Below are 112,332 nucleotides of genomic sequence, written 5' to 3'. Positions count from 1 at the left end.
GACGCGGCGCCGGTTGGCCCGGCGGAAGCGGCGGGCGACCAGCCGGGCGAGGTCGGCGGCGCCGACCATGCCGGCCTCGGGGCCGAGCTGGGCGCGGGCGATGCGGGCCTCGGGGCGGTAGCCGCGGCCGGTGAGGTGGCGGCGGAAGGCGTCCCGGGCGGGGCCGATGAGCAGGTCGTCGGCGGCGGAGACGCCGCCGCCGACGACGAAGCAGGAGGGGTCGAGGGCGGCGGCGAGGTTGGCGAGGCCGACGCCGAGCCACTGGCCGATGTCCTGGAGCAGCTCGACGCACATGGCGTCGCCCTCGCGGGCGAGCTCGGTGATGAGCGGGCCGGTGATCTCGGGGACGTTCCCCTTGACCCGTTCGATGAGCGCGTGGGCCACCGGGGAGTCGGCGGCGGCGAGCTCGCGGGCCTCGCGGACCAGGGCGTTGCCGGAGCTGTACTGCTCCCAGCAGCCGCGGTTGCCGCAGGGGCAGCGGTGCCCGCCGGGGACGACCTGCATGTGGCCGAACTCGCCGGCGACCCCGTACTTGCCGCGCTTGACCTGGCCGTCCTCCAGGATGGCGCCGCCGATGCCGGTACCGAGGGTGATCATGACGAGGTGGTCCTCGCCGCGTCCGGCGCCGAAGCGCCACTCGGCCCAGGCGGCGGTGTTGGCGTCGTTGTCCACCATGACGGGGACGGCGAGCCGGTCCTGCAGGGCGTCGCGCAGCGGCTCGTTGCGCCAGGCGAGGTGAGGGGCGAAGAGCACCCGGGCCCGGTCGGCGTCCACCCAGCCGGCCGCGCCGATGCCGACGGCGTGCACGTCGTGCCGGTCGGAGAGGTCCAGGACGAGCTCGACGATGGTGTCCTCGACGACCTTGGGGCTCTTGGACTTGTCGGGGGTCTCGGTGCGGACCTTCTCCAGGATGTTGCCGTCCGCGTCGACCACGCCGGCCATCACCTTCGTACCGCCGATGTCGATGCCGACGGTCGGCACGCGGGGCGCCGTCAGGTGCGAGCGCCGCTCGCGGGTGCCGACGGTCCGCAGCACGGTGGCCCGAGCGGAGCCCCGGTGCGTCAGGTCACGGTAGGTACTCATCGGCTCGATTCTGCCAGGTGGGGTGTGAGGGACGCGTTACGAACCGGACGGACGTTCCAGTTCGTGGCGCAGGTCCTCCAGCTCGCTGCCGCCCGCCATCTGGCGGGTCAACTCGTCGAGGGTGATGGAGCCCTTGGGGTGGCTGCCCGCCATGACGCCGCGCTTCAGGAGCACGAAACGGTCGCCGACGAGGTAGGCGTGGTGCGGGTTGTGGGTGATGAGGACCACGCCGAGGCCCTGGTCACGTGCGGCGGCCACATACTTCAGGACCACCCCGGACTGCTTCACGCCGAGCGCGGCGGTCGGCTCGTCGAGGACGAGGACCTTGGCGCCGAAGTGCACGGCGCGGGCGATGGCCACACACTGGCGCTCGCCGCCGGAGAGGGTGCCGATGGGCTGGTCGACGTCGCGCAGGTCGATGCCCATGCGCAGCAGCGCGGTCCGGGTGGTCTCGCGCATCAGGTCGACGTCGAGGCGCTTGAAGGGGCCCCGGCCGCGGGTGGGCTCGGAGCCGAGGAAGAAGTTCCGCCACACCGGCATGAGGGGGACCACGGCGAGGTCCTGGTAGACCGTGGCGATGCCGCGGTCGAGGGCGTCGCGGGGATTGGCGAGGGTGATCTCCTCGCCCTCGACGCGGAAGGTGCCGGCGTCGTGCCGGTGCAGACCGGCGACGATCTTGATGAGGGTCGACTTGCCGGCGCCGTTGTCGCCGAGGACGCAGGAGATCTCCCCCGCGTTCACCTCCAGGGAGACCCCTTCGAGGGCGCGGATGTTGCCGTAGTACTTGCTGACGTCGTCGAGCTCGACGAGCGGGCTCGCGGTCTTCGTGGCCGTGGTCACTTGGTGGCCTCCACGCGCTTGCGGATCCAGGCGTTCAGGAGCGTGGCGAGCAGCAGCATGGCGCCGAGGAAGAACTTGAACCAGTCCGGGTTCCACTCCGCGTACACGATGCCCTTGCCGGTCATGCCGAAGATGAAGGCGCCGACCGCGGAGCCGATGGCGGAGCCGTAGCCGCCGGTGATCAGACAGCCGCCGATGACGGCCGCGATGATGTAGATCAGCTCGTTGCCGACGCCCTCTCCGGACTGCACGACGTCGAACGAGAAGAGCAGGTGCTGGCCGGAGATCCAGGCGCAGAAGGCCACGCCCATGTAGAGGCCGATCTTGGTCCGGTGGACCGGGACGCCGACCGCGCGGGCGGCGTCGGCGCCGCCGCCGACCGCGAAGATCCAGTTGCCGAAGCGGGTGCGCAGCAGGATCCAGGTGGCGAGGGCGACCAGGACGATCCACCACAGGATGGTGACCTTGAGCTCGACGCCGCCGACGGTCCAGGTGGAGGCGAAGAGCTTGCGGGCCGAGGGGAAGCCCTCCATGTCGGCGATCGACTTGGTGGAGACGGTGCCGCTGATCAGTTTGGTGAAGCCGAGGTTCAGGCCGGTCAGCATCAGGAAGGTACCGAGCGTGATGATGAAGCTCGGCAGCCGGGTGCGGGTCAGCATGAAGCCGTTGAACGCGCCGATGGCGAGGGTGACGAGCAGCGAGACGCCGACGCCCACCCACACGTTCGCGGTCATCTGGTAGCTGAACATCGAGGAGACCAGCGCGGAGCTGGTGACCAGGACACCGGCCGACAGGTCGAACTCGCCGCCGATCATGAGGAGCGCGACCGGCACCGCCATGATGCCGATGGTGGAGGCCGCGTAGAGGACGGTGCCGAGGCTGGACGCGCGCAGGAAGCTGTCGGCGACCACCGAGAAGAAGAGGAAGACGGCGACCGCGCCGACGATCGAGCCGAGCTCGGGGCGGGCGAGCAGCTTCTTCAGCGGGGAGGTGCGCAGCAGGCGTTCGTCGACGTGGTCGAGGCCGTCCGAGGGCGGGGAGGCGGCACTCATCGGGTACCCCGCTCCGTGTAGTCCTTCAGCGCCGCGGCCTGCTCCTTGGTGATGATCTGCGGCCCGGTGAGGACCGGCCTGCCGCCGCCGAGGACGTCGGCGTTGTACTTGTACAGCCAGAGCAGGTCGACGGCCTCGTAGCCCTGGAGATAGGGCTGCTGGTCGACGGCGAAGCCCAGGGTGCCGGCCTCCAGGGCGCCGGCGACCTTGGCGTTGAGGTCGAAGGTGTCGACCTCGGCCTTGCTGCCGGCGCTCTTCTTCGCCTGGACGGCGGCGTCGGCGAAGGGCGCGCCGAGGGTCACGACGGCGTCGACGGACGGGTCGGACTGGAGCTTGGCGAGGATGGAGGCCTGCACGTCGGGCATGTTGGTGCCGTCGACGTACAGGTTCTGCAGCTCGCCGCCGAAGGTCTTCCTCGCGCCGGCGCAGCGCTGCTCGTGGCCGACGTTGCCCTGCTCGTGCAGGACGCAGACGGCCTTCTTCCGGCCCCGCCGGTCGAGCTCCTCGCCGACGGCCTCGCCGGCGACGGTCTCGTCCTGGCCGATGTGGGTGAGGGCGCCGAAGGCCTTGGACCGGTCGGCGCCGGAGTTCACCGTGATCACCGGGATGCCGGCCTTCACGGCCTTGTCGACGGCCGTCTTCATCGCGTCGGGCTTGGCGAGGGTGACGATGATGCCGTCGACCTTCTTGGCCACGTAGGAGTCGATGAGCTGGGCCTGCTGCTGCGCCTCGTCGCTGTGGGCGTAGAGGAAGTTGATGTTGTCCTTGACGGCGGCCTGCTTGGCGCCGTTCTGGACGATGTCCCAGAAGGTGTCGCCGTCGCCCGAGTGGGTGACCATCGCGAAGGTCCAGCGGGGGGTGTTCACGGCCGCCCTCCCCTGGGCCGCGGCCGCCTTGCGGGCGTCCTCCGCGCGCTTGCCGCCGGTGCTGCTGCATCCCGCGAGCGCGGCGGTCAGCGCCACCGCGAGCACGGCGCCGACCACCGCGCGTACCCCTCCTGTAGGAACCCTGGTCACGAGGCCGTGCCCTCCTTTGTGTCCTTCTGCGTGCATTGCAGTATCGGTCATGGGGGTGGCGCCGATCTTCGGCGGGGGCCCGTAGGGGCTTACCCGCGGACGAGCAACTGGAACTCGAAGGAGTACCGGGAGGCCCGGTACAGGTGGGAGGCGAACTCCACCGCCCGGCCCGCGGCGTCGAAGGTGGTGCGTTCCATCGTGAGCAGCGGGGCACCGGCCGGCTCGCCGAGGGCGGCCGCCTCGCCGGGGGCGGCGGCGCGGGCGCCGACGGTCTGGCGGGCACTGTGCAGGGTGGTCCCGGCGGCCCGCAGCAGCCGGTAGAGGCCGGTGGCCTCCAGGCGGGCGGTGTCCGCGTCGAGCAGTCCGGCGGGCAGGTGGTTGCGCAGGTACGCGAGGGGCTCGCCGCGCGCGGAGCGCAGCCGCTCCAGGTAGCGCACCTCGGCGCCCTCGGGCAGTCCGAGCGCGGCGGCCGCCTCGGGGCCGGCCGGTTCGATCCGGTCGACGAGGACCCTGGTCTCCGGCCGCTGTCCGGAGGCCGCCAGGTCGTCGTGGAGGCTGCTGAGCTCCAGCGGCCGCCGGACCCTGCTGTGCACGACCTGCGTGCCCACGCCCCGGCGCCGGACGAGCAGGCCCTTGTCGACGAGGGACCGGATGGCCTGCCGGACCGTGGGCCGGGAGAGTCCGAGCCGGGTCGCGAGCTCGATCTCGTTTCCGAGCAGGCTGCCGGGAGGCAGCGCGCCGCCCTCGATGGCCGCCTCCAGCTGCCGGGCCAGCTGGAAGTAGAGCGGCACGGGGCTGCCGCGGTCCACGGACAGCTCGGGGACCGGCGGGTGCGGGGGCGGGGCCTGCGCGGACACGGTGGGGAGGGTAGCCCTGGGGGCGGGGGACGGGAAGCGGGGCGGGATGCGGAAGACGGGAAGCCGCGGCGGAAGCGGGGGCAAGCCGGGGGCGGCAAACCGGGGACGGGAAGCGGGGTGTCGGGGGCGGGAGGCGGGGACGTGCGGTCGGACGTGCTGTTGTCCTGACATTTCCTTGACACCCGACCCGTTCCGCACCACCTTGGGGCCATGCGGATCGGACTGGTCGGGACGGGACGGATCGGCGCCTTCCATGCGGGGGTGCTCGCGCGGCACCCGGAGATCGAGGCACTGGTCCTCGCGGACGCCGACGGGCCGCGGGCCGCGCGGGTGGCGGGCGCGCTGGGCGCGGAGGCGGCGCCGACGGTCGACGCGCTGTTCGGACACGCCCTGGACGCGGTGGTGATCGCCTCGGCGACGGCCGCCCACGCGGAACTCATCGGACGGGCCGCGGCGGCCGGGCTTCCGGCGTTCTGCGAGAAGCCGATCGCGCTGGACGTGCCGGGGACGCTCGGTGCCCTCCGCGCGGTGACGGAGGCCGGGACCGAGCTGCAGTTGGGGTTCATGCGCCGGTTCGACGCCGGGTACCGGGCCGCGCGGGAGGCCGTCGCGGAGGGCCGGCTCGGGCGGCTGCACACCGTACGGGCGGCGAGCTCGGATCCGGCGCCGCCGCCCGCGGGGTATCTGCCGCTGTCGGGCGGCCTGTTCCGGGACTGCATGGTGCACGACTTCGACATGGTGCGCTGGGTGACGGGCCGGGAGGTCGTCGAGGTGTACGCGACCGGGTCGGACGCGGGTCCCGCGATGTTCCGGGAGGCGGACGACGTGGACACGGCCGCCGCGCTGCTGACGCTGGACGACGGCACGCTGGTCACCGCGACCGCGACCCGCTGCAACGGCGCCGGGTACGACGTACGGATGGAGCTGGCCGGGGAGCTCGCGCAGCTGGCCGTCGGCCTGGACGAGCGCACCCCGCTGGAGTCGGTCGAGCCCCTGGGGCCGCCGTCGCCCGGGAAGCCGTGGCCCGGTTTCCTGGAGCGCTTCGCACCGGCGTACGAGGCGGAGCTGGACGCCTTCGTCGGTCTGGTGCGCGGCGAGCGGGAGAACGCCTGCGACGGCCGTGAGGCGCTGGAGGCGCTGCGGATCGCGGAGGCCTGCGAGCGGTCGCACCGCGAGCGGCGGCCGGTGCGGCTCGCGGAGATACCCGCGGTCTGAGACCGGCCGGCCCTGCCGCCCCCGGCCGCGGGGAGCGGGGTCACCAGACGACGGGGAGGCGCCTCGTGCCGCGGATCAACATGCCCGGGAGCCAGTCCAAGGGGGCGCCGTCGGGGTCGAGTTCCAGCCGCGGGAAACGCCGGAGAAGCGACTCGACGGCCGTCTTGCCCTCCAGGCGGGCCAGCGGGGCGCCCAGGCAGTAGTGGATGCCGTGGCCGAAGGCGAGGTGGCCGCGCGGGTCGCGCCGGACGTCGAAGCGGTCGGGCTCGGGGAAGCGGCCCGGGTCGCGGGCCGCGGAGGCCAGCGCGACGAGGACGACCCCGCCGACGGGGATCCGCGCTCCGCCCAGGGTGATCGGCTCCTTGGCGAAGCGGAGGGTGGCGTTCTCGACCGGACCGTCGTAGCGCAGACTTTCCTCGATCGTGGCGTCGAGAAGCCCGAAGTCGGCACGGAGCGCGTCCAGTTGCTCGGGGTGGGTGAGCAGGGCGCGGACCGTGTTGGCGATCAGGTTCACGGTCGTCTCGTGGCCGGCGATGAGCAGCAGGTAGGCGAGCGCGCGCAGTTCGGGCAGCGAGAGCCGGTCGCCGTCCTCGGCGCGGGTGGCGATGAGGGCGGACAGCAGGTCGTCGGCGGGGCCGTACGCCCGCTTGTCCTCGATGAGTTCGTCGAGGTAGGCGCCGAAGCCCACGACGGCCGCCTCCTGTTCGGCCGCGGTCCCGGTCGGTGCGACGAGCTCGTCGGACCAGGCCCGGAAGCTGTCGCGGTCGGCGGCCGGGACGCCGAGCAGCTCGCAGATGACGGTGATGGGCAGCGGGAAGGCGAAGGAGTCGACGAGATCGGCGCGACCGGCCGGCGCCATGGCGTCGAGGAGTTCGTCGGTCAGCCGCTGGACGCGCGGGCGCAGCGCCTCGACCCGGCGGCCGGTGAACTCGCCCGCGACGAGCTTGCGCAGCCGGGTGTGGTCGGGCGGGTCGACGATGAGCAGGTGGCGCCCGATGACCTCCTCCTCCGGCAGCGGGATGCCGAAGGCGGAGAAGGACTTGGAGAGCCGCTGGTCGGCGAGGGCAGCGCGGGCCTCCGCGTGGCCGACGACGAGCCAGGCCGGCATGCCGTCGGGCGTGACGACCTCGTGCACCGGACCGGCCTCACGGAGCTTCGCGTAGTACGGGTACGGGTCGGCGGTGAAGTCCGCGCCGTACTCCCCCAGATCGATGACGGACATCGGCCCAGGCTACGCGCCGGTCTCCGCGTCGGGGAGGTCGAGCAGGCCGGCGTCGTGGACGAGGAGTGCGATCTGGACACGGTTGTTGAGGTCGAGTTTGGCCAGAATCCGCGAGACGTGGGTCTTGACGGTCGGAACGCTCATGTAGAGGGCGGCGGCGATCTCGGCGTTGGTCCGGCCCTGGCCGACGGCGACGGCGACCTCTCGCTCGCGCTCGGCGAGTTGGGCGAGCCGCGCACCGGCCGCGGCGCGTCTCGACGGCTGCCGCGGGGCGGTGGATCCGGCCGGGCCGGCCTGTTCGGCGACGTGGGTCATCAGCTGACGCGTGACGGCCGGGGAGAGCACGGGGTCGCCGGCGGCGACCCGGCGCACGGCGGCGACGATCTCGGCGGGCGGGGTGTCCTTGAGGACGAAGCCGGCGGCCCCGGCCCGCAGGGCGCGCAGGACCTGTTCGTCGGCGTGGAAGGTGGTGAGGACGACGACCTCGGGGGCGCCGGGGCGGGCGCGCAGCCGCTCGGTGGCGGTGAGGCCGTCGACCTTCGGCATGCGGATGTCCATGAGGACCACGTCGGGGGCGTGCCGGTCGACGAGCCCGGGGACCTCGGCCCCGTCGGCGCCCTCGCCGACGATCTCGAGGTCCTCGGCGCCGCCGAGCATCAGGGAGAGGCCCGCGCGGACCAGGGGGTCGTCGTCGACGACGATCAGCCGGATGGTCATGCGGGCCACGGTAGCCAGGCGTGGAGGGCGAAGCCGCCGTCGGGGGCGGGACCGTGCTCCATCCGGCCACCGGCGAGGGTGGCGCGCTCGGTGAGCCCGATGAGGCCCTGGCCGGATCCGGGCACGGGCGGGACGGGTCCGGCGGGGGCGGGGTTGCGGACGTCAACGGTCAGCCCGTCGCCCGGGCGGCCGCGCAGGGTGACGGTGACCTCGGCGCCGGGGGCGTGCTTGCGGGCGTTGGTGAGGGCCTCCTGGGCGATCCGGTAGACCGTGCGGCCGGTCGAGGCGGGCACGGAGTCCGGGTCGGTGACGGTGGAGTCGAGGACGACCTTCATCCCGGCCTCGCGGACCTCGGCGACCAGGCTGTCGAGGGTCGCGAGGGTGGGCTGGGGGCGGTCCTCGGCGCCCTCGCCCGGGGAGCGCAGCACGCCGATGATCTCCCGCAGGTCCTGGAGGGCCTCGTGGGCGCTGTCGCGGATGACGCCGGCGGCACGGGCGATCTGCTCGGGCGGGGCGTCCGGGCGGAACTCGAGGGCGCCGGCGTGCACGCTGAGCAGGGTGAGCCGGTGGGCCAGGACGTCGTGCATCTCGCGGGCGATGGCCTCGCGGGCGAGCCGCTGGGCCTGCTGGGCCCGCAGCTCGGCCTCGGCCTCGGCGCGCAGGGCGCGGTCGCGCAGCGCCTCGACGAGCTGGCGGCGGGAGCGGACGAGCATGCCCCAGGCGGTGACGAGGAGGATCAGGACGGCGCCGAGGGAGATGCCGAGGGGCACGCCCGTGTCGGGGTCGGGGCGGACGAAGACCTGGACGGTGGAGGCGGCGATGGCGAGCAGGCCGATCCAGGCGACCTCGCGGAAGGGGCGGCGGACGGCGACGCTGAACAGTGCGGCGAGAAGCGCGCCGCCCGCCGTGGGAGCGACGACGCTGACCACGGACAGGACGACGGCGAGCCCCGTGGGCCAGCGGCGGCGCAGCCAGAGCGCGCAGACGGCGAGGCCGCCGAGGATCTGGTCGACGAGGGCGACGGCCTCGCCGTTGTACTTGGCGCTGGTCTCCGCGGCGACCAGACCGACGAACGCGGCGAGCAGGAACAGGACGGTGTCGACCACCCAGTCCCTGACGGTGCGCCGCGGCCGCCCCTCCGGCCGGTCTGGGCCGGTCCGGGCGGCCTCGACCAGATGGGAGGGGAGCAGCCAGGTGTGCCGCTCCGGGCGGGCCGTGCGTGTCATACCGGAAATGTACGCAGGTGAGGGCGGTGACGCCGGGCCGCAGCGGCCGCCCTATACCAAAGTCGCGAGGGACGGGACTTCGGTCGTACAGGGCGGCGCGGGGCCGATACCGGTGGCCGACGCGGCCCGGACGCTCGGTGGATCACGCTCGGGACATGAAGAGATTCCTTGAGGTCACGGGCTTTCTGCTGATGGTCGTCGGCGTCTGCGGGGTGATCCGCGAACTGACCGACGGCTGGTTCAAACTGATGGGGGTGACCCGCTTCCTGACGGAGAGCGTCTGGTTCCTCCAGGGCCACGAACTGTTCGCGAACATCGTGCTCGCGGCGCTCGGGCTGGTGATCATGGTGGCGTCGGACCGGGTACGGACCTGACCGGCCGTACGGCGCCGGGCCGGCGCCGCTTCGGCCGGACGGCGCCGCCACGGTCGGACGGCACCGGGGGTCGTCATTCCTCCGTGGCCTCCGTGAGGGCGCGGGTGGCTTCGCGCTGGATCCCCGCCGAGCGGTGGAGGAAGTCGAGGATGACGGCGAGGTCCGCGTCCGAGTAGTCGGCGTAGAGGTCGGCCAGCTTGGCCGCGAAGGGGGCGAAGAGCGGCGCGAGGCGGCCCTCGATGGACGGGTCGATCTCCACGTTGGTCCGCCGGCGGTCCTGCGGGTCCTTCACCCTGCGGGCGAAGCCCTTGCGCTCCAGCCGGTCGACCAGGCCGGAGACCGAGGCGGGGGCGAGCCCGGTCCGCTCCCCCAGCTCGCCCGCGCTGAGCGCGCCCGAGCGCTGCAGCAGGTCGAGCGTCTTCTCCTCGACCGGGCTCAGACCCATCCGGGCGCTGATCGCCGCGTGGTACATGACGGCCGCGTTGCTGTGGTCGCGGCCCGCCTCCCCCAGCTCGACGAGCAGTTCGCCCCTTGACCTCTCCATGACCCGCCTCCTAATATTTCGTTCGGCCGAACGAAATATATCACGACAGGGAGCGAGAGCGAGGTACACCATGCACACCCAGGACACCGGGGGAACCGGGGAGCCCCGGACGGCGCGCGATGCGCGGGGGCCGGAGGAGGCCCGGGTCCGCGAGCTGTTCGCGGAGTACTGCAGGACCTGGACGGAGGCCGACGCCGCCGGGTTCGCGAGGCTGTTCACCGAGGACGCCGACTACGTGTCCTACGACGGCAGCTGGGCGGCGGGCGTGGCGCGGCTGCGGGACAACCACGACAAACTGTTCCGCGGCGTGATCGCCGGATCGGCCATGGTCGGGGAGATCGAGTCGCTGCGCTTCGTCACCGACTCCGTGGCCGTAATCGTGGGCAACGGCTCGGTCCTCATGCCCTGGCGCAGCAGGCTTCCGAAGCGCCGGCTGTCGCGCCAGGTCATCGTCTGCGTCCGTACGCCGGAGGGCTGGCGGATCGCTGCGATCCAGAACGGGCGCCAGCGCCCGGTGACCGTCCCGGAGCCGGACGCGTTCCCGTCCCGGATGTCACGGCTCATGACCCGGCTGGCCCGCCGGCTCGGCATAGGCCGCGCCCGGCAGGTGTCCCTGCCTTGAGGGCCCGCTCTGGGAGCGGGCCCGGCGTACCGTCTGGGCCCTCGCCCGCCGGACCGGGGCCTCGGGCCTCGGGCCTCGCGGTCAGGGCCTCAGCCACGCGGTCAGGGTCAGGCCTCGCGGTCCGCGGCCGTGCGGCCCCAGCTGGTGCCCGCCAGGACGAGGACCGCGCCCGCCAGGCCCAGCACGCCGGGGCGGTCGCCGGCCAGGGCGATGCCCGCGGCGGCGGCCCACAGGGGTTCGGTGCCCAGCAGGAGGCTGACCCGGGACGCGGAGGTGCGGCGCACCGCCCACATCTGCACGAAGAAGGCGAAGAGCGTGCAGAAGACCGAGAGGAAGAGGAGTCCCGCCCACTCACGCGGCCCGAAGGCGAGGGCCACGGCCCAGGGCGACGCCCCGGCGCCGGGGGCGGCGGCCAGCACGGCGAAGACGGCCACGGCGGAGCCGAGCTGAACGGTGGTCAAGGACAGGGCGTCGGCGCTCCGGACGGCCTTGATCCGGGACATCGCGAGGACGTGCACGGTCCGCGCGAGCGCCGCCAGCAGCATGAGCAGATCACCGAGGGAGGGCGCGGTGAAGCCGCCGCTCTGGGTCAGCAGGACCACGCCCGCCACGGAGAGCGCGGCGGCCGCCAGGAAGGCGCGGGACGGGGTGACGCCCGTGACGGCGGCCTCGGCGAGCGGGGTGAGGATCATGGTGAGGCTGATGATCAGGCCCGCGTTGGTCGCGGACGTGTGGACGACCCCGTACGTCTCCAGGAGGAAGATCCCGGCGAGGATCAGCCCGAGCAGCGCGGCCCCGCGCCACTGGGCGGCGTTCAGCTCGCGCAGCCGGCGCCGTCCGGCGGCGACGAGCACGGGCAGCACCACCGCGAAGCGCAGCACCAGGACGGCGAGCACGGTGTGGGCGGTGGTGATGCCCTTGGCGGCGAGGTAGCTGGCGCCCCAGACCACCGCGACGAGCAGGACGGGCAGATCGGTGAGCCAGGCGCGGCGGGGGGCTCCGAGCGGAACGGGAACGACGGCGGACGTCATCGGCGAGCGGTCTCCGACTCATCGGGCGGGGTGGAGACTTCGGCGGCTCTCACACGGGGGTGATCACCGTACCGGCAGCGGCCCGTGGCGGCTACACCTTTCTTCCGCGGATCAGCCGATGGTGCCGAACGTGGGGCGCCCCGCCCGCTCGTACGTCTGGATGGCGACGCCGGCGCCCGTGGTCCGCGAGTCGGCGAGCCGGAAGGCGCTCGGGGTCGCGCCCTCGGCGAAGAAGCGACGGCCCTTGCCCAGGACGACCGGGAAGACGGCGAGGTGGAGCGTGTCGATCAGGTCGTGGTCGAGGAGCGTGCGGGCCAGGCCGCCGCTGCCGTGCATCTGGATCTCGCCGTCGAGCCGCTGCTTGAGCGCCGTGACCTCCTGGACGGCGTCGCCGCTCAGGACCGTGCTGGTGGGCCAGTCGGCGCTGGTGAGGGTGGTGGAGACGACGTACTTGGGCAGGGCGTTGAGCTTGCCCGCGATCGGGTCGGCCGGGTCGGTCTGCCGGGGCCAGTAGCTCGCGAAGATCTCGTACGTGCGCCGGCCGAGGAGGAAGGCGGTGGGCCGTTCGAAGACCTCGGTGACGAAGCGGCCGAAGTCCTCGTCGCCGTACGGGAAGACCCAGCCGCCGAGGTCGAAGCCGCCGCTGGTGTCCTCGTCGGGACCGCCGGGGGCCTGGTAGACGCCGTCGAGGGTGACGAACTGGGTGAGGCTGAGCGTGGCCATGAGGGGTGCCCTTTCTCTTCTCGGAACATCGTGTCCCACCGGTGAGGACCGTGCCGCCCGGCGGAACTCATCGGTGGTCGCGGCGGTGATCGACTCGGCGTCCGATTCCCGCCAGCGCGAGGACCGCCCTCCGCGTTTGATTGAACTCGCAACGACAAACGACGCACGAGGAGTTCAGAGATGTCCAGCATGAGCGGCAAGGCGGTTCTGGTCACCGGCGGCAGCCGGGGCATGGGCGCGGCGACGGCCGTCCGCCTCGCCCAGGAGGGCGCGGACGTGGCCTTCACCTACGTCCAGGGGGAGGAACGGGCGCGCGAGGTCGCCGCGCGGATCGAGGCGGCCGGCGGCAAGGCGCTCGCGCTGCGGGCGGACGCCGGGGACGCGGGCGACGCGGCCGGAGCCGTGGACTGGGCGGCCGACGCCCTCGGCCGGCTCGACGTGCTGGTCAACAACGTCGGCGTCGGGGTCCTCGGCCCGCTGGAGTCCCTCGCCCTCGCCGACGTGGACCGGGTGCTCGCGGTGAACGTGCGCTCGGCCTTCCTGGCCTCGCAGGCGGCTGCCGCGCGCATGGAGGCGGGCGGCCGGATCATCACCATCGGCACCTGCATGACCCAGCGGGTGCCGGGTCCGGGCGGCACGCTGTACGCGACGAGCAAGGCCGCGCTGATCGGCCTGACCAAGGCCCTCGCCCGGGAGCTCGGCGGCCGCGGCATCACCGCGAACATCGTCCACCCCGGCCCGACGGACACCGACATGAACCCGGCCGACGGCCCGTACGCGGACGGCCAGGCCGGGATGACCGCCCTCGGCCGCTTCGGCACCGCCGACGAGGTCGCCGCGATGGTCGCCTTCCTTGCGGGCCCCGGCGCGGCCTACGTCACGGGCGCCGAGTTCGCGGTGGACGGCGGCCACGCCGCGTGACGTCCCGCGCAGGGCGGGACGCCGCGTAACGCCCCGCGCGGGGAGGGCGCGATCCGCGGATCCGGGAGAAGAGGAACGAGGGCGCACCGGTGCTGTCGGGTCGGTGCGCCCTCGTGGGCCGGGCGGGGTGTCGCGCCCGCCCGGTCGATGGTGGGTGGCGTCAGCCGCCCAGCTCCTGGTGGCGGGCGGTCAGCCGCGCCGTGCCCGCCTCGGTGAGCGAGCCGAAGAGACGGAGGCGGGAGATGCCGCCGTCGGGGAAGATGTCGATCCGGACCCGGGAGCCGACCGCCGGCGTGTCGAGCACGAAGCGGTGGTTGGTGTCGGGCTGGAGGCGGGTCCGCGGCAGGATCTCGGTCCAGTCGTCGGAACCCTCGGCGGCCACGGAGAGGGCGGCCCAGCCGGCGCTGTTGCCCTTGAGGTACGCGGTGTCGATCTCGACGGCGCGGATCTCGGACTCGGCGGCGAGGCTGTAGCGGATCCAGTCGTTGCCCTTGTCGCGGCGGCGGCGGGTCTCCCAGCCGTCGTCCATCTTGCGCGAGCGGCCGGGCTGGATGGTGTTGGTGGCCGGGGAGTAGAAGCGGTCGGAGGCGTCCTCGACCTGGCCGCCGTTCTCCAGCGCCGCGAGGTCGAAGGTGCCGAGCACGCCGAGCCACTTCGGGTCGGGGGCGACCTCGCCGTGGACGCGGAGGCGGGCGATGCCGCCGTCCGGGTGCTGGTTGACCCGGAGGTGGGTGAAGCGCTGCTCGACGTCCACGGCGAAGCCGTTGGCGGCGTGGCCGCCGATGGCGGTGCGCGGGACGAGCGTCGTCCACTTCACGTCGTCCGCGAGCAGCTCCTCGGGCGAGGGCGAGCCGGCGACGGAGGTTCCCTCGACGGAGACGGCCTGCGGGTAGTTGCCGCGGAAGTGGGCGGTGTCGACGACGATGCCGCGGATCACGCCGGGGGCGCCGAGGCGTACCAGCGCCCAGTCGTGGTCGTCCTCGGTCGGGTGCGGCACCTCGGCGGAGACACCGCGCCGGCGGCGGGTCTCCCAGCCGTCCATGATCTTGCCCTTGTGTCCGAAGTGCTCGGGGTCGAACTCGGCGGCCTCGGGCTTCAGCAGGTTCTCGCGCTCGGCGAAGAACTCGTCGTTGGCGGCGATCACGCCCGCGCCCAGGCGGCGGTCGGCGAGGTCCGCGTACTGGGTGAAGGGGAAGTCCGCGGTGCGGTAGTCGGCGTACGGGTCACCGCCGCCGTAGGGGCTGGCGTCGCCGGTGAAGGAGGGTATGCCGGTCACGGTTCAGTTGTTCCTTTCGAGGAGACGGCCGGAGGGCTCGCCGAGGGTGCCGCGGTCGGCGATGCGCTCTCCGCGCAGCCAGGTGGAGGTGACGACGCCGTACAGGGTCCTGCCCGCGTAGGCGGTGACCCGGTTGCGGTGCTGCAGCTCGGCCGGGTCGACGGTGAAGGTGGCGTCGGGGTCGACGACGGCGAAGTCGGCGTCGCGGCCGGCCTCGATGGCGCCCTTCTGGGTGAGGCCCGCGAGGCGGGCGGGGCCCTCGGACATCCAGCGGGCGACGTCCGTGAGGTCGTGGCCGCGGCGGCGCGCCTCGGTCCAGATGGCGGGCAGGCCGAGCTGGAGCGAGGAGATGCCGCCCCAGGCGGAGGCGAAGTCCGGCGTCTTGAGGTCGGCGGTGGACGGCGAGTGGTCCGAGACGATGCAGTCGATGGTGCCGTCGGCGAGGCCCTGCCAGAGCAGGTCCTGGTTGGCGGCCTCGCGGATCGGCGGACAGCACTTGAACTCGGTGGCGCCGTCCGGGACCTCCTCGGCGGTGAGGGTGAGGAAGTGCGGGCAGGACTCGACGGTGATCCGTACGCCCTCAGCCTTGGCGGCGGCGATCAGCGGCAGTGCGTCGGAGGACGACAGGTGCAGCACGTGGACGCGGGCGCGCAGCCGGCGGGCCTGGTCGATCAGGTTCTGGATGGCGGTGTTCTCGGCGACGCGCGGTCGGGAGGCCAGGAAGTCGGCGTACTTGCCGCCCGGCTTCTGCGGCGCCGCGGCGAGCTCGTGCGGGTCCTCCGCGTGGACGATCATCAGTCCGTCGAAGCCGGCGATCTCGGCGAGCGAGGCGGCCAGCTGGTCCTGGTCGAGCTGCGGGAACTCGTCGACGCCGGAGGGCGACAGGAAGCACTTGAAGCCGAAGACGCCGGCGTCGTGCAGCGGACGCAGGTCCTTGACGTTGTCGGGGAGCGCGCCGCCCCAGAAGCCGGTGTCGATGTGCGCCTTGGTGCGGGCCACGTCCTGCTTGATCCGCAGGTTCTCGACCGTCGTGGTGGGCGGCAGCGAGTTGAGCGGCATGTCGAGCAGGGTGGTGATGCCACCGGCGGCCGCGGCGCGGGTGGCGGTCCAGAAGCCCTCCCACTCGGTGCGGCCGGGGTCGTTCACATGGACGTGGGTGTCGACGAGTCCGGGCAGGACGACGTCGTCGCCGACGTCCTCCAGCCGGGCACCGGCCGGTACCTCGGCGTCGTACGGCAGCACGGCCGCGATCGTCCCGCCGGAGACGGCGATCGACGCCGCGCGGGTTCCCTCGGGGGTGATGACGCGCGTCGAGCGCAGGACCAGGTTGACGTCCACCCGTACCCCTTCTTCTTCTGCGAACCGAAAATTCAACGAACTGTTGAAGGAGTTTGCGGCCGGGATCGACATGTCGTCAAGGGCATGCTTCCAGGATCGCCCGGGTCGGCCGGCGTCCGCGAGGGCCAGTTGGACGTTTCCATGAAGTGGAATGAGAATTTCGTACAGTAGAACGTAGCTCCGCACATGCGGGGCCGACCAGGACCCCTCCGGGTAGCCGCCGACATCGGACAAACACCCCCTGACCGGCGCGGACGCCGGGGCCTGGGCCGTGTGCCCGGCCCCACCGCCCGGTAGGCTGCAGCATTGCCCGCCTGCCCCGAAAGGACCGTTGCCGTGCCGACGTCCAGCGCCAGCACCACCGACGCCGCCAAGCCCGCCGCCGCGAGCGGTGGCGTCCAGTCCCTCGAGCGTGCCTTCGACCTCCTGGAGCGGATGGCCGACGCGGGCGGCGAGGTCGGGCTGAGCGAGCTCTCCGCCAGCAGCGGGCTGCCGCTGCCCACCATCCACCGCCTCATGCGCACCCTCGTGGCGTGCGGCTACGTCCGCCAGCAGCCGAACCGCCGGTACGCGCTCGGCCCGCGGCTGATCCGCCTCGGCGAGTCCGCCTCCCGCCTGCTCGGCACGTGGGCCCGGCCGTACCTGGCCCGGCTCGTCGAGGAGACCGGCGAGACGGCGAACATGGCGCTGCTCGACGGCGACGAGATCGTGTACGTGGCGCAGGTGCCGTCCAAGCACTCGATGCGCATGTTCACGGAGGTCGGCCGCCGGGTGCTGCCGCACTCCACCGGCGTCGGCAAGGCGCTGCTCGCGCACACGCCGGCCGAGGAGGTGCGCGCCCTGCTGTCCCGTACCGGGATGCCCGCCGCCACCGAGAAGACCATCACCACGCCCGAGGGCTTCCTCGACGCGCTCGAGATGGTGCGTGAGACCGGTTACGCGGTCGACGACAACGAGCAGGAGATAGGGGTCCGCTGCCTCGCGGTGCCGGTTCCGAACTCGCCCACCGCGGCGGCGATCTCGATCTCCGGGCCGGCGGGCCGGGTGACGGAGGCGGCGACCGAGCGGATCGTCCCGATCCTGCACCAGGTCGCGGAGGAACTCTCGACCGCCCTCGCGAACACGGCGGGCAACGGCGGGGCGTGACCCCGCCGCCCCGGGGGCGCGCCGGCCCCTGCGGGGCCGACCTGCGTAGCGGGGCATGGCCCGGCGTGCGGGGCATGGCCCGGCGTGCGGGGCCCGGCCCATCGTGCGGGGCCCGGCCCATCGTGCGGGGCCTACCGCCCCCTCGCCTGGCCCGCCACTGCGGGCCCTACCCGTCCCTGGGTCGCCCGGCCCGTTGTGCGGGGCCTGGCCCGTCGTGCGCGGGCCCCACCGCCCCTGCCCGGCCCGCCGCAGCGGGCCCTACCCGTCCCTGGGTCGCCCGGGCCGTGGCTGCGGGCCCTACCCGTCCCTGAGTTGCCCGGCCCGTGGCTGCGGGCCCTACCGGTCACTGGGTCGCCCGGCCCGTCACTGCGCGGCCTTGCGCGCCCGGCCCGTCGCCCGTCCGCCCGGCCCGTCGCCCGTCCGCCCGGCCCGCCGATGCGAGGGCGGGCGTACATCGTGGCCGGGGACGCCCTCTTCACATGCCTTTGCCCGCCTCGCTGGAGGGCGCTCCGCCCCGCCCGTTGTGGGCAGTCGTCCCGCTGGGGCGGGACGGGTGGGCACAACGGGACACCCCCCCTTGCCGGGCCCAGGCCTTCGGGCCGTGACGGTGCGCAGATACGTGCGGCGCCGTCGTGGCGTTGTGCCCACCCGTTCCGCCCTGCGGAACGACTGCCCACAACGGGGCCGCGAACGCCTGGCCGCAACCGGCGCGGCGACCACAGGCACGATGCCCCACGTGCAGAGCGGCCCCGGGCGGCGGGCCCACCCGGGGCGCGGAACAACTGCCCACAACGGGGCCGGGAACGCCTGGCCGCGACCGGCGCGGCGACCACAGCCACGATGCCCCACGTGCGGTGGGGCCCCGGGCGGCGGGCCCACCCGGGGCGCGGAACGACTGCCCACAATCGGCGACCTGCCCGCCGCGGGCACCCGCGGCGCGGAACGGCTGCCCACAATCGGCGACCTCTCCGCTGCCGGACACCCGCGGCGCGGAGCGGCTGCCCACAACGGCCACCCTGCCCGCTGCGGGCAGGGTGGCCGCGACGTGGGGCTCACACGTGGGCGTCCTGGGACAGGCGGCCGTCTCGGACCGTCACCACCGTGTCCGCGCGTCCCAGGTGGGTGCGGTCGTGGGTGACCAGGACCGTTGCCGTGCCGCGTTCCGTCGTCAGGCCGGCCAGGAGTTCCATGACCGCCGCGCCGCGCTCGTGGTCGAGGGCGCTGGTCGGCTCGTCGACCAGGAGGACGGACGGGTCGTTCATCAGGGCCCGCGCGATGTTGATCCGCTGGCGCTGGCCGCCGGACAGCTGGTGCGGGCGCCGGTGCGCCTGGTCGGCGAGCCCGACCGCGTCGAGCAGTTCCAGGGCCCGCTCCCGTACCGCCCGGCTCTTCCGGCCGGACAGGTGGGACATCACCTGGAGCTGTTCGAGGGCGATGAGCGAGGGCAGCAGGTTGGGCTGCTGGAAGACGATGCCGATCCGCTCGCGCCGCAGCCGCGCCTTGTCGGCCGGGGCGAGCGGCGCCGTGTCGGTGCCCGCCACCACGACCCGGCCGCTGTCCGGGGTCACCAGGGTCGCGGCCACCGCGAGAAGGCTGGACTTGCCGGAGCCGGACGGACCGACGACGGCGGTGAGGCCGCCGGCGGGGACGGTGAGGGAGACCGCGTCGAGGGCGGTGAGCCGGCCGTCGCCGTCCGGGTAGGTGAGGGTCACGGCGTCGAGGACGAGATCGGTCGCGGCCGGCGCGGGCTGCGTGATCGGCGGGGTCGCCGCAGTCGGCGCGGTCGGCGAAGTACGCGAGGTCGGCGAGGTCATCGGGCGCTCCCCAGGGCGGTCAGCGGGTCGACGGCGGTGATCCGCCGGATGGACAGGGCCGCGCCGAGCACGCCCAGCACGATCATCACGGCGGCCGGGCCGAGCACGGTCAGCGGCTGGAGCACGAAGGGCACGTCGCCGCCGCTGATCAGCGCGCCGATGCCGGAGGCGAGCCCGGTGCCGAGCAGGGTGCCCGCGCCGAGCATGACGACCGCCTGCCCGAGGGCGTCCTTCAGGAGGTACGGGGTGGAGGCGCCGAGGGCCTTCAGGACGGCGACGTCGGCGCTGCGCTGGATGGTCCAGACGGTGAAGAAGGCTCCTATGACGAGCGCGGAGATCACGAAGAGGAAGCCGCGCATCAGCTGGAGCGAGCCGTTCTCGGCCTGGTAGGACCCTATGGCGCCGAGCGCCTCGTCGATCGTCCTCGACGCGGTGCCGATCCCCTGGTCACCGGCCGCCCAGTCCGCGCCGGAGCCGCTGAGGGCGACGACCGTGGCCTGCTCCTCGGGCGTGGTGCCGCTGTGGCCGAACCTCTGCCAGTCGCCGAGGGAGGTCCAGACGACGGGCGTGTGGCTGTACGAGGCGTCCCCGGCGACCGCCACGACGGTGGCCTCCAGGGTGCCGAGGCGTACGGCGTCCCCGGCGGCGACGCCCAGCTCCCGCGCCGCCGACGCCGACAGGACCGCCTTGCCCGGCCCGAGCCTGCCGCTCTCCGGCGCGAGGCCCGCGCCCGGTTCCGTGCCGAACGCGGAGAGTGCGGCGGTGCGGTCGCCCGCGGTGGCATTGAGGGTGCGGATGCCCAGCGGCTCGGCCCGCGTCACCCCGGGGCGGCCGGCCCAGGCGCGCCACTGGGACTCGGTGACGGTCGAGTTGGTGAAGGAGACCGACCCGCCGTCGGGCGGGGCGGCGAACGCCAGCCGGTCCGCCGGAAGGCCGGTGATCGCGGAGATGTTCTCCCGCGCGAGCCCGGCGGTCAGCCCCGACAGCAGTCCGACGAGCAGGGTGATCAGCACGATCACCGTACCCATCAAGGTGAATCGCCCCTTGGCGAATCTCAGGTCTCTCCATGCCACGAACATGGGCCCAAGACTGCGCGGCCGGGCCGGCCGCGGGCATCGCGCCACGGATGGCTCCGCAATCAAACTTTCGGTTGAGTCCGGATTGTCCGGACCGGCCCCGGGCCCCGCCTACCCTGGATCCATCATGGATCCCCGATCGCTCACCCCTGCCCTGCGCGCGCTGCGCCTCTGCCTGCACCTCCTCATGGCGGGCCTGCTGGTCCTGGCGGCTCTGCGCTCGCACACCGCGGCGGGGATCGCGGCGGCGGGCCTCACGGGTGCCGTCTACGCGGCCGGATCGCTGCTGCCCTCCGTACGGCGGTCGCAGCGCGCGGCGGGCGTCTGGCTCGGCGCCCTCTGCCTGTGCTGGCTGGTGCTGCTCTGGGTGACGCCCGAGGGACTGTGGATCGCGTTCCCGCTGTACTTCCTGCAGCTGCACCTGCTGCCGGTGCGCTGGTCGCTGCCGGCCGTGGCGCTCACGGCCTGCGCGGCGATCCTGTCGTACGTGCGGCACGGCGCCGCGCTCAACCCCGGCGTCTTCATCGGGCCGCTGCTCGGCGCGGCGGTCGCCGTGGCGACCGTGCTCGGCTACCAGGCGCTGTACCGGGAGAGCGAGCGACGCCGCCGGCTGATCGAGGAGCTGATCTCCACGCGGGCCGAGCTCGCGGCGGCCGAGCGGCACGCGGGGACCCTTGCCGAGCGCGAGCGGCTCGCGCGGGAGATCCACGACACCCTGGCGCAGGGCCTCTCCTCGATCCAGCTGCTGCTGCGGGCCGCCGAGCGGGCGCTGCCGGAGGGCTCGCCGGCCGCCGGGCACATCGACGCGGCCCGGCGGGCCGCGCAGGACAACCTGGCGGAGGCCCGGCGCTTCGTCCGCGCCCTGGCGCCCCCGGATCTGGAGCACGGTTCGCTCGCCGGGGCGCTGGAGCGGCTGTGCGGGACGGCGGGTCCGGACGGTCCGCGGGTGCGGTTCTCGATGAGCGGGACGCCGGCCGAGCTGCCCACCCCGTACGAGGTGGCGCTGCTGCGCATCGCCCAGTCGGCGCTCGCGAACACCGTCCGGCACGCCGCGGCCTCCCGGGCGGAGATCACCCTGTCGTTCATGGGCGGCTCGGTGACGCTGGACGTGGTCGACGACGGCGAGGGCTTCGACCCCCGGGCCGTACGGCCCTCGTCGGTGGGCGGTTTCGGGCTGCCGGCGATGCGCTCGCGGGCCGAGTCGCTGGGCGGCTCGTTCACCGTCGAGTCGGCCCCGGGGCAGGGGACCGCCGTGGCCGTCTCCCTTCCGCTCCCCCTCCCGCTCTCCGTGCCCGTCCCCGTCTCCCCCTCGCCTCGTCCGCTGGAGTCCGACGCATGACCATCCGACTGCTGCTCGCCGACGACCACCCGGTGGTACGGGCCGGGCTCCGGGCCGTACTCGACACCGAGCCGGACTTCGCCGTGGTCGCGGAGGCGGCGACGGCCGAGCGGGCCGTCGAACTGGCCGCCGCCGGGGGCGTCGACGTGGTCCTCATGGACCTCCAGTTCGGCGCCGGGATGCACGGCTCGGAGGCGACCGCCGCGATCACCGCCGTCGCGGGCGGGCCGCGGGTGCTGGTCCTGACCACGTACGACACGGACGCGGACATCCTCGCCGCGGTGGAGGCCGGCGCCTCGGGCTACCTCCTGAAGGACGCCCCGCCGGAGGAGCTCGCGGCGGCGGTGCGCACGGCGGCGGCCGGCCAGTCGGCGCTGGCCCCCGCGGTGGCGCACCGGCTCATGGACCGGATGCGCACCCCGGCCGAGGCGCTGACCAAGCGGGAGCTGGAGGTCCTCCAGCTGGTGGGCGAGGGCCTGTCGAACCAGCAGATCAGCAAGGCGCTGTTCCTCAGCCAGGCGACGGTGAAGTCCCACCTGGTGCACATCTTCGCCAAGCTCGGCGTCGAGTCCCGCACGGCGGCGGTGGCGGCGGCCACGGCCCGACGGCTGATCCGGCGCTAGGTCCTCTCGTCAGACTCCCGTCGTCGCCCGGAGGGCGGCCACGCGGCGTCAGGCGCGTGCTCTCGGTGTGCCGGGCGCGAGGCCTCGTACTGGACGCCGCGAGCCCTGCCGCCACGCGGCCGCCCCGGCGCCGGTCGGCACCGGGGCGACGGCCGGGGCGGCACCGGGGCGACGGCCGGGGCGGCACCGGGCGACGGCCGGACGTTCAGGCCCTCTCACGGGCCGGCTCACCGAGGGTGGCCCGACGTCGGCGCGCGAACGGAAGTCGGAAGCCGGCCCACGAAGGGCCGGCTTCCGAGCGGTCGGCTCAGGACTGCTTGCCGGAGGTCCGCTTCGCGGGTCGCTTGGCCGTCGTCCGTTTGGCGGCGGTCCGCTTGGCCGAGGCCTGCTTGGCCGGGGCCTGCTTGGCGGGGGCCCGCCTCGTCCTCGCGGCCGCCGCGGTCTTCCGGCCCCGGGTGGCGGAGGGCCCGGCCGGCTCCGCCGCCTCGGCGGAACCGGCCTCTTCGTCGGAGGCGGCCGGCTCGGCCGCCTCCTCCCCTTCGGCCCCGGACTCCGACTCCGACTCCGACTCGGATCCGGTTTCGCCGTCGGACCTGGCGGGCGCCCGGTCCGAGGCGGCGGAGGTGCCGCGTCCGCCGCCCGTCCGCCACTTCAGCTCGATCTCCAGCTCGATCTCGCCGTCGCCGACCTCGAACTCCACCTCGGTGCGGAACTCCTCGGGGACCCTCATGCTCAGCACTCCGGTGCCCAGCTCGAGCTCGGCCTCACCGCCCTCCTTGAACGCCTCGGCGAGCTCCGTCAGCAGGTCCGCGGCCTCGTCGCGGGTCAGCGAGCGCTTCTGCTCGAACTTCAGATCCTTCACGGCTGCCTCCTGGGCGCCTTCAGCGCACGTCGCTTCGGCCGGCGGCGTCGTTGCGGTTGACGCACAGGGCCCAGATGACGAATCCGGACATGGTGATCATGATGACGGACCACACCGGGTAGTACGGCAGCGAGAGGAAGTTGGCGATGATCACGAGGCCGGCGATGCCCACGCCGGCGATCCGCGCCCAGGTCGCCGCCTGGAAGAGCCCCACGCTGATGAGGACGGCGACCACTCCCAGCGCGAGATGGATCCAGCCCCATCCGGTCAGATCCCACTGGAAGACGTACTTCGGAGTGGCGAGGAAGACCTCGTCCTCGGCGATGGCCATGATGCCGCGGAAGATGCCGAGCAGCCCCGCGAGGGCGAGCATCACTGCGGCGAACGCGGTCAGTCCCTCGGCCCAGGCGTACCTGGCCGTGTGCGTCCCACGAGGGTGTGTGGCGGTCATCTCTGTCTTTCCTTTCCCTGTCCCCGGCAGTCACGCTCGGGGGGCGGCGCCGGTGCCCGCGGACGGGCCGGTTCCGGTGGATCCGGACGGGCCGGTGCCGCTGCCGCTGAGGACCATCTCCTTGGCCCGGAGGAACTCCTCCTCGGTGAGGTCACCGCGGGTCCGGAGCTCGGAGAGCCTGGCGAGTTCGTCCGCGCTGCTCCGGCCGCCGCCCGCCGTCTCGCGGACGTAGGCGTCGAACTCCTGCTGCCTCTTGCGCGCGTGCGTGATCTCGCGGTGGCCCATCGACTTGCCCCGCGCGATGACGTACACGAGCACGCCGAGGAAGGGCAGGATGATGACGAACACGAGCCAGCCGGCCTTGCCCCAGCCGCTCAGGGTGTCGTCGCGGAAGATGTCGCCGATGATCCGGAAGAGCAGGATGAACCACAGGATCCACAGGAAGAACCACAGCATGGTCCAGAAGGCGCTCAGCAGCGGATAGTCGTAGGCGAGATAGGTGCCCATCTTCTGCTCCGTTCCGGGTCGGTCCCGGATGCCGTTCCGGGTTGTCTTCAGCGTGCGCGGCCTCGTAGGGGTCGGCCTCACCCGCGGCGGGTGAGCGCGGTCGCGCGAACGAGTACGGACGCGGCTCCGGACGTGGTCAGTCCGGGAGCCGCCGCAGCTCCACCACGTGGAGTCCGAGCGACTGGAAGCGGGCCAGCAGTCCGTAGAGGTGCGCCTCGTCCACGACCGGGCCGTACAGCACCGTCTGACCGGAGATCACCACGTGCTCCAGCTCGGGGAAGGCGCTGATCAGCGGCTCCGACATGTGACCCTCGACGCGGATCTCGTACTGCATGAACCGATGGTCCGTCCCGGGGACCTCCTTCGGCCTCACCCTGCGGGGGTGACCGACACGGCCGGCTCCGGGCATCACGACCTCCTGGGCTGTCGGGGCCGCCGCCGCTTCGGCGCTGCCGGCGGCGCGGCGGGGGGAGTCGTCGGCTGCTGCGGGCTCGGCGGGCCGGAGGGGCTCGCCGGGCTCGGCGGCGGGGGGTCGGCGACCGCGCCCGCGGCCGGGGCCGAGCCCGCGGTGGGCAGGCGGCGCGTCACCAGGAAGCTCGCCAGCGTGATGCCGCCGGTCGCGAGGACGGCCGCCTTCAGGCCGTCGAGCTGGGCCGAGGCGTAGGACTCCGTGACGGCGTCCACCTCGTCCGGGGGCAGGCCGGCCTCCTCGGCCGCCGAGCGGACGTGGTCCGTGGAGACGAAGCTGACGCCGGATTCCAGGGCGACGCTCGTCTGCCGGCGGGCCTCTTCGGAGAGGCGCGGGTTCTGCTCGACCTGCGTGGTGAAGGCGTGGGCCAGGGCGCCGATGAGGATCGATCCGATGAGGGCGGTGCCCAGCGCGGAGCCCAGGTTCTGGGCGGTGAACTGCAGGCCGCCGACCTCGCTGCGCTCCTGCTCCCCCGCGGTGGACTGGACGACGTTGCCGAGCTGCGAGGCGAGCAGTCCCATGCCCAGGCCGAGCAGCGCCATGGCCCCGAAGAACTGGGAGTCGTCGATGACGGGGTCGATGGTGCCGAGCAGCCAGGCGATGGACGCCACCAGCATGACGAGGGCCACGCGTACGACCCTGCGCGGTCCCGCCCTGCGCCCGAGGCGCGCCCCGCCGAGCGAGGCCACGAGCATGGTGACCGAGACCGGCAGCAGCCGCAGTCCCGTCTGGAAGGCGTCGAACCCCTGCACCACCTGGAGGTAGAGCGGGATGGTGAAGAACAGCCCCAGCAGGATGAGGTTCTGGCTCACCAGGGTCATCAGCCCGGATCTGAGGACCGGCCTGCGGAACAGGGCCAGGTGGACCAGCGGGTCCTGACCGCGCTCCTCCCTGCGCCGCTCCCAGGCCTGGAAGGCGTACAGCAGGCCCACTCCGGCCGCGACCACGAACAGGGTCGGGGCGAAGCCGAACACCGTGAAGGGCGGGTCGCGGGGCTCCACCCACCCCCAGGAGGTGCTCTGCAGCACCCCGAGGACGCCGAGCCCCAGGCCGGCCGCCGACAGCACGGCGCCGACGACGTCCAGCCCGGGGCGCCGGCCCGCGGCGGGCAGTTCGGTGATCGCCCGCCGGAAGAGGAGGACGGCGAGCACCACCACGACCTCACCGGCGAAGACGAGACGCCAGGTCAGGTAGGTCGTCACCCAGCCGCCCAGCAGGGGGCCCACGGCGATGCCGGCGCCCGCGAGGCCGCCGATGACGCCGTACGCGACGGAGCGGTCCCGGCCCCGGTAGGACTCGGCCACCAGGGCCGCCATGGACGGCAGCACCAGGGCGGCGCCGAGCCCCTCGATGACCGACCAGCCGAGGGCCAGCACCCACAGGGTGGGCGAGACGGCGGTCAGCGCCGATCCCGTGCCGTAGACGATCATGCCGATCAGGAAGACGCGGCGGCGTCCCAGGATGTCCCCGATCCGACCGCCGACGATCATGAAGGCGGCCATGACCAGGGCATACAGGGTGATGACGGCCTGGATCGCGGTCACCTCGGTGTCGAAGTCCTCGACCAGCTGGCTGATGGAGACGTTCATGACGGCCGTGTCCAGCACCATCAGGAACTGGGCCGTCCCCAGGACGATCAGAGCGCTCCACCGTCTCACCGTGTCCACCTCGCGTCCGCCTCGCCGGGTTGCGCCGGGACGGCCGGACGGCCGGGTCGCCGTCACGGCGACGGGCACGCCCCGCCGATGCCATCGCATCCGAATCGGGCCCCGGCCGCCTCACCCGCCGCGGGTGAGCGGGCCGTCACGTCACAGCAGGCCCAGCTCGCGGGCCCGGCGCACCGCGTCGTTCCGCCGGTGCACCGCCAGCTTCCGGTAGACGCTCTTGAGGTGGGTCTTCACCGTGTTGACCGACACGTACAGGTCGGCGGCGATGTCCTCGGTCGACATCGTGCGGGCGAGCCGGCGGAGCACGTCGCGCTCGCGCTCGCTCAGCGGCTCCAGCAGCGGCGCGTCCGGGGGCACCGCTGCGTCGTCGGGGCCCGCCGCCCCACCGCGCGCCGCGGACCCGGGCACGAGCCAGCCGGCCGCCAGGCCCCGCAGGGGCGCCGCCGTCAGGAACGGGCCGATCCAGGCCCCGGCTTCCAGGAAGGGGCGCCGCAGCTCCTCGGTCCTGGCCCCCCGCAGCGCCCTCTCGAGCCACCGGTGCACGGCGCCGAGGTCGCCCGTCAGGCGCGCGGCCCGGGCGCGGACCAGCGCGGCGCGTACGGTCACCGCCGGGCCGACGCGGGCGTGGCCGGGCAGCTCGTCGAGCAGGAGGAGGGCCGCGTCGGGGTCACCGGCCGCGAGGCGGGCCCGCGCCGCGCCGACGAGGCACATCGGCTGGTCCCCGGCCACCGCGCGCAGGACCTCGGCGGCGGCCTCCGGGCGGCCCTCGGCGAGGTGGGCGGCGGAGGCGACCAGGGCGGCGTGCCCCCGGGCCCACGGGGAGTCCTCGTGGGCGGGGATGTCCTGTTCCGCGGCGGCCAGCGCGGCGCGGGTACGCCCCTGGGCCAGGAGCAGCCGGGCGGTGGCGACGCGGCGGCCCGCGGCCGTCACCGGATCCGGCGCGGGGGCGTCGGGCAGCTGGGCGAGCAGGCCCTCCGCGCGGGCCACCTCGTCGCGCTCGACCGCGACGGCGGCGAGGACCGGCTGTCCCAGGCCGTGGCCGGCAGGCGGGAGGAGGCCGAAACGCTCCGTCTCGGCCGTCGCCGCGTCGATCCTGCGCTGTGCTCCGCTCGGCCACCCGTCGAGGTAGTCGATGAGGGCCAGGTGCTCCAGCGAGTCCCGGCGCGGCAGGGCCGTGGCGGGGTCGCCGGGACCGCGGGTCACGTCGGTGAGGGCGACCCGCGCCTCGTCGAGGTGGCCGGCCCACAGCCGGGACGAGCCGAGGTGGGTGTGGAGCAGGGCGACGAGCTCGGGGTGCTCGTCGAGCAACGGGGCGGGCACCGACCGCAGCAGTTCCGAGGCGGCTCGGGCGGCCTCCTCCGCCTGCCGTACGGAGCCGGTGAGTCGCCCCGCCAGGGCCTCCAGCAGCGCGCAGCCGAGCCGGGCGGCCGTGGCGTCGTGAAGGTCGGCGGGGAGCCGTTCCTCGGCCTGGCGGAGGTGGGCCAGGCCCCGGTCGAGCTCGTGCCGGGACAGGTGGCGCGCGGCGCGGACGAGGTCGGTCGCCGGGCTCGGCGCCCGCGTCTCCGACCCCGTGCCCGTACCCCTTCCCGCCTCCGCCTCGGTCCCCGTCTCCGCGTCCATCCGGGCGAACAGCTCGGCCAGCTCGTCCGCGCGGGGCCCGGTGAACAGCTGGCCGATCGCCAGGTCGTCGATCAGCGCCCCCGAGACGAGGTTCCAGTCCCCCGCGGCGGCGCCGTGCGCCAGCGTCTCCGGCAGCGCCCCGGAGCGCCGCAGCCATCGGGCCGCCCGCCGGTGCAGGTGCCGTTCCAGGCCGGGATGGCGTCGGCGCAGATGGGTCCGGAGGATCTCCCGGAAGAGCGGGTGGAGCCGGTACCAGCCGTGCCCGAAGTCCTCCACGAACGTGTTGTCGCGGAGCAGTCCGGCGAGGATGGGCGCGGCGTCGTGCCGACCGGTGAGCGCGTCCGCGAGAGCGGGACGGAAACGTTCGAGGACGCTGACCCGGAGCAGCAGGTCCTGGGTGGGCAGCGGCTGCCGTTCGAGCACCTCGGCGAGCAGGAAGTCGGCGATCGTGCTGCGGCCCGCCTCGAACTCCTTCAGGTAGAGCTCGGGGTCGGGGCTCAGCCGGGCGGCCAGGGCGCACAGCCGGAGGCCCGCCGCCCAGCCCCGGGTGCGCTCGACCAGCGCCCCGGCGGCCGCGACGGACAGGTCGAGGCCGTGCAGCTCCAGGAGCGTGACCGCCTCCTCGGCGGTGAAGGCCAGGTCGGCGCCGCGGATCTCGGTCATCTCCCCCGAGACCCGGTAGCGGTGCAGCGGGAGGAGCGGCTCGGTGCGGGTGACCAGGACCAGGCGGAGGCCCGGGCCTCCGTGGTGCAGGACGAACTCCAGCTGGCGCGCCGTCTCGGGGGCGGTCATCCGGTCGAACTCGTCGATCACGACGGTCACCGGCCGGTCGCGGCCCCCGAGCTCCGCGGCGAGCCGGGCCAGCAGCGTGTGGTCGACCCGGCTCGCCCGGGCGGGCGAGCCGATCGAGGGGGGCATCGGCTCCCCGGCGGCGCGCAGGGCCTGGAGGAAGTGGGCCCAGAACATGCCGGGGCCCTGGATCGCCGCGTCGAGGGTGAGCCAGGCGACCGGCGGGTCGAGGCGGGCGGCCCAGTCCGCGACCAGCAGGGTCTTGCCCGCACCGGCGCAGCCTTCGACCACGGTCAGCGGGGCCCGCGGCGCCTGCCCGAGGTGGTCGACCAGCCGCGCCCTTCGCAGGAACGAGGCGGGCAGCGCCGGCGGGGCGAAGCGGGTTCGGAGGAAGGGGTCGCCCAAGGGGTCGACGCCGGAGAGGTCCGGTCGTCGCGGGGGGTCGTCGCGCATGTCCACCACGCTCGCCACCACCCTCCGCTCGGATGCCGGGCAGCCCCGCTTCACACAGCAGTTTCCCAGCAATGGCGAAAAGCGGCCCAGGGAAGGGTGTACCCCTACCGGGTACCGGAAGGGGAACCCCTACCGGGTAGCGGAAGGGAACTCCCTACGGCGCCCGGGCTCTCGGGCGTCCGGTCCGGTCGCCTTCCGGGTCGAGCGGCCCGGCCGTCGCGGCGCCCCCGTCCCCTCCCCGTCGCGGCGCCCCCGTCCCCTCGCTCAGGCGTCCGGTGGCCCTTCTGGGTCGAGGTGCCCGGGCGTCGCGGCGCGTCCGCCCTCAGGTCTCCGGTCGCCCTTCCGGGTCGAGCTGCCCGGGTGTGGCCGGGTGAGGGGACCGGTCGCGCTGCCCCGGCAACGCCGGAGGCCCCGCCCCGTCCCGCTGCCCCGGCGACGTCGGACGACCCGCCCCGTCCCGCTGCCCGGGCAGCGCCGGACGCGCCTCTTCACCCCGCCGGCCCGGAAACGCCGAAAACCCCTCCGCTCCGAGCTGGCCCGACGACGTCGGACGCCCCTCCCCTTCGGGCCCCGACGACGTCGGACTCCCCTGCCCTTCGGGGTACCGGGACGTCGCCTGCTCCCCGTCGCGGGCGGGCCGCTCCGGCACCGTCGGGCCGAAGAGTTCGACGGCGCGGCGGACTCCCGTGAGACCTTCGGCGAGAGCGCTGACCGAGCCGACGGCGCCGGCGATCAGGAGCAGGGAGCGGCGCAGCCGCCACACCTCGGGGGCGCCGCTCGTCGCCATCGCGTCGAGCGCGGCGAGCTCGTCCTCGGCGATCTCCCGGTCGGCGAACTCGCGCCGGTGCCCGGCGAGTTCCCGCCTGAGCCGGGACACGGCGGCGCGCAGCCCGGCCACCCGCGGGTCCACGCCGTCATCGGCCACCACTCTGGGGTCCACGCCGTCATCGGCCGCCCTCGGGTCCACGACGCGATCGGCCGCCCTCCGGTCCACGCCGTCGTCGGCCACCACCCTGGGGTCCACGCCGTCGTCGGCCGCCCTCGGGTCCACGCCGTCAGCGCTCACTCGCCTCTGCCCCACGCTTCGCAACATGGTTCTCCCCCCAGGGGACTCACGCCCCCCCTTCCGCACGTCCTTGTGCCGACCCGTCGGGCGGTGGTCGGGCGTCCGGGGCCGCGGGCCAGTTAACTCCTTCGCGCGCCCGGCGCGCCAGCGGGCGGACGCGATTTCAGGCGTCCGTGTGGCGCGGCTCAGGTGCGGTATGCAGTCCTCATGACGCGTGAGTCGGAAGAACCCCTCGTGGCGGGCCTGCTGCTGGCGGCCGGCGGCGGCCGGCGGCTGGGCGGCCGCCCGAAGGCCCTGCTCCTGCACCGCGGCCGTCCGCTCGTCGAGCACGCGGTGCGGGCGCTGCGCGAGGGCGGCTGCGAGGTGGTGCACGTGGTGCTCGGCGCGGGCGCCGACCGGGTCCGGGCGCAGGCGCGGCTGCCGGGCTGCGTACTGGTGGACAACCCGGACTGGGCGGAGGGCATGGGCTCCTCGCTACGGGTCGGGCTGGCCTCGCTCCGGGCGGAGGTCCTGCCGGTGGACGCGGCCCTGGTGTCGCTGGTCGACCAGCCGGGGATCGGTCCTGAGGCGGTGGCCCGGGTGCGGGCGGCGTACCGCTCGCGCGACTCGCTCGTGGCGGCCTCGTACGGGGGGAGGCGCGGTCATCCGGTGCTGTTCGGGGCGGATCGCTGGGCGGCGGTCGCGGCGGGCGCGGTCGGGGACCAGGGGGCGCGGGAGTACCTGCGGGCGCACCGGGATGCGATCACGCTCGTGGACTGTTCGGATGTGGCCGAGCCCTATGACATCGACACGGAGGCGGACCTGGTGCACCTGGAGTGAAGGGGGTGGCACCCAGCGCCACGTTGTGTCGACCCAAAGAATCTCGACATCAACAAACCATTGAACTTCCACTATGAGGAAACTAGTATCCACTGTTCAGAAGCGCCTGATCCCTCGTGACGGCGCTCCCGGCCGTATCCCGGCGCCTGTGGCACGGCGTGCCACTGACGACGCCCGGCGGCCGGCAGGCACCGCCCGTGAAGCCCGCTGAAGGAAGTGACAGTTTCATGTCCGCACCAGCGCCGTCCTCCCTGGTCGTCGTCGAAGCCGAGCCCCTGCCGCGCCAGGAGGAGGTGCTCACCGACGCGGCCCTCACCTTCGTGGCCGAGCTGCACCGTCGGTTCACCCCGCGCCGGGACGAGCTGCTCGCCCGCCGCGCCGAGCGCCGCGCCGAGATCGCCCGTACGTCCACGCTGGACTTCCTGCCGGAGACGGCGGCGATCCGCGCCGACGACTCCTGGAAGGTCGCGCCCGCCCCGGCGGCGCTGAACGACCGGCGCGTGGAGATCACCGGCCCGACCGACCGGAAGATGACGATCAACGCGCTGAACTCCGGCGCGAAGGTCTGGCTCGCGGACTTCGAGGACGCCTCGGCGCCGACCTGGGAGAACGTCGTCCTCGGTCAGGTCAACCTGATCGACGCCTACACGCGGAACATCGACTTCACGGACCCGAAGTCGGGCAAGTCCTACGCCCTCAAGCCGGCCGACCAGCTCGCCACGGTCGTGATGCGCCCGCGCGGCTGGCATCTGGAGGAGCGTCACCTGACCGTCGACGGGCGCCCCGTCCCGGGCGCGCTGGTCGACTTCGGCCTCTACTTCTTCCACAACGCCCAGCGCCTGATCGACCTCGGCAAGGGCCCGTTCTTCTACCTGCCGAAGACCGAGTCGCACCTGGAGGCCCGCCTCTGGAACGACATCTTCGTCTTCGCCCAGGACTACGTCGGCATCCCGCAGGGCACCGTCCGCGCCACGGTCCTCATCGAGACCATCACGGCCGCGTACGAGATGGAGGAGATCCTCTACGAACTCCGCGACCACGCCGCCGGGTTGAACGCGGGCCGCTGGGACTACCTGTTCTCCATCGTCAAGAACTTCCGTGACGGCGGCGCCAAGTTCGTCCTGCCGGACCGCAACGCGGTCACCATGACGGCCCCGTTCATGCGCGCGTACACCGAACTCCTCGTCCGCACCTGCCACAAGCGCGGCGCGCACGCGATCGGCGGCATGGCGGCCTTCATCCCGTCCCGCAAGGACGCCGAGGTCAACAAGGTCGCCTTCGAGAAGGTCAAGGCCGACAAGGACCGCGAGGCCGGCGACGGCTTCGACGGCTCCTGGGTCGCCCACCCCGACCTGGTGCCGATCGCCATGGCCTCCTTCGACGCGGTGCTCGGCGACAAGCCGAACCAGAAGGACCGGCTGCGCGAGGACGTGCACGTCGCCGGACCCGAACTGATCGACATCGCCTCCCTGGACGCCCACCCCACCTACGAGGGCCTGCGCAACGCGGTCCAGGTCGGCATCCGCTACATCGAGGCCTGGCTGCGCGGCCTCGGCGCCGTCGCCATCTTCAACCTGATGGAGGACGCGGCCACGGCCGAGATCTCGCGCTCGCAGATCTGGCAGTGGATCAACGCGGGCGTCGAGTTCGAGCACAACGGCGAGACCGTGCGGGCGACCCCGGAGCTCGCCCGCCAGGTGGCCGCCGAGGAGCTGGCCGCGATCCGCGAGGAGATCGGCGAGGAGGCCTTCGCGGCCGGAAAGTGGCAGCAGGCGCACGACCTCCTGCTGCACGTCTCCCTCGACGCCGACTACGCGGACTTCCTGACCGTCCCCGCGTACGACCAGCTGGTCGGCTGACCGCACAGCAGCCGCCCGGCCCACAGCCAGGCCCCGCCCCCGGTGTTCGCACAGCACCGGGGGCGGGGTCTTTTTGCTGTTCGCGGTGGTGCGTGGCGGTTTTCGATCCATGGCGTTTCACAAGTCACGTGACGTAACCGCAATACGCCGCTACCTAGCGGTAACAAGTCGGGACGTGCCAGATTCCGCCATGCCACCGGCCGGCGGCTGTCCCCCACGTCGATGCGTACCTCGCGTACCGCACACCGCAGGAGCACAGCCATGTCTTCGTCCCCGCACCGCGCCCTGCGCGGACTGCTCGCCCTGTGTGTCGCCGCCGGAATCGTCTCCCTGGCCCCCTCCCCCGCCGCCGCCTCGGCCGGTTCCGGACCCACCGCCGTCGTCTCCATGGGCGACAGCTACATCTCCGGCGAGGCCGGCCGCTGGCAGGGCAACAGCCTGACCACCAGCGGCAGCCGCAACGGCACCGACCGCGCCTGGACCGGCAGCGGCTACGACCCGAGCCGGGTGTACGGCACCACCGCGGCCAACGGCTGCCACCGCTCCGACTCCGCCGAGGTCAGGAGCGCGGGCGCCATCGCCTCCCAGCTGATCAACCTCGCGTGCTCCGGAGCCACCACGGCGAACGTCTTCCGCGCGGCGAACGGCGGTGTGTCGTACAAGGGCGAGGCCCCGCAGGCCGACCAGCTGGCCACGGTCGCCGCCACGAACGACGTGAAGCTGATCGCCCTGTCGATCGGCGGCAACGACCTCGGCTTCGCCGACATCATCACCACCTGCGCGACCGACTACATCGTCTGGTACTCCTACTGCCACGACGACCAGCAGGCCGAGGTCGACGCGAAGATCGACGGGGTCATGGCGAACGTCGGCAAGGCGATCGACGAGATCAGGACCGTGATGACCGGCGCCGGCTACGCCGCATCCGACTACCGGATCGTGCTCCAGTCGTACCCCTCCCCCATCCCCCGCGCCGCCGAGAACCGCTACGTCGAGAGCGGCTGGAGCCGTACGAACACCGGCGGCTGTCCCTTCTGGAACCTGGACTCCGACTGGGCCCGCGACTCCCTCGTCCCGCAGATCGCGAACCGGCTGAAGGCGGTCGCGACGTCCAAGGGGGCGCAGTTCATGGATCTGCGCGACATGCTGCAGGGCCGTGAGGTGTGCGCGAAGGCCAGCAAGCAGGTCACGTCGACCGTGCCGGCCTCGGCGGCCACGAGCGAGTGGGCGCGCTGGATCGACCAGAACCAGACCCAGGGCCCGCTCCAGGAGAACATGCACCCCAACTTCTACGGCCAGGCGGCGCTGGGCCGCTGCCTCGCGCTCGTCAACGCCCAGCCGACCGGCAACTTCAGCTGCCGCAACACGGCCGGCGCGGGCGCGTCGGGCATGTACCTCACGGCAGGCTGACGCCGAGGGGACCCAGGACCCGCGCGGTCTCGTGCGGGTCCGCCTCCGTCATCGCCCGGATCAGCGCCGCCGAACCACCGGGCCAGCGGGCGGCGGCCGCGTCGAAGGCCGCCCGACGCGACTCCAGCGGCCCCCGCTTGGCGGGCAGCCCGTCGAGCACCCGCAGTGCCCGGGCGGCGGCCGGCACCAGGACCGGGTCCACCGGCTCCCCGCGGGCTCGCAGCGCCTCCTCCGCCCTCGCCCCGGTCACCGGTCCGGCGAGGGCTCCGCGCAGCGCCCCGGAGGGGACGGCGGTCCAGTCGACCAGGCCGAGCAGCGCACGGGTGGCGGCGGCTTCGGAGGTGCCGGCGTTGACGCTGCCGAAGGCGCCGAACAACGCGGTCCACGCCTCGGCACCGCCCCCGTGCGCGCGCAGCCAGTCGGAGAGGACCCGGTTCGCGACGGCCGGCGGCCAGCCCGCGGCCGCGGCCACCAGCGTGTCGGCGTCCCAGGCCGCCGCCTCCGCGGCGTCGGGCACGGCGACCCGGCGCACGGTGAGGAGATAGCGGACCACCCGGGCGCCGTGCGGGGTCAGCCCGAAGGCGTCGCCCCGCCGGAAGACGAGCCCGGTGGCGGCGAGCCGGTCGACGACCGCGGCCAGCTCGTGGGCCGGCTTGTCGAGCCGCGCCCGGTCGGTGTCGGTGACCCCGGGTGACCCGAGCAGCCGGGCGAGTTCGCCCGCGGTCGGGGTGGTGTACGAAGGCGAGGCCGGCGGCGGTACGCGGACCGGGGCGTCCTCCAGGGCCGGGTCGACGGCCCAGTCCTCGAACTCCGCGGCCCTGCGGGCGACGGACTCGGCGGAGCAGCCTCGCTGGTAGAGCGTGTACAGCAGGTGGGCGGCCTCGCTGCCGTACGGACCTTCCTCGGCCTCGGCGAGCTCGTCGACGGCGGAGGCGAGGGCATCGGCGTCCCGCTCCAGGTCCCCGCTGTCGGCGCCCGGTCCGTCGCCCGCACCGATCGTCTCCGGCTCCGGCGGGGGCAGGGGCACGGAGGGGTCGCCGTAGTAGTCGAGGTGCTCGTCGAGGAGGGCGTCGGCGAGGGCGAGGTGGGGGAAGTCGTCCGGTCCGGGCGCGAGGTGGGCGTACTCCCCCGCGAGCCCTTCGGCGAGGCCGGCCGCGGTCCACCGGTCGAGGAGCGCGGCGGCGACGGTCCCGATGCCCTGGGCGACGTCGTGGTCCGAGAGCAGCGGACCGGCGGCCGGCGGCTGCTCGGCATCGCGGACGTACGCCCTGGTCAGGGCCTCGGCGAGGAGCACGTCGGCGACGGCGGTGCGTCCCATGAGGTCCGCCCGGCGCACCCCGTCGGGCACCGGAGGCCCGTCGAGCCGGGACAGCCAGGAGCGCACGGCCTCGGGGTCACCGGGATCGGTGCCGTCGGCCCGCAGGAGCTGGGCGTACCAGCGGGGCCAGGTGAGGTTCCCGGGATCGCCCATGGCGCGCTCGAAGTCGCCCAGGGACTCCCTGATCACTCCCTCGACCCGCTCGCGCCGCGCCCCGTCGAAGCGCCCGGCCAGCGCCCGCAGGACCGCCGGATACAGGCTCAGCTCCTCGGGCGTCGCGCCCACGAACGCGGGCAGGTCCTCCACGAGGAGTCGTTTGACGAGCGCGGGCGTCGGCTCCGGCACCCCCGCCCCCCGGTCCGCCCCGCGCAGCGCGAGCAGACTCAGCACGGCGTCCGCGGCCCTGAACGCTCCCGGGCCCCGGAACTCGGGACTCGCCGCCAGGAACGCGTCGAGCCCGGTGTTGGTGAGGACGATCTCGGCCACGCTTCCCAGCGTAGTTCGGGGCGGGGCCGGACGCGGGGTCAGCGGCGGTCGTCAGACCGTCACCACCGTGCACGGGGCCGAGAAGTCGCCCCAGGTGCCGTCGGGAAGCCGGGCGCGGAGGGTGAGCACGTAGCGGACGCCGGGCGTGGCGGGGACGGTGAGGGTGTAGGTGACGGGCCCCGGCGGGGGTTCGGCGCCCCAGACGATGGTGGTGGCGAAGCGTCCGTTCAGGTGGAGTTGGTGCTCCTTGACCGGGGCGCCGCCGGTGCGGGGCGGGGTCCAGGTGAGGGTCAGGGCGCCCCGGGTGGCCTTGGCGGTGACCGCGGTGGGAGCGGTGTCGGGGCGGGCGCCGGGCGCTGCCGGGGTGGTGAGGTCGGCAGGGGCGCTGTCCGGGGAGGAGTTCTCGGCGGCGTCGCGGGCCCGGACGGTGAAGGTGTAGGCGGTGGCGGGGCGCAGGTGGGTCAGGCGGGCGGTGGTGTCGGTGCCGGGGACGGTGTGGACACGGGAGCCGGCCTGGTAGACGTCGTAGGCGGTGACCCGGGTGTCGTCGCGGGCCGGCCGCCAGCCGAGGGTGGCCTCGCCGGGGCCGGCGGCGGTGGCGCGCAGGGCGGTGGGGCGGGTGGGTGGCGTGCGGTCCTCGGCGGTGGCCGCGGGGGTGGTGGCCGTGACGGCGAGGCTGTCCGGAGAGACGTTGCCGGCGGCGTCGCGGGCCCGGACGGTGAAGGTGTGCGGGGTGGCGGGCGCGAGTCCCACGACGTCGGTCATGAGGGCGCCGGCGGGCAGGTCCTTCACCTTCCGGCCTTCGCTGTAGACCGTGTAGCCCGTGACGCCTCGGTCGTCGGCGGCCGCGCTCCACATGACGTGCACCGTGCTCGCGCTGCCGGCGGTGGCGGTGACACCGGTGGGCGCGGTGGGGGCGTGGGTGTCCCTGGCCGCCTCGGCGGTGCCGGAACAGCCGGTGAGGACGGCCGAGAGCGCGGTCGCGACGACGAGCGCGGGGAACGCGGAGCGCGGCGTGAGCGCGGAGAGCGGCGACAGGGGTGCGGTGAGGGGGCGGTGCATGGGGGTGCCTCCATCCCGTAAAGGTCTGGACCTATATGGCACAGGGGGCGGCGCGGGGGCAAGGGGGCGGCCCAGGGAGGGCGGCGGGACGTCGGCCGGGAGGGCGTTGTCAGTGGGGTGCGCTTCACTGGTTCCATCACTCTCCGTAACGGACTCAGGGGGGAATCGTGACGGACCGTACGACGTATGTGACGGTGGCCGGGCTGCGCGGGCGCGGATGGAGCGACGCGATGATCGGCGAGCTGCTCGGCCAGGCCGACGTGCAGGGGCGCGACCCGAGGCGGTGGGCGCTCGCCCCGGTGCGGCTCTATCTCCTCGCGCGGGTCGAGGCGGTGGAGCGCACCCCGGAGTTCCTGGGCTCCGCCGCAACGGCGGGGCGCGGTTCGGCCGCGGCCGGGGCGGGCGCCGAACGCCGGCGCCGCGCGGTCCTCGCGGCGATCCGCGCCGAACCCATCGAGGTCCCCCGGCTGCCCGCCGCCGAACTGGAACGGCGCGCGGTGCGCCACCGACATCTGCTGGGGGCCCGCGGCCCCGGCGGTGTCACCGCGGGCGCGATGGTCCGCTGGCAGGTGGGCTACCTCCGGCACGCCCTCTCCCGCTACGACACGCTCCTCGACGGGCTGTACGGGGACACGGGCCGCGCCGAGGCCGAACGCCTGCTGCGCCGACGGGTGTACGAGGCGATCGCGGCGGCCTATCCGCACCTGGCCCACGAGTGCGGGCGGCGGATGGAGGTCGAGCGGTGAGGGCGCCTCAGGAGACGGCGCCGAGCAGTCGGGCGATCTGCCGGCACGCGGCCGGGATCGGGGCGACGACCGGGACGGCGAGACGCTCCTGGAGCGCGGCGGCGGCGTCGCCCAGCGGGCCGCCGCCGATGACGACCGCCTCGGCTCCGTCCCGTGCGACGCAGGCGCGGACCGCGGTCTCCAGAGCGGCGAGCAGCGCCTCAGGGCGGGCCGCGAGGCGTTCGGGGGCGCCGGGGGTGAAGCGCGTCCCCGTGTACCGGGAGGCGAGTCCCAGGCGTTCGACGTGCGCGGCGATCGAGCCGGCCAGGCGCGGGGTGGTCGTGGCGATGCCGAAGCGCCGGCCGGCCTCGGCCGCCTCGGCCATCGCCGCCTCGCCGATACCGACCACGGGTACGGGCAGAGGTACGGGTGCGGGCGGGAGCGGGGGCGGGGGTGCGGGTGCGGGCCGGGACACGGGTTCAGGCCGGGGTACGGGTCCGGGCGTGGCGCGCGGTCCCGACGCCGGGGTGTCGCCTGGCCCGGCATCAGGCCGTCCCCGCAGTTCCGGCACGCCCGGGTCGCCGAAGGCCGCGACGATCAGGGCCGCGCAGTCGCCCGAGGTCACGGCCTGGTGCGCGGCCGCCACGACGTGCGGGGCGGCGGCGCGCAGGGCCGCCGGATCGGTGAGCATCGGGGGTCCTTCGGAGACCGTCACCCCGCGGACGCGCAGACCGGTGCCCGCCAGGGCACGGCGGGCGAGGGCCGTCATCATGCGGGTCGTCGCCGTGGAGGTGTTGGGGTTGATCAGGACCACGGCCGGCGCCCCGAGCCCCGCGGCGTGCGCGGGGACCGGGGCGGGCGGGTGCGGAGGGACGCGGCTCAGTGGGCGTGCGCCGCCTTCGCCGCGCGGGTCTCCGAGATCTCCTCGCCCGGTTCCATCGGTGCGGTGACCGTGTCCTCCTGGCTGCCCTTGCCGAGGTGGTTGAAGAGCACGTTGAGGACGACGGCGGCGACGCAGCCGGTGGAGATGCCCGAGTCCAGGATGATCTTCGCCGTCTCGGGGAAGGCGTGGTAGAACTCCGGCTTCGTGATCGGGATGATGCCGACCGCGAGCGAGACGGCCACGATCAGCACGTTGTTGTCCTTCTCCAGGCCGGCCTTGACCAGCGTCTGGATGCCGCTCGCGGCGACCGAGCCGAAGAGGACGACGCCCGCGCCGCCGAGGACCGGCCGCGGCACGACCGAGATCAGCGAGGCGGCCACCGGCGACAGGCCCATGAGGACCAGGAAGCCGCCACCGCACGCGACCACGAAGCGGCTGCGGATGCGGGTCATGGCGACCAGCCCGATGTTCTGGGCGAAGGCGCTGCACATGAAGCCGTTGAAGAGCGGGCTGAGCGCGGAGCCGAGGGTATCGGCGCGCAGTCCGGCGGCGATGGTCTTCTCGTCGGCGGGCCGCTCGACGATCTCGCCGAGGGCCAGCATGTCCGCGGTGGACTCGGTCATGGAGACCAGCATGACCACGCACATGGAGATGATCGCCGCGAGCGCGAACTGTGGGGCGCCGAAGTGGAACGGGGTCGGGAAGCCGACGATGTCGGCCTCCTTCACCGGGCTGAAGTCGGCCACGCCGAACGGGATCGCGATGAGCGTGCCGAGGACCAGACCGACCAGGACGGCGACCTGCTTGAGGAAGCCGCGGGTGAAGCGGCGCAGCAGCAGCACGATGAGGAGCGTGATGCCGGCCAGCGACAGGTAGGTGGTCGAACCGTAGTCCTTGGCCGTGGGGTTGGGTCCTTGCGCCCAGCCGAAGGCGACCGGAAGCAGCGAGACGCCGATGAGCGTGATCACCGAACCCGTCACGACCGGCGGGAAGAAGCGCACGAGGCGCGAGAACCAGGGGGCGGCTATGAAGCCGAGGAGTCCGGCGACGATGATCGCGCCGAAGATGACGGGGAGGGCGTCGGCCTTGTCCTTCGTCGTGTCGATGATCGCGAGCATCGGGGCGACGCCGGCGAAGGTGACACCGTTGACGAACGGCAGCCGGGCGCCGATCTTCCAGACGCCGAGGGTCTGGAGGAAGGTGGCGAGGCCGGCGGTGAAGAGGCTGGCGCCGGTGAGGAACGTCAGCTCGGTGCCGGACAGGCCCACGGCCGCTCCGACGATCAGGGGCGGGGCCACGACCCCGGCGTACATGGCGGCCACGTGTTGCAGACCGCTGGTGAGCATCTTGACAGGGGGCAGGGTCTCGTCGACCGGATGCTTGGTTCCGGCGTCGTCGGGGGCGGCGCCGTCGGGGGCGGTGCCTGCGTCTTGTGCATTGCGAACCTGGGGCTTGGCGGCCACGGCGGTTCCTCCGGTCGGTGACACGTCGGCGGGGACGGTGGTTTCAGGGAGGTGGTGCGATGCGGTGCTGGGTGCAGGAGATGCGGCTCGATGCGGGTGGGGCGGTGGTGCGGGTGGTGCTGGAGGTTCTGCGGTGCGACCGCGGAGGGGTGCGGCGCGGTGACGGCGTGTCCGGTGGGGGATGCGGACCCGGGGTTCACCGTTCCGGGGGGTGCCGTACGGCTCTGCGTACGTACACCCCCCGGCCCGGCTGCCGTGAACCCCGCTCGGGTCCACGGCGACCGACCGAGGGCCGTCCCCCTCGGTCGGACTCCTTGGGGAGGGTCAGGCCTGGGCCGCGATACGGGCCAGGCGCTGCGCCTCCGTGCGCGCGTCGCGCGCGATCCGCTCCTCGTCGGCGGTCAGCAGCCGGTTGTGCTCGACGATCTGCCTGCCGTTGACGAAGGACGCGGTGACCGGGGCCGCGGCCCCGAAGACGAGGGCCGTGACCGGGTCGGCGATCGACGAGTGGCCGAGGCCGTCGACCTTCCAGAGCACGAAGTCGGCGAGCTTGCCGGGCTCCAGGGACCCGATGCTGTCGGCGCGGCCGAGGACCTGCGCTCCGCCGTAGGTGCCGAGGCGCAGGGCCTGGCGGGCGTTGAGCGCGGCCTCGCGGTGGGCGCCGAGGCGGTTGATCAGCAGCGCGTTGCGCAGCTCCGTGTGCAGCTCGCCCGACTCGTTGGACGCGGTGCCGTCGACCCCGAGGCCGACCGGCACGCCCGCCTTGAGCATGTCGGGTACGCGGGCGATGCCCGCGGCGAGGCGCGCGTTGGACGAGGGGCAGTGGGCCACCCCGGTCCTGGTGCGGGCGAAGGCCTCGATGTCGGAGTCGTTCATGTGGACGCAGTGCGCCATCCACACGTCCTCACCGAGGAAGCCGGTGGACTCGAAGTAGTCCGTCGGCCCCATGCCGAACAGCTCGTGGCAGAACTTCTCCTCCTCCACGGTCTCCGAGCCGTGGGTGTGCATCCGTACGCCGAGCCGGCGGCCGAGCGCGGCGCCTTCACGGAGCAGCTCGGTGGAGATGGAGAAGGGGGAGCAGGGGGCGACGGCGACCTGGGTCATCGCGTCGAAGGAGGCGTCGTGGTACGTCCTCACCGTCTCCTCGGTCGCGGCGAGCGCGCCCTCGGTGGTCTCGACGGCGAAGTCCGGCGGCAGGCCGCCGTCCTTCTCGCTGCGGTCCATGGAGCCGCGGGCGAGGGTGAAGCGGACTCCCATGTCGGCGGCGGCGCCGATGATGGCGCCGGACAGATCGCCGGAGCCCCGCGGGAAGACGTAGTGGTGGTCCATGGCGGTGGTGACACCGCCGCGGGCCATCATGGCCAGCGAACCCTGGGCGGCGACGCGCACCATCTGCTCGTCGATGCGGGCCCAGGTCGGGTAGAGCGCGACCAGCCAGTCGAACAGGTTGTGGTCGGTCGCCAGACCGCGGGTGATCCACTGGTAGAAGTGGTGGTGGGTGTTCACCAGACCCGGCGTGACGAGGTGGCCGGTGGCGTCGATCCGCCGGACCACGTTCTCCAGACCCTCGGGGGCGTCGCCGGCGCCGATGGACTCGATCCTGTTGCCGGCGACGACGAGGTGACCGGTGGCGTACTCCGTGTCGTTCGCGTCGACGGTTGCGATCGCCGTGTTCTCGACGACGATGCGCTGGTGGGCTGCCGAGGCTTCTGCCATGGCGGTACTTCCTTCATTCCAGGGGGAAAGGCTGGGCACGGCAGGACCCTAGGAAGATTTGAGTGCCGGAGCCGCGTGACGGCTCCGGGTGCCGAGATGGTGGAAGAAGAGGTTCAGCAGGACGGCGACGAGCGCGCCGGCGCTGATGCCGGAGCCGAGCACGGTCTGTGCCCAGGCGGGGAAACCGGCGTAGAAGGTGGGTGCGGCGAGCGGGATGATGCCCGCCCCGAGCGCGACGGCCACCAGGATGATGTTGGAGCTGTCGTCGAGGCCCGCCTCCGAGAGGGTGCGGATGCCGCTGACGGCGATCGACCCGAAGAGCACGATGCCCGCGCCGCCGAGGACCGGCATCGGTACGAGGGAGACCACCGCGCCGAGGACCGGGAAGGCCCCGAGGACGAGGAGGGCGCCGCCGGCGACGGCGACCACGTAGCGGCTGCGCACCCGGGTCAGCGAGACGACGCCGACGTTCTGGGCGAAGGCCGAGGTGGGGAAGCCGCCGAAGACCGGGCCGAGCAGGGTGGCGATGCCGTCGGTGCGCAGTCCGCGGGTGATGGTGTTCCCGTCGCTGCGGCGCTCGCAGATCTCGCCGAGGGCCAGCATCCCGGCGCTGGACTCGGTCATGAGGACCAGCATCACGATGCACAGGGAGAGGATCGCGGCGGGCTGGAACTCGGGGGTGCCGAAGGCGAAGGGCGCGGGCAGCGCGGCGACCGGCGCCTCCCTCAGGGCGGTGAAGTCCGCCATGCCGAAGGGGATCGCGGCGAGCGTGCCGATGAAGAGGCCGAGCAGCAGGGCGATCTGCCTGACGAAGCCCTTGCCGAACCGCTGGAAGAGCAGGATGACGACCAGCGTGAAGGCGGCGAGCGCCAGGTACTTCATGGCGCCGAAGTCGGCGGCGTTCTTGTCGCCGCCCTGCGCCCAGCCCACGGGGACGGGCATCAGGGTGACGCCGATCAGGGTGATCACGACGCCGGTGACGAGCGGCGGGAAGAAGCGCAGGAGCCGCCCGAAGAAGGGTCCGACGGCGAGGCAGAAGACGCCTGCCACCATCACCGCGCCGTAGATGGCGGGGAGCTGGTGCCCCTTGGCGCTGGTCTCGGCGATCGCGAGCATCGGCGCGATGCCGGCGGAGGAGGCGGCGTTGACGAACGGCAGCCGGTTTCCGGCGAAGCGGCCGAGGCCGAGCGTCTGCAGGATGGTCGCGCAGCCGGCGATGAGCAGGCTGGCGGCGATGAGCCGGGTCATTCCGGCGGCGTCCAGGCCGACGGCCTGGCCGATGATGAGCGGAGGGGTGACGACGCCTGCGTACATGGCGGCGATGTGCTGGAGTGCCGCGGGGACGAGCCGCGAGGCGGGGAGCTTCTCGTCCACGGGGTGGCACTCGGCGGGGGCCGAGGCGGGGGTGGACGCCGGGGTGGAACACGGGCCTTCGGCTGTCGCCGGCCCCTTTGCGGGCTGTGCCATGGAACTTCCCTCCGGTCGGTGGGCCCCCGCCCGACTGCGGTACGGGCGGGGGCGACCACTCGGTGCCGCTTAGAGGTTGGTCATGTCGACCGGGATCTGCGCCGTGGCGCCGTCCCGCAGGATGGTGGCCTCGATCAGGCCGTACATGCGGTCGGCGGCGTAGTAGACCTCGTTGTCGTTCTTCAGCCCGAAGGGCTCGAGGTCGACCAGGAAGTGGTGCTTGTTCGGGAGCGAGAAGCGGACCTCGTCGATCTCCGCGCGGTGGTTGATGATCCGCGTGGCCATCTGGTAGAGCGTCTGCTGCAGCGAGTACGAGTACGTCTCCGCGAAGGCCTCGAGCATGTGCTTCTTGGTCTGCTCGTAGGACCGCTCCCAGTTGGGCATCCGCTGCTCGTCGGAGGTCCAGTTGAAGCGCCACTGACCCGATACCTGGGTGGCGAGGATCCGGTCGTACGCCTCCTTGAGGGTGGTGTACTTGTCCTTGATGTAGCCCCAGAACTCCGAGTTGGTGGAGTTCATCACGACCAGGTCCTTGAGGCCGGAGATGACCTCGAACTTCTCGCCGTCGAAGGTGATCTGGGTGGTGCGGGTCTCCTGGCCCTTGCGGACGAAGGAGTGGTTGACCTCGTCCGCGCCGATGAACTTGGAGTTGGCGTCGGAGCTGGCGATCCGCTCCCAGGCGTACTCCTCGATCCGGATCCGGGCCTTCTTGATCGGCTCCTGGCTCGTCACGAAGTGGCGGGCGAGGTGGATGCCGAACTGCTCGGCGGACTCGATGCCGTACTCCTTGGCGAACGCGAAGACCGTGTTCTTCGTCGTGTCGGTGGGGAGGCAGTTGGCGTTGGAGCCGGTCAGGTGGACGTCGTCGAGGTCACCGGAGAGGGCGACGGAGACGTTCAGGTCCTTGATGTGGTGCGTTCCGCCGTCGCGCGTGATCTTGACGACGCGGTTCTCTGCTTTGCCGTACTGGTTCTGGCCGAGAATCGTGGGCATGTCTGCTAGCTCCCTCGGTAAACGGAGTAGCCGAACGGGTTGAGCAGCAGCGGCACGTGGTAGTGCTCGCCCGGGACGACGGCGAACGTGATCGCCACCTCCGGGAAGAACGCTCCGGTCGTACCACTGTCCCGATTCGCGGGGGCGTCCTGCTGCGCCTCGGCTTGCTTGTTCTGCTTGCTCAGGAAGTACGCCTCGGTCTGGAAGTCGAGACGCACGTGGGTCGTGCCCTCCGGCAGGGCCGGGAGGTCCTTGCATCGCCCGTCCGCGTCGGTGGCGGAGCCGCCCAGGGCGACCCACTCCGCGTCGGAGCCGGCGCGGGCCGCGAGCGTGATGGCCACGCCCTCGGCCGGTCGGCCGATGCTGGTGTCCAGGATGTGGGTGGACACCGAGGCGGTGGTGTCGGTGCTCATCAGTTCTCTTCCTCGGTCTCGACGAGACGGGTCAGGCGGATGCGGTTGATCTTGCCCAGTTCGGTGCGGACGATCTCCCGCTCCTGCTCGGGCGAGTTCTCGATCCGTGCGCGGATCGCGTCGCGCATCTGCTCGCCGGTCCTGCCGGTGGCGCAGATGAGGAAGACATGCCCGAACCGGTCCTGGTACGCCAGGTTGAGTTCGAGCATCTCGGCCTTGAGCTCCGCGGAGGCGCCGGCCATCCCGCTCTGCTCGCGGGAGGACGTCGGGTCCCCTGCCTTCGGACGACCGATCGGCGGGTGGCCCGCCATCGCGTCGGCCAGGTCCTCGGCGGTCAGCTCGGCCATGGCGGCGTCACTGGCGAGGAAGAGGGCTTCGGCGGTGGCAAACGGGCGCTGGGCGAGCAGCTTGCTCCCCCACGCCGAGCTGGAGCACACCTCGTGGAGGGCGGCGACGGCGTCGCCCTCCGCCAAGGTGTTGAACCGGGTCAGACCCGGTGTCGTACCTGAAGTCACGGGAAGCCTCCGTGGCTGTTTTTCGCTGTGCGTCGGACGGGCTGCGGATAGCTAACGCCCTCCGCAACACCACGTCAACACTTTGTTGAAAACTCGGCCACACAAAAGCCGTCGTCCCGACATCTGGACGACGGCTTGTGGTCAAACATGATCAACTACCCGTTCTTGGGGGCCTTTTCCCTGTTCAGGGCGGTCTCCCGGTTCAAATAGTTGTACACGGTGAAGCGGCTGACGCCCAGCGCCCCCGCCACCGTCTCCACCCCATGGCGCACCGAAAAGGCACCACGTGCCTCCAGGATCCGCACGATCTCCTGCTTGCTCTTGCGGTCGAGCTCGGCGAGCGGCACACCGTGCCGCCGCTCCATGGCGGCCAGAATGTGGTCCAGGGATTCGGACAGCTGCGGAAGCCGCACGGCGAGCACGTCCTCGCCCTCCCAGGCCAGCACCACGTCGTCGGTGCCCGCCTGCTCGGGGACCAGCATCTCGGCGCCCATGGCGTCGACCAGCGGCTTCACCGCCGCGACCAAGGGGTGCTCGGTCACTTCCCCCCCTCACCGATCACGTCACCGGTCGCCTCGCCGATCACGTTGACCTGCAGCGACACCCGGGTGGCCCCGGCCGCGAGGGACCTGCGCAGCAGCGCGTCCACCGCGGTGAGCACCGCGTCGGCGCCGCCTTCCGCCGTATTGCCGAAGGGACCCACGTCGACCGCGTCCAGCTCGGCCGACTGGATGACCTCACGAGCCACGACCGCGTGCGCCGGCGCCTCGTCGAGGTCGAACGGCTCGGTCGTGAACTCCACTCTCAAACGCACCATGCCCCCACGCTACGGGCCGTTCGCGGCCTGCGGGAGTCCCGGACCTGCGAGGTCCTCTTGACAAGTCGGCCGCTCTGATAGCAACCTTCCACCAGACAGAAACTTACTTCCGCAATACGGAAGGAGCGCCGCCCCTCATGGGATACACGGACCAGCGCTTCGATGTGAACCTGTCGATCCTCTTCACGGAACTCCCGCTCCTGGAGCGCCCCGCGGCCGCCGCCGCGGCGGGCTTCACCGCGGTCGAGCTGTGGTGGCCCTGGATCGACACCGCCACCCCCGACCAGAGCGAGCTCGACGCCCTCAAGAAGGCTCTTGAGGACGCCGGCACCCAGCTGGTGGGCCTGAACTTCTACGCCGGCCAGCTCCCCGGCCCGGACCGCGGCGCGGTCTCGGTGCCCGGCGAGGAGTCGGACCGCTTCCGCACCAACATCGACATCGCCGCGGACTTCGCCGCGTCGGTCGGCTGCAAGGCGCTCAACGCGCTCTACGGCAACCGGGTCGAGGGTGTGGACCCGGCCGTCCAGGACGAACTCGCCCTGGAGAACCTGGTCCTGGCGGCCCGCGCGGCCGACCGGGTCGGTGCGATCCTGCTGATCGAGACCCTCAACAAGCCGGAGTCGCCGCTCTACCCGCTGGTGAGCGCCCCCTCCGCGATCGAGATCGTCGACAAGGTCAACGCGGCCACGGGCCTCGGGAACGCCAAGTTCCTGCTCGACATCTACCACCTGGCCATGAACGGCGAGGACGTCAGCCAGGTCATCGCGCAGTACGCCGACAAGACCGGCCACGTCCAGATCGCGGACATGCCGGGCCGTGGCGCCCCGGGCACCGGCGAGCTCCCGCTCGAGCAGCTGCTCGACGAGCTGAAGAAGGCCGGCTACGACGGCTGGGTGGGCCTGGAGTACAAGGCCGCCGACGCCGCCGCGTCCTTCGCATGGTTGCCCGCCGAGGCGCGCGCCGCCAAGTAAGTCCGGGCGTTCAGCCAGGCGACTCCCGCCCTTTTCGTACGAAGCTTCAGAGAAGGACCCTCCCCAATGAGCAACCTCCCCAGCATCGCGTGGATCGGTCTCGGCATCATGGGCTCCCCCATGTCCGAGAACCTGATCAAGGCCGGTTACTCCGTCACCGGCTTCACCCTCGAGCAGGACAAGCTGGACCGCCTGGCCGCCGCCGGCGGCACCGCGGCCGGCTCGATCGCCGAGGCCGTCAAGGACGCCGACGTGATCATCACGATGGTGCCCGCCTCCCCGCAGGTCGAGGCCATCTCCTACGGCCCCGAGGGCATCCTGGAGAACGCCAAGCCGGGCGCGCTGATCATCGACATGTCGTCGATCACCCCGCAGACCTCGATCGACCTCGCCAAGAACGCCGCCGAGAAGGGCCTGCGCGTCATCGACGCCCCGGTCTCCGGCGGCGAGGCCGGCGCCATCGAGGCCGTCCTGTCGATCATGGTGGGTGGCGAGCAGGCCGACTTCGACGCGGCCCTGCCGATCCTCGAGGCCCTCGGCAAGACCATCGTCCTGTGCGGTCCGCACGGCTCCGGCCAGACGGTGAAGGCCGCCAACCAGCTCATCGTCGCCGTCAACATCCAGGCGTGCGCCGAGGCCGTGGTCTTCCTCGAGAAGTCCGGCGTGAACCTCCAGGCCGCCCTGGACGTCCTCAACGGCGGTCTGGCCGGCTCCACGGTCCTGACCCGCAAGAAGGACAACTTCCTGAACCGGGACTTCAAGCCCGGCTTCCGGATCGACCTGCACCACAAGGACATGGGCATCGTCACCGACGCCGCCCGCAACGTCGGCGCGGCCCTCCCGGTCGGCGCCGTGGTCGCCCAGCTCGTCGCCTCCCTGCGTGCGCAGGGCGACGGCGGCCTGGACCACTCGGCCCTGCTGCGCGCCGTCGAGCGCCTCTCCGGCCAGCAGGTCTGATCCGGCCCCCCGTTCCGACGGGGCCCTGATTTCCGGACGGCGGTGGCGCTGACAACCTGTCCTGTCGCGCCCAGGCGTCGCCGCCGTCCGGAACACCACACTTCTTTTTCAACAAACTGTTGACGTTGTTCGAGGGGCGTCCTTACGCTCCTGAGCACTCCCAAACTCAGCAGTGCAGCTCAGGAAGGTCCACCATGTCGAAGCGCGTGCTTACGACCGAGTCCGGCGCCCCGGTCGCCGACAACCAGAACTCCGCCACCGCCGGCGTCGGTGGCCCCCTCCTCCTGCAGGACCAGCACCTGCTGGAGAAGCTCGCGCGCTTCAACCGTGAGCGCATCCCGGAGCGCGTGGTGCACGCCCGCGGCTCCGGCGCGTACGGCTACTTCGAGGTGACCGACGACGTCACCGCCTGGACCAAGGCCGCGTTCCTCTCCGAGGTCGGCAAGAAGACCGAGCTGTTCCTGCGCTTCTCCACCGTGGCCGACTCGCTCGGCGGCGCGGACGCGGTCCGCGACCCGCGCGGCTTCGCGGTGAAGTTCTACACCGAAGAGGGCAACTACGACCTCGTCGGCAACAACACCCCGGTGTTCTTCATCAAGGACCCGATCAAGTTCCCCGACTTCATCCACTCCCAGAAGCGTGACCCGTTCACGGGCAAGCAGGAGCCGGACAACGTCTGGGACTTCTGGGCGCACGCCCCCGAGGCGACCCACCAGGTGACCTGGCTCATGGGCGACCGCGGCATCCCGGCCTCGTACCGGCACATGAACGGCTACGGTTCGCACACCTACCAGTGGACCAACGAGGCGGGCGAGGCCTTCTTCGTCAAGTACCACTTCAAGACGAACCAGGGCGTCCGCTCCCTCTCGGCCGAGCAGGCCGCCGAGCTCGTCGGCAAGGACGCGAACTCGCACCAGACCGACCTGCTGCAGTCCATCGAGCGCGGTGTGAACCCGTCCTGGACCCTCTACGTGCAGGTCATGCCGGCCGCCGAGGCCGCGGAGTACCGCTTCAACCCGTTCGACCTCACCAAGGTGTGGCCGCACGCCGACTACCCGCTGCAGCGCGTGGGCCGCCTGGTCCTCGACCGCAACCCGGACAACGTCTTCGCCGAGGTCGAGCAGGCCGCGTTCTCCCCGAACAACTTCGTCCCGGGCATCGGCCCCTCGCCGGACAAGATGCTCCAGGGCCGCCTCTTCGCCTACGCGGACGCCCACCGCTACCGTCTCGGCGTCAACCACACCCAGCTCCCGGTGAACGCCCCCAAGGCCGTTCCCGGCGGGTCCGCCGACAACTACGGCCGCGACGGCTTCATGGCCACCCGCAACGGCTCGCGCCACGACAAGAACTACGAGCCCAACTCGTACTCCGGCCCGCGCCAGACCGACGTCCCGCTGTCCGCGCCGCTCGCCGTCCAGGGCTGGACCGGCACCCACGCGGCCCCGGAGCACGTCAAGGACGACGACTTCTTCCAGGCCGGTGAGCTCTACCGCCTGATGTCCGAGGACGAGAAGGCCCGCCTGATCGCCAACATCGCCGGTGGCCTCTCGCAGGTCTCCCGCGAGGACCTCATCGAGAAGAACATCGCCCACTTCGCCGCCGCCGACCCCGAGTACGGCCGGCGCGTCGAGGAGGCCGTCCGCGCCCTGCGCGACTGACCTTCTCAACCCCGACTGCGTACGGCATCTGACGGGAGGTCAGTAGCCGTACGCAGTCCGGAACACCGGCCCGGATGAGGGGTGGTCGGTGGACCGGACAGCGTGAGGACCGCGGTGGCGCCGAGCCAGTGCGGTGGTAAGGACTCCGGTTCCCCTTCTTGACCTGAAGGAAGGGGACCCGCCGGAAGTCCGTCGGCACCACCGCGGTCCCAACGCCCCCCTTCTCGCACGGAAGGGGGCACAGACTCCGCCCGGCGGCGCGAACGTCCTGTCGCGCCAGCCTCGCACCGTCGGGCGGTCACCACGTCGCGCCGTACGGTTTACGGTCCCGTACAGCGCGTTCGAAGACCAGGGCCTGACCTCGCACAGTGGTCAGGCCCTGGTCCTTTTCACGTTCCCGTCCGGGCACGAGCGGTACGCACCCCGGACGGGGTCCCGTCGGACCGCCGCCCCTCGGCGAGGACGAGCGTCAGGGTGACGGCGAGCGAGCCGGCCGCGAGCAGGGCCATCGCCGTTGCGGGCGACGTGAGTTGGGCGATGCCGCCCGCGAGGGCCGCGCTCAGTCCCTGCAGGGCGAGCATGCCCGACGCGTGCAGGCCCAGCGCGTGGCCGCTCAGCTCGTCCGGGACGAGGGCGGTCAGCCGCTCCTGGTAGAGCAGGCTCGCGCTGTAGCCGACCGCCGACACCGTGACCGCGACCACCACGAGCGGCAGCCCGGGGTCCAGCGCGAAGACCAGGTACGGGGCCGCCAGCAGCGCCTGCAGGGGCGCGGCGAGCCGGCCCCGCCACCGCTCCGGTACGAAGCGCCCGACCACCACGTCCCCGGCCAGCATCCCCAGCGCGGCGCAGGCGAAGAGGAGTCCGGCGCGCTCGGGGGCGTAGGGCACGAAGAGCGACTCGCAGCCGACGATCAGGCCGTTGGGCACCCACAGGGCGAGGTAGGCGAGCCGACGCGGACGGGCGGACCACAGCCGGGCGTTGGTCCGCCAGGTCTCGGCGGCCGAGGCCCGGCCGGTCGCGCGCGGGCCGCGCCGGGACAGCCCGCAGCGGGCGAGCAGCGCGGCGGCGAGGTAGAGCGCGGCGCCGGTCAGCAGCGTGCCGCGGGGCGAGAGCAGCGCGAGCAGCACGCCGCCGGCGGCGAAGCCGGCGATCTGGCAGACGCCGACGGCCATGTTGAACACGGAGCGGCCGATCAGGTACCGCTCGCGCGGCAGGATCTCGGTGAGCAGCCCGTAGCGCACTCCCCCGCCGACGGAGCCGGCGAGACCCTGGAGGAAGAGGATCGCGAAGACGGCGCCGACCGGCAGACCGGGGATCGTCTGGGCGGCGGTGCCGGCCGCGAAGACGAGGGCGACGGCGGTCAGCGCCGCGCGGGGCGGCAGCCGGTCGGCCGCCGACAGCAGGGTCGTGGCACCGACCAGCTGCGCGAGGGCCGGACCGAACATCGCGAGCGCGGACAGCAGCGGGGAGTGCGTGGCCCGGAAGACGAGGGTGGCGAGTCCGAGTCCGGAGACGGTCTGGGCGGCGACCTGGGCGGCGCCGAGGAGGAACAGCGGGGTGAACTCGGGGGTACGGAAGAGGTCGCGGTAGCGGGGCATGCGCCGGAGTCTCGGGGACGATCACGGCGGCCGATATTGTTTCGCGGGGAGGCGAAAGGATCCGGGGGGGGATGGGGGGGGACTGCACGAGGCGAGACAGCGCCGGGTGGGACGGCACGGGGTGGAAGAGCGCCCGGCGGGGCAGGGTGGGACTGTACGGGGCCGGACGGCGCCGGCGACGGCAGTGGGTGGAAGAGCGCCGGGTGGGGCAGCGCCGGGTGGTGAAGGGCAGGGGGTGACGTCATGGGCTGGTGGCAGATCGGTACGGACTCCCTGGCCGCGAGCAGGTTCGTCGTCTCGCCGCTCGCCGAGACCATCGCCGCGCTGAAGACCCTGCACGCCGCGGCCGGCGCCCACGCCGGCGAGCGGGCCTGGCTGGCCGCGCACCTGCCCGCGTACCGTGAGCGCCTCGCCGCCGAGCCGCTCGACGCGCTCCTCGTACGGGCGGCCATCGGACGCACCTGGAACGCGGACTTCCTGACGCCGACGCCGCTGGGCGAGGGCGAGCAGTCCTTCGAGGAGGAGGTCGTGGCGGTCCGGGACGCCGAACCGGGCGACGCCGTGCCCCAGTTGGAGGTGGCGGTGGGCGGTCCCGCGCCGGAGCCGCTGCGTTCGGCGCGCGATCTGCCGCGGCGGATGGCGGGGGTCCTGGAGTGGGTGTGGCAGGAGACGGTGCTCCCCGACTGGCCGCGCCGCCGCCGGATCCTGGAGGCCGACGTGGTGGCGCGCACCGCGCGGCTGGCCCGCGACGGCTGGGCGGCGGCGCTGGACGAACTGTGCCCGGGGAAGATGCGCTGGCTGGGCGACGGGCGGCTGCAGATCAACACCCGTGACTATCCACCGCGTTCGGTGGACGGGGCCCGGATGCTGTTCGTCCCGGTGACGCCGGAGAAGGGCTGGTCGTCCTGGGAGGGGACGGAGCGGTACGCGATCGTGTACGCGTGCTCCGGCGCCCTGACGGACGTCGTCGGACCCGCCGTGCCGGAGGCGCTCGGGGCCCTGCTCGGCCGGGCCCGCGCCGGGGTTCTCGTACGGCTCGAATCCCCCAAGTCCACCAGTCAGTTGGTGGCGCTGACGGGCCAGGGGCTCGGCTCGGTGGGCCGGCACCTGAAGGTGCTGCTCGACGCCGGTCTGGTGCGGCGCAGACGGGCCGGCCGGTCGGTCCTGTACGACTGGACGGACGCGGGCGCGGTCCTCGTACGCGCGCAGACGCCGTGAGGCCCCCGCCCCGGTGCTCAGCGGGGCGAGGGCCTTGTCGTCACGGACCTTCGGAGGTCGGACGTTACTGGGTCGCTCGGACCTTCCAGGTCGGACGTTCCTGGGTCGGACCTACCTGGGTCAGACCTACCTGGGTCAGACCTGCAGGGCCTTGATCGCGGTGGGCGCGTGGCCCGGCTCGGTGGCCAGGTCCTCGAACTCGGTGACGTCGCTCATGTCGACCGTCTTGCTCATCGCGATGTTGGTGATGCGCTCCAGGATCGCCTCGACGACGACCGGGACCTGGAACTCGACGGCCATCTTCTTGGCCTGCTCCAGGGCCTCGCCCAGCTTGTTCGGGTCCTCGACCCGGATCGCCTTGACGCCGAGGCCCTCGGCGACCTTGACGTGGTCGACGCCGTAGACGCCGATCTCCGGGGTGTTGATGTTCTCGAACTCGAGGTTGACCTCGAAGTTGATGCCGAGGCCACCCTGCGCCTGGCGGATCAGGCCCAGGTAGGCGTTGTTCACCAGGACGTGGACGTAGGGGACCTTGTGCTGGGCGGCGACCGCCAGCTCCTCGATCATGAACTGGAAGTCGTAGTCGCCGGAGAGGGCGACGACCGGGGTCTCCGGGTCCGCGGTGGCGGCGCCGATCGCGGCCGGGATCGTCCAGCCGAGCGGGCCGGCCTGGCCGCAGTTGATCCAGTGGCGCGGCTTGTAGACGTGCAGGAACTGCGCGGCCGCGATCTGGGAGAGACCGATGGTGGTGACGTAGCGGGTCTCCGGGCCGAAGGCCTTGTTCATCTCCTCGTAGACGCGCTGCGGCTTCATGGGGATGTTGTCGAAGTGCGTGCGGCGCTGCAGGGTGGCCTTGCGCTCCTGCGCGGAGGCGGCCCAGGCGGAGAAGTCGGGCAGCTTGCCGGCGGCCTTCCACTCCTTGGCGATCTCGACGAAGAGCTCCAGGGCGACCTTGGCGTCGGAGGCGATGCCGTAGTCCGGGGCGAAGATCTTGCCGATCTGGGTCGGCTCGATGTCGACGTGGACGAACTTCCGGCCCTTGGTGTAGGCCTCCATGTTGTAACCGGTGTGGCGATTGGCCCAGCGGTTGCCGATGCCGAGGACGAAGTCCGACTCCAGGAAGGTCGCGTTGCCGTAGCGGTGCGCGGTCTGGACGCCGACCATGCCGGCGGCGAGCTCGTGGTCGTCCGGGATGGTGCCCCAGCCCATGAGGGTGGAGATGACCGGGACGTTGATCAGCTCGGCGAACTCGACCAGCAGGTCGGAGGCGTCGGCGTTGATGATGCCGCCACCGGCGACGATCAGCGGACGCTCGGACTCCAGGAGGAAGCCCAGGGCCTTCTCGGCCTGGGCGCGGGTCGCGGACGGCTTGTAGACCGGCAGCGGCTCGTACGTCTCCGGGTCGAAGTCGATCTCGGTCAGCTGGACGTCGATCGGCAGGTCGATGAGGACCGGGCCGGGACGGCCGGAGCGCATCAGGTGGAAGGCCTGCTGGAAGACGCCGGGGACCTGCGCGGCCTCCAGGACCGTCGTCGCGGCCTTGGTGACCGGCTTGGCGATGCTGGCGATGTCGACGGCCTGGAAGTCCTCCTTGTGGAGCTTCGAGGTCGGGGCCTGGCCGGTGATGCAGAGGATCGGGATCGAGTCGGCGATCGCGGAGTACAGGCCGGTGATCATGTCGGTGCCGGCGGGGCCGGAGGTACCGATGCAGACACCGATGTTGCCGGCCTTGGCCCGGGTGTAGCCCTCGGCCATGTGGGACGCGCCCTCGACGTGGCGGGCCAGGGTGTGGCCGATCCCGCCGACGTTCTTGAGCTCGCGGTAGAAGGGGTTGATCGCCGCACCGGGCACGCCGAACGCGTTGGTGACGCCTTCGCGCTTGAGGATCTCAACGGCCGCTGCGGCGGCGGTCATACGAGGCATGGGAGTGCTCCTCTTCGGGGCCTTGACGGCTTGTTTCCATAATGCGGAAGTAGTGTTCTGCTATACGGAAGCAATGTAGGTGGGGTGGCCGAGAGGCGTCAAGAGAGACCGGGAGAGACTCCGGCGAGACCCCCGTACGTGATGGCCGAAGTCGCTCCCTCGAACGGCCTGATTGGTGGACGATGGGGACGCACGACGCAGAGGGGGTTCGGTGTGGGTGAGTCGGTACAGGTGCGCTGCCCGGAGTGCCTCCGCACGCTGCGCTACGCGGCGCCCGCCTTCCCCTGCTCCTGCGGCACCCCGGTCGCGCCCCCGGTGATCGCGGGCGCGGTCGCCGCGCCCATCACGCACCGCAACTGGTCCGACGAGTGGGTCACCGTCCACTGCCCCGCCTGCACCCGCGCCGCGGACTGGCCCCACCCGGAGGTCGGCTGCCCGTGCGGGGCGGTGTTGCGGGTACCGGTACGGGCGGGCTCGGACGCGGGGAGCGCCGCGCGGGCTTGGGGTGCGGGGGACGGGGGCGGGGCCGCGGACGGCACCGGGTACGGGGGCGGGGCATGGGACGGCGGCGCGGGAAGCGGCAGGCCGTGGGCCTCGGGCGGGGAAGCCGGCGGGCCATCGGCCTCGGGCGTGGAGGCCGGTGGTGCGGATCCCGCGGGCAGGGGTACGGCGGGCGCCGACGGGCACGCGGCGGGTGCGGGCCCTGGCGGGCCTGCGGGGACTGCGGACGGGCGCGGAGGAGGCACGGACGGGCAGACGGGCGTAAACGGCCGGACGGGCGTGGACGGGCCCGCCGGCACCGCTGACGGACGCGCGGCGGGCGGGACGCCCCGCAGCGACGGGGCGGGCCCCGGCCGGGGAGACGGCCACCTTCCAGCCCCCGGGGCCGGAGCCGGCCCGGGGCGCGGTGCCGACCTCGGACACCCTGGCCGCGGCACCGGACAGCCCGGCCACGGCGTCGAGCAGCCCACCCCTGGCCACGGCGTCGGGCAGCCCGGCCACGCCACCACGCAGCCCGGCCCTGGCCGCGGCGCCGGGGACCACGGCCCCGGCCTTGAGGACGGCCCCCGGCGGCCCGGCCCTGACGACGGCCCCGGCCTGGAGGCCATGGCCTCCGACACCTACCCCGCCTCCTTCGCGCACCGGCACCCCTCGCCGCTCCCACCGCCGCCCTCCCCCGCGCCCTCCCGCCCGGGCCCCGGCCCGGCGGCCGCGCGCTCCGCGTTCCGTCCCGTGACGATCCGGACGGCGCGGGACGCGGTGGCGGCGTCCGCCGGGTATCTGCGGTGGCTCGGCTTCCGGGACGTCGTACAGCCCGAGGAGCGGTCGGCGTCGGCCGTGGATCTCCGGGGTCCGGGGCTGGTCGCACAGGTGGATCCGAGCACCCGGCCGACCGGACTGCGGGCGGTGGAGTGCCTGTGGCTGAACGGTCTCAGCAGCTCCGCGGCGAGCGTCTACTTCTCCCTCGCGGGCTACACGCCCGAGGCGCACGAGCGGGCCGAGGGGCTCGGCATCCCGCTCTTCGTGCTGGACCTCACGGGCACCCCGCAGCCCGTCAACGCGCCGGCGAGCGAGCTGCTCATCGCCGGGGCTCCGTAAGTATTTCGGCCATTCGCACGTGACGATCGCCTCTCCCCCGGGCACAACACCCTCGGGGGGTGAACACCATGACGACGGGGATGTGGTGGTTCCTGGGGGCGGCGGTCGGTCAACTCGCGGCAGCGGCGCTGTTGTTGCGTACCCGCAGCCAGGAGCGGCCGGAGCTGCCGCCGCAGGCACTGGCGTTGCTGCGCGGGGGGCCGCAGGCAGCGGTGACGGTGGCGTTGGTCGCGCTGCACCAGCGCGGGGCGGTGGCGGCGGGGCGGAGGGGGACGATTCGCGCCAACGGAGGCGCGGGGCGTACGCGCGATCCGCTGCAGCTGGGCGTGCACCGCTCGCTCCAACGGGCGCTGGCGCTAAGGGTCCTGGCCACGCGCCCGAAGGCCCGGCAGGCGCTGGACGCGCTGAGCGCGGAGCTGGGCCGAACGGGACTGCTCCGGCCGCCGGGCAAGCTGCGGGCGGCCAGGCTGCTCCTGGGCCTGGTCCCGGTGACGGTCGGCGCCGGCCTGCTGGCGACCGGCGTCTCGGGAGCGGCGCTCGCCCTCGGTGCGGTACCGGTGCTGGTCGCGGCGGCGCTGCTGTGCGTACCGCCGACGACCCGCGCGGCCCGGCTCCTGCTCGCGAACCTGCGCGCCCGGCACCCGCTGCCGGCGCACCGCCGCGAGGTGACCGACGGCCGGGACGTCCTGCTGTACGTGGCCCTGTACGGCGATCCGGCGCTCGCGCTCTTCCTGCCGCACTTCTCCCGCGACGGCGGCCTCCTCGGACGCAACGGCAACCGCGAGGACGGTTACGCCACGGGCCGCGGCTGGAACCCGGACAGCGGCCCGGCCTGCACGAGCGGCATGCCCGACTGAGGACGGAGTCGAAGCGGTCTCCGCGGCGGCCACTTCGAGTCCGTCCTCATCCGCGCCGCGCCATACTGGCGTATGCGCATCCGAGTGGCCGCAGCGGCCGAACTCCCCCTGCTCCAGGACATCGAACGCGCCGCGGGCGAGGCCTTCCGCCCCCTCGGAATGGGGGAGATCGCCGACGACGAACCCCTGCCGCTGGAGGTCCTGGAGGGTTATCGCAGCGCGGGGCGGGCCTGGGTGGCGGTGGACGCGGGCGACCGGCCGGTCGCGTACCTGCTCACGGACACCGTCGACGGGGCCGCCCACATCGAGCAGGTCTCCGTGCACCCGGACGCCGCCCGCCGTGGCGTCGGACGGGCGCTGATCGAGCACCTGGCCGCGGCCGCCCAGGAGCAGGGCCTGGCGGCGCTGACCCTGACGACTTTTGCCGAGGTCCCGTGGAACGCCCCGTACTACGCCCGGCTCGGCTTCCGCCGCCTCGACGCCGGCGACCCGGCGCTGACGGAGGGCCTGCAGGCCATCAGCCGAGCGGAAGCGGCCCACGGCCTGGCCACCTGGCCGCGCGTCTGCATGCGCCGCGAGGTGAAGACCCTGGCATGAGGCCGCCGACTGCGAGCCGGGGCGGATTCGCGGAGCGGGTAAGCCGGCGGCTGCGGGCCGGGGCCACCGGGCGGCGCTTGCCGGCGGCTGCGAGACAAAGCCGCCGGCGGCGGGAGCCGGCGACTGCGGACGGGCCGTGGCCGAGGCTCCGTGCACCGGGACGGCGCGATGCCCGCGGCCGCGGCACGGGCCAGGGCCCCGGGGCGGCGCCACCTGACGCCCGGCTACGGGCGTCGCCGCCCTGGCTCCCTGGCGTCCGCCCCTAACGCCCCGATTCCGATTCCTTCCCCTCCCCCTGCTCCTCCGCCCCGAACCGTTCCCGCAGCTCCACCTTGCGGACCTTGCCGCTGACCGTCATCGGGAACTCCGTCAGGACCTCCACCCGTCGCGGGATCTTGTAGTGGGCCAGGCGGTCGCGGCAGAAGGCGGCGATGTCGTCCAGGGTCGGGGGGTCGGCCGGGTCGCGGGGGATGACGCACGCGAGGATCTCCTCGCCGTAGCGCTCGTCCGGGATGCCGACGACCTGGACGTCGGCGATCTTGGCATGGGCGTAGAGGAATTCCTCGATCTCGCGCGGATAGACGTTCTCGCCGCCCCGGATGATCATGTCCTTGATGCGGCCGACGATCTGCACGTAGCCGTCCTCGCGCATCACCGCGAGGTCGCCGGTGTGCATCCAGCGGCCCTCGTCGATCGCCTCGGCGGTCTTCCCGGGCTCGTCCCAGTAGCCGAGCATCACGCTGTAGCCGCGGGTGCACAGCTCGCCCGCCGTGCCGCGGTCGACCGTCAGGCCGGTCGCCGGGTCGACGATCTTGACCTCGACGTGCGGCATGACGCGGCCGACGGTGCCGGTGCGCCGCTCCAGGTCGTCGTCGCGCCGGGTCTGCGTCGAGACGGGCGAGGTCTCCGTCATCCCGTAACAGATGGACACCTCGGCCATGTTCATCTCGGCGACCACCCGCTTCATCACCTCCACCGGGCACGGCGAACCCGCCATGATCCCGGTGCGCAGCGTGGAGAGGTCGTACGAGGCGAAGTCCGGCAGGTTCAGCTCGGCGATGAACATCGTCGGCACCCCGTACAACGACGTGCAGCGCTCCTCCTGCACCGCCCGCAGCGTGGCCGCCGGGTCGAAGGACGGCGCCGGGATCACCATGCAGGCGCCGTGGGAGGTCGCGGCGAGATTGCCCATGACCATGCCGAAGCAGTGGTAGAAGGGCACCGGGATGCAGATCCGGTCCTGCTCGCTGTAGGCGATCATCTCGCCCACGAAATAACCGTTGTTGAGGATGTTGTGGTGCGAGAGGGTGGCGCCCTTCGGGAAGCCCGTCGTCCCCGACGTGTACTGGATGTTGACGGGCTCGTCGCAGGACAGCCCCTCCGGCACCGTGCCCTCCGGCGCCCGTCTGGCGAGGAGTTCGTCCCAGGTCGGGTCGCCGAAGTAGACCGCCTCGCGCAACCCCGGACACGCGCCCCGCACCTGCTCGACCATCGCCCGGTAGTCGCTCGTCTTGTGCGTGAGCGAGGCGAACAGCAGCGAGATGCCGGCCTGGTTGAGGACGTACTCCAACTCGTGCGCTCGGTAGGCCGGGTTGATGTTCACCATGATCGCGCCGATGCGTGCGGTGGCGTACTGAACGAGGACCCACTCGGCGCAGTTGACCGCCCAGATCCCGACCCGGTCGCCCTTCACGACCCCGCTGCCGAGCAGCGCGTCCGCCAGCCGGTCCACGTCCGCCCCGAACTGCGCGTACGTCCAGCGGCGCCCGGTGGGCACGTCCACCAGCGCCTCGCGCTCCGGCCACGTGGCGACGGCCCGGTCGAGGTTGGCGCCGATGGTGTCGCCGAGGAGGGCCGTGTCCGAGACGCCGTGCGCGTACGACAGCGACGGATGCCGGGGCGCAGGGGCGTCGCGGGTCGCAGCGGCCTCGCCGGTGGCAGTGCTCTTGGTGGTCGCAGTGGTCTTGCCGGTCATGCCAGGTCCCCCTCGACGTACTCGGTGCCGGTGTCGCCCTCGGCCGTGAGCTTGCGCAGCTCCACCCGCCGGATCTTGCCCGAGACCGTCTTCGGCAGGTCGGCGAACTCGATCCGGCGGATCCGCTTGTACGGCGCGAGGACCTCGCGCGAGTGGGCGAAGAGCGCCTTCGCCGTGTCGGCGTCCGGTTCCCAGCCCGCCGCGAGGACCACGTACGCCTTGGGGACGGCGAGCCGCAGCGGGTCGGGTGCGGGGACGACGGCGGCCTCGGCGACCGCCTCGTGCTCCAGCAGCGCGCTCTCCAGCTCGAAGGGCGAGATCTTGTAGTCGCTCGCCTTGAACACGTCGTCGGCGCGCCCGACGTACGTGATGTAGCCGTCCTCGTCCCGCGCTCCGATGTCACCGGTGCGGTAGTAGCCGCCGGCCATGGCCTCGGCCGTCCGCTCCGGGTCGCCGTGGTACCCGGTCATCAGGCCCACCGGCCGCTCGGCGAGGTCGAGGCAGATCTCGCCCTCCTCGACGTCGGGCGTGCCGCTGACCGGGTCGACCAGGGTGACCCGGAAGCCGGGGCTGGGCCGGCCCATCGAGCCCTCCTTGAGACGCTGACCAGGACTGTTGGAGACCTGCACGGCCGTCTCGGTCTGGCCGAAGCCGTCCCGGATCGTGACGCCCCAGGCGCGTCGGACGGTCTCGATGACCTCGGGGTTGAGCGGTTCGCCCGCGGCGACGACCTCGCGGGGCGGACCGGCCAGCTGGCCGAGGTCGGCCTGGATCAGCATGCGCCAGACGGTCGGCGGGGCACAGAAGCTGGTGACCCCGTGCTTGTCCATCTCGGCCATCAGACGGGCCGGGTCGAAGCGCGTGTAGTTGTGGATGAAGACGGTCGCCTCGGCGTTCCAGGGCGCGAAGAGATTGGACCAGGCGTGCTTGGCCCAGCCGGGCGAGGAGATGTTGAGGTGGACGTCGCCGGGCTTGAGCCCGATCCAGTACATCGTCGCCAGGTGCCCGACGGGGTACGAGGTGTGGGTGTGCTCGACCAGCTTGGGGCGGGCGGTGGTGCCGGAGGTGAAGTAGAGCATGAGGGTGTCGTCGGCGAGGGTGGCGCCGTCGGGCGTGAAGTCCGTGGACTCGGCGTACGCGTGCTCGTAGCCGAGCCAGTCCTTCCCGTCGCCACCGACCGCGATCCGCGTGTAGTCGCCGGGCACGTCGGCGAACTTGCTCGTGTCCTCCTCCCGTACGAGCACATGGCGGGCCCGGCCGCGGTCCACCCGGTCCCGCAGGTCGGCGGGGCCGAGCAGCGGGGTGGCGGGAATGACCACGGCGCGCAGCTTCATCGCGGCGAGCATGGTCTCCCACAGCTCGGTCTGGTTGCCGAGCATCACGATCATCCGGTCGCCGGCCCGGACGCCCTGCGCGCGCAGCCAGTTGGCCACCTGGTTGGAGCGCGCCGACATCTCGGCGAAGCTGAGCCGCGCCTCGGTGCCGTCCTCCTCGACGATGTGCAGCGCGGTGCGGTCGTTGCCCGCGGCGATGACGTCGAACCATTCGAGCGCCCAGTTGAACCGTTCGGGGCGGGGCCAGGCGAAGCCCGTGTACGCCGTGTCGTAGTCCTCCCGGTGCCGGAGCAGGAAGTCACGGGCGGCCCGGAACTCCTCCGTCGCCCCCGTCGGCTCCGCCGCGCTCGTTGCCGTCATGTGTCCTCCTCGTTGCGGGACCCGTCCCGCACATCGTGTAATCAGTGACCCAGGTCTCACTACCCCCGTTCGGGGGGAGACCGCCCTGATTGCGGAGCAGGTCGACACGGCTCGAAGGAGGGGGCGCATCGTGCCCGAGCAGGACGAATCGGTGGAGCTGCGCGCCGCCCTGCTGCGGCTGCGCCGCACCACCGGCCTCCAGGTGGTGTTCGGGGGCCTGCTCCACGACGGCCGCGCGCTGCGGATCGCCGAGCTGAACGGGGCGGTGACGCCCGCCCTGCGCGGTCTGGCGATCTCGACCGGTTCGGGCCTGGGCGGGAAGTGCCTCGCCCTGTCGAGGCCGTGCGCGGTCACGGACTACCCGTCGGCGCGCCACATCACGCACGAGTACGACGCCCCGGTCTCGGCGGAGGGCCTGCGCTCGGTGATCGCGGTCCCCGTCGTCGTACGCCGCCGGGTCCGCGGAGTCCTGTACGGGGCGCTGCGCGACGCGCTGCCGATCGGCGAGCGGGTCTTCGACGCGGCGGTCGCGGCGGCCCGTGACGTGGAGCAGTCGCTGGCCGTACGGGACGAGGTGCGCCGGCTCACGGCCGAGCGCGAGGAGATGCGGCAGGCGTACGGGGAGCTGCGCGAGCTCGCCCCGAAGGTGACCGACCCTGAGCTGCGCGAGCGGCTGCTGGCGGTGTGCGGCCGCTTCGAGTCGACCTCCGCCGCGGAGGGCCGGACCCCCGGCGTGCTCCTCACGCCGCGCGAGACGGACGTACTGGCGGCGGTGGCCTCGGGCGCGACGAACGCGGTCGCGGCCCAGCGCCTCGGGCTGCGCCCGGAGACGGTGAAGGGCTACCTGCGCACGGCGATGCGGAAACTGGGCGCGCACACCCGCCTGGAGGCGGTGGTGGCGGCACGGAGGGCGGGATCGCTGCCGTGATCGACCGGGCCGGCGGGCCCGACGCGCGGCCGGCAGCCCCGCCCACGCGGCCGGCCGGCCGACCGCCCACCCGGCTGGCTCACCGCTCGACCGGCCGGCTCATCGCTCGGTCGGCCGGCTCACCGCTGCCGCTCTCGCTCCAGCTCTAGCTCTAGCTCTAGCTCTAGCTATCGGGCTCCGGTGCACTCACCGAAAAAACCGGATCATTCGCTGTGGACGATCTCGTACGGAACGTCCTGAGGGCTCATGAGCCGCAGCGTCCGTTCGGCCTCGGCGGTGAGTGCGGCGCGCTGGGCGCGGGTGGGCCGCTCGAAGGCCTCGACGGTCAGGACCGTCCGCTCGCGCCCTTCGTCCAGGTGCCAGATCCCGGCGAGGAAGCCGTCGAGCAGGAAGACCCGGTGGGCCTGGTTGCCGGACCAGGAGCGGGTGCGGTGCTCGGCGGGCACGACCCGGGTGCGGTCGGCGTGCGAGAGCAGCAGGTTGTCGAACTCGGGCAGGAAGCGGGGCGGCGCGGGGGTGTCCTCGTCGGGGCGGGGCGCGTCGGGGAGGTCGAAGAGTTCGGTGCCGCGCTCGTCGCGGAAGACGAGCAGCTCGGGCCGCAGCCGCTCGAAGGCGGGCCGGAGCCGGGTGAGCCCGCACCAGGCCTGCATGTCCTGGACGGAGGCGGGCCCGAAGGCGCGCAGGTACCGCAAGACGGTCGAGTCGAGAGGGGCGGCCTCTTCCCGCCCGCCCTCACCCTCGCCGTCCCGCCCGCTCCCGCCGCCCTGCCCGTCCCAGCCCTCGCGGCCGTCCGCTCCGAACCACAGCCGAGCGGTGGTGAGCGCGACCTGGCCGCTCCTCCCCCACAGCCCGCGCGGGGTGACCTGCACCATCGGCACGAGGCAGCGGGCGGCGACGGTGAGCGCCTGGGGATCGGCCTCGGGCCACTCCTGGAGCAGGTGCTCGCGGATCTCCTTGGGGGTGCGGGCCCGCTCCTCGACGTGGGCGACGGTGAGCGCGGCCAGCCGTTCCAGGTCGACCCCGTCGAGCCCCTTGCGGAACATCCTGAGCTCCCGGTCGACGGCACCCGTTTGGACGAGCCGGCGCAGCGGGAGGGCGTCGGCCGCGGTGTGGGTGTGCACGGTGGAGCGCATGGAGACGATCCGACCGACCCGACGGGACTCCATGAGGGCGGACAGATCGTCGGGGCGGAAGCCGTCGAGGCGGGCGGCGAGCGCGTAGTACGGCGGCTTGGTGTTCTGCGCCTGAAGCCCGACCAGGTGCGCGACCGCCTGCTCGGCGGAGAGCGGGGCGCGGTCGAGGAGAAGCTGGCGGCCGAGGGTGGCGCGGTTGAGGGCGCGGAGGGAGAGGAGCGGCGGCGGGGTCTGGAGGGCCATGGGGAAAAGCTAGCGATGATCGCGGACAGGAAGCGTCCTATATGGGCCCCGGACGGCTACCGGCGCGGACCTCCCGGCCCGATTCATCCCCTATATCCTTCATAGCGCAAGCAGCCCGGCAACCGCCGAGGAGACCGTCCGATGTCCGACCGACGCCCGCGCGCCTCCTGGCGCCGCGCACCGGAGCCGCCGGCCTCCGCCTCGACACCCGCCCCGCCCGCCGGCTCCCCCGCGCAGGCGCCCGCGGACCGGCCGAGCGTGGTCCAGGCGACCTTGTACCGCGAGGGCCGGCGCGTCTCGTCCCCCGACACGCTGGCGGAGACCTTCCGCCAGCTCCGCCGGTACCCGGACGGCATGGCCTGGATCGGGCTGCAGCGCCCGACCGAGGAGGAACTCCACTCCCTCGCCGCGGAGTTCGACCTCCACGAGCTGGCCGTCGAGGACGCGATGGAGGCCCACCAGCGCCCCAAGCTCGAACGCTACGGCGACACCCTGTTCGTCGTCCTGCGCGCCGCCCGCTATCTGGACGCGCAGGAGGAGGTGGACTTCGGCGAGCTGCACGTCTTCGTAGGGCCGGACTTCGTGATCACGGTCCGGCACGGGGCCGCGCCGGACCTCTCGGCCGTACGCCGTCGCATGGAGAAGGACCCGGACCTCCTCGCCCTGGGCCCGGAGGCGGTGCTGTACGCGATCCTGGACGCGGTGGTCGACGGCTACGCGCCGGTGGTCGCGGGCGTCCAGAACGACATCGACGAGATCGAGACCGAGGTCTTCGGCGGCGACCCCGCGGTGTCCCGCCGCATCTACGAACTCTCCCGCGAGATGGTCGAGTTCCAGCGCGCCACCCGCCCCCTGGTGGGCATGCTGCACGGCCTGATGGCCGGCTTCGCGAAGTACGGCACGGACGAGGAACTCCAGCGCTACCTCCGCGACGTGGCGGACCACGTCACCCACACCAGCGAGCGCGTCGACGGCTTCCGCCAGGCCCTCACCGAGATCCTGACGGTCAACGCGACCCTGGTCACCCAGCAACAGAACGCGGAGATGCGGGCGTTGGCGGAGGCGGGCTTCGAACAGAACGAGGAGATCAAGAAGATCTCGTCGTGGGCCGCCATCCTCTTCGCACCCACGCTGGTGGGGACCATCTACGGCATGAACTTCGAGCAGATGCCCGAGTTGGGCTGGAACCTCGGATACCCCTTCGCGATCGGCTTGATGGGGGTCGTCTGCGTCAGTCTGTACCTGATCTTCAAGCGCCGGGACTGGTTGTAGGGGTCGCCCGACGCCGCTGGGACGAGCCACTCGCCCGTACGCGGCGCCGTGCGCACAGCGTGCGCCTCGGCGGGGCCAGGCCCAGCGGCCGGAAGCAGCCTCGCCCCCTTCCCGGTCGGAAGGGAGCGGGGCCGCCGGACGTGCCCGCAGCGGAAGGACGGGGGGCTACTTCGGCATCAGGACGGTGTCGATGATGTACACGCTGGCGTTGGCGGTCCTGACGTTGCCGCAGACCACGTTCGCGGTGTCGTCGACCTTGTAGGACTCGCCCGAGCCGGTGGTGGTGATCATGCCCTTCTGAAGGGTCTCGAAGCTGCCCTTCTCCAGCTGCTTCGGCGTCAGCTTCTGCCCGACGACGTGGTACGTGAGGATCTTGGTGAGCATGTCCTTGTCCGCGAGGACCTTGTCGAGGTCGGCCTTCGGGATCTTCGCGAAGGCGTCGTTGGTCGGGGCGAAGACGGTGATGTTTTCGGCGTTGTTGAGGGTGTCGGCCAGGCCGGCCTTCCCGACGGCGGTGACCAGAGTGGACAGGGCCGGGTTGTTGGAGGCGGCGGTGGCGACCGGGTCCTTGGCCATGCCGTCGAAGGAACCCGCGCCCTCCTTCGGCACTCCGGCACAGGCGGGGCCGAAGGGCTGGTCGGTCGTCGCCTCTTCGGAAGGGGCGCCCGTCCCCGTCTTCGCCTCGTCTCCGGCTGCCGCGGTGGGGGCGGCTGCGGTGCCGCTGCCGGAGTCGGAGCAGGCGGCCAGGGAGAAGGGAAGCAGGGTTGCGGCGGCGACGGCGATCGCGGTGCGGCGGATCCGCATGCTGTTCATGATTTCTTACTCCTTGGAGCTGTAGTGAGGGTTGTGAGGGGCGTGGGTTGTGCTGCCGGCCTGGCCCTGAGGGCGGGTCCGGTGATCTGGGGGACGGTCACGAAGACGCTGTGCCGGCCACTGGCTCCGTCGGGGACGGTGCGGGTGCGCTGTTCGGTCTGGACCCGTCCGGTGCCGTCGGTGGCGCGGACGGTGAGCCTGTGGCCGCCGGGAGTGGCGTTCCAGCGGTAGGACCACTGCCGCCAGGTGTCCACGGTGTCCTGGGCGGCGAGGTCGGCATCCTGCCAAGGGCCGTCGTCGACGCGTATCTCGACGCGAACGACGCCGCGGTGCTGGGCCCAGGCGACTCCGGCGACCGTGACGGTGCCGGCAGCCGGGCGGGCGAACGGCTTGGGGGTGTCGATGCGGGACTGGGTCCTGATCGGCGCCCGGCGGGCCCAGCCGCGCTTGACCCAGTACGGGTCGTAGGCGTCGAACGTGGTCAGCTCGATGGACTCGATCCACTTGCAGGCCGACACATAGCCGTAGAGGCCGGGGACGAGCATGCGGACCGGGAAGCCGTGCTCGAAGGGCAGCGGCTCGCCGTTCATGCCGACGGCGAGCATCGCGTCCCGGCCGTCCATGACGTCCTCGACCGGGGAGCCGAGCGTCATCCCGTCCACCGAGCGGGCCACCAGCTGGTCCGCCGTGCCGCCCCGGGAAGGCGACCGGACACCTGCTTCCTGGAGGAGGTCGGCCAGGGGGACGCCGAGCCAGCGGGCATTGCCGACGTACGGGCCGCCGACCTCGTTCGAGACGCAGGTGAGCGTGATGTCGCGCTCCATGAGGGGGCGGGCCAGGAGCTGGTCGAGGGTGTAGGTGAGTGGGCGGGTGACGCCCTTGCCGTGGATCCGCAGCCGCCAGGTTCCGGCGTCGACCCTGGGCACCGTCAGGGCGGTGTCGACGCGGTAGAAGTCGCGGTTGGGGGTGGTGAAGGAGGTGATGCCGGGCACCTTCACCCGGGTGCCGACGGGGACGGCAGGGGCCGGTGAAAAGGGCTCGGGCAGGACCAGGTTCTCGCGGGAGGCGACCGCACCCTGTCCTTGCCGGCCTGACAGGAAGCGCCCGAGCAGGCCCGCTGATGTCGCCGTGGCGGCGGTCACGCCCGCCGCGGTGAGGAAGCCGCGTCTGTTCCACGTCCTGGCTTCGCCTTCGCTGTCGGCGGGGGCCGTCGAGAGGGTTGCCCGGGAGGCCAGGACGGAGAGGGTGAGGGCGCCGGCAAGGGCTCCGGCGATCGAGGGGAGTGCGTCACCGACACCGGTGGCGTCGGGGCGGTCGAGGGCCGCGGCGGCGCCGACGATCCCGAACAGCAGCACACCGGCGGCACCGACCCGCCGACGGCGCAGGCCGAGCATGCCCAGGCCGATGGCGGCGAGCGCCAGGACCGCCAGGATTCCGAGCCGCAGGACGGTCTTGTCGTTCTCGCCGAACGCGCGGATCGCGAAGTCCTTCACCGCGGCCGGAGTCCGGTCGATCACCGCGCCGCCCACCACGGTCACCGGTCCCGCGGCGGGCCGCAGGAGCCCTGCGACCAGCTCGGCCACGGCGAGCGCCGTGAAAGCGGCCAGAAGGCCGGCCGACGCGCCCACCGCGGCGCGGGAAAGAGTTCTGCGGAAGCTGCTCACACCGGGCATTCGGCGGCCTCCGCCCGGCGGATTGGTCCGCCCCCGAAAGAGTGAACCCACCGGCTCCTGTCGCCTCAGGGGCGGACGTGGGGGCATCACGCGGCCCCGGGGCGGGGGGGGGGGGGGGGGGGGGGGGCGGCCGGCGCCGCCCCCCCCCCCCCCCCCCCCGCGGGGGGGGGGGGGGGGCGGGGGGGGGGGGGGGGGCCCCCCCCCCCCCCCCCCCCCCCCCCCCGCCCCCGCCCCCCCCCCCCCCCCCCCCCCCCCCCCCCCCCCCCCCCCCCCCCGCCCCGGCAGAATCGCGGTGGTTGCCGCGGGCGGCTGTGCCGACGGCCACCCGCAGCCGACCTGCCCGACATCCGGCTTGTCGCGCGCAACGGGTCCCGGGACTGTCCTGCGCCTCCGCGCCGGGGTCAGGCCGCCGGTCCGCCCCGTCCTTTCGGCGGCGGACCGGACTTCTCTCGGCGCCGGGTCAGGCGTTGACGCAGGTGTTGCCGAAGGACGGGTTCAGCAGCCCGATGACACTGACGGCGTTTCCGCAGGCGTTGACCGGGATGTGGAGGGGCGCCTGGACGAGGTTGCCCGACCCCACCCCCGGGGAGTACGCGGCCACGCCCTGCGCGCCGGCATCGGCCGAGGCCACCGCTGCGCCGCCCACCACGACGGCGCCTGCCGTCACCGCCACCGCAAGACCGCGTCGCACACGAACCATCTCGACTACCTCCTATGGATGTCTGAGGCCGTGCGGCGGATCCGCGCGGCCCACGGAGAACCGCAGAACACCGAGCGGCTCCCTCACCAGTGCCTTCGCCGCCGTCCGCCCGTCGGCTGGGCCGACAGCTCGCATTCCGCTCGAACGGGTCAACCGCCGGGAGTGCGGGTGACGAAACGGCCTCCCATCCGCACGCCCGTCCGCTACGAAGAACCAGTGACACGCCCACCTCCTGCGGTGGCCGGTCCTCCCCGTGGGGTGGTCCGTCCACCGCTTGAGCGACAAGTCAAGGACCGACATGCGATGGACACCCCGTCCCCCGACGGCCGCGCCCGGCCGCCCCTTCGCCGTCTCGCCACGGCCGGAGCGGCACAGGTGAACCAACCGATCCCCTTCGTCGCCGGTCCCGCCGCGGGCCATGTCGGCCTGACCGAGGTCATGCGGAAGGTCGCCCACGGCGACAAACAGGCCTTCTCCGCCCTCTACGACGCCCTCGCCCCCCTGGTCTTCGGAATCGTCCTCAAAGTCGTACGGGACCGGGCCCAGTCCGAGGAGGTCGCCCAGGAGGTCATGATCGACCTGTGGCGTCAGGCCGCCCGCTACCGTCCCGACGGCGGCTCCGTCACCACGTGGGCCGCGACCATCGCCCACCGGCGGGCCGTGGACCGGGTCCGCTCCGTCCAGGCGGCCTCCGACCGTGAGCAGGCCCAGGCCGCCCGTGAGCACACCACCGCGTTCGACGAGGTCGCCGAGCAGGTCGAGACCCGGCTGGAGTCCGAGCAGGTCCGCCGCTGCATGCGCGGCCTGACCGAACTGCAGCGGCAGGCGGTGACCCTGGCCTACTACCAGGGCCTGACCTACCGTGAAGTCGCCGAAGCCCTGCGCACGCCTCTTCCGACCATCAAGACACGCATGCGCGACGGGCTCATCCGGCTCCGCGACTGCATGGGGGTGACCACATGAAGCACGACGCAACCGACGCCCACACCCTCGCCGCCGCCTACGCCCTGGGTGCGTTGGACTCCGGTGAGCACGGCACCTTCGAGGACCACCTGCGAACGTGCCAGGCCTGCCGGCAGGAAGTCGCGGAGTTCGAGGCGACCGCGGCGCGCCTGGCAGCGGCGGTCTCCCAGGTGCCGCCCGCGACAGCCAAGGCCGAGGTCATGGCCGCCATCGACGGCGTGCGCCAACTTCCGCCACGCATCCCCGCCCCGGCCTCCGCACCCGCCTTCGGTGGCGTGCTGCGCCGCAGGGCCGTGCCGCTGGCTCTGGCCGCCGCCGTGGCCGCGGCCGTACTCGGCGGCGCCGCGGTGTGGCAGACGCAGCACTCGCAGGACCTCGAGCGGCGGGCCGGCCAAGCCCAGCAGCGACTCGACGCGGTCAGCGCCGTACTGGCCGCGCCCGACGCCCGCACCGTCCACGGACGGGCCGCCAACGGAGCGTTGACCACCGTCGTCGCCTCCGAGCGGCAGAACAAGGCGGTCTTCACCGCCGCCGACCTGCCCGCCCCCGGGACGGGCAAGACCTACCAGCTCTGGCTGGACCACGACGGCACGATGCGCCCGGCGGGGCTGATCGACCACGACGGCACCGTCGTACTCACCGGCGACCCGGCCGACGCAGGCGCCGTCGGCCTCACCCTCGAACCCACCGGAGGCTCCCCCCAGCCCACCACCACCCCCCTGCTCCTGATGCCCCTTCACGCCCCGACGCCCGCGCGTGCACCGAAGTCCTGACGAGTTGCTGACGCCGACGCAGGAGGGCATCACCCGGGACAACGTGTCGGTCAAGGTCGACGCGGCCGTCTACTACCAGGTCACCGAACTCCACGCTCGTCACGCCGTTCCCGGTGGAGCTGCTCCGCTACTTCGACAGGGCGGCCCGCGATCTCGACGCCGCCGCGACGTCCACGCCGGAGACCCCGAAGGGCGCCGTGCCCGAGCAGCCCGGCCCGGCGGACGCCTCCTGAACCCCGGGGGGGTAGTCGGTAGTCGGTACGCGCAAGCGCGTCAGGAGCCGGCAGCCAGGGATTGTCCGGGCTGCCGGCTCCCGCGCGTCGGGCGTGAGGACTCAGCCCTTGGCCGCCGTGAGGTTCTTCAGCGCGATGTTGAGCTGGAGGACGTTCACGCGGGGTTCGCCGATGAAGCCGAGGATGCGGTCGTCGGTGTGGTCGGCGACCAGCTTCTCGACCTGCTGGACGTCGAGGCCGTTCTTCTCGGCGACGCGGTGGACCTGGATCCTCGCGTACTCCGGGGAGATGTGCGGGTCCAGGCCGGAGCCGGAGGAGGTGACCGCGTCGGCGGGGACGTCGGACGGCTTCACCGTGTAGTCGGCGGTGGAGTTGTCCTTGACCACGGCCGCCTTGGCCGCCGTCACCCACTTGATCAGGTCGGCGTTGTCGCCCGAACGGTTCGTGGCGCCGGAGAGGATGATCGCGTACTGGGTGTTGACGCTGTTGCCGCCGAGGCCGTTGGAGGGGCGCGGCTGGAACCACCTCAGGTCCGGGGCCACCGCCTCCTCGGCGTCGTCCGGGTTCTTCTTCGGCAGGTCGTAGGTCTGACCGATGAGTGCGGAGCCGACGACCCTGCCGCTCGCGTCCTTGATCTCGGAGCCGTTCGCCTTGCCGGGAAAGGCCAGTTGGGCGATCCCGGTGACGGCGAGCGGGTAGACGACGCCCGTGATCACGGTCAGGACGAGGAGGGCCCGGAGTCCGGCCCAGAGCACGCGGCCCGTGTTTCCTACGGAGTTGTTCATAGCCGATCAGCCGATTCCGGGGACGAGGGTGAGGAGCAGGTCGATGATCTTGATGCCCACGAACGGGGCGACCAGGCCACCGAGTCCGTACAGGCCGAGGTTGCGGCGGAGCATCGAGTCGGCGCTGCTGGGCCGGTAGCGCACGCCCTTGAGGGCGAGCGGGACGAGGGCGACGATGATCAGCGCGTTGAAGATGACGGCGGAGAGGATCGCGGACTCGGGCGAGGCCAGGCCCATGATGTTGAGCTTGTCCAGCGACGGGTACGCCACCGCGAACATGGCGGGGATGATGGCGAAGTACTTCGCCACGTCGTTGGCGATCGAGAAGGTCGTCAACGCCCCTCGGGTGATGAGGAGTTGCTTGCCGATCTCGACGATCTCGATGAGCTTGGTCGGGTCGGAGTCGAGGTCGACCATGTTGCCGGCCTCCTTCGCGGCCGACGTGCCCGTGTTCATCGCGACACCGACGTCGGCCTGCGCGAGGGCGGGGGCGTCGTTCGTGCCGTCGCCGGTCATCGCGACCAGCTTCCCGCCCGCCTGTTCGCGCTTGATGAGGGCCATCTTGTCCTCGGGGGTGGCCTCGGCGAGGAAGTCGTCGACGCCGGCCTCCTCCGCGATGGCCTTGGCGGTCAGCGGGTTGTCACCCGTGATCATGATCGTCCGGATGCCCATGCGGCGCAGCTCGTCGAACCGCTCGCGCATCCCCTCCTTGACGACGTCCTTCAGGTGGACGACACCCAGGACGCGCGCTCCCCTGTCGTCGTCGACCGCCACCAGGAGCGGCGTGCCGCCGGCCTGCGAGATGGCGTCGGTGACGTCCTGGGCGTCCCGGGCGACCTCGCCACCGCGCTCCTTGACCCAGGCCACGACCGAACCGGTCGCCCCCTTGCGGACCTTGCGGCCGTCGACGTCCACGCCCGACATGCGGGTCTGTGCGGTGAACTCGATCCACGCGGCGTGGGCGAGCTCGCCCTGGTGGCGTTCGCGCAGCCCGTACCTCTCCTTGGCCAGGACCACGACGGAACGGCCCTCGGGCGTCTCGTCGGCGAGCGACGAGAGCTGCGCCGCGTCGGCGAGTTCGGCCGCGGTGACGCCCCTGACCGGGACGAACTCCGAGGCCTGGCGGTTGCCGAGGGTGATCGTGCCCGTCTTGTCGAGCAGCAGCGTGGACACGTCGCCGGCGGCCTCGACCGCCCGCCCGGACATCGCGAGGACGTTGCGCTGGACGAGCCGGTCCATGCCGGCGATGCCGATCGCGGACAGCAGCGCTCCGATCGTCGTCGGGATGAGGCAGACGAGGAGGGCCGTCAGCACGATCATCGAGGTCTGCTCGTCGGCCCCCGCGTAGATCGCGAAGGGCTTCAGGGTGACCACGGCGAGCAGGAAGACGATCGTCAGCGAGGCGAGCAGGATGTTGAGGGCGATCTCGTTGGGGGTCTTCTGCCGCGCCGCGCCCTCGACCAGGTTGATCATGCGGTCGATGAACGTCTCGCCGGGCTTCGTCGTGATCTTGATGACGATGCGGTCGGAGAGCACCTTCGTACCGCCGGTGACCGCGCACCGGTCACCGCCGGACTCGCGGATGACGGGGGCGGACTCACCGGTGATCGCCGACTCGTCGACGCTCGCGACGCCCTCGACGACGTCACCGTCGCCGGGGATGACGTCGCCGGCCTCGCAGACCACGAGGTCGCCGACGCGCAACTCGGTGCCCGGGACTTGCTCCTCGATCTTTCCGTCCTGCGTGAGGCGACGGGCGACGGTATCGGTCTTGGCCTTGCGCAGCGTGTCGGCCTGGGCCTTGCCACGGCCCTCGGCGACGGCCTCCGCCAGGTTGGCGAAGATCGTGGTCAGCCACAGCCAGGCGGTGATCGCCCAGCCGAACCAGTCGCCCGGGTTCTTGATCGCCAGCGCGGTGGTGACCACCGAGCCGACCAGGACCACGAACATGACCGGCGACTTGATCATCACGCGCGGGTCGAGCTTCCTGATCGCGTCGGGGAAGGACTTGACCAGCTGCTTCGGGTCGAAGAGGCCTCCGCCGACACGTCCGGCCTCGGGCTTGTGCCCCGTGGGTGCGTCCGGGTGGGGTGCCCTGGTAGGAGTGATGGTGCTCATGCTGCGAGTCCTTCGGCGAGCGGGCCAAGGGCCAAGGCCGGGAAGTAGGTGAGACCGGTGATGATCATGATCGTGCCGACCAGGAGGCCGGTGAACAGCGGCTTCTCGGTCCGCAGGGTGCCCGCCGTCTCCGGTACGGGCGTCTGCTCGGCGAGCGAACCGGCGAGCGCGAGGACGAACACCATCGGGAGGAACCGGCCGAGCAGCATCGCGATGCCGATCGTCGAGTTGAACCACTGGGTGTCGGCGTTCAGGCCCGCGAACGCGGAGCCGTTGTTGTTGGCGCCCGAGGTGTAGGCGTAGAGGATCTCGGAGAAGCCGTGCGCGCCGGAGTTGGTCATCGAGTTCGCCGGCGTCGGCAGGGCCATCGCCAGGGCGGTGAAGGAGAGGACCAGCGCCGGCGTGACGAGGATGTAGAGCGCGGCGAACTTGATCTGCCGCGTGCCGATCTTCTTGCCCAGGTACTCCGGCGTGCGACCGACCATGAGACCGGCGATGAACACCGCGATGACCGCCATGATCAGCATGCCGTACAGGCCGGAGCCGACACCGCCGGGCGCGATCTCGCCGAGCTGCATGCCCAGCATCGTGATCCCGCCGCCGAAGCCGGTGTACGAGGAGTGGAAGGAGTTCACGGCGCCGGTCGAGGTCAGCGTGGTGGCGACCGCGAAGATCGACGAGCCGCCGATGCCGAAGCGGGTCTCCTTGCCCTCCATGGCGCCGCCCGCGATGTCGAACGCGGGGCCGCCGTGGTGGAACTCGGTCCACATCATCAGGGCGGTGAAGCCCAGCCAGATGGTGGCCATGGTGGCGAGGATCGCGTACCCCTGCTTGATCGAGCCGACCATGCGGCCGAAGGTGCGGGTGAGCGCGAAGGGGATGACGAGGATCAGGTAGATCTCGAAGAGGTTGGACAGGCCGTTGGGGTTCTCGAAGGGGTGGGCCGAGTTGGCGTTGAAGTAGCCGCCGCCGTTGGTGCCCAGCTCCTTGATGACCTCCTGCGAGGCCACGGCCCCGCCGTTCCACTGCAGCGTGCCGCCCGTGAACCGGCCGACCTCGTGGATGCCGGAGAAGTTCTGGATGGCGCCACAGGCGACGAGGACGAGGGCGCCGACCACCGAGATCGGCAGCAGGACGCGGACGGTACCCCGGACCAGGTCGGCCCAGAAGTTCCCCAGCTCACCGGTACGGGAGCGGGCGAAGCCACGGACGAGCGCGACCGCCACGGCGATCCCCACCGCCGCCGAGACGAAGTTCTGCACCGCGAGGCCGCCGGTCTGCACGACGTGGCCCATGGCCTGCTCGCCGTAGTACGACTGCCAGTTGGTGTTCGCGACGAAGGACGCGGCCGTGTTGAAGGCCTGGTCCGGGTCGATGGAGACGAAGCCGAGCGAGCCGGGCAGGGAGCCCTGGACCCGCTGCAGCAGGTAGAGGAAGAAAACGCTCACCGCGGAGAAGGCGAGGACGCCGCGCAGATAGGCGGGCCAGCGCATCTCGACGTTCGGGTTCGCACCGATCGCTTTGTAGATCCACTTCTCGGGCCGCAGGTGCTTCTCCGAGGAGTACACCGTGGCCATGTGGTCACCCAGCGGCCGGTACGAGAGACCGAGAGCGACGACCAGGGCGAGGAGCTGGAGGATTCCAGCCAGGACGGGACTCATGTCCGGCTCAGAACCTCTCCGGCTTGACGAGGGCGAGGACGAGATAGGCCAGCAGGCCGGCGGCGACCAGCAGACCGACGATGTTCTCGGCAGTCACAGCTTCGCCACCCCCTTGGCGACGAAGGCCACCAGCGCGAAGATCGCGACCACGGTGACGACGAAGGCCACATCGGCCATCGTGAGCTCCCGGATGTGAGTGGTTGAGATGAGTGATCCGTCGGACCTGTCCGAGGAAATCGCGTTCCAGCCACCACACCGCCGCCGTTGACGCGCCCCTAACGGTGAGTGCGGCCGTCTTGACACATCCCGTACGCAGCCTCGTCCTGGACCGGACGTTGGCCCCTGGCCTGGGTGGGGCCCGGGGTGCGTCCTGCGGGTCGGGTCCAGCCGCCGCCCGTCGTCCCGGGCCGCGCGTCAGAACGTCAGGGCCGGACCGGATCCTTCCGGCCGTCGAGCGCGAGAGGTACGCAACGGCAGCAGCGCCGACGCCGTCAGGAACGGTGCGAGGACCGCGGCCGTCATCGCGAGCGCGTCCCGGAGTGACGTGCGCATCCACGGCCTCCTCCGTGTACGACTCATGGCTGTACCTGGTGTGACGAAGCCGACGCCCGACCGGGCCATCTTGACGCTTTCCTGACGCCCGACCCGGCGCCTGCGACGAATGTCCTGCTTACGCTGGCCCGGCCGTCCGCACAACGGCCGAAACCGATCGCCTCAGAACACCCAGGGACACCGATGGCCACCACGAACGACGCTCGCACCGCCCGATTGCGCGCGTGGATGCTGGAGGGCCTGTCCGACATGGGCAAGGGCAAACCCTCCCGGCCCAAGGAGCCTGCCGCGGACGCCGCGCACAAGGGCCAGCCCTGGTGGCGGGTCATGTGCCTGACCGGTGTCGACTACTTCTCCACCCTCGGCTACCAGCCGGGCATCGCGGCTCTCGCGGCCGGTCTGCTCTCCCCGATCGCCACGATCGTGCTCGTGATCGTCACCCTGGCCGGCGCCCTGCCGGTCTACCGGCGGGTGGCCGAAGAGAGTCCCCACGGCGAGGGCTCGATCGCGATGCTGGCGCGGCTGCTGTCCTTCTGGAAGGGCAAGCTCTTCGTCCTCACCCTGCTCGGCTTCGCGGCGACCGACTTCCTCATCACCATCACCCTGTCGGCGGCGGACGCCTCCACCCACCTCGTGGAGAACCCGCACCTGGAATCGGCCCTGCACGACAAGCAGGTCCTGATCACCATGATCCTGATCGCGCTGCTCGGCGCGGTCTTCCTCAAGGGCTTCCTGGAGGCGATCGGCGTCGCCGTCGCCCTGGTCGGCATCTATCTCGCGCTCAACGCGGTCGTCGTGGTCGACGGCCTGTGGCACGTCCTCACCGAGGGCCACGTCGTCACCGACTGGACCACCGCCCTGACCCAGGAGCACGGCAACGTCTTCGTCATGATCGGCGTCGCGCTGCTCGTGTTCCCGAAGCTCGCGCTCGGCCTGTCCGGCTTCGAGACCGGCGTGGCCGTCATGCCGCACGTCCAGGGAGACGCGTCGGACACCGAGGCGAAGCCGACCGGGCGCACCCGCGGCACCAAGAAGCTGCTGACGACGGCCGCGCTCATCATGAGCGTCTTCCTGATCACGACCAGCTTCATCACCACCGTCCTCATCCCGGAGAAGGAATTCGAGTCCGGCGGCAGCGCCAACGGCCGCGCGCTCGCCTACCTCGCGCACGAGTACCTCGGCAACACCTTCGGCACCGTCTACGACGTCTCCACGATCGCCATCCTCTGGTTCGCGGGCGCCTCCGCCATGGCCGGCCTGCTCAACCTCATGCCGCGCTACCTGCCGAAGTACGGCATGGCCCCCCACTGGGCCCGCGCCGTCCGCCCCATGGTCATCGTCTTCACCCTGGTGGCCTTCCTCGTGACGTGGCTCTTCGACGCCGACGTCGACGCCCAGGGCGGCGCGTACGCCACCGGTGTGCTCGTCCTCATCTCCTCCGCCGCCATCGCCGTCACCATCGCCGCCCGCAAGGCCGGCCAGCGCGGCTGGACCATCGGCTTCGGCGTCATCTCCGCCGTCTTCCTCTACACCACCGTGCTCAACATCATCGAGCGCCCGGACGGCGTGAAGATCGGTGCCTGCTTCATCGCCGGCATCATCCTCATCTCCCTCCTCTCCCGCCTCGGCCGCGCCTTCGAACTGCGCGTCACCCACGTCGAACTCGACGACCTGGCCGAACGCTTCATCCGCGACATCTCCCACCGCACACCGCGCTTCATCGCCAACGAGCCCGACAAACGCGACGCCGACGAGTACCGGGCGAAGAAGGACCAGATCCGCGCCGACAACGACCTGCCGACCACCGAGGACTTCGTCTTCGTCGAGGTGACGATCACCGACCCGTCCGAGTTCGAGGCCGGACTGACCGTCAAGGGCGAGGTCCTCCACGACCGCTTCCGGGTCCTGACCGTGGAGAGCTCCTCCGTACCGAACGCCCTCGCGGCGCTCGTGCTCCACTCCCGCGACCTCACCGGCGTCCGCCCGCACATCTACTTCGAGTGGACCGAGGGCAACCCCTTCGCCAACTTCCTCCGCTTCTTCCTCTTCGGCCAGGGCGAGATCGCCCCGGTCACCCGCGAGATCCTGCGCGAGGCCGAGCCCGACCGGGACCGCCGCCCCCGCGTCCACGTCGGCTAGCCGCCGAGCTGGCCTGGACGCGCTCCTCGCCGGCTCCGGCGGAGCCGGTCAGACGGCGGAGTCGGCAGAGACGGCAGAGACGGCGCAGAAGCACCAACCCGCGGCGCGCATCGCCCACCGGGCGGCCCGGGCCCGTAACGACTGGCACCGCGTTCGTGATCGCCTCTACGCCGGTCAGCGCCGAGCAGCCCGAGGCGACGGCCTTCAGGAGCACGGACTCGGGTCCGCTCAGCGTGAGCCCCGGGCGGGGCGGCCTCCGCCGTTCCTTGCGGGTTCTTGGCGTCCTGGCGCCCCGTCTTCACGCGTCCCTGACGCCGACCGGCGGCGCGGAAGCACGCGCCGGTGCTCCCGCCGGCCGTCCCCCCTTCCGGCATGTCATCCCTATTGCTTTCACCGCCACTCCATTGCAACAACACGTTGCATTCAACCGCCGCCCATTGCATCAATTTCCCACCGGTGAGCTGGCTTTATGCACGCCAGCGATTGACGAGTTATTGAACGCAACGTAGCGTTCGAGCATCAGAAAACACGTCATATCGCGAACCGAGGAATGACCATGAGCGAGTCCGTCCACACCCTCACGGCGCTGCCGACGGAGCGTCCGGCCGGCTGTCCCTTCGACCCCCCTGCCGAGCTGGTCGAGGCCCGCCGGCACGGGCCCCTCAGCGCCTACACCCATCCCGGCGGAAAACCCGGCTGGCTGATCACCGGCTACGACATGGTGCGGTCGGTCCTGGCCGACCCGAGGTTCAGCTCGCGCAAGGACCTCATGAACGTCGTCGACTTCCAGCTCCCTCCGGCGCCGCCCGGCGAGTTCCTCCTCATGGACGAGCCCGAGCACAGCCGCTACCGGAAGCCTCTGGTGGGCAAGTTCACCGTGCGACGGATGCGGATGCTGACCGAGCGGATCGAGCAGATCACCGCCGAATGCCTGGACGCCATGGAGGAGGCCGGGCCGACGGCGGATCTGGTGACCGCCTTCGCCAAGCCCATCCCCACCATCGTGATCTGCGAGATCCTGGGCGTCCCGTACGAGGACCGGGCGTCGTTCCAGGAGCAGATCGACACGTTCATGGGCGGGGAGGTCGGCGACGAGGAGCTGATCGCGGCCTACACCGCGACGCAGGAGTACCTCGCGCAGCTGGTGGCCGCGAAGCGCGCGAACCCGACCGACGACATCCTCAGCGAACTCACCGACAGCGACCTGACCGACGAGGAGCTGAGGGGGATCAGCCTCATCCTCCTGGCGGCCGGGTTCGACACCACCGCGAACATGCTGTCCCTCGGCACCTTCGCGCTGCTCCAGAACCCGGAGCAACTGGCCGCGCTGCGCGCCGATCCGGCGCTCACCGAGCGGGCCGTGGAGGAACTGCTGCGGTATCTGAGCGTCGCCAAGACGTTCCACCGGACGGCGCTGGAAGACGTCGAGCTGGGCGGCCGGACCGTCAAGGCGGGCACGACGGTCGTCCTCTCGTACAACACCGCCAACCGCGACCCCGACCGCTTCCCCGACCCCCACACCCTCGACCTGAGCAGGGAGGCCACCGGGCACCTGGCCTTCAGCCACGGCATCCACCAGTGCCTGGGCCAGCAGCTCGCCCGCGTCGAGATGCGCGTCGCGTTCCGCGCGCTGGTCGACCGCTTCCCCACGCTGCGCCTGGCGGTTCCGGCCACGGAGGTCGTCCTGCGCCCGGAGACCGCGGACATCTTCGGGGTGAAGAGCCTTCCGGTCACCTGGGACGAGAAATGAGCACGCCGCACCTGAGCGCCGACCGGGGGCGCTGCATCGGCGCCGGCATGTGCGCCATGACCGCCCCCGACGTCTTCGACCAGGATCCGGACGACGGCCTCGTGCTCCTGCTGCAGGCCGAGCCGCCCGCCGCCCACCGCGCGGCCGCGCGGATGGCCGTGGGCCTCTGCCCCGCCGGGGCGATCGCCCTCCACGAGCCGGAGTCCGGCGGCTCCTAGTGCCGGGATCGGGCGCTTGATCACCGTCCGTTAAAGTGCGGGATGTTCCGCATGGGCGGAGCACGGCAACACCGCGCCGCCCCGTGGGGCGACGGGCACGGCGTCGACGGCTCGGCCGCCTCGCCCGGCACACCCGTCTCCCCCGGTCGGCGCGCTGACGCGGCGGTCCGCCGCGTTCGTGACCAGGGGTTGGGTATGGCAAACCATCGGCTTTCGAAGAAGCGTCGCTACGTCGCGGCGGCGACCGGAGGTGTCGTCGCGGTCGTGAGCGCCGTGGTCGCGGCGCAGACCTCGTCGGCGGCCACGGTGTGGCCCGCGCAGAAGACGTTCACCGGCCGGGCCTTCGACACGTGCGCGGCCCCGTCGCTCGCGGGGATGAAGGCGTGGAAGACCGGCTTCTACGGCGCGGCCGCGGTGTACGTCGGCGGCAAGAACCGGGGCTGCGCGCAGCCGAACCTCACCGCGTCCTGGGTGAAGTCGGTCAACGCGATGGGCTGGAAGCTGATCCCGCTCTACGTCGGCGCCCAGCCGCCCTGCCGGAGCGGCCGCAACCCCGAGAAGCTCACGGCCTCGACGGCCGCGTCCCTCGGCGTGACGGACGCCGGCGACGCGGTGGCGAAGGCGGCGGCGCTCGGCATGAAGCCCGGCAGCCCGATCTTCCTGGACATGGAGCCGTACGACGCCACCGACAAGGCGTGCAACGACGCCGTGCTGACGTACGTGCGGTCCTTCACCAGGACGCTGCGCGCGAAGACGTACCGCGGCGGCCTCTACGGCTTCTCCGGCTCCAGCGCGAAGGCCGTCGCCACCGCGACCGACCGCACCGACCTGCCGGGCAACCTCTGGTACGCGCTGTGGGACAAGCAGTACACCACCACCGCCGACTGGCCCTGGGGCGCCACCCGGTACACCGACCACAGCCGCGGCCACCAGTACCTGGTCAACAGCAGGGAGACCCGCGGCGGCCACACGATCACCGTCGACCAGGACGCGTGGGACGGACCCGTCGCCCTCGTCGGCTGAGTCCCCGTCCCCGGACGGTTCGCCCGTCGTCCGCGGATCGGCCGGGATGAATTTCCGTCGCCCTTCCGTGGCCAGGACGGCCAGGGCGACCAGGGCGGTGACCGCTCAACTTCCCCTGCCCGGCGGCGGCGAGGACCGCCGCCGCCGGGCAGGGGATTCACCGTGCGTCCGCCGGGTCGGCAGCAGGCCGGATCGTCGTAGGGTCAGCAGCAGGCCGGGTCGCCGGCCGTCGAGTACTGCGCCCGCGGCGCCTGCGCGTCGGCGACCGCGGTCGCCGAGGTGACGCCGATGACGCTCAGGGTGATGGCCGCGGCCACGAGGAGCTTCTTCACGCTCGTCTCTCTTTCGCTTGACGGGTCCTGCTTCTCCTGGACGGTCTTGCTTCGGGGTTCCTCCGCGTCGGTCTCAGGCGTCGAAGTCGGTGCCGCGACTGACCGGCTCCCAGGCCCGGGCCTCTGCCCGGGCCGCCTCGGCGTGGGCGTTGATCGCGTCGACCGCGTCGTTGCCCAGGGCGAGCCGGAGCGGAGTGTTCTCGCTGTCCAGCGCCTGCAGAATGGCGGCGGCGGCCTTCGCCGGGTCGCCGGCCTGCTTGCCGTCGCTGTCCGGCAGCCCCGTGCGCACGGCGCCGACCGTCTCGGCGTACTCCGGCATCTCGGCCGTCTGCAGCAGAGCGCCACCGCCGGCGAAGGAGGTACGGAACGAGCCGGGTTCGACGATGAGCGCCTTGATGCCGAAGGGAGCGACCTCGGCCGCGAGCGCCTCCGTCAGACCTTCCAAGGCGAACTTGGTCGCCGAGTAGGCGCCGACGCCGGGGAAGGACAGCCGTCCTCCCATGCTGCTCATCTGCACGACGGCTCCGGACTTCTGGTCACGCATGTGCGGCAGGACCGCCCGCGTGAGCCGGGCCGGCCCGAAGAAGTGCAGCTCCATCAGGTCCCTGAGTTCCCTGTCGGTGGTCTCCTCCACCGCGCCCACCAGGCCCCGGCCGGCGTTGTTCACCAGGACGTCGATCCGGCCGAACCGCGCCACCACGTCGGCGACCGTCGCGTCGACGCCGGCGGCGTCCGTGACGTCGAGGGCCACGGGGATCAGCCGGCCCGGGTACTCCGTGGCGAGGTCGTCCAGCGCCGCCGGCCGACGGGCCGCCGCGACGACCGTGTCCCCCCTGGCGAGCGCGGCCTCGGCGATGCATCGGCCGAAGCCGGACGTGGCCCCGGTGACCAGCCACACCCTGGTGGACGCGGCCGGGGCCGGCGTCGGATCTTGGGCGTTCAATCCCCCTCCTCGGGCTCGTCGAGCGCCGCCATGGGAGCGGCGCACGGCGAGAATGCCCGACGCCCGCACGGCCGTGTTGCCGTTCCGTCCCCACCGTCTTCGCAATCCGTGTCGAGTCCCTCGTCTGCCCCGCGCCGTACCGGATGCGGCGCCGCCCGCCCCGCGGTGGGTCAGGCCCGCTCCGGCAGAGCCTGACGGCGGTAGTCGCGGGGGGAGAGCCCGTAGGCGGCGCGGAAGGCGCGGGTGAGTTGGGAGGCGTGGGGCATGCCCCACCGGGCGGCGAGCACGTGGACGGGTGTGGTCCGCAGGGCGGGATCCGCCAGGTCGGCGCGGATCCGCTCCAGCCGCTGGGAGCGGATCCAGGCGGCGACCGTCTCTCCCTGGGACTGCTCGCCGAAGACGCGGTGCAGGTGACTGAGGGAGATGTGGTGCGCGGCGGCGACCGTGCCCGGGGTCAGCTGCGGGTCGGGCAGGTGCTGCCGGATGAAGGTGCGGACGCGTCGGGCCAGCACCTCGTGTCGGGTCTCGGGCGGCAGATCGGCCTCGGCGTCCAGTGCGTGGGCGAAGAAGGCGGAGACCAGGTCGAGCGTGACGGTGCCCAGCCGGGGCGCGTCGGCCGGCTGGAGGCTGTCGGCCTGCCGGTCGAGACCGGTGAGGAAGTCCGCGAGGAGCGCACCCGTGCCGTCCCCCACCGACAGGCCGCGGCCCAGGAGCCGTTCCACCCGCTGAGGAGGCAGGGGCAGCAGAGCCTTGGGCAGGTCCACGCCCACGCCGGCGACGACGCCCGGCCGGCCCTCGGCCGCGGGACCCGAGGCGCACGCGTGGGATTCGCACGCCTGCCAGCTGGAGTCCACGAGGAGACCACGGGGGCCGATCGTGGCCGTCCCGCCCCGCTCGTGGAGCAGCGTCAGCCCGCCGTCGGTCAGCAACGACAAGTGGTAGAGCTCGGGGTCGCCGCGCCGGATCCGGCGCCGGCTCCGCCGGAAGCGGGCGGGCGAGAACGACGTCCGCCACACCGTCACCGGGCCCAGCTCCATCACGCGCAGCTCCGCGTGGAAGTCGGTGGCATGAGGACTGGTCGTGTCGTTCGCGCGGCTGTGGTCGATGAGCTCCCGCCAGCGGTCGAACCGCTCGGCGGCGGGGACGTCCTCGCTGCGGAACACGCTCCCGATCGCCAATGCGCTCTCCGTCCTTCTCGGGGATGTCACGTCCTCGGGGCTGGGGGACGATCAAGGTCCCTCACCTCCTTCCGACGTCTGAGGTGTGGCTGATGTTGCACCACGTCGAGGGGACACGGCACCCGCGTCGGGGCTCGAACCGCTCCCGTGCGCACGACATCGGCCGTGTCGCTGCCGCGCCGACCGGACGGCACCGCACAACATGGGCTGGTGGTCGGACGGCCGGTGTGGTGCTCGGCGCCGGGTCGGCCCGCCCGCAGGACGGGTGCGCGAGCGGGGAGAGGGTGTTGACGAGGAGGCCGTACCGGCGGGTGCCCCGGTCCGTCGCCCTCCCGGTGTTGACCATGCGCTGGGAGCAGCTCGCGATGGTGCACTGGAGGTACGAGGCCGAGGTCGTGCAGCGCCTCCTGCCCCGGGGGCTGCTCGTGGACCGGTTCGAGGACCGGGCCTGGGTCAGCCTGACGCCGTTCCGGATGGCGTCCGTCCGGGGTCTGGGCGTCGTGCCGCTGCCTCCCGCCGCCTTCCCCGAGACGAACCTGCGGACGTACGTGCGGCTGCCGGACGGGCGCAGCGGGCTGTGGTTCCTCTCTCTCGATGTCACGGCGCCCTACCTGTTGGCCGCGCGGGCGTTCGGGGTGCGTTACCGCCTGGCGCGTCTGTCGCTGCGTCAGGACGGTGCCGACACGTTCTACGCCGGGCGGCGCCGGGGCGCGGAGGATGTCGGATACCGGCTGCGGGTCCGTGCGGGCGCGCCGGTCGAGGAGTCGTCGCCGCTCGACGACTGGCTCACGTCGCGGTGGGCCGCCTTCTCCCGGCGGGCGGGCCGCCTGTGGCTCACCCCGGTGCGGCATGAGCCCTGGAAGCTGAGGCGTGGGGCGGTCGTGGAGCTGCGGCAGACCCTCACCCGGAGCACCGGGCTTCCCGATCCGGAGCCCTCGCCGCTGGTGCACGTGTCTCCCGGGGTCGGTCCCGTACGGCTCGGTCCGCCTCGGCCGGTGTTCTGACGCGCGGCCGGGGGCCTGACGCGGCACGGCCGGGATCCCGACGCGCTCGCCCGGTGTCCGTCGCCGGGGCGGTCAGGCGAGCAGGTTCACGGCGCTCCGGAACAGGCCGGGGAACCGGGCGGCCGCCGGTGTGATCAGGGGCGCCAGGGGTGGCTGGTTCCGGGCCCAGAGCAGCGACCTGGTCAGGAGGCGGTAGCTGCGGGAGAGCCGGCACCAGGCGTGCTCGTACGCCTGCGGGCGGCCCTCACGCAGGCAGCGTACGAGGGCGTCCGCGGCGGTCAGGGCCAGGGTGAGGCCCTCACCGGTCAGCGCGTCGACGTACCCGGCGGCGTCGCCCACGAACAGCACCCGGCCGGCCACCCGGGAACGGGCCTGCTGACGGAGCGGCCCGGCGCCCCTGACCGGTGTCCCGTCGGCCGTGCGCAGCCGGGTGGCCAGGTGGGGGAAGCGCGTCAACTGGGCGTCGAAAGGTAGCTGGCGGGAGGTGAGGATGGCGACGCCGACCTGCCGCGGGCCGAGCGGGGTGACGTACGCCTCGCAGTCGGCGGCCCAGTGCACCTCGACCAGGTCGGTCCACGGCTCGACGGCGTAGTGGCGCCGCAGGCCGTACCGCGGCGTGCGTCGCCGGCCGACGGCCGGCCGTACGGTCAGGCCGAGCGCGCGCCGGGTGGGCGAGTGCAGTCCGTCGGCCGCCACGAGATAGCGGGCGGTGATCCCGTCGGCGGTCACGTACGCGTCGGACTGGGTGACCTGGCGGATGCGCTGCGGGATGACCGGGACGCCGAGCCCGGCGGCCCGTTCGGCGAGGGCCTGGTGCAGCACGGTCCGGCGTACGCCGAGACCGGACCCCGTGCGGAACGTGGCCTCGGCGCATCGGCCGCCGGAGGCGTCGAGATAGCGGATGCCTCGGAGGTCGTGGCCGGCCACCCGTACGCCGAGCGCTCCCAGGGCGTGCGCCGCCGGGGGCATCAGTCCCTCTCCGCAGGCCTTGTCGACGGGCCCCGGCCGGGGCTCGGCGACCAGGACGTCGAGGCCCCGCCGCGCCGCGTGGATCGCGGTGGCCAGGCCGGCCGGGCCGCCACCGACGACGAGGAGGTCGATCACGAGGCGGCACCGGTGGAGGAGAGGGTGCGGGAAGGCGCCAGCGCGGTGTTCTCGCAGCGGATGCGGACCGTGATCAGGGCCGCGTTCAGGAGCGAGAAGCCCAGGGCGGTCAGCCAGGCGGTGTGCACCAGGGGCAGGGCGGCGCCCTCGACGACGACGGCGAGGTAGTTGGGGTGTCGAAGGTGGCGGTACGGGCCGGAGGCGACGAGCGGCAGGTCGGGGACGATCAGCACCCGGGTGTGCCAGCGGGGCCCGAGTGTGCCGATGCACCACCAGCGCAGGGCCTGGGCGGCCAGCGTGAGGGCGAGGGCGGGCCAGCCGAGCAGCGGCAGGAAGGGCCGGCCGGCGGCCCAGGGCTCGACGAGGCAGCCGAGGAGAAGTGCGGTGTGCAGCACGACCATGACCGGGTAGTGCCCGGCGCCGTACTCGCGGGCGCCCCGGGCCCGGCTCCAGGCGCCGTTGCGTCGCGCCACGGCGAGTTCCGCGAGGCGTTCCGCGGCGACCAGCAGGACCAGCACGGTGTACGGCGTCACCGTCGTCACAGTCACGTTCACGGCGGCCTCACCAGGCCAGGAGGACGAGTTCGGACGAGAAGCCGGGGCCGAAGGCGAGCAGCAGGCCGATCGCTCCGGGCGGCGGCGGCTGGCTCTGGGTGTCCTGCAGGATCTGCAGCACCGACGCGGAGGAGAGGTTGCCGTGGGCGGCCAGGGCGCGACGGCTCGCCGCGAGGGCCGGGTCCGGCAGGCCGAGCCCGTCGGCGAGCGCGTCCAGGATCTTCGGGCCGCCGGGATGGCAGATCCATGCCGTGACGTCCGTGGGCTTGAGGTCGTGCTCGGCGAGGAAGGACTCGACCTCCTCGGTCACGTGGAGCCGGACGAGTTCGGGGAGTTCCCGGCCGAGGACCATGCGAAAGCCCCAGTCGCCGACGTCCCATCCCAACAGGTGCTCGGTCCCGGGGTACAGGCGACTGCGCGCCGCCACGACGGTCGGCGCGGGGGACGCGGACGGACGTGCCGGCGCAGGTGTCGGCCCGGTCGTCGGCCCGGTCGTCGGCCTGGTCGTCGGCCCGGTCGTCGTACGGGGCGTGGCGGTCTCACCCGTCGTGGTGGTCGTCGGTGAGGACGCCGGGGGAAGGTCACCGCCGGCGGCGACGAGTGCGGCGGCACCGTCCCCGAAGAGACCCCCCGCCACCAGGTTCGCCGTCGACATGTCGGCGCGCTGCAGGGTGAGCGAGCACAGTTCGGTGGAGAGGAGCAGCGCGATGCCGCCCGGGCGGCCGTCGAGGAACTCGTGCACGCGGGCCAGGCCGGCCGCGCCCGCCGAGCATCCGAGCCCGAACAGGGGCGTACGCCTGACGTCCGGCCGCAGACCGATCCGTGCGGCGAGACGGGCCTCCAGGGAGGGGGTCGCGATGCCGGTCACGGTCGTCGAGACGACCAGGTCGACGTCTTCCGGGCGCACGCCGGCGTCGTCAAGGGCCCGCGTGACGGCTTCGGCGCCCAGCGCGGTGGCCAGTTCGACGAAGAGGCGGTTGGTCTCGCCGAACGTGCCGAGATCCCGGTACCGGTCGAGGGGCAGCGCGAGATGCCGGCTCTCCACGCCGGTCGCCGCGTGCAGCCGGCGCACGAGCTCCCTGTCGGATCCGGGCGGCAGGCCGGAGACGAGGTCTTCGGTGATCTCGTCTTGCATGTAGCGGTGCGGCGGGAACGCCGTGCTCACCGCGAGGACGCGGGTCATTGCTCCAACATAGGGACGGTGCGGCGTCGGCGCCCTCAACCCGGCGGTCGTGGGCGCGCCGTCGCCTAGCGTGGTGCGGTGCGCCCGACCTCCGACGAAGCAACCCACCGCCTCGCCGCTCCGGCTGTGCCCCGCTCGACGGAACGTCCGCGTGGCCTGGCCCTGCTGAAGGCGAGTCACCCGATGCCGGCCGCGGCGGTGACGGTCCTCGCGGCGCTGATGGGCGCCGCGTTCGGGCTGGACCTCGCCTCCGCGGCCACGGCGGTGGCCGCGGTCGGCGCGGGTCAGTTGTCGATCGGCTGGTCCAACGACCGGCTGGACCTGGGGCGTGACCGGGCCGCGGGACGCCGGGACAAACCGCTGGCCACGGGGGACGCACGGCCGGGCACAGTGGGCACGGCGGCCTGCGTGGCCCTGCTGGTCTGCGTTCCGCTGTCGCTCGCCTGCGGGCTCCTGCCGGGCGCGGTGCACCTCGGTTGCGTCGCCGCCGGCTGGACGTACAACCTGTGGCTCAAGCGGACGGTCCTCTCCTGGCTGCCGTACGCCGTCGCCTTCGGGCTGCTGCCCGCGTTCCTGACGACGGCACTGCCGGGCCGCCCCTGGCCGCCCCTGTGGCTGACCGTCGCGGCGGCGCTCCTCGGGACGAGTGCCCACTTCGCCAACGTCCTGCCGGACCTTGAGGACGACCTCGCGGGCGGGGTGCGCGGGCTTCCGCAGAGGGTGGGCCGGAGCGGGTCCGTGGCATCGGCCGCCGTCCTGGCCCTCGCCTCCTGTGTGGTGCTGACGGCCGGTCCGACGGGCCGGGTGTCCCCGGCCGGAGCGGTCCTGATCGGCCTGACCCTCGCGCTCTGCCTCGCGGCGGCAGCCGGACCGCCCGCGCTGCGGCGCGGGCGCGTCCCCTTCGTCGTCGTCCTCGCCATGGCCGGCCTCGACGCCGCGCTCCTCGTACTGGCCGGCGGCCCCGTCACCTGAGGCCGCTTTCCTCGGCTCCGGCTCGCTCCGTGACGCGCGGGCCGGACCTTCCGCCGGGCTCCGCCACGTCCTTCACGAGGTGCGTCGTGCGGCGGCGTGCGGCGCCGGCGCGCCGCGGTGCCTGAGGTTGACGGCCGCCGCCTTGGCCAGCGCGACGGGGTTCAGGAAACGCAGCGGACCGATCAGGCGGGAGGCGAACAGGTACATGTGCCGCGCCATCGCCTCGTCGCGCGCCGCCGCCGCGAACATGAGCCGCTGCACGGGGTTGAACGGAACGGCGGCCTTGGCGAAGTCGACGGACAGCATCTGGTGGCCGCGCAGCCGGCGCCGGTGGGTGCGGGCGTAGTCCGCGAGCGAGCCGTCGAGGTCGCCCCGACCGGTCGCCGCGGAGGCGACCGCCTCGGTCAGCCACTGCGCGGACTGCAGGGCCCACCCGCACCCCACCCCCCACAGGGGGTCGCCGGTCAGGGCGGCGTCGCCGATCAGTGCGATGCCCGGCGCGGTCGACTCCCGTGTGATCAGCGGGTAGTCGACCGTGCCGACGATCTTCGAGACGCGCTCGGCGGAGTCGACGGGCGGCGCCTCGGGCAGGCCGCGGACGAGTTCGAGGAAGCTGCCCTCCAGGTCCTCGCGGAAGGCGGGCAGGCGCTTCTTGTCCGGGAGCACGGCGACGACCGTCACCCCGTCGTCGTTCGGGAACGCGTACGCCGTGTCGGGTTCGAGGAACCAGGCGTGACTGATCCCGTCGGGCAGGGGGAGGTCGCGGAAGTGCGCGAGGTAACCGAACCGCGCGTTCTCGTGGACCTGGGCGCGCACCCCGGCGAACTTCGCGACGGCCGAGTTCTTGCCGTCGGCGCCGACCACGAGCCGGGCCCGGATCTCCCGCTCGCCCTCCGGCGTCGACACCCGCACCCCCACGGTCCGCTCCGCTTCCCGGAGCAGCCCGGTCACCTGGTGGCCGAGGAGCAGGTCGACGCCGGGGGTCTTCGCCGCCCGGGACCTGATCAGCGGATCGAGGGTGCTGCGCCGGATGTTGTACGCGTACGGCAGCTCGGCACCAGCCGCCGAGGCGTGCGGCTCGATCCACCCCCAACGGGTCCACCAGCGCGCCCTGTTGGGCACGGCACCCGCCTTTTCGAGGGCCGGGACGAGCCCGAGTTCGTCCAGCACCGGGTAGGCGCAGGCCTGCAGGGAGTGGGTGCACAGCACCTTGTACGCGTCGGGGTCCGAGCGGCGTTCCAACAGCGCGACCCGGGCACCGCGTCGCGCGAGCAGGATCGCCGCGGCACTGCCGGCGAGACCGCCTCCGGCGATGACGACGTCGTAGGCGTCTTCCGCACTCTCGGGCTCGGTCATGCGCTGGTCCCCCCGTGGGTGTGATGCGTGCGTGGGAGTGAGGCACTCCACAGGGACAACTCCTGTCAGGAGCATGACGGATTGTCAATCGTCCCTACACTGCTCGCACGGCGTTTCGGGGGAAAGGGAAGAGATGAAGTGGATCTGGGTGGTCCTCATCCTGTTCTGGATCGGCGGGCCGGGGAGCGCCGGGCGCCCGCGGCCGCTCAGGTCCCCGAGAGCCCGGCCGCGTGGCGGAGGGCCTCGCGGCAGGCGACCACGGCGGGGTGGCCGCCGGCCCCGCGGCGCGTGACGGTGAGGACGCGGCGGGTGTGCCGGCCGCGCGGCAGGCGGCGCAGGGCGACCGTCGGGGGCTGCCCGCTCCACACGAGATCGGGCAGGAACGCGGCGGCGTGGCCCTGCTCGACGAGGCGCCGGTGCAGCAGCAGATCGGTGGTCTCGAACCGTACGTCGGGTTCGAAGCCGGCGGTACGGCACAGGGCCAGCGCCCAGTGCCGCGCCGGCGTGCCCTCGGGTTCCATCACCCACGGGTGATCCGCCAGGGAGCGCAGGGCGGCCGAGGGGCCCTCGGGGCTCCCGGCGGCGCGCGACGGCGGGAGCGCGAGGCGCAGGGGGTCGTCGAGCAGGGCCTCCTGTTCCAGTTCGGCGCGCCGCGGGCCGGGGTGGCCGGGGTACTCCTCGGCGAGGACGAGGTCGAAGTCGCGTGCCTGCAGGGCGGGCAGGGTCCTCTCCGGCTCCCGTTGCGTGACGTGGACGCGCAGCTTCGGGTGCCGGTCGCGCAGGAGGTCGAGGGCGGCGGGGACCAGGGCGAGGGCGGCGGTCTGGAACGAGGCGACGCGCAGGGTGCCGGTCAGCTCGGTCAGCGACGCGGCGATCTCGGCCTCCGCCCGCTCCAGGCCTTCGAGCACCGCCTCCGTGTGCGCGACGAGGATCTGCGCCTGCTCGGTCAGGCGTACGCGCCGGCCGACCGGCTCCAGGAGCGGGACGCCCACCTCCGCCTCCAGCTGCGCGAGCTGCTGGGAGACCGAGGAGGGAGCGTACGAGAGCGCGGCGGCGACCGCCGCCAGCGTGCCGCGGTGCTTGAGCTCGCGCAGCAGGCGCAGTCGGTGCAGGTCGTGCACGGCGGGGCACCCCTTCCTTCAGGGCGGTGGGACGACGGAGGACGATGCCAGACAATGATCGGCCATGCCGATGGGTACCAGTCGGAAACATGTGCTGGACCGACGGTTCGTCCATGCCCGAACCTGAATCCGCTCCCGACACCCGCACCGAGGAAGGCCCATGGCGTGGTGACCCATCTCGCGACCGCACTCGGCGTCCTGGCGCTGCTGACCGTCACGCCCGGGCCGGACATGGCCGTGGTCACCCGGCGCGCCGTCGCCGCCGGGCCCGGGGACGCGCTGCGTACCGCGGGCGGGATCGCGACCGGGCTGCTGCTCTGGGGCGCGCTGGCCGCGGCCGGACTCGCGGCCGTGCTGGCCGCCTCCCCCACGGCGTACCGGATCGTCGAACTGCTCGGGGCCGGCTACCTGGTCCTGCTGGGCGCCCAGGCGCTCTGGCAGTCCCGCCGTACCGTGCCCGCCGCCGCGGCGGACAGCGCTCCGCCCGTCACGGGCGGTCCCTGGCGCACCGGCCTCGTCGCCAACCTCCTCAACCCGAAGATCGCCGTCTTCTACACCGGTCTCCTCCCGACGCTGGCCCCGCCGGAGCTGCCCGCCGCATGGGGCATGGCCCTCCTCGTCCTGCTCCACGTCGCCCTCACGGGGGCCTGGCTCGGGAGTTACGTCATGCTGCTGGCCAAGGCCGGGCCGGTACTGCGGCGCCCCGGGGTCCGGCGCGGGCTCGGGAGGACGACGGGGCTCGTGCTGATCGGCTGCGGACTGGCGGTCGCGACCGCGGCCGGCTGACCCGGCGCGGAAGGCCCCGCGACCCCGCTTGACGAGGGCAAAAAGAAAAGGCGCGGAGTGTTTCCCACTCCTCGCCACTCTTAACTTATAGCGCACGGGGGGCCTTGCGGCAAGGCCCCCTTGGTGCCGCACAATCGCACGCCGAGGCCGGTAGCTGCGGAAACGGGAGATACACCAAGTGCGTGCACCTATGTCGTCCGACCATCTGAACACCAGTGCGTTCGATCTTTCCGACCGTCTGTCCGCCAAGGCCGACCCGGCGCTGGTCGCCGCCGACGAGCGGCACTTCGCGGCCGTCGCGGAGAGCCTGGAGCAGACGATCGAGGAGCTGTCCGAGCAGCTCGACGCGGCACGCCGGGCGCCGGGCGGGGCCGGGCGGGAGGCGATGGAGCGGGACGCCGAGATCCACCGGCTGACGGCGCGGCTGCGGACCCTGCGCCGCTTCGGACTCGATCTGTGCCTGGGGCGCATCGTGGCCGCGGACGACCCCGAGCCCGTGTACATCGGGCGGCTCGGACTCACCGACAGCACGGGGCGCCGACTGCTGCTCGACTGGCGCTCCCCCGCCGCCGAGCCGTTCTTCGCGGCCACGCACGCCCGTCCGATGGGCCTGGCGAGCCGCCGCAGGTACCGCTGGTCCGGCGGCCGGATCAGCGACTACTGGGACGAGGTGTTCGACGCCGACGGGCTCGACGGGCACGCGGCCCTGGACGACCAGTCCGCGTTCATCGCGAGCCTCGGCGGCAACCGCTCGTCGAAGATGCGGGACGTGCTCGCCACCATCCAGGCCGACCAGGACGCCATCATCCGGGCGGGCTCGCGCGGGGCGCTCGTCGTGGACGGCGGCCCGGGTACCGGCAAGACCGTCGTCGCCCTGCACCGTACGGCCCACCTCCTGTACTCGGACCCGCGGCTCGGGCACCGCCGGGGCGGCGTGCTGTTCGTCGGCCCCCACCAGCCGTACCTCGACTACGTCGCCGACGTGCTGCCCAGCCTCGGCGAGGAGGGCGTGCGGACCTGCACCGTACGGGACCTGGTTCCGGAGGGTGCAGGGGCCGGTACGGAGACCGATCCGGCGGTGGCCCGCCTGAAGGCGTCCGCGGACATGGTGCGGTCGATCGAGCTGGCCGTCCGCTTCTACGAGGAGCCGCCCACCGAGGCGCTCACCGTGTCGACCCGGTGGACCGACGTCCGGCTGAGCGCCGACGACTGGGCGGAGGCCTTCGAGGCGGCGGAGGGGACGCCGCACAACGAGGCCCGCGAGCTGATCTGGGAGGAGCTCGTCACGCTGCTGATGGACCGCCAGGTCGAGGAGGTCCCGGAGGACCTGTTCCGGCGGGCGCTGCGGCACGACAAGGAGCTCGTCGACACCCTCGACCGCGCGTGGCCGGTGCTCGAACCCACCGACCTCGTCGGCGACCTGTGGTCCGTACCGGCGTATCTGCGGCTGTGCGCGCCCTGGCTCGGCGCCGACGAGGTGCGGCGGCTGCAGCGCGCGGACGCCCAGGCGTGGACGGTGTCCGACCTGCCGCTCCTGGACGCGGCGCGGCAGCGGCTCGGTGACCCGCGGGCGTCGCTGCGCAAGCGCCGGCAGGAGGCCGCCCTCGCCGCGCAGCGGGAGCGCATGTCGCGGGTCGTCGACGACCTGATCGCGGCCGACCACGACGGCGAGGGCCTGATGACGCAGCTGCGGCGCGCGGACTTCCAGCGGAACCTGGTCGACGAGTCAGAGCTGCCGGAGGCCGAACTGGACGCGCTGGCCGGTCCGTTCGCGCACATCGTGGTGGACGAGGCGCAGGAACTGACCGACGCCGAATGGCAGATGCTGCTGCTGCGCTGCCCGTCCCGGAGCTTCACGATCGTCGGCGACCGCGCGCAGGCCCGGCACGGGTTCACGGAGTCGTGGCGGGAGCGGCTGGAACGGGTCGGCCTCGACCGGATCGAGATGACCTCCCTGAGCATCAACTACCGCACGCCGGAGGAGGTCATGGCGGTGGCCGAGCCGGCGATCCGGGCCGCGCTCCCGGACGCCAACGTGCCGACCTCCGTGCGCGCCGCGGGCCTGCCGGTCGTGCACGGTTCGGTCGCGGAGCGGGACGCCGTCCTGGAGGGCTGGCTCGCGGCGAACGCCGAGGGAGTGGCCTGCGTCATCGGCGACCCCACCTTCCAGGAGGCGTACGCGGAGACCTTCGGGGAGGGTGCCGGGGAGGCCTCGCGCGTGCGGTCGCTGACGCCGGAGCTGTCGAAGGGTCTCGAGTTCGACCTGGTCGTCCTCGTCCGTCCGGAGCGGTTCGGTACGGGCGTCGCGGGAGCCGTCGACCGTTACGTCGCGATGACCCGGGCGACCCGCCAGCTCGTCGTGCTCACCTGAGGCCCGCCTCCGGGGTGACCCGTGGCCGCGCCCGACTCGTAGGCGGGAGGCGCGAGTGGGGCGCGGTCACGGGCGTCCGTGGGCGCGCCCCGGCCGAGGGGCCGCGGGAGCGGTCACGGGCGTCCGCGGGCGCGCCCCGACCCGGGCGGCCGCGGCTCGCGGGTCCGTCCGCGGGACGAGGGCCCGGCTACCGCGGACGCGGTACGGCGCCGGGGTCTACCGCGGTCGCGGTAGTGAGGGTGTCCGCGTCCGCCGGACGACCGGGGGCGGGTGCGGCGGCCATGCTCGGACGGAACGCGGATGCCGATGCCGTGCTGTCCGGCAGCACGCGCGGCCCCCTTACGTGAAGGAGCACGTCTCATGGAACTTCCCTATGCCGTCGACGCGTACGCCATGACGTCCGACCGCCTGGTCGCCGCCGCCTCCGCGCTGCTCGCGCTCGCCGGCGTGGTCGCCGCGTCGCTGGCCCTGGCCCGGGTCGCCGGGCGGCTGCGGGGTGGGAACGCGCGGACCGGAGCGCTGGTGGCGCTGATCGCGAGTCCGGTCGGTGCGGTGCTCGGCGCGGTGGTCGTGGTCACCGCCGACGGCGGCCTCGGCACCGGCAACGGCCTGGCCGGCGGCGTCGTGGCGCTGCTGCTCGGAGTCGTCGGTACGGCTCTGGGCCGGAGGGCGCTGGTGCGGTCGGCGCGTCCCGGCCCGGTGCCCGGTCCGGGCGAGGCGCCCCGCTCGATCGGCACGGCCCGCTCTGTCGGCGCGGCCCGTGGTGGGCGGGCGCGGTGACGGTGGGGCCGGCGGACGGCGTCCGGTCGGGGTGGACCGGACGCCGTCGGGGCACGGCGAGGGAGGCCGGCCGGTGGCCTAGGAGGCCGTGAGACGGCGCTCGAAGGCGGCGAAGGCGCCCTCCTGGCGCCACTGCGCCGTCGCCTTGGGGCTGGCGTCGAGGAGGCGGCGGCAGGCGGGACGGGGGTCGGCCGCGCCGGGGCGCTCGCCGCGGCACGGGCCGGTCAGGCGGTAGCCGTCCCGGGTCGGGTTGCCCTGCCAGAGGCTCGCCCCCGGGAGGAAGGCGTACTCCAGGGAGGCCCGGGCGAGGTCCTTCAGGTCGCGGTAGCCGAGGCCGTACGTCTCACGGGCGTACTGGTACTCGTGGCTGATGTCGATGCGCGAGACGCCGGGGTCGTCGGTGGCCAGGACCACCGGGACGCCGAAGGCGCGGTACGTCTCGAAGGGGTGGTCGGCGCCCTTGACGCCGAGGATCTGCGCGTTGCTGCTGAACGGCACCTCGACGGCGGTCTCGCGGTCGGCCATGGTGGCGGCGGTGTGCTGCCAGGCGTCCTCGTGGCGCAGGTCGACGCCGTGGCCGATGCGCTCGGCGCCCGCCACGCCCACGGCCTCGCCGATGTGGAAGGTGAGGTCCTCGGGCTTGACCAGGCCGGGCCACAGTTCGCCGGCGTGCAGGGTGACGTGGGCCCTGGGGTAGACGCCGCGCAGGTACCGCAGCATCCGCATCTGGAGGCGGTAGTTGGCGAGGGAGCTGTCCCAGTCCTCGGGCTGGACGAGGTTGACCGCGACGAAGCGGGGGTCACGTTCGGCCAGCCGCATCCCGAGCGCCATCTGGGTGAACACCCGCTCGTTGGAACTGCCGCGGGACACCTGGGAGATCCAGCGCACCGGCAGCTCGCAGCCGGGGCGGGCCCGGTCCGTGCCGCAGCGGGCCTCGGTACGGAACTCGGCGTCGCCCTGGTCGGCCTCCCTGACGGCCGCGTCGACGACCTTGTCGAGCTTGCCGTCGGCGACGAGCCTGCCGTGCAGCGCGGCGAGGTCGGGATCCCAGCCGACCGCCGCGGCAAGCCTCTTCGCCTCCTCGGAGGCCGGGGAGACCATGGTCTCCAGGTAGAACTGGTTGTGCGCGACCACCGTGTCGGCGTACTCGGCGAGCAGCTTGCCGCGGTGCCGCCAGGTCACCTCGCCGAACTTGCCGAAGGTGTCGAAGAAGTGGTCGTGGCCGTTGCCGTCGGGCGGGAAGTCCTCCATGGACCACTCGCGGAGGATCGCGTCGCGGAAGGCGCTGTCGGTGCGGGCGTCGGCGGCCGGGCGGGTGCCGGGACCGCACGGCGGGACGACGGCCGTCGTCGTCGCCGTGTCGACGCACAGCCCGTCCTCGGCTGCCAGTTCGATGAGGTACTCGGTGCTGACCGCGCCGGAGAGGTGGTTGTGCAGCTCTCCGCCCTTGGGCAGGGCGCGGAAGAAGGCGCGGAGCGCCGCCGGGTCGTCGCCGATCGCGGCGAGGCGGGCCGAGGCCAGGGCCTCGCCCGGGGTGGCGGGCGGGCGGTGCGCGGCGGCGGGCCCGGCCGGGGCGGGGGCGGCGGGGGCCGACGGGGCGGCGACGGCCGCGGTCGGAAGCAGGCAGAGGGCGGCCAGCGCGGCGACGCCGGTCGCGGCGGGGCGGACGCGCGAGGCCCGCTTCGCGCCCGGGGCGCGCGGGGAGCGCGCGACGGGCTCCTGGTGGGTGTGGGATGACATCACCCGCGCATGATCGCCACTGAAACAGACCGCGCGCGCGGTTTCGCGCTCGTTCGCGGTCCACTCCACCCGCACGAGGGAATTTCGGTGCGTCGCCGGTGCGCGAACGGGCAGCCCTTCCTGCCCCCGGCGGCCCGGGACGGGCCTGGACGGGGCAGGGGCGGATCGCGAGGCTGGAGGCCGGGGCCGCCGTGCCCCGACGGCAGATGCCTTCCTTTGTCCTCGGGGAGCCGACGATGAGCGCGTACGACGCTTACGAGCAGGAGCACGGGCACGATCGCGAGCACGAGCAGCATAAGGACCACGACCACGACCACGAGCGGCGACCGGACTCCGAACACGATGGCGACCGGGTGGCCGGTCCCGGCACGGCCCGCCTGTTCGAGGCCGCGGCGACCGGGCGCACCGATGTCGTGGGGGCGTCCGGGCTCGGCGTGCTCCAGCGGGCGGTGGGCAACGGGGCGGTGGGGGCGATGGTGCAGCGCAGCCGCGGCGCGGCGGCGGACGCGGCCGAGGCGTCCGAGGCGGCCGAAGCGGTCGAGACATCCGAGACGTCCGAGGCGGAGGCCGCCCGGAGCGGGGCGCGCTCGCCCGTGCACGAGGTCGTCGGTTCGGGCGGCGGGCAGCCGCTCGACGCCGAGACGCGCAGCGACATGGAGGCCCGGATGGGCGCCGACTTCTCCGACGTGCGGATCCACACCGACCCGGCGGCCGACGCCTCCGCGAAGGGCATCGGGGCGCACGCGTACACGGTCGGCAACGACGTCGTCTTCCAGCGGGAGGCGTACGACCCGGCCTCACCGCAGGGGCGTACGACGCTGGCGCACGAGCTGACCCATGTGATCCAGCAGCGCAGCGGGCCGGTGGAGGGCACGGAGGCGCCCGGCGGGATCCGGGTGAGCGACCCCTCGGACCGCTTCGAGCGGGAGGCGGTCGCCAACGCGGACCGGGTCATGGCCGAGCCGGCGCCGGCACCGGCGGTCACTCCCGCTCCTGTCACGGCGGGCGCGCCGGCGGCTCCGTCCGTGCAGCGGGCGGCGACGGAGGACGAGGACGAGCAACCGGCCGACGTGCAGGGCTCGTTCGTGCAGCGGGCGGCGGAGGACGGCGCCGAGGAAGAGGAGGAGGCCCCGTCCGCGTAGGCGCGGGCGGGGCCTGGGCAGTCCTCGGCGGGGCCTTCGCCGTGCCGTCAGGGCTTGTCGGACTGCAGGGTGCCGCCGAGGAAGAGCGATTCGGCGCAGCGGCCGGGGGCGGGGGCGTTGACCGGCCGCCCGACCTTGCGGCAGGTGACGGTCATGGTCACCTTGCCGCCGGCGGGCACCGTGATCGGGGTGACGAAGTGGTAGTCGGAGTCCCGGAAGTTCTCGAGCGCGAGGCTGAGGACGCGGGAGCCCCGGTTGACGGTGACGACCACCGTGCCCGCGTCGCCCTGCGGGTTCTGCACCACGATGTCGGTGAGCCGGAAGGTCTTCCCGGCCGGCACGGTCAGCGCCGTACCGCTGCTGGATCCGTCGCCGACCCCGTCCCTGACCTGCACCTGGGCGCTGGTCGGCACGGCGGGCGGGAGCGGCTTGGCGGGGGGCGCGAGGCTCGCCGTCGCACTGGGGGTGGGGGTCGGGGCGGGGGTCGGCGCACCGTTGCCGGAGCCGCCGGTCCGGCCGCCGGTCTGCCCTCCGTTCTGGCCACCCGTCTGACCGCCGCCCTTGCCGGGCCCGGTGGTCGCGGAGGCGATGACCTCGGGGGTGATGGCCTCGCGGGCGGCGGAGGTCACGGCCGGGCGCAGCAGCCCGTACCAGAGGCCGACGAGGACCAGGGCGAGCACGCAGGCGAAGATCAGGGCGCGCGGCAGCCAGCGCGGCAGGATGGGTTCCTGCTGGTAGGTGCCGTCGAGGACGACCGGCGCCGCGGCCTCCTCGCCCTCGGGGGCGGGCGGCGCGACGACCGCCTGGAAGGTGTGGACGACGGGCGTGCCGCGCCACAGGCGCTTGCCGGGCTTCACGCGCAGCTCGGCGAAGGCGGCGCGGCCGGGTTCGATCCGCAGCTCGGGGCGGGCGAAGGAGATCCGGGCGCGTTCGGTGCCGGACCGGGCGGCGAGGCCGACGGTGAGCGGGGCGTTCCCCCGGTTGTCGACGGCCACCTTGTGGGCGCCGCGGCGGATGCCGTGCGAACCGCGCGGCACGAGTTCGGCGGTGATCTCCGTGAACGGCGCGACGGCCACCCGGCCTTCGGGCACGACCGGTTCCGCGTGGTCGCTGGTCGGGATGACGCGGACGCCGAAGGGCGTCTCGCCGGCGGGTACGGAGGGGTCGCGGGGTGGCCGGAAGGTGACCGAGACGGTTTCCGCGCTGCCGGGGTAGAGCGAGAGGGTCGCCGGTTCCACCGTCGTCCAGGCGGCACAGGCGCCGGCCACCTCGAAGCGGTACTCCTCCACGGTGGAGCCGGAGTTGCGCACCTGAAGAGGGAGGCTCGTGTCTTCGCCCGGTACGGCGGTGACGGACGACGCGTCGAGGCTTGCCGTAAGACTCATGGGCGCACCGTAGGGTTCGGGCCCCTCCACGGCAGCGTCAGAGAAGGAACACTTTCGGGCAGATTCCGTGCCCGAAGCAACGACCCTGTTTTCATGACGGGCAGTCAGGGCATCTCCCCAGCGCCCAAGTACCCACGGGGCTGGGGCTGTTGACGGTCTTACGCTGACGGCCGTGGCGGGCGTGCCCGGTGTGACGTCCATCGGACCACGCGGCGGCCGTACACGGGGGGAGCATGACGATGGAGCGAACCGCTGTCGCGCTGCGCGCGCAGGACCCGATCTCACAGGCGGGGGTGACGAGCCAGTTACGGGCCCGCCCCGAGATCGCGGTGACCGAATGGAACGAGACCGCCGATCCGGCGCCCGAGGTCGTCGTGCTCGTGGTGGACGCCGTGGACGAGGACGTCCTGCGGCTGCTCCGCCACATCCGGCGCACCAGCAGCGCCCGGACCGTCCTCGTGACGACCGACATCGACGAGCAGAAGCTGGTCAGCGCGGCGGAGTGCGGGGTCGCCGGGGTGATCCGGCGCGCGGAGGCCACGCCCGAGCACCTGGTCCACGTCATCGGCACGGTCGCGAAGGGAGCCGGACACCTGCCCTCCGACCTGGTCGGACGCCTCCTGGAGGAGGTCGGCCGGCTCCAGGGCCAGGTACTCGGCCCGCGCGGGCTGCACTTCACCGGCCTCGCGGCCCGCGAGGTGGACGTGCTGAGGCTGGTGGCGGAGGGTTACGACACGGCGGACATCGCCGCGAAGCTCTCGTACTCGGAACGCACGATCAAGAACGTGCTGCACGCGGTCATCACGCGGCTCCAGCTGCGCAACAGGTCGCACGCGGTGGCGTACGCGATGCGGCAGGGACTGATCTGAGCCGCGGGCGCGCGGCGGACGCCCCGGACTGCCCCTAGGGGCATGACTTCCTTCCCCCGTAGGTGACTTGAGGCACGGGGACAGCGACGGCCGGGTACGGCATCCTCGGCCCGTCGAACGACGTGAGGCCGAGGGGGTTGTGCCGTGCGCTGGTTCCAGTCGTCCGGGCGTACGGAGCCGCTGTCGGCGCCCCGCCGATCCGGCCGTCGCGCGTCCGCCCGTGCCGCGCTCGCGCTGCTGCTGATCGCCGCAGGGGTCGTACCGGCGTCGACATCCGCGTCGGCGGTGCCGGTCCCGGTGGAGCCGGTGACGCCGGCGAGCGTGTCGCAGGCGCTGGATCCGGGCGCGTCGACCGGCGTCGACAAGCGGGTCCTCACCCCGGCCGTGCCGCCGCGGCCGGAGGTGGTGCTGCTGGTGGACGGGACGGGGAGCATGCGCGATGTCATCACCGACGTACGCCGGGGTCTGAAGGACATCATCAAGAATGTGCGGGCGGCGCAGTCGGACGCGCGGTTCGCGGTGGCGACCTTCGGTGACCAGCAGGTGGATCCCGGCGCCGGTTTCAGCGTCAAGGCCGAACTCACTCAGGACGACGACCGGCTGCAGCGCGGCGTCAACGCGCTCGGCACCAGCCTCGGCTACGGCAGCATGGGCCCGTCCGAAGACTGGATCAACGGTCTCTGGCAGATCGGAAACGGGGCGGACGGCCAGACCGTCTTCCGGGAGAACTCCAGTCCGGTCGTGGTCGTCGTCAGCGACGCCTCCAGCCATGCCCCCAGCAACGGCCACAGCATCGAGGACACGATCTTCGCCCTGCAGGACAAGAACGCCCGGGTCGTGGGCGTCGAAGTGGACACCAACGTCGGCGACGGGATGGACGGCAACGGCGACGCCGGCGACCCCACGTACAAGGAGAACCCGCCCACCACCCCGGGCCAGGCCACCCGCATCATCGAAGCCACCGGCGGCCGCAAGCTCTCGGGGATCAACCCGGACCGGGTGTCCGAGGCCATCGTTCAGGGCCTGAGCAATCTGCCCACCCGGGTCGGCTACCGCCTGGACGCCTGCGATCCCGGGCTGACAGTGACGCTGGACCCACCCACGCGCGACGTCACGAGCGGCGAGACCGCCGCCTTCGCGGAGACGATCGCCGTCGCCGCGGACGCTCCGCAGGGCGCCACCCTGACCTGCACCGTGCAGTTCCTGCTCGGTACGCGGGCGCCGGACGGCCCGGGGATCGGTCCGGCGGCGGCCGACGACCCGGCGTACCGGCAGCGGATCTCGATCACGGTCAACGACGTGTCCGCGCCGGTCGTGACGGTCGACGACCGGACCGCGCGGGCGGTCGACGACTCCGGAACGCGGATCGAGTACACGGCGACCGCGGAGGACGCCAAGGACGGCCCGCTGACGCCGAGTTGCAGCCCGGCCTCGGGGTCCGTGTTCCCCGTGGGCACCACCACCGTGACCTGCACCGCCACCGACGGGGCCGGCAACACAGGGACGGACACGGCGGTCTTCCGCGTCCTGCCGCCGCCGGTGCCGCCGTCCGCCGACGTGGCGGTGTCGATCTCCCTCTCCCCCGCCCGGTCGTACACGGGCCGGGCGGTCGTCGCCCGCTACACCCTCACCAACGCCGGCCCCGACGTGGCGCAGAACGTCTTCGCCGCCGCGACCTGGCCCGACGCGCCGGGCCGGGCCCTCTCCCGTACCGACCGCTGCACGACCGCCGCGCCCTGCTCCCTCCCGCCCGGCGGCCGGGTGGTGGTGACCCAGACCGCGACGTACGCGGACGCGGTGACCGGCACCGTACGGGTGAACGTACGCGGCTTCCCGACCGACCTGGACCCGTCCGACAACACGGCCACGGCGCCGCTGCGGGTGCTCCAGCCGCGCCTGGAGGTCACGCCGCAGGTGCTGCGGCCGGGCGAGCCGGTGATCGTGCGGGGCCTGGACTTCCCGCCCGGCGAGCCGGTGCGCCTCGTCTGGTCGACGGGCCTGACGGCCGACACCGCCCCGCTGACGGCGGGCCGCGACGGCCGCTTCGAGACGCAGGTGCTCGTCCTGCGCAAGGACCGGCTCGGTCCGCGGCTGCTGCGCGCGGAGGCGGCGCGACTCGAACGCGTGGAGCAGCCGGTGCTGGTGGTCCAGCGGGCACTGCAGCCGCCGGACTTCGCGGGCCGAGGGTAGGGGACGGCGATCCGGTGATCCACGAGGTGGACGACGTGCTGCGGTCGCTCATCCGGGCGGAGGTCCTGGAGGGCGGGCAGGTGGCGGTGGTCTTCGACGCGCCCACGCGCGAGTGGGCGGCGAAGGTGAACGCGCCGATGGTGAATCTGTACCTGTACGACATCCGGGAGGACATGCGGCGCCGTGAGCGCGGGCTGCACAACGAGTACGACGAACGCGGCGTGGTCGTCGCCCGCCGCCGCCCCCCGCGCTACTTCAAGCTCTCCTACCTGATCACGGCCTGGACGAAGCGCCCGGAGGACGAACACCGGCTCCTGTCCTCCCTGTTGGGCTGTCTGCTTCGCTACGAGGCCCTGCCGCCGGCCCGCCTCACGGGCAGCCTCGCGGAGATCGGGGCGGCCGTACCGATGTCGATCGCGCTGCCGCCGCCGGAGGACCGGTCGTTCGCGGACGTGTGGAGCGCGCTGGGCGGCGAGCTGAAGCCGTCGCTCGACCTGGTGGTCAGCGTGCCGGTGACGGCGTCGCCGCGCTATGTCGCGGGACCGCCGGTGAGCGAGGAGGGCCTGGAGGTCCGGTTCGGCGAGGGGCCGGCCACATGACGGCCGAACTCCTGTCCCTGGCACGAGACATGGAGCTGAGGATCCGGCGCGCGGTGGAGGCGCGGCGGGAGGTGGACCCGGATCCGGACGACGCGTTCCGCGGCCTGTACCTGACGGAGGAGGCGGTGGAGCGGCTGCTGGAGGGCCGGGTCGCCTTTCCGCGCCCGCTCCCGTTGGACCAGGCGCCCGGTTCCAGCCGACTCGGCTCCCTGCGGCGGGACTTCGACCTGACCCCGCTGGATGTGGAGATCCTTCTGGTGGCGTTGCTGCCGGATCTGGACGACCGCTTCGAGGCGTTCTACGGCTATCTCAACGACGACGTGACCCGGCGGAGGCCGTCGATCGGGCTCGCGCTCGGCCTGTGCGGGCGGTCGCACGCGGACCGGGAGGCGAGGGCGCGGCTCGGGGAGCGGGCGTCGTTGCGGGAGGGCGGGCTGCTGCTGGTCGAGGACCGGGACCGCCCCTTCCTGGGGCGCTCGCTGCGGGTGCCGGACCGGGTGACGGCGTACCTGCTCGGCGACGACACGCCGGATCCGCGGTTGGTGGACGTACGGGCGCCGTGGGAGGGGACGGGGATCCGGGGGGTGGGCGACCCGGCTGCCCTGGCCCGCTTCCTGTCGGAGGGCCCGAGCCTGATGTATCTCCAGGAGGACCAGGGGGGCGCGGGTACGGCCCTGGCGGCGTCGGCGCTGGAGGCGGCGGGGCGGGCGGTCCTGGGCGTCGACCTGGCGCGGCTGGCGGAGGACCCGGCGCCGGCGGAGGCGGTGCGTTGCCTGCTGCGGGAGGCGCGACTGACGGGCGCCGGGCTGGTGTGCGCGCCGGTGGACGCGGTGGCGCGGGAACGGGCGTCGCTGCTGCGGGCGGTCGCGGACCTGCCGGTGCCGGTGGCGCTGGTGGGCCGGGTGCCGTGGGACGCGGCGTGGTCGGCGGCCCCGCCGCTGCTGGTGCGGGCGCCGAGGGTGGAGCCGGAGGCGCGGGCGGAGCTGTGGCGCAGAAGCGCGGCAGAGCGGGTGGACCACCTGGATGTGTCCGGCCTCCTGTCCCCCTTCCTCCTCACGCCGGAGCAAATCGTGCGGGCGGCGCGGGCGGCGGTGCAGAAGGCGCGGCTGGAGTCGAGGCCGGTCGATGCGGACCACGTACGGCAGGGGGCCCGCGCGCAGAACGCGGCGGGCCTGGACCGCCTGGCGCGCCGCATAGAGCCGACGGTCGGCTGGTCCGACCTGGTCCTGCCGCCGGACACGGAGGCCCAACTCCGCGAGCTGACGGCCCGGGCCCGCCACCGCGACCACGTCCTCGGCACGTGGTCGATGCGGCCGGGCGGCGGCCGGGGCCGAGGGGTCGCCGCGTTGTTCGCCGGCGACTCGGGAACGGGCAAGACGATGTCGGCGGAGGTGATCGCGGCGGACCTGGGGCTGGACCTGTACACGGTGGACCTGGCGACGGTCATCGACAAGTACGTCGGCGAGACGGAGAAGAACCTCGAACGCATCTTCACGGAAGCGGCAGGCGTGAACGGCGTCCTCCTCTTCGACGAGGCGGACGCGGTGTTCGGCAAGCGCTCGGACGTGAAGGACGCGCACGACCGCTACGCGAACGTGGAGTCGGCGTACCTCCTCCAACGCATGGAGTCCTTCGACGGCCTCGCGATCCTCGCCACCAACCTCCGCGCGAACCTGGACGACGCCTTCACCCGCCGCCTGGACCTGATCATCGACTTCCCGGTCCCGGACACGCCCCAGCGCCTCCTCCTCTGGGACCGCACCCTCGGCCCCCACCTCCCCCGCGCGACGGATCTGGACCTGGACTTCTGCGCGGAGGCCTTCGAGCTGTCAGGCGGCAACATCCGCTCGATCGCGGTGACGGCGGCGTATCTGGCGGCGGAGGCGGGGGGGCCGTTGACGATGCCGATGCTGATTCATGCGGTGCAGCGGGAGTACCAGAAGCTGGGGCGGCTGACGTTGGCTTCGGAGTTCGGGGCGTATGCGGGGTTGCTGGTCACCGGTTGAGCCGCTGCGCCAGCCTCGACTCCAGAGGTTCGTAAGCGGCATCGGGAAACAGTGCCGACAGAAGGTCGATACTCTTCCTCGCCGTCACGGCAATGGCCGCGAACTCCCGCGCCCTGAAGGAGACGTCGGCGAACAGGTACTGCCATCCGTAGAATCCGCGCGTCACGAGAACCTGATCGAGGTAGGTGCAGTAGTCAATGTCGAGCGGAAAGATGCCTCGATTCATATCGTAATACCAGATTTCCGAGGAAGTACCTTCCGTCGCGACCCGAAGGGCGGAGAAGGTACCGGTTCCACCGTGCGGGTGGTAGTCGATGACGCGTAGCTGCGCATAGAGCTCCGCCTCTTCTGGATTCGTGGCCGCGATCGATTCGGACGGCCCTCCCAGCAGGGCCTTGGTCAACCTCGGGAGATAAAACTCTCCGGCAATGTCGCCGTACGGACCATCCCCTCGCCAGTAGAGTCCCAGATCCGAGTACCGTAGAAAGCACCTCTGCAGCTCCGGGTCGAGGCGGATCCCCTTTCTCCGCTCGATCCTGGCGAAGGCATCGGCTGCATTTTCGACTGCTGCGCTGATCGCCCCCCGCTCCTCTGCGAGCACACGCAACCGCGCGCAGCCTTTCACCTCGGCGATGGCCAGCAGGTGCTTCTGCTCGTACGTGGTCGGAACGTCCACGGTCATCCTCTCGGATCAAAATCGATCTTTCCTTGCGCCGCGATCACATCGTCCTGCTTCTGGTCGAAGTTCACGATGGGACGGCCTGTCGTCCGGCTGTTCTTATACGCGGTGAGGCGCGCATCGAGATCGTCGATGTCGACGAAATCGCCGCCACTCCGCCGAATTCGCAATATCAGCTCGGCGAATCCTCTGTCGACCGACCCGCCGACGACATTGACGATCGTCCCTGCACCCACACCCCGCTCATTGATCTGAAGCTTCGTATGTTCGTCCGCTGCCGGGGGTTTGGGGTGCGCGTCCAGAATCTGCTGCTTCGATACGTCCGGATCCTTCTCCTTCCAGTGACCTCCGCGCGCCTCATACCCTGCCCATTCCGACTTGATATAACTCGGGAATCCGGGGAGTCCGGGGTGGTCGAACTTCACCGTGACGCGATACCAGATGATCCGTTCGGTCGCGGCGTCTAGTGCCTGCCGCGCGGGCTTCTCAACACCCGAGGAGAAGGTGGGGTTATTGAGGAGGCTTCGCGCCGGAACGAGGTTCGAGTCTTTGGCGTCACCGCCCAGGTCGTACGGCAGCAGGTGCATCTTGACCCAGGCCGTCCGGTTCTCCGGACGGCCATTCAGGTTCATCGGATTGACTCCGTCGAACCATCCCCAAAGGGATGCCCCGTCGTAGCTTCCCGCCTCACTTCCATGCGGAATGTCCTTGTCGATGTAATGCGCGGTGAAGTTCTGGGCTCGGATCCCGGAAACGAAGGGCGGGAGTACCGGAGGCGGAATCGGAAGGTCAGATCGTTGACGAAGGTACCCGGCGAGTCGCGACAGCCCAGCGAGGAGCTCCTCGTAATTCTGCTGCCTTCCCTGCGAGTGCAGCGGTTGTGCGTGGAACGCCGTGTGCAGGTTGCGCACAGCGTCTCGCTCACGACGCGCCCCGCTGAGCGCCTCCCCCTCACTCCTATCTGCGGCCGAGCCCGGCCCCGCTGATTCGGCCTCCCATCGTTCGAGGAAGGTCTCCAGCTTCTCCGGATGGCTGTGCACCACGAGCTCCGCCTTCGGCGAGGTCCCGTCGAAGAGGACGTGGTGACGCTCGCCTCCCCGCATGTCGAAGCTCTTCTTGGGGGCAGGGAAGCGCTGCTCCTTCAGACTTCGACTGTCTCCGCCCTTCGGCCTTTCACCGGGCTTCGGGCGCAGCTTCTGCCAGAGAGCCTTGCCCTTCCGCACGATGAAGTCGACCACCTTGTCGATCGCCCGGTTCACCGGGCGTGACACCGCCTGGAAGACCGACTTCACCTTGTTCGCCAGGTTGCCGATGCCCAGCAAGGACGCCAGGAAGCCGATGAGGAGGGGGACGCTCGCGGCCAGGGCGCCCTCGACCATTTTCGGGACGCCGGCTGCGCCACCGTTGGCTATTTCTATGACCGCGTCCAGGACGGAGTTGACGAAGGCCGCGATCTGGGCGCCCTGGTTCACCACGAAGGTGACGATGTCGATGATGCCCTTGACCGCGCGGACGAAGGCCGAGGCGGGGTTGAGGAGGGAGACGATCCAGGTGATGCCCGCGATGATGACCGTGGGGATCAGGTATTCGGTGAGCTTGGAGAGGATGGTCGACTTCAGGTCGCCGGCTTCCGCCTCGATTTCTTTCATCGCGCCGGCCGGGCCCTCCCTCGCCAGGGACTGGGCCACCGGGACCGAGGACTCGACGGCCGACATGGCCTCGTCGGGGACGCCCTTGCGGGTGATGCGGGCGCGGATGTTGTCCCAGGTCAGGCCCAGGAGGGAGGCGATCAGGGTGATGATGCCGCGCAGGTCGAAGCGTTGCGGGAGGTCCAGGCCCGCCTTGACGGCCGTGCCCAGGAGCCAGGAGACCAGGCCCTTTTTGAGGTGGTCGGCGATGTTCGCGACGAAGAGGTTCAGGCCTGCGCCTACCGCCTTCACCAGGTTTCCCAGGAAGCCGATCGGGTCCTTGATGATCTTCATGATGGCCGAGGCGGCCTTCGCCAGGATGCCCAGGAGGAGGTTCTTCAGTTCGTTGATCGTTTTGATGACGCCTACGATCGCGTCCTTCGCCTTGTCGATCAGACCCTTGTTGGCCTCCTGGAGCTTCTTGATCTCCTCGTCCACGGCGTTCAGTGCCGCCGTGTACTTCTGCGCCAGGTCCTGGACCAGCTGCTCCGATTTCTCGTTGACGCTCGCTTCCAGGTCCTCGAACTTTCCCGCGAAGTCCTTTGCCGCCTCCTCGCCGAACTGCCGCAAGTCCGCGGGGAGTTTGTCCACCTCCGCCTTCAGGTCCGCCCTGCCCTGGGCGATTCTCGTCTTCGCCCGGCCCAGTTCCGTGCCTATCAGGTCCGCCACGGAGGAGATCACCGTGCGCATCCGCGCCACGTACAGCTTCCGCGACTCCTGGTAAAGGTCGTTCGCCTCCTGCGGCATGCCCGCGAACTTGTCCTTCACCCACCGCGCCTTGCCGAAGAAGCCCCCGTAGCGCTTGTCCTTGTACTTCTTCATGCGGGCCTTGTGGTCCGCGGTGAAGGCGTCCCGAGCGGACTTCTCACCGGTCGTGAAGGCCGTGTCCACCTTCTTGTCGAGGCCCTCCAGCGTCGCCTCGACGTCCTTCTTCGTCGCGTCGAAGACCTTCTGCAGCTTCGCCGTGACCTCGGCCCGCTTCCGCTCGTCCTTCGACTTCGTCTCGCCCTTGCCGCCGTCGACCGCCTTGCCGGCAGCCGCACGGGTGGCGGTGAGGGCGTTCATCGCCTGCGCGCCCGCGGCCGCCGCACCCGCCTTCGCCGTCGCCAGCTGCTGGTCCTCGGCTGTATGCGCCTTTCCCGGGGCCTTCGCCGAGTCCGTCTCCGCCGTCTTCTTCGCTTTCAGGGCCTCGTTGAACTCCGGCTCGTTGCCCTTGGCCAGCTGCTCCTCCGTGACCTCGGCGTCCGCCAGAGCCTTGTCGTTCGCCTCCGGGCCCTCGGAGAAGTCCGTCACCGCCGCCGGCTGCTTCGCCGGGACCGCGTCGGAGGCGGAGGGAGCGCCCGGGTTGGCGGGCGGGCGGTCGGGGGTGAGCGGGGTGACCGGCTTGTCCTTCGCCGCCGACGTGTCCGGCGGCGCCTTCGTCGTCGTCTCGATGTCCTTGGCCGAGGTGTTCCTGCCGTCGGTGACCTTCCCGTCGACCTCGTCCTTCACCTTGTCGGCCTTGCCCGACTTCGAGAACTTGTCCGCCTCGTCGAGGTTCTTCGGCGCCTGCGCCTCGATCGCCTTGTCGACCGCCGCGATGAACGCGGCCTTGTCGAACTCACCCGGCTTCGCCGCGTTCATCTTCTCCGCGTTCGCCGCCTTGCCCTGCGCCTCCTTGTCGTCCGGCGGCGCCACCGCCGCGTCCTGCGCGGACTTCGACTCCGCTGTGGCGGGGGCGTGGGCGGCCAGCGTGCGCTTCTTCGCCGCCACGTCCGCGCCGACACGGCGGAAGCCCGGGGCCGCCGACGGCGGTGTCTTCACAGGGGCCGTGTAGCGCTGCGCGACGAGGCGGGCCACCGCCGCGTTGCCCGCCGCGCCCTGCAGGCGCTGCACGCTGTGCGGGGACAGGCCGGCGGTGGGACCCGTGGGGGCCGTGGGACCCATGGGAGACGGGGACGGTGCGGGCGTCCGCCCGGGCGGCTTCTTCTCCGGGACCTCCTTCATCCGTCCCCTCCCGGTAGCCGTAGCCCGCGACCGTGGCCGCGCCGTGCCCGTGGCCGCGCCGTCGCCGTAGCCGTGGCGGCGCCGTCGCCGCGGCCCCGCCGTCGCCGTGGGCCGCGCCGTCGCCGTGGGCCCCGCCGTCGCCGTGGGCCCCGCCGTCGCCGTGGGCCCCGCCGTCGCCGTGGGCCCCGCCGTCGCCGTGGGCCCCGCCGTCGCCGTGGGCCGCGCCGTCGCCGTGGGCCGCGCCGTTGCCGTCCGGCCAGGCTGCCCGCCGGCCCGCCCTCGTACGGAGGGCGCCGGGGGTCCCGTACGACCCCGACTCCGGTGCCCCATCGGGCAGTTCGCGGTGCCCAGGAGGGCGGCCGATCATCCGTTCCCGGTGGTCGGCGGCCTCGCGAGAATGGCCCGGTTCAACGGGAGCGGTTCCCCGGTCGAGGAGTGACGTCGAGGAGAGAGAGCACCGAATGCCGTCGTATCTGTCCCCCGGCGTGTACGTCGAAGAGGTCGAGTCCGGCTCCCGGCCGATCGAAGGAGTGGGCACCTCGGTCGCCGCCTTCGTCGGCTTCGCCGAGAAGGGCCCGTTCGACGAGCCGACCCTGATCACGAACTGGAGCCAGTTCGTGAGCCGCTTCGGCGACTTCGTCGAGGGGACGTACCTCGCCGCCTCCGTCTACGGCTTCTTCGCCAACGGGGGCGGGGTCTGCTACGTCGTACGGATCGACGACGGGGCCACCCCGGCCGAAAGCGGCGAGAGCGGCGGGAAGGCCGCCGCGCCCACCGCCATCGGCGCGTACTCCGTCGTCGCCCGCCCCGGTGTCACCGGCACCCTCACGGTCGAGGTCGCCGACGTCGAGGGCGACGATCCGCCCTCCGACGCCTTCCGGCTGATCGTGAGGCGGGACGGCAAGGTGGCCGAGGAGTACCCCTCCGTCACCACCAAGCGCAGCAAGGAGAACGTCGCCACCCGCGTCAACACCGCCTCCGCCCTCATCGAGATCACGGAGACCGGCACCGGCGCCGCGCCCGCCCGCCCCGAGCCGCAGACCGCCACGCTGGCCCCCGCGCCGCCGGCCGCGTCGCCGGCGCCCGGGACGGCCGCCCTCAGCCCCGAGGTGTACGTCGGCGACGCCGACCGCCGCTCCGGGCTCGGCGGCCTGGAGGCCGTGGAGGACATCACGACCGTGGCCGTGCCCGACCTGATGAGCGCGTACGAGCGCGGGCTCCTCGACCTCGACGGCGTGATCGCCGTCCAGCAGGCGGTCATCACGCACTGCGAGCTGATGGGCGACCGGGTCGCCGTGCTCGATCCGCCGCCCGGGCTCAGTCCGCAGGAGGTCCGGGACTGGCGTGCGGAGCGGGCGGGCTACGACTCCAAGTACGCGACGCTCTACTACCCGTGGATCGGTGTCGCCGACCCGTCCTCGGGCCGGATCTCCCTCGTCCCGCCGAGCGGCCACGTCGCCGGCATCTGGGCCCGCAACGACGACCAGCGCGGGGTGCACAAGGCCCCCGCCAACGAGGTCGTCCGCGGCGCCGTCGCGCTGCAGACCCAGCTGACCAAGGGCGAGCACGACCGGCTCAACCCGATCGGGGTCAACTGCATCCGTGCCTTCCCCGGCCGCGGCATCCGGGTGTGGGGCGCCCGCACCCTCGCCTCCGACCCGGCCTGGCGCTACCTCAACGTCCGGCGCCTCTTCAACTACCTGGAGGAGTCGATCCTCGCCGGCACCCAGTGGGTGGTCTTCGAGCCGAACGACGACGCGCTCTGGGCGCGGATCCGCCGTACGGTCGCCGCCTTCCTGGTCAACGAGTGGCGCCGGGGCGCCCTGTTCGGCCTCACCCCCGACGAGGCCTTCTACGTGAAGTGCGACCGCGAGACGAATCCTCCGGAGAGCGTCGACGCGGGCCACGTGGTCTGCGAGATCGGCGTCGCGCCGGTCCGCCCGGCCGAGTTCGTGGTCTTCCGCCTGTCCCAGCTGACCAGCGGCACCGGTGCCGTCGACGAGTGAGGAGTAGCTCGTGCCCCTGCCCGATCTCGACAGTTCCGTCGGACACTCCTTCGGCCTGGAGTTCGACAGCGTCATCATCAAGCAGATCACCGAGGTCAGCGGTCTGAAGATGGAACAGGACGTCATCGAACTCAAGCAGAACACCGCGGACGGCAAGTACGCCATCAAGAAGCTGCCCGGCCGTCCCAAGGCCGGCGAGGTCACGGTCAGCCGCGGTCTCACCGAGGACAACAGCTTCGAGCGGTGGATCAAGGACTCGCGGTTCGGCCGCATGGTCAACGCGCGCCGCAACGGCGCCATCATCGTCTACGACTACGAGGGCCTGCCGATCAAGCGCTACAAGCTGATCAACGCCTGGCCCAAGTCGCTGGAGATCGGCACCCTCAAGGCCGGTGACACCTCCGTCCTCACGGAGAAACTGGTGATCACCTACGAGAGCATGGAAGTCGACTGATGCGGCGCACGGCGGCGGCCGCGCCGCCGCACTCCGACCGCTCCGGCCACTCCGACCGCTCCGGCCACTCCGACCGCTCCCACCACTCCGACCGCTCCGGCGACGGGGGCGGGGGCGGGCTGCGGACCGAGTTCCCGTTCCGGCTGCCGCGCGGGTACGTCGACGAGCAGGGCACCGTCCACCGCGACGGGGTGATGCGCCTGGCGACCGCCCGCGACGAGCTGGTGCCGCTGCGGGACGACCGGGTGCGGGAGAACTCCGCGTACCTGTCGGTGGTCCTGATCTCCCGCGTCGTCACGCGCATCGGCACCGTCGACGACATCCACCCCGGGGTCGTCGAGGACCTGTTCGCCTCGGACCTCGCCTTCCTCCAGGACTTCTACCGGCGCATCAACGCCGAGGGCCACACCCGGGCCGCCGTCACCTGTCCGTCCTGCCAGGAGGAGTTCGCGGTGGACCTCGCCGGTGGCCGCCTGGGGGAATCGTGACGTACGCGGCCGACCAGCTGTACGAGGAGGTCGCGTACCTCGCCTACCACTTCCACTGGCCACTGGATCAGCTCCTCGACCTGGAGCACGCGGAACGTCAGAGGTTCGTCGCCCACGTGGCCCGCCTCGACGGAGGATGACGGGGAGGGACGGGAAGATGGGACTGCTGTCCTGGCTGCGCGGCGGAAGGGGCGCCGTGCCCGCCGCGGGGGCCGCTGCGCCCGCGAGCCGCGGGGCGGACCCGGGCGGCCCCGACCGGTCCGACCGGCTCGGCGGGACCGACGGGGCCGACCGGTCCGACCGGTTCGACCTCGCCGAACTCCCGCCCCTCCAGCGCACCTTGAGCGCTCCGTCTCTCGTCACCGACCCGTCCGCCTTCGAGCGCGGGCTGCCCACCCGCCGCCCGACCGCCCTCACCTCGCCCCTGGGCCACCTCGTCAGCGCGGAGGCGCCGAGCGGCCTCGTCGGCGGAGTCACCGCCCCGGCGGCGGCCGCCGTCCAGCGGTCGGTGACCGAGTTCCCGGTGCGGATGCCGGCGGTGCCACTACTCGGGGACACGCCGACGGCTGCCGCGCCTCCGGCCGGGCCGGCGGGGCTGCCCGACGCGGCGCTGCCCGACGTGGGCCCGCCCGTCGCGTCGGCGCCCGCCCCCGCCGCCGAACACCCGGGAGTCGAAAGCCCCTCGGTCGAGCACCCCAAGGTCGGGCGCCCGGAAGTCGGGCGCTCCGGCGGCGAGCCCGCCGTGCAGCGGGCCGCCGAGGTCCCCTCCGTACGCGCCCAGGAGCCCACCCCGCCGCCCTCGGCGGCCTCCGCCTCGGCCCCGACCGACCCGGCCACCCCGCCCACCGTGGCCCACGCCGAACCGGACTCCTCCGTACGTCCGTTGGTCGGCGAGCAGCCCCTGCTCGGCGTCCCGGAGCCGCCGTCCGAGCCGGCCGTGCCCCCGGCCGCGCCGCCGGCCGTCCAGCGGGCCCTCCCGTCGGCCGCGCCCCCGCGCCGTACGCCCGGCCTCGGGGCGCCGCTGCCGGGGCTTCCGCCGACGGCGCAGCGCGAGGCCCCGGGGTCCGTCGCCCCTCCCGTACGAGAGGAGCCCGCGCTGCCCGGGCACGACGAGGTCTCCCCGGTCGCGCCACCGCCCGCGGCACCCCAGCCGGCACCCGAGCCCGAGCCCGAGCCCGCGCCGGAGCCGGTCGCCCCGCTGATCGGCGACCGCCCGCTGGAACTGCGTACCGTGACCGCCGAGCCGGCAGCCGGGAGCGAGGCCGGCCCGGCCGCCGCGTCCGCCTCCGTCTCCCCGTCCGCGTCCGCCTCCGCCGCCGTACAGCGGAGCCTGCCGGGAGCCGCGCCGGCGCGTCCGCCGGCCGTGCCCGCCGTGCCTTCCGCGCCCGTCACGCGCGCCGTTCCGGTCCGCTGGCAGACTCCCGTCGCTCAGCGGCCCGCAACGGCCGCACCCGCCCCCCCCCCCGGCCCCCGCCCGCGGACGCCCTCGGGGCCCACCGCCGCCCCC

The 112,332-nt window shown here is 72.8% G+C and carries 97 protein-coding genes and 2 pseudogenes (1 of these 99 only partly in view); 41 read left to right on the top strand and 58 right to left on the bottom strand.

Features of this window, described 5'->3' with window-relative positions; translation table 11 throughout:
• From ACIGXE_RS20585 to ACIGXE_RS20565, 5 genes are all read right to left on the bottom strand, one after another.
• Positions 1-1,083, bottom strand: the 5' portion of a protein-coding gene (locus ACIGXE_RS20585; RefSeq protein WP_399749326.1) for an ROK family glucokinase. The gene continues 93 nt to the left of window position 1, outside the view; the window shows 1,083 of its 1,176 coding nt (coding positions 1-1,083); the start codon lies at positions 1,081-1,083; its stop codon lies beyond the left edge, outside the window.
• A 36-nt stretch (positions 1,084-1,119) separates the two neighbouring features.
• Positions 1,120-1,953: an ATP-binding cassette domain-containing protein gene (locus ACIGXE_RS20580; protein ID WP_399749662.1), complete on the bottom strand. Its 834-nt coding sequence runs from the start codon at positions 1,951-1,953 to the stop codon at positions 1,120-1,122.
• On the bottom strand, positions 1,920-2,975 hold the full coding sequence (locus ACIGXE_RS20575; RefSeq protein ID WP_399749324.1) for an ABC transporter permease: 1,056 nt from the start codon (positions 2,973-2,975) through the stop codon (positions 1,920-1,922). The genes ACIGXE_RS20580 and ACIGXE_RS20575 overlap by 34 nt, the downstream gene beginning before the upstream one ends.
• The gene (locus tag ACIGXE_RS20570; RefSeq protein WP_399749323.1) at positions 2,972-3,991 is read right to left on the bottom strand and encodes a sugar ABC transporter substrate-binding protein; all 1,020 of its coding nucleotides are present in this window, start codon (positions 3,989-3,991) and stop codon (positions 2,972-2,974) included. Before ACIGXE_RS20570 ends, ACIGXE_RS20575 begins: the two co-directional genes overlap by 4 nt.
• An 89-nt stretch (positions 3,992-4,080) precedes the next feature.
• Entirely contained in the window at positions 4,081-4,800 is a 720-nt protein-coding gene (locus ACIGXE_RS20565) for a GntR family transcriptional regulator (RefSeq protein ID WP_399749660.1), read from the bottom strand.
• Positions 4,801-5,058: 258 nt separating this feature from the next.
• Here ACIGXE_RS20565 and ACIGXE_RS20560 point away from each other — a divergent pair, with 258 nt between their 5' ends.
• Entirely contained in the window at positions 5,059-6,063 is a 1,005-nt protein-coding gene (locus ACIGXE_RS20560; RefSeq protein ID WP_399749321.1) for a Gfo/Idh/MocA family oxidoreductase, read from the top strand.
• 40 nt (positions 6,064-6,103) lie between these two features.
• Here ACIGXE_RS20560 and ACIGXE_RS20555 read toward each other — a convergent pair whose 3' ends face one another.
• From ACIGXE_RS20555 to ACIGXE_RS20545, 3 genes are read right to left on the bottom strand one after another with little or no spacing between them, the layout of a single operon-like run.
• The gene (locus ACIGXE_RS20555; protein ID WP_399749319.1) at positions 6,104-7,285 is read right to left on the bottom strand and encodes a cytochrome P450; all 1,182 of its coding nucleotides are present in this window, start codon (positions 7,283-7,285) and stop codon (positions 6,104-6,106) included.
• 9 nt (positions 7,286-7,294) lie between these two features.
• Positions 7,295-8,002, bottom strand: coding sequence for a response regulator (locus ACIGXE_RS20550; protein ID WP_399749317.1), 708 nt, complete (start codon positions 8,000-8,002; stop codon positions 7,295-7,297).
• Positions 7,999-9,228 carry a sensor histidine kinase gene (locus ACIGXE_RS20545; protein ID WP_399749315.1) on the bottom strand — a complete coding sequence of 410 codons (1,230 nt, stop codon included), beginning with the start codon at positions 9,226-9,228 and terminating at the stop codon, positions 7,999-8,001. Before ACIGXE_RS20545 ends, ACIGXE_RS20550 begins: the two co-directional genes overlap by 4 nt.
• Before the next feature lie 155 nt (positions 9,229-9,383).
• Here ACIGXE_RS20545 and ACIGXE_RS20540 point away from each other — a divergent pair, with 155 nt between their 5' ends.
• Positions 9,384-9,602, top strand: a complete 219-nt coding sequence (locus ACIGXE_RS20540; protein WP_399749313.1) for a hypothetical protein — start codon at positions 9,384-9,386, stop codon at positions 9,600-9,602.
• Positions 9,603-9,675: 73 nt separating this feature from the next.
• Here the strand turns inward: ACIGXE_RS20540 and ACIGXE_RS20535 are convergent, their stop codons facing one another.
• A complete protein-coding gene (locus ACIGXE_RS20535) occupies positions 9,676-10,146 on the bottom strand; it encodes a MarR family winged helix-turn-helix transcriptional regulator (protein ID WP_399749311.1) in 471 nt (156 codons plus the stop codon).
• 70 nt (positions 10,147-10,216) lie between these two features.
• On the opposite strand from ACIGXE_RS20535, the gene ACIGXE_RS20530 reads away from it, so the two are divergent.
• A complete protein-coding gene (locus ACIGXE_RS20530) occupies positions 10,217-10,768 on the top strand; it encodes an SgcJ/EcaC family oxidoreductase (RefSeq protein WP_399749309.1) in 552 nt (183 codons plus the stop codon).
• 107 nt (positions 10,769-10,875) lie between these two features.
• Here the strand turns inward: ACIGXE_RS20530 and ACIGXE_RS20525 are convergent, their stop codons facing one another.
• Both ACIGXE_RS20525 and ACIGXE_RS20520 read right to left on the bottom strand, forming a co-directional pair.
• Positions 10,876-11,799 (bottom strand): DMT family transporter, encoded by a 924-nt coding sequence (locus ACIGXE_RS20525; protein ID WP_399749307.1) that lies wholly within the window; start codon positions 11,797-11,799, stop codon positions 10,876-10,878.
• Positions 11,800-11,910: 111 nt separating this feature from the next.
• Entirely contained in the window at positions 11,911-12,522 is a 612-nt protein-coding gene (locus ACIGXE_RS20520) for a dihydrofolate reductase family protein (protein ID WP_399749305.1), read from the bottom strand.
• A gap of 180 nt (positions 12,523-12,702) precedes the next feature.
• On the opposite strand from ACIGXE_RS20520, the gene ACIGXE_RS20515 reads away from it, so the two are divergent.
• On the top strand, positions 12,703-13,443 hold the full coding sequence (locus ACIGXE_RS20515) for an SDR family NAD(P)-dependent oxidoreductase (protein ID WP_399749303.1): 741 nt from the start codon (positions 12,703-12,705) through the stop codon (positions 13,441-13,443).
• Between the two features lie 160 nt (positions 13,444-13,603).
• On the opposite strand, the gene alc is transcribed toward ACIGXE_RS20515, so the two are convergent.
• Positions 13,604-14,719, bottom strand: coding sequence for an allantoicase (alc, locus tag ACIGXE_RS20510; protein WP_399749301.1), 1,116 nt, complete (start codon positions 14,717-14,719; stop codon positions 13,604-13,606).
• A gap of 3 nt (positions 14,720-14,722) precedes the next feature.
• Complete coding sequence (gene allB / locus ACIGXE_RS20505; protein ID WP_399749300.1) at positions 14,723-16,057, bottom strand: allantoinase AllB; 1,335 nt, start codon at positions 16,055-16,057, stop codon at positions 14,723-14,725.
• A gap of 336 nt (positions 16,058-16,393) precedes the next feature.
• On the opposite strand from allB, the gene ACIGXE_RS20500 reads away from it, so the two are divergent.
• On the top strand, positions 16,394-17,203 hold the full coding sequence (locus ACIGXE_RS20500) for an IclR family transcriptional regulator (RefSeq protein ID WP_399749298.1): 810 nt from the start codon (positions 16,394-16,396) through the stop codon (positions 17,201-17,203).
• Between the two features lie 1,052 nt (positions 17,204-18,255).
• Here ACIGXE_RS20500 and ACIGXE_RS20495 read toward each other — a convergent pair.
• Positions 18,256-19,017, bottom strand: a complete 762-nt coding sequence (locus ACIGXE_RS20495; protein WP_399749296.1) for an ABC transporter ATP-binding protein — start codon at positions 19,015-19,017, stop codon at positions 18,256-18,258.
• On the bottom strand, positions 19,014-20,096 hold the full coding sequence (locus tag ACIGXE_RS20490; RefSeq protein ID WP_399749294.1) for an ABC transporter permease: 1,083 nt from the start codon (positions 20,094-20,096) through the stop codon (positions 19,014-19,016). Before ACIGXE_RS20490 ends, ACIGXE_RS20495 begins: the two co-directional genes overlap by 4 nt.
• Positions 20,097-20,220: 124 nt before the next feature.
• Here ACIGXE_RS20490 and ACIGXE_RS20485 point away from each other — a divergent pair, with 124 nt between their 5' ends.
• Together ACIGXE_RS20485 and ACIGXE_RS20480 are read left to right on the top strand one after the other, a co-directional pair.
• Entirely contained in the window at positions 20,221-21,432 is a 1,212-nt protein-coding gene (locus ACIGXE_RS20485) for a sensor histidine kinase (protein ID WP_399749292.1), read from the top strand.
• Complete coding sequence (locus ACIGXE_RS20480) at positions 21,429-22,055, top strand: response regulator transcription factor (RefSeq protein ID WP_365343365.1); 627 nt, start codon at positions 21,429-21,431, stop codon at positions 22,053-22,055. The genes ACIGXE_RS20485 and ACIGXE_RS20480 overlap by 4 nt, the downstream gene beginning before the upstream one ends.
• A 307-nt stretch (positions 22,056-22,362) precedes the next feature.
• Here ACIGXE_RS20480 and ACIGXE_RS20475 read toward each other — a convergent pair whose 3' ends face one another.
• From ACIGXE_RS20475 to ACIGXE_RS20445, 7 genes and pseudogenes are all read right to left on the bottom strand, one after another.
• Positions 22,363-22,917, bottom strand: coding sequence for an amphi-Trp domain-containing protein (locus ACIGXE_RS20475; RefSeq protein ID WP_399749289.1), 555 nt, complete (start codon positions 22,915-22,917; stop codon positions 22,363-22,365).
• A gap of 19 nt (positions 22,918-22,936) precedes the next feature.
• The gene (locus tag ACIGXE_RS20470; RefSeq protein WP_399749287.1) at positions 22,937-23,368 is read right to left on the bottom strand and encodes a hypothetical protein; all 432 of its coding nucleotides are present in this window, start codon (positions 23,366-23,368) and stop codon (positions 22,937-22,939) included.
• A 30-nt stretch (positions 23,369-23,398) separates the two neighbouring features.
• On the bottom strand, positions 23,399-23,875 hold the full coding sequence (locus tag ACIGXE_RS20465) for an SHOCT domain-containing protein (protein ID WP_399749285.1): 477 nt from the start codon (positions 23,873-23,875) through the stop codon (positions 23,399-23,401).
• Between the two features lie 136 nt (positions 23,876-24,011).
• Positions 24,012-24,209: a hypothetical protein gene (locus ACIGXE_RS20460; protein WP_399749283.1), complete on the bottom strand. Its 198-nt coding sequence runs from the start codon at positions 24,207-24,209 to the stop codon at positions 24,012-24,014.
• A gap of 74 nt (positions 24,210-24,283) precedes the next feature.
• On the bottom strand, positions 24,284-26,002 hold the full coding sequence (locus ACIGXE_RS20455; RefSeq protein ID WP_399749281.1) for an MFS transporter: 1,719 nt from the start codon (positions 26,000-26,002) through the stop codon (positions 24,284-24,286).
• Between the two features lie 150 nt (positions 26,003-26,152).
• Entirely contained in the window at positions 26,153-28,873 is a 2,721-nt protein-coding gene (locus ACIGXE_RS20450; RefSeq protein ID WP_399749279.1) for a LuxR C-terminal-related transcriptional regulator, read from the bottom strand.
• A 655-nt stretch (positions 28,874-29,528) separates the two neighbouring features.
• A pseudogene (locus tag ACIGXE_RS20445) lies at positions 29,529-29,813 on the bottom strand (DUF5955 family protein); the annotation flags it as partial.
• Positions 29,814-30,146: 333 nt separating this feature from the next.
• Here ACIGXE_RS20445 and ACIGXE_RS20440 point away from each other — a divergent pair.
• From ACIGXE_RS20440 to ACIGXE_RS20430, 3 genes are all read left to right on the top strand, one after another.
• Positions 30,147-30,758, top strand: a complete 612-nt coding sequence (locus ACIGXE_RS20440) for an NTP transferase domain-containing protein (RefSeq protein WP_399749277.1) — start codon at positions 30,147-30,149, stop codon at positions 30,756-30,758.
• A gap of 227 nt (positions 30,759-30,985) precedes the next feature.
• On the top strand, positions 30,986-32,617 hold the full coding sequence (gene aceB, locus ACIGXE_RS20435; protein WP_399749275.1) for a malate synthase A: 1,632 nt from the start codon (positions 30,986-30,988) through the stop codon (positions 32,615-32,617).
• 261 nt (positions 32,618-32,878) lie between these two features.
• Positions 32,879-34,027: a GDSL-type esterase/lipase family protein gene (locus ACIGXE_RS20430; protein ID WP_399749273.1), complete on the top strand. Its 1,149-nt coding sequence runs from the start codon at positions 32,879-32,881 to the stop codon at positions 34,025-34,027.
• Here ACIGXE_RS20430 and ACIGXE_RS20425 read toward each other — a convergent pair.
• Both ACIGXE_RS20425 and ACIGXE_RS20420 read right to left on the bottom strand, forming a co-directional pair.
• On the bottom strand, positions 34,014-35,831 hold the full coding sequence (locus tag ACIGXE_RS20425; protein ID WP_399749272.1) for a hypothetical protein: 1,818 nt from the start codon (positions 35,829-35,831) through the stop codon (positions 34,014-34,016). The genes ACIGXE_RS20430 and ACIGXE_RS20425 overlap by 14 nt on opposite strands.
• A 51-nt stretch (positions 35,832-35,882) precedes the next feature.
• Positions 35,883-36,893 carry a fibronectin type III domain-containing protein gene (locus ACIGXE_RS20420; protein WP_399749270.1) on the bottom strand — a complete coding sequence of 337 codons (1,011 nt, stop codon included), beginning with the start codon at positions 36,891-36,893 and terminating at the stop codon, positions 35,883-35,885.
• Between the two features lie 167 nt (positions 36,894-37,060).
• Here ACIGXE_RS20420 and ACIGXE_RS20415 point away from each other — a divergent pair, with 167 nt between their 5' ends.
• Entirely contained in the window at positions 37,061-37,639 is a 579-nt protein-coding gene (locus tag ACIGXE_RS20415; RefSeq protein ID WP_399749268.1) for a hypothetical protein, read from the top strand.
• Between the two features lie 7 nt (positions 37,640-37,646).
• Here ACIGXE_RS20415 and ACIGXE_RS20410 read toward each other — a convergent pair whose 3' ends face one another.
• The 9 genes from ACIGXE_RS20410 to ACIGXE_RS20370 form a co-directional block, all read right to left on the bottom strand.
• Entirely contained in the window at positions 37,647-38,432 is a 786-nt protein-coding gene (locus tag ACIGXE_RS20410) for an aspartate/glutamate racemase family protein (RefSeq protein WP_399749266.1), read from the bottom strand.
• A gap of 65 nt (positions 38,433-38,497) precedes the next feature.
• The gene (locus tag ACIGXE_RS20405) at positions 38,498-39,847 is read right to left on the bottom strand and encodes a nucleobase:cation symporter-2 family protein (protein ID WP_399749658.1); all 1,350 of its coding nucleotides are present in this window, start codon (positions 39,845-39,847) and stop codon (positions 38,498-38,500) included.
• Between the two features lie 441 nt (positions 39,848-40,288).
• On the bottom strand, positions 40,289-41,680 hold the full coding sequence (locus ACIGXE_RS20400) for an 8-oxoguanine deaminase (protein WP_399749264.1): 1,392 nt from the start codon (positions 41,678-41,680) through the stop codon (positions 40,289-40,291).
• Positions 41,681-41,728: 48 nt separating this feature from the next.
• Positions 41,729-43,147: a nucleobase:cation symporter-2 family protein gene (locus tag ACIGXE_RS20395; RefSeq protein WP_399749262.1), complete on the bottom strand. Its 1,419-nt coding sequence runs from the start codon at positions 43,145-43,147 to the stop codon at positions 41,729-41,731.
• A gap of 69 nt (positions 43,148-43,216) precedes the next feature.
• Positions 43,217-44,140, bottom strand: a complete 924-nt coding sequence (gene pucL / locus ACIGXE_RS20390) for a factor-independent urate hydroxylase (protein WP_399749260.1) — start codon at positions 44,138-44,140, stop codon at positions 43,217-43,219.
• A 5-nt stretch (positions 44,141-44,145) separates the two neighbouring features.
• Positions 44,146-44,553 carry a hydroxyisourate hydrolase gene (gene uraH / locus ACIGXE_RS20385; RefSeq protein WP_399749258.1) on the bottom strand — a complete coding sequence of 136 codons (408 nt, stop codon included), beginning with the start codon at positions 44,551-44,553 and terminating at the stop codon, positions 44,146-44,148.
• Complete coding sequence (uraD, locus tag ACIGXE_RS20380) at positions 44,553-45,068, bottom strand: 2-oxo-4-hydroxy-4-carboxy-5-ureidoimidazoline decarboxylase (protein ID WP_399749256.1); 516 nt, start codon at positions 45,066-45,068, stop codon at positions 44,553-44,555. The genes uraH and uraD overlap by 1 nt, the downstream gene beginning before the upstream one ends.
• A 155-nt stretch (positions 45,069-45,223) precedes the next feature.
• Entirely contained in the window at positions 45,224-45,562 is a 339-nt protein-coding gene (locus ACIGXE_RS20375; protein WP_399749656.1) for a helix-turn-helix domain-containing protein, read from the bottom strand.
• 44 nt (positions 45,563-45,606) lie between these two features.
• A complete protein-coding gene (locus ACIGXE_RS20370; protein ID WP_399749654.1) occupies positions 45,607-45,882 on the bottom strand; it encodes a hypothetical protein in 276 nt (91 codons plus the stop codon).
• 140 nt (positions 45,883-46,022) lie between these two features.
• Between ACIGXE_RS20370 and ACIGXE_RS20365 the strand changes: the two genes are divergently transcribed.
• From ACIGXE_RS20365 to ACIGXE_RS20355, 3 genes are all read left to right on the top strand, one after another.
• Positions 46,023-46,856, top strand: a complete 834-nt coding sequence (locus ACIGXE_RS20365) for a TIM barrel protein (RefSeq protein WP_399749254.1) — start codon at positions 46,023-46,025, stop codon at positions 46,854-46,856.
• Between the two features lie 66 nt (positions 46,857-46,922).
• Complete coding sequence (locus tag ACIGXE_RS20360) at positions 46,923-47,813, top strand: 2-hydroxy-3-oxopropionate reductase (protein WP_399749252.1); 891 nt, start codon at positions 46,923-46,925, stop codon at positions 47,811-47,813.
• Positions 47,814-48,007: 194 nt separating this feature from the next.
• A complete protein-coding gene (locus ACIGXE_RS20355) occupies positions 48,008-49,471 on the top strand; it encodes a catalase (protein ID WP_399749250.1) in 1,464 nt (487 codons plus the stop codon).
• A 389-nt stretch (positions 49,472-49,860) separates the two neighbouring features.
• On the opposite strand, the gene ACIGXE_RS20350 is transcribed toward ACIGXE_RS20355, so the two are convergent.
• Positions 49,861-51,069 (bottom strand): MFS transporter, encoded by a 1,209-nt coding sequence (locus ACIGXE_RS20350; RefSeq protein WP_399749249.1) that lies wholly within the window; start codon positions 51,067-51,069, stop codon positions 49,861-49,863.
• Positions 51,070-51,312: 243 nt separating this feature from the next.
• On the opposite strand from ACIGXE_RS20350, the gene ACIGXE_RS20345 reads away from it, so the two are divergent.
• The gene (locus ACIGXE_RS20345) at positions 51,313-52,287 is read left to right on the top strand and encodes an ArsR/SmtB family transcription factor (protein ID WP_399749247.1); all 975 of its coding nucleotides are present in this window, start codon (positions 51,313-51,315) and stop codon (positions 52,285-52,287) included.
• A 135-nt stretch (positions 52,288-52,422) separates the two neighbouring features.
• Here ACIGXE_RS20345 and gcl read toward each other — a convergent pair whose 3' ends face one another.
• On the bottom strand, positions 52,423-54,201 hold the full coding sequence (gene gcl, locus ACIGXE_RS20340) for a glyoxylate carboligase (protein WP_399749652.1): 1,779 nt from the start codon (positions 54,199-54,201) through the stop codon (positions 52,423-52,425).
• Between the two features lie 222 nt (positions 54,202-54,423).
• On the opposite strand from gcl, the gene ACIGXE_RS20335 reads away from it, so the two are divergent.
• The 3 genes from ACIGXE_RS20335 (at position 54,424) to ACIGXE_RS20325 (ending at position 57,263) form a co-directional block, all read left to right on the top strand.
• Positions 54,424-55,809 carry a hypothetical protein gene (locus ACIGXE_RS20335; RefSeq protein WP_399749245.1) on the top strand — a complete coding sequence of 462 codons (1,386 nt, stop codon included), beginning with the start codon at positions 54,424-54,426 and terminating at the stop codon, positions 55,807-55,809.
• A gap of 68 nt (positions 55,810-55,877) precedes the next feature.
• The gene (locus tag ACIGXE_RS20330; RefSeq protein ID WP_399749650.1) at positions 55,878-56,666 is read left to right on the top strand and encodes a TIGR04222 domain-containing membrane protein; all 789 of its coding nucleotides are present in this window, start codon (positions 55,878-55,880) and stop codon (positions 56,664-56,666) included.
• Between the two features lie 72 nt (positions 56,667-56,738).
• Positions 56,739-57,263 (top strand): GNAT family N-acetyltransferase, encoded by a 525-nt coding sequence (locus tag ACIGXE_RS20325; RefSeq protein WP_399749243.1) that lies wholly within the window; start codon positions 56,739-56,741, stop codon positions 57,261-57,263.
• Between the two features lie 262 nt (positions 57,264-57,525).
• Here the strand turns inward: ACIGXE_RS20325 and ACIGXE_RS20320 are convergent, their stop codons facing one another.
• Both ACIGXE_RS20320 and ACIGXE_RS20315 read right to left on the bottom strand, forming a co-directional pair.
• Positions 57,526-59,238 carry an AMP-binding protein gene (locus ACIGXE_RS20320; protein WP_399749241.1) on the bottom strand — a complete coding sequence of 571 codons (1,713 nt, stop codon included), beginning with the start codon at positions 59,236-59,238 and terminating at the stop codon, positions 57,526-57,528.
• Complete coding sequence (locus ACIGXE_RS20315) at positions 59,235-60,932, bottom strand: AMP-binding protein (protein WP_399749240.1); 1,698 nt, start codon at positions 60,930-60,932, stop codon at positions 59,235-59,237. The genes ACIGXE_RS20320 and ACIGXE_RS20315 overlap by 4 nt, the downstream gene beginning before the upstream one ends.
• Positions 60,933-61,062: 130 nt before the next feature.
• On the opposite strand from ACIGXE_RS20315, the gene ACIGXE_RS20310 reads away from it, so the two are divergent.
• Positions 61,063-61,860: a response regulator transcription factor gene (locus ACIGXE_RS20310; protein WP_399749238.1), complete on the top strand. Its 798-nt coding sequence runs from the start codon at positions 61,063-61,065 to the stop codon at positions 61,858-61,860.
• A gap of 203 nt (positions 61,861-62,063) precedes the next feature.
• On the opposite strand, the gene ACIGXE_RS20305 is transcribed toward ACIGXE_RS20310, so the two are convergent.
• Positions 62,064-63,236 carry a winged helix DNA-binding domain-containing protein gene (locus ACIGXE_RS20305; protein ID WP_399749236.1) on the bottom strand — a complete coding sequence of 391 codons (1,173 nt, stop codon included), beginning with the start codon at positions 63,234-63,236 and terminating at the stop codon, positions 62,064-62,066.
• A gap of 141 nt (positions 63,237-63,377) precedes the next feature.
• Between ACIGXE_RS20305 and ACIGXE_RS20300 the strand changes: the two genes are divergently transcribed.
• Positions 63,378-64,508, top strand: a complete 1,131-nt coding sequence (locus tag ACIGXE_RS20300) for a magnesium and cobalt transport protein CorA (protein ID WP_399749235.1) — start codon at positions 63,378-63,380, stop codon at positions 64,506-64,508.
• Between the two features lie 165 nt (positions 64,509-64,673).
• Here ACIGXE_RS20300 and ACIGXE_RS20295 read toward each other — a convergent pair whose 3' ends face one another.
• The 3 genes from ACIGXE_RS20295 to ACIGXE_RS20285 all read right to left on the bottom strand — a co-directional run bounded on the left by ACIGXE_RS20295 (position 64,674) and on the right by ACIGXE_RS20285 (position 67,694).
• The gene (locus ACIGXE_RS20295; RefSeq protein ID WP_399749233.1) at positions 64,674-65,321 is read right to left on the bottom strand and encodes a fasciclin domain-containing protein; all 648 of its coding nucleotides are present in this window, start codon (positions 65,319-65,321) and stop codon (positions 64,674-64,676) included.
• Positions 65,318-66,994, bottom strand: coding sequence for a sulfite oxidase (locus ACIGXE_RS20290; protein ID WP_399749231.1), 1,677 nt, complete (start codon positions 66,992-66,994; stop codon positions 65,318-65,320). The genes ACIGXE_RS20295 and ACIGXE_RS20290 overlap by 4 nt, the downstream gene beginning before the upstream one ends.
• 460 nt (positions 66,995-67,454) lie before the next feature.
• Positions 67,455-67,694: a chaplin gene (locus ACIGXE_RS20285; RefSeq protein ID WP_399749229.1), complete on the bottom strand. Its 240-nt coding sequence runs from the start codon at positions 67,692-67,694 to the stop codon at positions 67,455-67,457.
• Positions 67,695-68,069: 375 nt separating this feature from the next.
• On the opposite strand from ACIGXE_RS20285, the gene sigK reads away from it, so the two are divergent.
• Complete coding sequence (gene sigK / locus ACIGXE_RS20280; protein WP_399749648.1) at positions 68,070-68,657, top strand: ECF RNA polymerase sigma factor SigK; 588 nt, start codon at positions 68,070-68,072, stop codon at positions 68,655-68,657.
• Positions 68,654-69,430 carry an anti-sigma factor gene (locus ACIGXE_RS20275; protein ID WP_399749226.1) on the top strand — a complete coding sequence of 259 codons (777 nt, stop codon included), beginning with the start codon at positions 68,654-68,656 and terminating at the stop codon, positions 69,428-69,430. Before sigK ends, ACIGXE_RS20275 begins: the two co-directional genes overlap by 4 nt.
• A gap of 334 nt (positions 69,431-69,764) precedes the next feature.
• Here ACIGXE_RS20275 and ACIGXE_RS20270 read toward each other — a convergent pair whose 3' ends face one another.
• The 5 genes from ACIGXE_RS20270 to ACIGXE_RS20250 all read right to left on the bottom strand — a co-directional run bounded on the left by ACIGXE_RS20270 (position 69,765) and on the right by ACIGXE_RS20250 (position 74,779).
• Positions 69,765-70,448: a potassium-transporting ATPase subunit C gene (locus ACIGXE_RS20270; RefSeq protein WP_399749224.1), complete on the bottom strand. Its 684-nt coding sequence runs from the start codon at positions 70,446-70,448 to the stop codon at positions 69,765-69,767.
• Between the two features lie 6 nt (positions 70,449-70,454).
• Positions 70,455-72,566 carry a potassium-transporting ATPase subunit KdpB gene (gene kdpB / locus ACIGXE_RS20265; RefSeq protein ID WP_399749222.1) on the bottom strand — a complete coding sequence of 704 codons (2,112 nt, stop codon included), beginning with the start codon at positions 72,564-72,566 and terminating at the stop codon, positions 70,455-70,457.
• Entirely contained in the window at positions 72,563-74,227 is a 1,665-nt protein-coding gene (gene kdpA / locus ACIGXE_RS20260; protein ID WP_399749220.1) for a potassium-transporting ATPase subunit KdpA, read from the bottom strand. The genes kdpB and kdpA overlap by 4 nt, the downstream gene beginning before the upstream one ends.
• Before the next feature lie 7 nt (positions 74,228-74,234).
• Positions 74,235-74,324 (bottom strand): K(+)-transporting ATPase subunit F, encoded by a 90-nt coding sequence (gene kdpF, locus ACIGXE_RS20255; RefSeq protein WP_376585224.1) that lies wholly within the window; start codon positions 74,322-74,324, stop codon positions 74,235-74,237.
• A gap of 317 nt (positions 74,325-74,641) precedes the next feature.
• The gene (locus tag ACIGXE_RS20250) at positions 74,642-74,779 is read right to left on the bottom strand and encodes a hypothetical protein (RefSeq protein ID WP_399749218.1); all 138 of its coding nucleotides are present in this window, start codon (positions 74,777-74,779) and stop codon (positions 74,642-74,644) included.
• Between the two features lie 183 nt (positions 74,780-74,962).
• Between ACIGXE_RS20250 and ACIGXE_RS20245 the strand changes: the two genes are divergently transcribed.
• From ACIGXE_RS20245 to ACIGXE_RS20230, 4 genes are all read left to right on the top strand, one after another.
• Positions 74,963-76,918 carry an amino acid transporter gene (locus tag ACIGXE_RS20245; RefSeq protein WP_399749216.1) on the top strand — a complete coding sequence of 652 codons (1,956 nt, stop codon included), beginning with the start codon at positions 74,963-74,965 and terminating at the stop codon, positions 76,916-76,918.
• Between the two features lie 556 nt (positions 76,919-77,474).
• Positions 77,475-78,668, top strand: a complete 1,194-nt coding sequence (locus tag ACIGXE_RS20240; protein WP_399749214.1) for a cytochrome P450 — start codon at positions 77,475-77,477, stop codon at positions 78,666-78,668.
• Positions 78,665-78,886: a ferredoxin gene (locus tag ACIGXE_RS20235; protein WP_399749212.1), complete on the top strand. Its 222-nt coding sequence runs from the start codon at positions 78,665-78,667 to the stop codon at positions 78,884-78,886. The genes ACIGXE_RS20240 and ACIGXE_RS20235 overlap by 4 nt, the downstream gene beginning before the upstream one ends.
• Before the next feature lie 195 nt (positions 78,887-79,081).
• The gene (locus ACIGXE_RS20230; RefSeq protein ID WP_399749210.1) at positions 79,082-79,909 is read left to right on the top strand and encodes a glycoside hydrolase domain-containing protein; all 828 of its coding nucleotides are present in this window, start codon (positions 79,082-79,084) and stop codon (positions 79,907-79,909) included.
• 203 nt (positions 79,910-80,112) lie between these two features.
• Here the strand turns inward: ACIGXE_RS20230 and ACIGXE_RS20225 are convergent, their stop codons facing one another.
• The 3 genes from ACIGXE_RS20225 to ACIGXE_RS20215 form a co-directional block, all read right to left on the bottom strand.
• Positions 80,113-80,241, bottom strand: a complete 129-nt coding sequence (locus tag ACIGXE_RS20225; protein WP_399749209.1) for a hypothetical protein — start codon at positions 80,239-80,241, stop codon at positions 80,113-80,115.
• Positions 80,242-80,314: 73 nt separating this feature from the next.
• Positions 80,315-81,184 (bottom strand): oxidoreductase, encoded by an 870-nt coding sequence (locus ACIGXE_RS20220; RefSeq protein WP_399749207.1) that lies wholly within the window; start codon positions 81,182-81,184, stop codon positions 80,315-80,317.
• A gap of 170 nt (positions 81,185-81,354) precedes the next feature.
• Entirely contained in the window at positions 81,355-82,362 is a 1,008-nt protein-coding gene (locus ACIGXE_RS20215; protein ID WP_399749205.1) for a helix-turn-helix domain-containing protein, read from the bottom strand.
• A gap of 311 nt (positions 82,363-82,673) precedes the next feature.
• Here ACIGXE_RS20215 and ACIGXE_RS20210 point away from each other — a divergent pair, with 311 nt between their 5' ends.
• Entirely contained in the window at positions 82,674-83,366 is a 693-nt protein-coding gene (locus ACIGXE_RS20210) for a YqjF family protein (protein WP_399749202.1), read from the top strand.
• Positions 83,367-83,438: 72 nt separating this feature from the next.
• Here the strand turns inward: ACIGXE_RS20210 and ACIGXE_RS20205 are convergent, their stop codons facing one another.
• Genes ACIGXE_RS20205 through ACIGXE_RS20195 form a run of 3 tightly spaced genes read right to left on the bottom strand, consistent with a single transcriptional unit; the run spans position 83,439 to position 86,207 of the window.
• Positions 83,439-84,470, bottom strand: coding sequence for an NAD(P)/FAD-dependent oxidoreductase (locus ACIGXE_RS20205; protein WP_399749201.1), 1,032 nt, complete (start codon positions 84,468-84,470; stop codon positions 83,439-83,441).
• The gene (locus ACIGXE_RS20200; RefSeq protein ID WP_399749647.1) at positions 84,467-85,003 is read right to left on the bottom strand and encodes an isoprenylcysteine carboxyl methyltransferase family protein; all 537 of its coding nucleotides are present in this window, start codon (positions 85,001-85,003) and stop codon (positions 84,467-84,469) included. The genes ACIGXE_RS20205 and ACIGXE_RS20200 overlap by 4 nt, the downstream gene beginning before the upstream one ends.
• Positions 85,004-85,031: 28 nt before the next feature.
• Entirely contained in the window at positions 85,032-86,207 is a 1,176-nt protein-coding gene (locus ACIGXE_RS20195) for a type III polyketide synthase (protein ID WP_399749199.1), read from the bottom strand.
• A 78-nt stretch (positions 86,208-86,285) separates the two neighbouring features.
• On the opposite strand from ACIGXE_RS20195, the gene ACIGXE_RS20190 reads away from it, so the two are divergent.
• Entirely contained in the window at positions 86,286-87,179 is an 894-nt protein-coding gene (locus ACIGXE_RS20190; RefSeq protein WP_399749197.1) for a UbiA family prenyltransferase, read from the top strand.
• A 72-nt stretch (positions 87,180-87,251) separates the two neighbouring features.
• Here the strand turns inward: ACIGXE_RS20190 and ACIGXE_RS20185 are convergent, their stop codons facing one another.
• Together ACIGXE_RS20185 and ACIGXE_RS20180 are read right to left on the bottom strand one after the other, a co-directional pair.
• Positions 87,252-88,535, bottom strand: coding sequence for an NAD(P)/FAD-dependent oxidoreductase (locus ACIGXE_RS20185; RefSeq protein ID WP_399749195.1), 1,284 nt, complete (start codon positions 88,533-88,535; stop codon positions 87,252-87,254).
• Between the two features lie 206 nt (positions 88,536-88,741).
• Positions 88,742-89,656, bottom strand: coding sequence for a LysR family transcriptional regulator (locus tag ACIGXE_RS20180; RefSeq protein WP_399749193.1), 915 nt, complete (start codon positions 89,654-89,656; stop codon positions 88,742-88,744).
• 165 nt (positions 89,657-89,821) lie between these two features.
• Here ACIGXE_RS20180 and ACIGXE_RS20175 point away from each other — a divergent pair, with 165 nt between their 5' ends.
• The 3 genes from ACIGXE_RS20175 (at position 89,822) to ACIGXE_RS20165 (ending at position 93,593) form a co-directional block, all read left to right on the top strand.
• Positions 89,822-90,442 carry a LysE family translocator gene (locus tag ACIGXE_RS20175; RefSeq protein ID WP_399749191.1) on the top strand — a complete coding sequence of 207 codons (621 nt, stop codon included), beginning with the start codon at positions 89,822-89,824 and terminating at the stop codon, positions 90,440-90,442.
• A 190-nt stretch (positions 90,443-90,632) separates the two neighbouring features.
• A complete protein-coding gene (gene helR, locus ACIGXE_RS20170) occupies positions 90,633-92,813 on the top strand; it encodes an RNA polymerase recycling motor ATPase HelR (RefSeq protein ID WP_399749189.1) in 2,181 nt (726 codons plus the stop codon).
• 360 nt (positions 92,814-93,173) lie between these two features.
• Complete coding sequence (locus ACIGXE_RS20165) at positions 93,174-93,593, top strand: DUF6223 family protein (RefSeq protein ID WP_399749187.1); 420 nt, start codon at positions 93,174-93,176, stop codon at positions 93,591-93,593.
• 78 nt (positions 93,594-93,671) lie between these two features.
• Here the strand turns inward: ACIGXE_RS20165 and ACIGXE_RS20160 are convergent, their stop codons facing one another.
• A complete protein-coding gene (locus ACIGXE_RS20160) occupies positions 93,672-95,333 on the bottom strand; it encodes an adenosine deaminase (protein ID WP_399749645.1) in 1,662 nt (553 codons plus the stop codon).
• Positions 95,334-95,569: 236 nt separating this feature from the next.
• Here ACIGXE_RS20160 and ACIGXE_RS20155 point away from each other — a divergent pair, with 236 nt between their 5' ends.
• Complete coding sequence (locus tag ACIGXE_RS20155) at positions 95,570-96,475, top strand: DUF4157 domain-containing protein (RefSeq protein WP_399749185.1); 906 nt, start codon at positions 95,570-95,572, stop codon at positions 96,473-96,475.
• Positions 96,476-96,522: 47 nt separating this feature from the next.
• Here ACIGXE_RS20155 and ACIGXE_RS20150 read toward each other — a convergent pair whose 3' ends face one another.
• Positions 96,523-97,860 (bottom strand): hypothetical protein, encoded by a 1,338-nt coding sequence (locus ACIGXE_RS20150; protein WP_399749183.1) that lies wholly within the window; start codon positions 97,858-97,860, stop codon positions 96,523-96,525.
• A 239-nt stretch (positions 97,861-98,099) separates the two neighbouring features.
• On the opposite strand from ACIGXE_RS20150, the gene ACIGXE_RS20145 reads away from it, so the two are divergent.
• The 4 genes and pseudogenes from ACIGXE_RS20145 to ACIGXE_RS20130 all read left to right on the top strand — a co-directional run bounded on the left by ACIGXE_RS20145 (position 98,100) and on the right by ACIGXE_RS20130 (position 103,524).
• Entirely contained in the window at positions 98,100-98,729 is a 630-nt protein-coding gene (locus ACIGXE_RS20145; RefSeq protein ID WP_399749181.1) for a response regulator transcription factor, read from the top strand.
• Positions 98,730-98,873: 144 nt separating this feature from the next.
• Positions 98,874-100,919, top strand: a complete 2,046-nt coding sequence (locus ACIGXE_RS20140; protein WP_399749179.1) for a VWA domain-containing protein — start codon at positions 98,874-98,876, stop codon at positions 100,917-100,919.
• A 14-nt stretch (positions 100,920-100,933) separates the two neighbouring features.
• A pseudogene (locus ACIGXE_RS20135) lies at positions 100,934-101,509 on the top strand (DUF4255 domain-containing protein); the annotation flags it as partial.
• Between the two features lie 5 nt (positions 101,510-101,514).
• Positions 101,515-103,524: an ATP-binding protein gene (locus ACIGXE_RS20130; protein WP_399749178.1), complete on the top strand. Its 2,010-nt coding sequence runs from the start codon at positions 101,515-101,517 to the stop codon at positions 103,522-103,524.
• On the opposite strand, the gene ACIGXE_RS20125 is transcribed toward ACIGXE_RS20130, so the two are convergent.
• Positions 103,514-104,200, bottom strand: coding sequence for a hypothetical protein (locus ACIGXE_RS20125; RefSeq protein WP_399749176.1), 687 nt, complete (start codon positions 104,198-104,200; stop codon positions 103,514-103,516). The genes ACIGXE_RS20130 and ACIGXE_RS20125 overlap by 11 nt on opposite strands.
• A 2-nt stretch (positions 104,201-104,202) precedes the next feature.
• Entirely contained in the window at positions 104,203-107,730 is a 3,528-nt protein-coding gene (locus ACIGXE_RS20120) for a hypothetical protein (RefSeq protein ID WP_399749175.1), read from the bottom strand.
• A gap of 608 nt (positions 107,731-108,338) precedes the next feature.
• Here ACIGXE_RS20120 and ACIGXE_RS20115 point away from each other — a divergent pair.
• From ACIGXE_RS20115 to ACIGXE_RS20095, 5 genes are all read left to right on the top strand, one after another.
• Entirely contained in the window at positions 108,339-109,883 is a 1,545-nt protein-coding gene (locus tag ACIGXE_RS20115) for a phage tail sheath family protein (protein WP_399749173.1), read from the top strand.
• 10 nt (positions 109,884-109,893) lie between these two features.
• Positions 109,894-110,337 (top strand): phage tail protein, encoded by a 444-nt coding sequence (locus ACIGXE_RS20110; RefSeq protein WP_399749171.1) that lies wholly within the window; start codon positions 109,894-109,896, stop codon positions 110,335-110,337.
• On the top strand, positions 110,337-110,825 hold the full coding sequence (locus tag ACIGXE_RS20105; protein WP_399749169.1) for a hypothetical protein: 489 nt from the start codon (positions 110,337-110,339) through the stop codon (positions 110,823-110,825). Before ACIGXE_RS20110 ends, ACIGXE_RS20105 begins: the two co-directional genes overlap by 1 nt.
• Positions 110,822-110,965 (top strand): DUF6760 family protein, encoded by a 144-nt coding sequence (locus ACIGXE_RS20100; protein WP_365343551.1) that lies wholly within the window; start codon positions 110,822-110,824, stop codon positions 110,963-110,965. Before ACIGXE_RS20105 ends, ACIGXE_RS20100 begins: the two co-directional genes overlap by 4 nt.
• A gap of 17 nt (positions 110,966-110,982) precedes the next feature.
• The coding region (locus ACIGXE_RS20095) for a hypothetical protein (protein WP_399749167.1) at positions 110,983-112,332 on the top strand (1,350 nt) is incomplete at its 3' end.

The sequence above is a fragment of the Streptomyces sp. NPDC053431 genome, assembly GCF_044544925.1.
Lineage (GTDB): Bacteria > Actinomycetota > Actinomycetes > Streptomycetales > Streptomycetaceae > Streptomyces.
The sequence above is the reverse complement of the archived record's forward strand: the minus strand, read 5'-3'. Positions and strand labels throughout refer to the sequence as shown.

What these genes read in the sequence shown, in the direction of transcription:
- ACIGXE_RS20575 (WP_399749324.1), bottom strand. Translation starts at nt 2,975, where the DNA reads ATGAGTGCCGCCTCCCCGCCCTCGGACGGCCTCGACCACGTCGACGAA.
- ACIGXE_RS20560 (WP_399749321.1), top strand. Translation starts at nt 5,059, where the DNA reads ATGCGGATCGGACTGGTCGGGACGGGACGGATCGGCGCCTTCCATGCG.
- ACIGXE_RS20555 (WP_399749319.1), bottom strand. Translation starts at nt 7,285, where the DNA reads ATGTCCGTCATCGATCTGGGGGAGTACGGCGCGGACTTCACCGCCGAC.
- ACIGXE_RS20550 (WP_399749317.1), bottom strand. Translation starts at nt 8,002, where the DNA reads ATGACCATCCGGCTGATCGTCGTCGACGACGACCCCCTGGTCCGCGCG.
- ACIGXE_RS20545 (WP_399749315.1), bottom strand. Translation starts at nt 9,228, where the DNA reads ATGACACGCACGGCCCGCCCGGAGCGGCACACCTGGCTGCTCCCCTCC.
- ACIGXE_RS20540 (WP_399749313.1), top strand. Translation starts at nt 9,384, where the DNA reads ATGAAGAGATTCCTTGAGGTCACGGGCTTTCTGCTGATGGTCGTCGGC.
- ACIGXE_RS20535 (WP_399749311.1), bottom strand. Translation starts at nt 10,146, where the DNA reads ATGGAGAGGTCAAGGGGCGAACTGCTCGTCGAGCTGGGGGAGGCGGGC.
- ACIGXE_RS20530 (WP_399749309.1), top strand. Translation starts at nt 10,217, where the DNA reads ATGCACACCCAGGACACCGGGGGAACCGGGGAGCCCCGGACGGCGCGC.
- ACIGXE_RS20525 (WP_399749307.1), bottom strand. Translation starts at nt 11,799, where the DNA reads ATGACGTCCGCCGTCGTTCCCGTTCCGCTCGGAGCCCCCCGCCGCGCC.
- ACIGXE_RS20520 (WP_399749305.1), bottom strand. Translation starts at nt 12,522, where the DNA reads ATGGCCACGCTCAGCCTCACCCAGTTCGTCACCCTCGACGGCGTCTAC.
- ACIGXE_RS20515 (WP_399749303.1), top strand. Translation starts at nt 12,703, where the DNA reads ATGTCCAGCATGAGCGGCAAGGCGGTTCTGGTCACCGGCGGCAGCCGG.
- ACIGXE_RS20495 (WP_399749296.1), bottom strand. Translation starts at nt 19,017, where the DNA reads ATGACCTCGCCGACCTCGCGTACTTCGCCGACCGCGCCGACTGCGGCG.
- ACIGXE_RS20490 (WP_399749294.1), bottom strand. Translation starts at nt 20,096, where the DNA reads ATGTTCGTGGCATGGAGAGACCTGAGATTCGCCAAGGGGCGATTCACC.
- ACIGXE_RS20485 (WP_399749292.1), top strand. Translation starts at nt 20,221, where the DNA reads ATGGATCCCCGATCGCTCACCCCTGCCCTGCGCGCGCTGCGCCTCTGC.
- ACIGXE_RS20480 (WP_365343365.1), top strand. Translation starts at nt 21,429, where the DNA reads ATGACCATCCGACTGCTGCTCGCCGACGACCACCCGGTGGTACGGGCC.
- ACIGXE_RS20470 (WP_399749287.1), bottom strand. Translation starts at nt 23,368, where the DNA reads ATGACCGCCACACACCCTCGTGGGACGCACACGGCCAGGTACGCCTGG.
- ACIGXE_RS20465 (WP_399749285.1), bottom strand. Translation starts at nt 23,875, where the DNA reads ATGGGCACCTATCTCGCCTACGACTATCCGCTGCTGAGCGCCTTCTGG.
- ACIGXE_RS20460 (WP_399749283.1), bottom strand. Translation starts at nt 24,209, where the DNA reads ATGCAGTACGAGATCCGCGTCGAGGGTCACATGTCGGAGCCGCTGATC.
- ACIGXE_RS20450 (WP_399749279.1), bottom strand. Translation starts at nt 28,873, where the DNA reads ATGCGCGACGACCCCCCGCGACGACCGGACCTCTCCGGCGTCGACCCC.
- ACIGXE_RS20440 (WP_399749277.1), top strand. Translation starts at nt 30,147, where the DNA reads ATGACGCGTGAGTCGGAAGAACCCCTCGTGGCGGGCCTGCTGCTGGCG.
- aceB (WP_399749275.1), top strand. Translation starts at nt 30,986, where the DNA reads ATGTCCGCACCAGCGCCGTCCTCCCTGGTCGTCGTCGAAGCCGAGCCC.
- ACIGXE_RS20430 (WP_399749273.1), top strand. Translation starts at nt 32,879, where the DNA reads ATGTCTTCGTCCCCGCACCGCGCCCTGCGCGGACTGCTCGCCCTGTGT.
- ACIGXE_RS20420 (WP_399749270.1), bottom strand. Translation starts at nt 36,893, where the DNA reads ATGCACCGCCCCCTCACCGCACCCCTGTCGCCGCTCTCCGCGCTCACG.
- ACIGXE_RS20405 (WP_399749658.1), bottom strand. Translation starts at nt 39,847, where the DNA reads ATGCTCACCAGCGGTCTGCAACACGTGGCCGCCATGTACGCCGGGGTC.
- ACIGXE_RS20400 (WP_399749264.1), bottom strand. Translation starts at nt 41,680, where the DNA reads ATGGCAGAAGCCTCGGCAGCCCACCAGCGCATCGTCGTCGAGAACACG.
- ACIGXE_RS20395 (WP_399749262.1), bottom strand. Translation starts at nt 43,147, where the DNA reads ATGGCACAGCCCGCAAAGGGGCCGGCGACAGCCGAAGGCCCGTGTTCC.
- pucL (WP_399749260.1), bottom strand. Translation starts at nt 44,140, where the DNA reads ATGCCCACGATTCTCGGCCAGAACCAGTACGGCAAAGCAGAGAACCGC.
- uraH (WP_399749258.1), bottom strand. Translation starts at nt 44,553, where the DNA reads ATGAGCACCGACACCACCGCCTCGGTGTCCACCCACATCCTGGACACC.
- ACIGXE_RS20375 (WP_399749656.1), bottom strand. Translation starts at nt 45,562, where the DNA reads ATGGGCGCCGAGATGCTGGTCCCCGAGCAGGCGGGCACCGACGACGTG.
- ACIGXE_RS20365 (WP_399749254.1), top strand. Translation starts at nt 46,023, where the DNA reads ATGGGATACACGGACCAGCGCTTCGATGTGAACCTGTCGATCCTCTTC.
- ACIGXE_RS20360 (WP_399749252.1), top strand. Translation starts at nt 46,923, where the DNA reads ATGAGCAACCTCCCCAGCATCGCGTGGATCGGTCTCGGCATCATGGGC.
- ACIGXE_RS20355 (WP_399749250.1), top strand. Translation starts at nt 48,008, where the DNA reads ATGTCGAAGCGCGTGCTTACGACCGAGTCCGGCGCCCCGGTCGCCGAC.
- ACIGXE_RS20350 (WP_399749249.1), bottom strand. Translation starts at nt 51,069, where the DNA reads ATGCCCCGCTACCGCGACCTCTTCCGTACCCCCGAGTTCACCCCGCTG.
- ACIGXE_RS20345 (WP_399749247.1), top strand. Translation starts at nt 51,313, where the DNA reads ATGGGCTGGTGGCAGATCGGTACGGACTCCCTGGCCGCGAGCAGGTTC.
- gcl (WP_399749652.1), bottom strand. Translation starts at nt 54,201, where the DNA reads ATGACCGCCGCCGCAGCGGCCGTTGAGATCCTCAAGCGCGAAGGCGTC.
- ACIGXE_RS20330 (WP_399749650.1), top strand. Translation starts at nt 55,878, where the DNA reads ATGACGACGGGGATGTGGTGGTTCCTGGGGGCGGCGGTCGGTCAACTC.
- ACIGXE_RS20325 (WP_399749243.1), top strand. Translation starts at nt 56,739, where the DNA reads ATGCGCATCCGAGTGGCCGCAGCGGCCGAACTCCCCCTGCTCCAGGAC.
- ACIGXE_RS20320 (WP_399749241.1), bottom strand. Translation starts at nt 59,238, where the DNA reads ATGACCGGCAAGACCACTGCGACCACCAAGAGCACTGCCACCGGCGAG.
- ACIGXE_RS20315 (WP_399749240.1), bottom strand. Translation starts at nt 60,932, where the DNA reads ATGACGGCAACGAGCGCGGCGGAGCCGACGGGGGCGACGGAGGAGTTC.
- ACIGXE_RS20305 (WP_399749236.1), bottom strand. Translation starts at nt 63,236, where the DNA reads ATGGCCCTCCAGACCCCGCCGCCGCTCCTCTCCCTCCGCGCCCTCAAC.
- ACIGXE_RS20300 (WP_399749235.1), top strand. Translation starts at nt 63,378, where the DNA reads ATGTCCGACCGACGCCCGCGCGCCTCCTGGCGCCGCGCACCGGAGCCG.
- ACIGXE_RS20295 (WP_399749233.1), bottom strand. Translation starts at nt 65,321, where the DNA reads ATGAACAGCATGCGGATCCGCCGCACCGCGATCGCCGTCGCCGCCGCA.
- ACIGXE_RS20290 (WP_399749231.1), bottom strand. Translation starts at nt 66,994, where the DNA reads ATGCCCGGTGTGAGCAGCTTCCGCAGAACTCTTTCCCGCGCCGCGGTG.
- ACIGXE_RS20285 (WP_399749229.1), bottom strand. Translation starts at nt 67,694, where the DNA reads ATGGTTCGTGTGCGACGCGGTCTTGCGGTGGCGGTGACGGCAGGCGCC.
- ACIGXE_RS20275 (WP_399749226.1), top strand. Translation starts at nt 68,654, where the DNA reads ATGAAGCACGACGCAACCGACGCCCACACCCTCGCCGCCGCCTACGCC.
- ACIGXE_RS20270 (WP_399749224.1), bottom strand. Translation starts at nt 70,448, where the DNA reads ATGAACAACTCCGTAGGAAACACGGGCCGCGTGCTCTGGGCCGGACTC.
- kdpB (WP_399749222.1), bottom strand. Translation starts at nt 72,566, where the DNA reads ATGAGCACCATCACTCCTACCAGGGCACCCCACCCGGACGCACCCACG.
- kdpA (WP_399749220.1), bottom strand. Translation starts at nt 74,227, where the DNA reads ATGAGTCCCGTCCTGGCTGGAATCCTCCAGCTCCTCGCCCTGGTCGTC.
- ACIGXE_RS20250 (WP_399749218.1), bottom strand. Translation starts at nt 74,779, where the DNA reads ATGCGCACGTCACTCCGGGACGCGCTCGCGATGACGGCCGCGGTCCTC.
- ACIGXE_RS20245 (WP_399749216.1), top strand. Translation starts at nt 74,963, where the DNA reads ATGGCCACCACGAACGACGCTCGCACCGCCCGATTGCGCGCGTGGATG.
- ACIGXE_RS20240 (WP_399749214.1), top strand. Translation starts at nt 77,475, where the DNA reads ATGAGCGAGTCCGTCCACACCCTCACGGCGCTGCCGACGGAGCGTCCG.
- ACIGXE_RS20235 (WP_399749212.1), top strand. Translation starts at nt 78,665, where the DNA reads ATGAGCACGCCGCACCTGAGCGCCGACCGGGGGCGCTGCATCGGCGCC.
- ACIGXE_RS20230 (WP_399749210.1), top strand. Translation starts at nt 79,082, where the DNA reads ATGGCAAACCATCGGCTTTCGAAGAAGCGTCGCTACGTCGCGGCGGCG.
- ACIGXE_RS20195 (WP_399749199.1), bottom strand. Translation starts at nt 86,207, where the DNA reads ATGACCCGCGTCCTCGCGGTGAGCACGGCGTTCCCGCCGCACCGCTAC.
- ACIGXE_RS20185 (WP_399749195.1), bottom strand. Translation starts at nt 88,535, where the DNA reads ATGACCGAGCCCGAGAGTGCGGAAGACGCCTACGACGTCGTCATCGCC.
- helR (WP_399749189.1), top strand. Translation starts at nt 90,633, where the DNA reads ATGTCGTCCGACCATCTGAACACCAGTGCGTTCGATCTTTCCGACCGT.
- ACIGXE_RS20165 (WP_399749187.1), top strand. Translation starts at nt 93,174, where the DNA reads ATGGAACTTCCCTATGCCGTCGACGCGTACGCCATGACGTCCGACCGC.
- ACIGXE_RS20160 (WP_399749645.1), bottom strand. Translation starts at nt 95,333, where the DNA reads ATGTCATCCCACACCCACCAGGAGCCCGTCGCGCGCTCCCCGCGCGCC.
- ACIGXE_RS20155 (WP_399749185.1), top strand. Translation starts at nt 95,570, where the DNA reads ATGAGCGCGTACGACGCTTACGAGCAGGAGCACGGGCACGATCGCGAG.
- ACIGXE_RS20150 (WP_399749183.1), bottom strand. Translation starts at nt 97,860, where the DNA reads ATGAGTCTTACGGCAAGCCTCGACGCGTCGTCCGTCACCGCCGTACCG.
- ACIGXE_RS20145 (WP_399749181.1), top strand. Translation starts at nt 98,100, where the DNA reads ATGGAGCGAACCGCTGTCGCGCTGCGCGCGCAGGACCCGATCTCACAG.
- ACIGXE_RS20130 (WP_399749178.1), top strand. Translation starts at nt 101,515, where the DNA reads ATGACGGCCGAACTCCTGTCCCTGGCACGAGACATGGAGCTGAGGATC.
- ACIGXE_RS20115 (WP_399749173.1), top strand. Translation starts at nt 108,339, where the DNA reads ATGCCGTCGTATCTGTCCCCCGGCGTGTACGTCGAAGAGGTCGAGTCC.
- ACIGXE_RS20105 (WP_399749169.1), top strand. Translation starts at nt 110,337, where the DNA reads ATGCGGCGCACGGCGGCGGCCGCGCCGCCGCACTCCGACCGCTCCGGC.